Annotated in this window: 100 protein-coding genes, 1 tRNA gene and 5 pseudogenes (2 of these 106 only partly in view); 59 read left to right on the plus strand and 47 right to left on the minus strand. The window is 59.8% G+C overall.

The genetic code is table 11. From position 1 onward, the window contains the following. Positions 1-590, minus strand: the beginning of a protein-coding gene (locus tag JQ553_RS25365) for a multidrug efflux RND transporter permease subunit (RefSeq protein ID WP_212502768.1). 2,566 nt of this gene lie to the left of the window's left edge; only the first 590 of its 3,156 coding nucleotides appear in the window; its start codon is at positions 588-590; its stop codon lies off the left edge, out of view. Positions 591-596: 6 nt separating this feature from the next. Next, entirely contained in the window at positions 597-1,799 is a 1,203-nt protein-coding gene (locus tag JQ553_RS25370; RefSeq protein WP_212502769.1) for an efflux RND transporter periplasmic adaptor subunit, read from the minus strand. 536 nt (positions 1,800-2,335) lie between these two features. On the opposite strand from JQ553_RS25370, the gene JQ553_RS25375 reads away from it, so the two are divergent. From JQ553_RS25375 to JQ553_RS25390, 4 genes are read left to right on the plus strand one after another with little or no spacing between them, the layout of a single operon-like run. Further along, positions 2,336-3,325, plus strand: a complete 990-nt coding sequence (locus JQ553_RS25375; RefSeq protein ID WP_249144582.1) for a flagellar motor protein MotA — start codon at positions 2,336-2,338, stop codon at positions 3,323-3,325. Between the two features lie 15 nt (positions 3,326-3,340). Then, positions 3,341-4,369: a peptidoglycan -binding protein gene (locus tag JQ553_RS25380; protein WP_212502770.1), complete on the plus strand. Its 1,029-nt coding sequence runs from the start codon at positions 3,341-3,343 to the stop codon at positions 4,367-4,369. Next, positions 4,370-4,819 (plus strand): GNAT family N-acetyltransferase, encoded by a 450-nt coding sequence (locus tag JQ553_RS25385; protein ID WP_212502771.1) that lies wholly within the window; start codon positions 4,370-4,372, stop codon positions 4,817-4,819. Continuing rightward, positions 4,807-5,034 (plus strand): hypothetical protein, encoded by a 228-nt coding sequence (locus JQ553_RS25390; protein WP_212502772.1) that lies wholly within the window; start codon positions 4,807-4,809, stop codon positions 5,032-5,034. Before JQ553_RS25385 ends, JQ553_RS25390 begins: the two co-directional genes overlap by 13 nt. On the opposite strand, the gene JQ553_RS25395 is transcribed toward JQ553_RS25390, so the two are convergent. Continuing rightward, positions 4,996-5,295, minus strand: a complete 300-nt coding sequence (locus JQ553_RS25395) for a hypothetical protein (RefSeq protein ID WP_212502773.1) — start codon at positions 5,293-5,295, stop codon at positions 4,996-4,998. The two genes, JQ553_RS25390 and JQ553_RS25395, sit on opposite strands and share 39 nt — an antisense overlap. Positions 5,296-5,536: 241 nt before the next feature. Here JQ553_RS25395 and JQ553_RS25400 point away from each other — a divergent pair, with 241 nt between their 5' ends. After that, positions 5,537-5,866 (plus strand): hypothetical protein, encoded by a 330-nt coding sequence (locus JQ553_RS25400; protein WP_212502774.1) that lies wholly within the window; start codon positions 5,537-5,539, stop codon positions 5,864-5,866. A gap of 770 nt (positions 5,867-6,636) precedes the next feature. On the opposite strand, the gene JQ553_RS25405 is transcribed toward JQ553_RS25400, so the two are convergent. After that, complete coding sequence (locus tag JQ553_RS25405) at positions 6,637-6,951, minus strand: PilZ domain-containing protein (protein WP_212502775.1); 315 nt, start codon at positions 6,949-6,951, stop codon at positions 6,637-6,639. A gap of 835 nt (positions 6,952-7,786) precedes the next feature. On the opposite strand from JQ553_RS25405, the gene JQ553_RS25410 reads away from it, so the two are divergent. Beyond that, positions 7,787-8,758, plus strand: a complete 972-nt coding sequence (locus JQ553_RS25410; RefSeq protein ID WP_212502776.1) for a S1C family serine protease — start codon at positions 7,787-7,789, stop codon at positions 8,756-8,758. Between the two features lie 55 nt (positions 8,759-8,813). Further along, a complete protein-coding gene (locus tag JQ553_RS25415) occupies positions 8,814-9,896 on the plus strand; it encodes a dienelactone hydrolase family protein (protein ID WP_212502777.1) in 1,083 nt (360 codons plus the stop codon). Positions 9,897-9,913: 17 nt separating this feature from the next. On the opposite strand, the gene JQ553_RS25420 is transcribed toward JQ553_RS25415, so the two are convergent. After that, the gene (locus JQ553_RS25420; protein ID WP_212502778.1) at positions 9,914-10,654 is read right to left on the minus strand and encodes an SDR family oxidoreductase; all 741 of its coding nucleotides are present in this window, start codon (positions 10,652-10,654) and stop codon (positions 9,914-9,916) included. 222 nt (positions 10,655-10,876) lie between these two features. Here JQ553_RS25420 and JQ553_RS25425 point away from each other — a divergent pair, with 222 nt between their 5' ends. Continuing rightward, positions 10,877-11,083 (plus strand): hypothetical protein, encoded by a 207-nt coding sequence (locus JQ553_RS25425; RefSeq protein WP_212502779.1) that lies wholly within the window; start codon positions 10,877-10,879, stop codon positions 11,081-11,083. Between the two features lie 181 nt (positions 11,084-11,264). Here the strand turns inward: JQ553_RS25425 and JQ553_RS25430 are convergent, their stop codons facing one another. The 3 genes from JQ553_RS25430 to JQ553_RS25440 all read right to left on the minus strand — a co-directional run bounded on the left by JQ553_RS25430 (position 11,265) and on the right by JQ553_RS25440 (position 13,206). Then, positions 11,265-11,942: a DsbA family protein gene (locus tag JQ553_RS25430; RefSeq protein WP_212502780.1), complete on the minus strand. Its 678-nt coding sequence runs from the start codon at positions 11,940-11,942 to the stop codon at positions 11,265-11,267. 344 nt (positions 11,943-12,286) lie between these two features. Then, positions 12,287-12,766, minus strand: coding sequence for a PaaI family thioesterase (locus tag JQ553_RS25435; RefSeq protein ID WP_212502781.1), 480 nt, complete (start codon positions 12,764-12,766; stop codon positions 12,287-12,289). Between the two features lie 5 nt (positions 12,767-12,771). Further along, positions 12,772-13,206, minus strand: coding sequence for a thioesterase family protein (locus tag JQ553_RS25440; RefSeq protein ID WP_212502782.1), 435 nt, complete (start codon positions 13,204-13,206; stop codon positions 12,772-12,774). A gap of 92 nt (positions 13,207-13,298) precedes the next feature. On the opposite strand from JQ553_RS25440, the gene JQ553_RS25445 reads away from it, so the two are divergent. Next, complete coding sequence (locus JQ553_RS25445) at positions 13,299-13,856, plus strand: TetR/AcrR family transcriptional regulator (RefSeq protein ID WP_212502783.1); 558 nt, start codon at positions 13,299-13,301, stop codon at positions 13,854-13,856. Positions 13,857-13,908: 52 nt separating this feature from the next. On the opposite strand, the gene JQ553_RS25450 is transcribed toward JQ553_RS25445, so the two are convergent. Continuing rightward, positions 13,909-14,403, minus strand: a complete 495-nt coding sequence (locus tag JQ553_RS25450) for a hypothetical protein (RefSeq protein ID WP_212502784.1) — start codon at positions 14,401-14,403, stop codon at positions 13,909-13,911. 178 nt (positions 14,404-14,581) lie between these two features. Between JQ553_RS25450 and JQ553_RS25455 the strand changes: the two genes are divergently transcribed. Then, positions 14,582-14,857 (plus strand): PsiF family protein, encoded by a 276-nt coding sequence (locus JQ553_RS25455; RefSeq protein WP_212502785.1) that lies wholly within the window; start codon positions 14,582-14,584, stop codon positions 14,855-14,857. A 120-nt stretch (positions 14,858-14,977) separates the two neighbouring features. Further along, positions 14,978-16,063, plus strand: a complete 1,086-nt coding sequence (locus tag JQ553_RS25460) for an AbrB family transcriptional regulator (RefSeq protein ID WP_409363091.1) — start codon at positions 14,978-14,980, stop codon at positions 16,061-16,063. 22 nt (positions 16,064-16,085) lie between these two features. Here the strand turns inward: JQ553_RS25460 and JQ553_RS25465 are convergent, their stop codons facing one another. Beyond that, on the minus strand, positions 16,086-16,622 hold the full coding sequence (locus JQ553_RS25465) for a disulfide bond formation protein B (RefSeq protein WP_312015198.1): 537 nt from the start codon (positions 16,620-16,622) through the stop codon (positions 16,086-16,088). A 185-nt stretch (positions 16,623-16,807) separates the two neighbouring features. Between JQ553_RS25465 and JQ553_RS25470 the strand changes: the two genes are divergently transcribed. Both JQ553_RS25470 and JQ553_RS25475 read left to right on the plus strand, forming a co-directional pair. Beyond that, positions 16,808-16,892: transfer RNA gene (locus tag JQ553_RS25470), tRNA-Leu, on the plus strand. Positions 16,893-17,103: 211 nt separating this feature from the next. After that, a complete protein-coding gene (locus tag JQ553_RS25475; RefSeq protein ID WP_212502978.1) occupies positions 17,104-17,274 on the plus strand; it encodes a hypothetical protein in 171 nt (56 codons plus the stop codon). A 143-nt stretch (positions 17,275-17,417) separates the two neighbouring features. Here the strand turns inward: JQ553_RS25475 and JQ553_RS25480 are convergent, their stop codons facing one another. Continuing rightward, the gene (locus tag JQ553_RS25480) at positions 17,418-22,250 is read right to left on the minus strand and encodes an NAD-glutamate dehydrogenase (protein ID WP_212502786.1); all 4,833 of its coding nucleotides are present in this window, start codon (positions 22,248-22,250) and stop codon (positions 17,418-17,420) included. 552 nt (positions 22,251-22,802) lie between these two features. Then, a complete protein-coding gene (locus JQ553_RS25485) occupies positions 22,803-23,042 on the minus strand; it encodes a hypothetical protein (protein ID WP_249144583.1) in 240 nt (79 codons plus the stop codon). A gap of 715 nt (positions 23,043-23,757) precedes the next feature. Here JQ553_RS25485 and JQ553_RS25490 point away from each other — a divergent pair. Both JQ553_RS25490 and JQ553_RS25495 read left to right on the plus strand, forming a co-directional pair. Beyond that, positions 23,758-24,663 (plus strand): alpha/beta hydrolase, encoded by a 906-nt coding sequence (locus JQ553_RS25490; protein ID WP_312015199.1) that lies wholly within the window; start codon positions 23,758-23,760, stop codon positions 24,661-24,663. Then, positions 24,653-25,417 carry a triacylglycerol lipase gene (locus JQ553_RS25495; protein ID WP_212502787.1) on the plus strand — a complete coding sequence of 255 codons (765 nt, stop codon included), beginning with the start codon at positions 24,653-24,655 and terminating at the stop codon, positions 25,415-25,417. The genes JQ553_RS25490 and JQ553_RS25495 overlap by 11 nt, the downstream gene beginning before the upstream one ends. Before the next feature lie 97 nt (positions 25,418-25,514). Here JQ553_RS25495 and JQ553_RS25500 read toward each other — a convergent pair whose 3' ends face one another. Beyond that, a complete protein-coding gene (locus tag JQ553_RS25500; RefSeq protein ID WP_212502788.1) occupies positions 25,515-25,922 on the minus strand; it encodes a hypothetical protein in 408 nt (135 codons plus the stop codon). Positions 25,923-28,386: 2,464 nt separating this feature from the next. Here JQ553_RS25500 and JQ553_RS25505 point away from each other — a divergent pair. Beyond that, positions 28,387-29,982, plus strand: a complete 1,596-nt coding sequence (locus JQ553_RS25505; protein ID WP_212502789.1) for a L,D-transpeptidase — start codon at positions 28,387-28,389, stop codon at positions 29,980-29,982. A 190-nt stretch (positions 29,983-30,172) separates the two neighbouring features. On the opposite strand, the pseudogene JQ553_RS25510 reads toward JQ553_RS25505, so the two are convergent. From JQ553_RS25510 to JQ553_RS25525, 4 genes and pseudogenes are all read right to left on the minus strand, one after another. Next, positions 30,173-30,556: pseudogene (locus tag JQ553_RS25510) on the minus strand (integrase core domain-containing protein); the annotation flags it as partial. Positions 30,557-30,625: 69 nt separating this feature from the next. Further along, positions 30,626-31,777, minus strand: coding sequence for a radical SAM protein (locus JQ553_RS25515; RefSeq protein ID WP_212502790.1), 1,152 nt, complete (start codon positions 31,775-31,777; stop codon positions 30,626-30,628). Next, on the minus strand, positions 31,774-32,832 hold the full coding sequence (locus JQ553_RS25520) for an arginase family protein (RefSeq protein WP_409363092.1): 1,059 nt from the start codon (positions 32,830-32,832) through the stop codon (positions 31,774-31,776). Before JQ553_RS25520 ends, JQ553_RS25515 begins: the two co-directional genes overlap by 4 nt. A gap of 205 nt (positions 32,833-33,037) precedes the next feature. Continuing rightward, the gene (locus JQ553_RS25525; RefSeq protein ID WP_212502792.1) at positions 33,038-33,325 is read right to left on the minus strand and encodes a hypothetical protein; all 288 of its coding nucleotides are present in this window, start codon (positions 33,323-33,325) and stop codon (positions 33,038-33,040) included. A 24-nt stretch (positions 33,326-33,349) separates the two neighbouring features. On the opposite strand from JQ553_RS25525, the gene JQ553_RS25530 reads away from it, so the two are divergent. Genes JQ553_RS25530 through JQ553_RS25540 form a run of 3 tightly spaced genes read left to right on the plus strand, consistent with a single transcriptional unit; the run spans position 33,350 to position 35,937 of the window. After that, positions 33,350-34,225: a hypothetical protein gene (locus JQ553_RS25530; RefSeq protein ID WP_212502793.1), complete on the plus strand. Its 876-nt coding sequence runs from the start codon at positions 33,350-33,352 to the stop codon at positions 34,223-34,225. 3 nt (positions 34,226-34,228) lie between these two features. Next, on the plus strand, positions 34,229-35,179 hold the full coding sequence (locus tag JQ553_RS25535; RefSeq protein ID WP_212502794.1) for a TauD/TfdA family dioxygenase: 951 nt from the start codon (positions 34,229-34,231) through the stop codon (positions 35,177-35,179). Then, positions 35,179-35,937, plus strand: coding sequence for a phytanoyl-CoA dioxygenase family protein (locus JQ553_RS25540; RefSeq protein ID WP_212502795.1), 759 nt, complete (start codon positions 35,179-35,181; stop codon positions 35,935-35,937). Before JQ553_RS25535 ends, JQ553_RS25540 begins: the two co-directional genes overlap by 1 nt. A gap of 81 nt (positions 35,938-36,018) precedes the next feature. Here the strand turns inward: JQ553_RS25540 and JQ553_RS25545 are convergent, their stop codons facing one another. Further along, on the minus strand, positions 36,019-36,783 hold the full coding sequence (locus JQ553_RS25545; RefSeq protein WP_212502796.1) for an SDR family NAD(P)-dependent oxidoreductase: 765 nt from the start codon (positions 36,781-36,783) through the stop codon (positions 36,019-36,021). 270 nt (positions 36,784-37,053) lie between these two features. On the opposite strand from JQ553_RS25545, the gene JQ553_RS25550 reads away from it, so the two are divergent. From JQ553_RS25550 to JQ553_RS25605, 12 genes and pseudogenes are all read left to right on the plus strand, one after another. After that, positions 37,054-37,794, plus strand: coding sequence for a class I SAM-dependent methyltransferase (locus tag JQ553_RS25550; protein WP_212502797.1), 741 nt, complete (start codon positions 37,054-37,056; stop codon positions 37,792-37,794). Continuing rightward, positions 37,794-38,645 (plus strand): transketolase, encoded by an 852-nt coding sequence (locus JQ553_RS25555; RefSeq protein ID WP_249144584.1) that lies wholly within the window; start codon positions 37,794-37,796, stop codon positions 38,643-38,645. The genes JQ553_RS25550 and JQ553_RS25555 overlap by 1 nt, the downstream gene beginning before the upstream one ends. Positions 38,646-38,661: 16 nt before the next feature. Further along, positions 38,662-39,609, plus strand: coding sequence for a transketolase family protein (locus JQ553_RS25560; protein WP_212502798.1), 948 nt, complete (start codon positions 38,662-38,664; stop codon positions 39,607-39,609). Next, a complete protein-coding gene (locus JQ553_RS25565; RefSeq protein WP_212502799.1) occupies positions 39,606-40,838 on the plus strand; it encodes a hypothetical protein in 1,233 nt (410 codons plus the stop codon). Before JQ553_RS25560 ends, JQ553_RS25565 begins: the two co-directional genes overlap by 4 nt. Before the next feature lie 21 nt (positions 40,839-40,859). Beyond that, positions 40,860-41,777 (plus strand): phosphotransferase, encoded by a 918-nt coding sequence (locus JQ553_RS25570; protein ID WP_212502800.1) that lies wholly within the window; start codon positions 40,860-40,862, stop codon positions 41,775-41,777. 5 nt (positions 41,778-41,782) lie between these two features. Further along, positions 41,783-43,234: an FAD-dependent oxidoreductase gene (locus JQ553_RS25575; RefSeq protein ID WP_212502801.1), complete on the plus strand. Its 1,452-nt coding sequence runs from the start codon at positions 41,783-41,785 to the stop codon at positions 43,232-43,234. Between the two features lie 6 nt (positions 43,235-43,240). Then, the gene (locus tag JQ553_RS25580; protein ID WP_212502802.1) at positions 43,241-44,269 is read left to right on the plus strand and encodes a Gfo/Idh/MocA family protein; all 1,029 of its coding nucleotides are present in this window, start codon (positions 43,241-43,243) and stop codon (positions 44,267-44,269) included. A gap of 685 nt (positions 44,270-44,954) precedes the next feature. Further along, positions 44,955-45,218 (plus strand): hypothetical protein, encoded by a 264-nt coding sequence (locus JQ553_RS25585; RefSeq protein WP_212502803.1) that lies wholly within the window; start codon positions 44,955-44,957, stop codon positions 45,216-45,218. A 12-nt stretch (positions 45,219-45,230) separates the two neighbouring features. After that, the gene (locus JQ553_RS25590) at positions 45,231-45,566 is read left to right on the plus strand and encodes a hypothetical protein (RefSeq protein ID WP_212502804.1); all 336 of its coding nucleotides are present in this window, start codon (positions 45,231-45,233) and stop codon (positions 45,564-45,566) included. An 80-nt stretch (positions 45,567-45,646) separates the two neighbouring features. Then, on the plus strand, positions 45,647-47,038 hold the full coding sequence (locus tag JQ553_RS25595; protein ID WP_212502805.1) for a radical SAM/SPASM domain-containing protein: 1,392 nt from the start codon (positions 45,647-45,649) through the stop codon (positions 47,036-47,038). 107 nt (positions 47,039-47,145) lie between these two features. Then, positions 47,146-47,778: a Type 1 glutamine amidotransferase-like domain-containing protein gene (locus JQ553_RS25600; protein ID WP_249144596.1), complete on the plus strand. Its 633-nt coding sequence runs from the start codon at positions 47,146-47,148 to the stop codon at positions 47,776-47,778. Positions 47,779-50,107: 2,329 nt separating this feature from the next. Beyond that, positions 50,108-50,320: pseudogene (locus JQ553_RS25605) on the plus strand (7-cyano-7-deazaguanine synthase); the annotation flags it as partial. Here the strand turns inward: JQ553_RS25605 and JQ553_RS25610 are convergent. The 3 genes and pseudogenes from JQ553_RS25610 to JQ553_RS25620 all read right to left on the minus strand — a co-directional run. Next, positions 50,321-50,497: pseudogene (locus JQ553_RS25610) on the minus strand (IS66 family transposase); the annotation flags it as partial. A 474-nt stretch (positions 50,498-50,971) separates the two neighbouring features. After that, on the minus strand, positions 50,972-52,573 hold the full coding sequence (locus JQ553_RS25615) for an FAD-binding oxidoreductase (protein ID WP_212502969.1): 1,602 nt from the start codon (positions 52,571-52,573) through the stop codon (positions 50,972-50,974). Positions 52,574-53,043: 470 nt separating this feature from the next. After that, the gene (locus JQ553_RS25620; protein WP_212502807.1) at positions 53,044-53,289 is read right to left on the minus strand and encodes a hypothetical protein; all 246 of its coding nucleotides are present in this window, start codon (positions 53,287-53,289) and stop codon (positions 53,044-53,046) included. A gap of 1,170 nt (positions 53,290-54,459) precedes the next feature. Between JQ553_RS25620 and JQ553_RS25625 the strand changes: the two genes are divergently transcribed. Beyond that, on the plus strand, positions 54,460-56,739 hold the full coding sequence (locus JQ553_RS25625; RefSeq protein WP_212502808.1) for a hypothetical protein: 2,280 nt from the start codon (positions 54,460-54,462) through the stop codon (positions 56,737-56,739). Here JQ553_RS25625 and JQ553_RS25630 read toward each other — a convergent pair. After that, positions 56,720-56,959 (minus strand): hypothetical protein, encoded by a 240-nt coding sequence (locus JQ553_RS25630; RefSeq protein WP_212502979.1) that lies wholly within the window; start codon positions 56,957-56,959, stop codon positions 56,720-56,722. The two genes, JQ553_RS25625 and JQ553_RS25630, sit on opposite strands and share 20 nt — an antisense overlap. On the opposite strand from JQ553_RS25630, the gene JQ553_RS25635 reads away from it, so the two are divergent. The 3 genes from JQ553_RS25635 to JQ553_RS25645 all read left to right on the plus strand — a co-directional run bounded on the left by JQ553_RS25635 (position 56,912) and on the right by JQ553_RS25645 (position 62,830). After that, complete coding sequence (locus tag JQ553_RS25635) at positions 56,912-59,602, plus strand: type I secretion system permease/ATPase (RefSeq protein ID WP_409363093.1); 2,691 nt, start codon at positions 56,912-56,914, stop codon at positions 59,600-59,602. The genes JQ553_RS25630 and JQ553_RS25635 overlap by 48 nt on opposite strands. Beyond that, positions 59,589-61,016, plus strand: a complete 1,428-nt coding sequence (locus tag JQ553_RS25640; protein ID WP_212502810.1) for an HlyD family type I secretion periplasmic adaptor subunit — start codon at positions 59,589-59,591, stop codon at positions 61,014-61,016. The genes JQ553_RS25635 and JQ553_RS25640 overlap by 14 nt, the downstream gene beginning before the upstream one ends. 656 nt (positions 61,017-61,672) lie before the next feature. After that, the gene (locus tag JQ553_RS25645; RefSeq protein ID WP_212502811.1) at positions 61,673-62,830 is read left to right on the plus strand and encodes a glycosyltransferase family 4 protein; all 1,158 of its coding nucleotides are present in this window, start codon (positions 61,673-61,675) and stop codon (positions 62,828-62,830) included. Positions 62,831-62,914: 84 nt separating this feature from the next. Here JQ553_RS25645 and JQ553_RS25650 read toward each other — a convergent pair whose 3' ends face one another. The 6 genes from JQ553_RS25650 to JQ553_RS25675 all read right to left on the minus strand — a co-directional run bounded on the left by JQ553_RS25650 (position 62,915) and on the right by JQ553_RS25675 (position 70,560). Continuing rightward, positions 62,915-63,964 (minus strand): glycosyltransferase family 2 protein, encoded by a 1,050-nt coding sequence (locus JQ553_RS25650; protein ID WP_212502812.1) that lies wholly within the window; start codon positions 63,962-63,964, stop codon positions 62,915-62,917. 24 nt (positions 63,965-63,988) lie between these two features. Then, entirely contained in the window at positions 63,989-65,080 is a 1,092-nt protein-coding gene (locus tag JQ553_RS25655) for a hypothetical protein (RefSeq protein ID WP_212502813.1), read from the minus strand. 55 nt (positions 65,081-65,135) lie between these two features. Next, on the minus strand, positions 65,136-66,494 hold the full coding sequence (locus JQ553_RS25660) for a glycosyltransferase family 4 protein (RefSeq protein WP_212502814.1): 1,359 nt from the start codon (positions 66,492-66,494) through the stop codon (positions 65,136-65,138). A 257-nt stretch (positions 66,495-66,751) separates the two neighbouring features. Beyond that, the gene (locus tag JQ553_RS25665) at positions 66,752-67,765 is read right to left on the minus strand and encodes an O-antigen ligase family protein (RefSeq protein WP_212502815.1); all 1,014 of its coding nucleotides are present in this window, start codon (positions 67,763-67,765) and stop codon (positions 66,752-66,754) included. Positions 67,766-68,136: 371 nt separating this feature from the next. Continuing rightward, positions 68,137-68,790: a class I SAM-dependent methyltransferase gene (locus tag JQ553_RS25670; RefSeq protein ID WP_212502816.1), complete on the minus strand. Its 654-nt coding sequence runs from the start codon at positions 68,788-68,790 to the stop codon at positions 68,137-68,139. Positions 68,791-69,258: 468 nt separating this feature from the next. Continuing rightward, entirely contained in the window at positions 69,259-70,560 is a 1,302-nt protein-coding gene (locus tag JQ553_RS25675; RefSeq protein ID WP_212502817.1) for a hypothetical protein, read from the minus strand. Positions 70,561-70,901: 341 nt separating this feature from the next. Between JQ553_RS25675 and JQ553_RS25680 the strand changes: the two genes are divergently transcribed. Continuing rightward, complete coding sequence (locus JQ553_RS25680; RefSeq protein WP_212502818.1) at positions 70,902-71,105, plus strand: hypothetical protein; 204 nt, start codon at positions 70,902-70,904, stop codon at positions 71,103-71,105. 29 nt (positions 71,106-71,134) lie between these two features. Further along, positions 71,135-72,502: a lipopolysaccharide biosynthesis protein gene (locus JQ553_RS25685; protein ID WP_212502819.1), complete on the plus strand. Its 1,368-nt coding sequence runs from the start codon at positions 71,135-71,137 to the stop codon at positions 72,500-72,502. 117 nt (positions 72,503-72,619) lie between these two features. On the opposite strand, the gene JQ553_RS25690 is transcribed toward JQ553_RS25685, so the two are convergent. From JQ553_RS25690 to JQ553_RS25710, 6 genes and pseudogenes are all read right to left on the minus strand, one after another. Further along, positions 72,620-73,057: a hypothetical protein gene (locus JQ553_RS25690; RefSeq protein WP_212502820.1), complete on the minus strand. Its 438-nt coding sequence runs from the start codon at positions 73,055-73,057 to the stop codon at positions 72,620-72,622. A 461-nt stretch (positions 73,058-73,518) separates the two neighbouring features. Next, on the minus strand, positions 73,519-74,478 hold the full coding sequence (locus JQ553_RS25695) for a hypothetical protein (RefSeq protein WP_212502821.1): 960 nt from the start codon (positions 74,476-74,478) through the stop codon (positions 73,519-73,521). A gap of 124 nt (positions 74,479-74,602) precedes the next feature. Next, positions 74,603-74,795: pseudogene (locus tag JQ553_RS34645) on the minus strand (IS3 family transposase); the annotation flags it as partial. A 22-nt stretch (positions 74,796-74,817) separates the two neighbouring features. Further along, entirely contained in the window at positions 74,818-75,504 is a 687-nt protein-coding gene (locus JQ553_RS25700; RefSeq protein ID WP_212502822.1) for a phosphatase PAP2 family protein, read from the minus strand. 147 nt (positions 75,505-75,651) lie between these two features. Beyond that, positions 75,652-76,977 (minus strand): hypothetical protein, encoded by a 1,326-nt coding sequence (locus tag JQ553_RS25705; protein WP_212502823.1) that lies wholly within the window; start codon positions 76,975-76,977, stop codon positions 75,652-75,654. A gap of 307 nt (positions 76,978-77,284) precedes the next feature. Then, complete coding sequence (locus tag JQ553_RS25710) at positions 77,285-77,512, minus strand: hypothetical protein (RefSeq protein WP_212502824.1); 228 nt, start codon at positions 77,510-77,512, stop codon at positions 77,285-77,287. A gap of 95 nt (positions 77,513-77,607) precedes the next feature. Here JQ553_RS25710 and JQ553_RS34650 point away from each other — a divergent pair. From JQ553_RS34650 to JQ553_RS25720, 3 genes and pseudogenes are all read left to right on the plus strand, one after another. Continuing rightward, positions 77,608-77,780: pseudogene (locus JQ553_RS34650) on the plus strand (IS21-like element helper ATPase IstB); the annotation flags it as partial. A 136-nt stretch (positions 77,781-77,916) separates the two neighbouring features. Continuing rightward, positions 77,917-78,744 carry a glucose-1-phosphate cytidylyltransferase gene (gene rfbF, locus JQ553_RS25715; RefSeq protein WP_212502825.1) on the plus strand — a complete coding sequence of 276 codons (828 nt, stop codon included), beginning with the start codon at positions 77,917-77,919 and terminating at the stop codon, positions 78,742-78,744. 41 nt (positions 78,745-78,785) lie between these two features. Continuing rightward, positions 78,786-78,998, plus strand: coding sequence for a hypothetical protein (locus JQ553_RS25720; protein ID WP_212502826.1), 213 nt, complete (start codon positions 78,786-78,788; stop codon positions 78,996-78,998). A 2-nt stretch (positions 78,999-79,000) separates the two neighbouring features. Here JQ553_RS25720 and JQ553_RS25725 read toward each other — a convergent pair whose 3' ends face one another. After that, complete coding sequence (locus tag JQ553_RS25725) at positions 79,001-79,708, minus strand: response regulator transcription factor (RefSeq protein ID WP_212502827.1); 708 nt, start codon at positions 79,706-79,708, stop codon at positions 79,001-79,003. Positions 79,709-80,750: 1,042 nt separating this feature from the next. On the opposite strand from JQ553_RS25725, the gene JQ553_RS25730 reads away from it, so the two are divergent. From JQ553_RS25730 to JQ553_RS25770, 9 genes are all read left to right on the plus strand, one after another. Beyond that, a complete protein-coding gene (locus JQ553_RS25730) occupies positions 80,751-81,407 on the plus strand; it encodes a Crp/Fnr family transcriptional regulator (protein ID WP_212502828.1) in 657 nt (218 codons plus the stop codon). 56 nt (positions 81,408-81,463) lie between these two features. Beyond that, on the plus strand, positions 81,464-82,930 hold the full coding sequence (locus JQ553_RS25735) for an undecaprenyl-phosphate glucose phosphotransferase (RefSeq protein WP_212502829.1): 1,467 nt from the start codon (positions 81,464-81,466) through the stop codon (positions 82,928-82,930). Positions 82,931-83,853: 923 nt separating this feature from the next. Further along, entirely contained in the window at positions 83,854-84,669 is an 816-nt protein-coding gene (locus JQ553_RS25740; RefSeq protein WP_212502830.1) for a glucose-1-phosphate cytidylyltransferase, read from the plus strand. After that, on the plus strand, positions 84,666-85,319 hold the full coding sequence (locus JQ553_RS25745) for a PIG-L deacetylase family protein (RefSeq protein WP_212502831.1): 654 nt from the start codon (positions 84,666-84,668) through the stop codon (positions 85,317-85,319). The genes JQ553_RS25740 and JQ553_RS25745 overlap by 4 nt, the downstream gene beginning before the upstream one ends. A 15-nt stretch (positions 85,320-85,334) precedes the next feature. After that, the gene (locus JQ553_RS25750; protein ID WP_212502832.1) at positions 85,335-86,411 is read left to right on the plus strand and encodes an NAD(P)-dependent oxidoreductase; all 1,077 of its coding nucleotides are present in this window, start codon (positions 85,335-85,337) and stop codon (positions 86,409-86,411) included. 14 nt (positions 86,412-86,425) lie between these two features. After that, the gene (gene rfbC, locus JQ553_RS25755; RefSeq protein WP_212502833.1) at positions 86,426-87,004 is read left to right on the plus strand and encodes a dTDP-4-dehydrorhamnose 3,5-epimerase; all 579 of its coding nucleotides are present in this window, start codon (positions 86,426-86,428) and stop codon (positions 87,002-87,004) included. A gap of 64 nt (positions 87,005-87,068) precedes the next feature. Further along, complete coding sequence (locus JQ553_RS25760) at positions 87,069-88,331, plus strand: class I SAM-dependent methyltransferase (RefSeq protein WP_212502834.1); 1,263 nt, start codon at positions 87,069-87,071, stop codon at positions 88,329-88,331. A gap of 137 nt (positions 88,332-88,468) precedes the next feature. Next, positions 88,469-89,197, plus strand: coding sequence for an SDR family oxidoreductase (locus JQ553_RS25765; protein ID WP_212502835.1), 729 nt, complete (start codon positions 88,469-88,471; stop codon positions 89,195-89,197). Positions 89,198-89,248: 51 nt separating this feature from the next. Next, positions 89,249-90,658 carry a DUF4910 domain-containing protein gene (locus JQ553_RS25770; RefSeq protein WP_312015200.1) on the plus strand — a complete coding sequence of 470 codons (1,410 nt, stop codon included), beginning with the start codon at positions 89,249-89,251 and terminating at the stop codon, positions 90,656-90,658. 327 nt (positions 90,659-90,985) lie between these two features. Here JQ553_RS25770 and JQ553_RS25775 read toward each other — a convergent pair whose 3' ends face one another. The 3 genes from JQ553_RS25775 to JQ553_RS25785 all read right to left on the minus strand — a co-directional run bounded on the left by JQ553_RS25775 (position 90,986) and on the right by JQ553_RS25785 (position 95,195). Next, complete coding sequence (locus JQ553_RS25775) at positions 90,986-91,963, minus strand: HAD family phosphatase (RefSeq protein WP_212502971.1); 978 nt, start codon at positions 91,961-91,963, stop codon at positions 90,986-90,988. 496 nt (positions 91,964-92,459) lie between these two features. Next, positions 92,460-94,130, minus strand: a complete 1,671-nt coding sequence (locus JQ553_RS25780) for an arylsulfatase (RefSeq protein WP_212502972.1) — start codon at positions 94,128-94,130, stop codon at positions 92,460-92,462. Positions 94,131-94,256: 126 nt separating this feature from the next. Then, on the minus strand, positions 94,257-95,195 hold the full coding sequence (locus tag JQ553_RS25785; RefSeq protein ID WP_249144600.1) for a formylglycine-generating enzyme family protein: 939 nt from the start codon (positions 95,193-95,195) through the stop codon (positions 94,257-94,259). A 299-nt stretch (positions 95,196-95,494) separates the two neighbouring features. Between JQ553_RS25785 and JQ553_RS25790 the strand changes: the two genes are divergently transcribed. The 4 genes from JQ553_RS25790 (at position 95,495) to JQ553_RS25805 (ending at position 99,543) form a co-directional block, all read left to right on the plus strand. Further along, positions 95,495-95,983, plus strand: a complete 489-nt coding sequence (locus JQ553_RS25790) for a hypothetical protein (protein ID WP_212502836.1) — start codon at positions 95,495-95,497, stop codon at positions 95,981-95,983. 173 nt (positions 95,984-96,156) lie between these two features. Next, positions 96,157-98,484, plus strand: coding sequence for an ABC transporter substrate binding protein (locus JQ553_RS25795; RefSeq protein WP_212502837.1), 2,328 nt, complete (start codon positions 96,157-96,159; stop codon positions 98,482-98,484). Continuing rightward, on the plus strand, positions 98,481-99,098 hold the full coding sequence (locus JQ553_RS25800; protein ID WP_212502838.1) for a response regulator transcription factor: 618 nt from the start codon (positions 98,481-98,483) through the stop codon (positions 99,096-99,098). Before JQ553_RS25795 ends, JQ553_RS25800 begins: the two co-directional genes overlap by 4 nt. A gap of 67 nt (positions 99,099-99,165) precedes the next feature. Beyond that, entirely contained in the window at positions 99,166-99,543 is a 378-nt protein-coding gene (locus tag JQ553_RS25805; protein ID WP_212502839.1) for a response regulator transcription factor, read from the plus strand. A gap of 274 nt (positions 99,544-99,817) precedes the next feature. Here the strand turns inward: JQ553_RS25805 and JQ553_RS25810 are convergent, their stop codons facing one another. The 9 genes from JQ553_RS25810 to JQ553_RS25850 all read right to left on the minus strand — a co-directional run bounded on the left by JQ553_RS25810 (position 99,818) and on the right by JQ553_RS25850 (position 107,710). Beyond that, entirely contained in the window at positions 99,818-100,525 is a 708-nt protein-coding gene (locus tag JQ553_RS25810; RefSeq protein ID WP_212502840.1) for a hypothetical protein, read from the minus strand. A gap of 118 nt (positions 100,526-100,643) precedes the next feature. Continuing rightward, complete coding sequence (locus tag JQ553_RS25815; protein ID WP_212502841.1) at positions 100,644-100,889, minus strand: hypothetical protein; 246 nt, start codon at positions 100,887-100,889, stop codon at positions 100,644-100,646. 235 nt (positions 100,890-101,124) lie between these two features. Then, entirely contained in the window at positions 101,125-103,176 is a 2,052-nt protein-coding gene (locus JQ553_RS25820) for an ATP-binding protein (RefSeq protein WP_212502842.1), read from the minus strand. A gap of 165 nt (positions 103,177-103,341) precedes the next feature. Next, positions 103,342-103,830: a GFA family protein gene (locus tag JQ553_RS25825; protein WP_212502843.1), complete on the minus strand. Its 489-nt coding sequence runs from the start codon at positions 103,828-103,830 to the stop codon at positions 103,342-103,344. 181 nt (positions 103,831-104,011) lie between these two features. Continuing rightward, complete coding sequence (locus JQ553_RS25830; protein ID WP_212502844.1) at positions 104,012-104,782, minus strand: thioesterase family protein; 771 nt, start codon at positions 104,780-104,782, stop codon at positions 104,012-104,014. Beyond that, a complete protein-coding gene (locus JQ553_RS25835) occupies positions 104,782-105,753 on the minus strand; it encodes a nitronate monooxygenase family protein (RefSeq protein ID WP_212502845.1) in 972 nt (323 codons plus the stop codon). Before JQ553_RS25835 ends, JQ553_RS25830 begins: the two co-directional genes overlap by 1 nt. Before the next feature lie 354 nt (positions 105,754-106,107). Beyond that, positions 106,108-106,689 (minus strand): YqaA family protein, encoded by a 582-nt coding sequence (locus JQ553_RS25840; RefSeq protein WP_212502846.1) that lies wholly within the window; start codon positions 106,687-106,689, stop codon positions 106,108-106,110. A 64-nt stretch (positions 106,690-106,753) separates the two neighbouring features. Beyond that, complete coding sequence (hisE, locus tag JQ553_RS25845) at positions 106,754-107,155, minus strand: phosphoribosyl-ATP diphosphatase (RefSeq protein ID WP_212502847.1); 402 nt, start codon at positions 107,153-107,155, stop codon at positions 106,754-106,756. A 123-nt stretch (positions 107,156-107,278) separates the two neighbouring features. After that, positions 107,279-107,710 (minus strand): hypothetical protein, encoded by a 432-nt coding sequence (locus tag JQ553_RS25850; protein WP_212502848.1) that lies wholly within the window; start codon positions 107,708-107,710, stop codon positions 107,279-107,281. A gap of 238 nt (positions 107,711-107,948) precedes the next feature. On the opposite strand from JQ553_RS25850, the gene JQ553_RS25855 reads away from it, so the two are divergent. The 6 genes from JQ553_RS25855 to JQ553_RS25880 form a co-directional block, all read left to right on the plus strand. Next, a complete protein-coding gene (locus tag JQ553_RS25855) occupies positions 107,949-109,007 on the plus strand; it encodes an ABC transporter substrate-binding protein (protein WP_212502849.1) in 1,059 nt (352 codons plus the stop codon). A 184-nt stretch (positions 109,008-109,191) separates the two neighbouring features. Then, positions 109,192-110,970 (plus strand): glucan ABC transporter ATP-binding protein/ permease, encoded by a 1,779-nt coding sequence (locus JQ553_RS25860; protein ID WP_212502850.1) that lies wholly within the window; start codon positions 109,192-109,194, stop codon positions 110,968-110,970. A gap of 201 nt (positions 110,971-111,171) precedes the next feature. Beyond that, complete coding sequence (locus JQ553_RS25865) at positions 111,172-112,629, plus strand: serine hydrolase (RefSeq protein ID WP_212502851.1); 1,458 nt, start codon at positions 111,172-111,174, stop codon at positions 112,627-112,629. A 147-nt stretch (positions 112,630-112,776) separates the two neighbouring features. Further along, the gene (locus JQ553_RS25870; RefSeq protein ID WP_212502852.1) at positions 112,777-114,459 is read left to right on the plus strand and encodes a long-chain fatty acid--CoA ligase; all 1,683 of its coding nucleotides are present in this window, start codon (positions 112,777-112,779) and stop codon (positions 114,457-114,459) included. Between the two features lie 24 nt (positions 114,460-114,483). Beyond that, positions 114,484-115,041 (plus strand): DUF924 family protein, encoded by a 558-nt coding sequence (locus JQ553_RS25875; RefSeq protein ID WP_212502853.1) that lies wholly within the window; start codon positions 114,484-114,486, stop codon positions 115,039-115,041. Positions 115,042-115,170: 129 nt separating this feature from the next. Continuing rightward, a protein-coding gene (locus JQ553_RS25880; RefSeq protein WP_212502854.1) for a peroxiredoxin crosses the window boundary here: on the plus strand, positions 115,171-115,343 show its beginning. Its footprint extends 313 nt past the window's final position; the window shows 173 of its 486 coding nt (coding positions 1-173); its start codon is at positions 115,171-115,173; its stop codon lies beyond the right edge, outside the window.

Consider the following 115,343-nt stretch of genomic DNA (forward strand, 5'->3'; position numbering starts at 1 on the left):
CCATAGCCGACGAGCTTGGCCGGGTCGATCCAGATACGAAGCGAGCGTTCGGTCGAATAGAGCGTGGCGCGGCCGACGCCGGGAATACGGCGGACCTCGCCCAGCACGTTGCGGATCATGAAGTCGCCGAGACCGACCTCATCGAGGCTGCCGTCGGTCGAATTCAGCGTGATGATCTGCAGCACGGCAGAGGAGGCTTCCTCGACCAGGATACCTTGCTGGATCACGGCGCGCGGCAGCCGCGCCTCGACGCGCTTGAGGCGGTTCTGCACTTCCACCGAGGCTGCGCCGGTGTCGGTGCCCGGCTTGAAGTTGGCGATGATCTCGACCTGGCCGAGCGAGTCGCTGGTCGATTCGAAATTCAGGATGTTGGCGGCGCCGTTCAGCTCCTCCTCGATCAACCGCGTGACGCTGTTGTAGAGGTTTTGCGGCGACGCGCCTGGATAGCTGGTCGAGATCGAGATCGAGGGCGGCGCGATGATCGGATATTGCGCGACCGCCAGCAGTGGAATCGAGATCGCACCGATAAGGCAGATAAACAGCGCAACGACCCAGGCGAAGATCGGCCTGTCGATGAAGAAGCTGGGCATGTCGGATCACCGCACCGCGTGCGCGGTTTGCGAATCCGTCGTTGCGGCGGCTGCGTCGATTTCGCGCCAGGCCTGCGGCCTCACCTTGTCGCCGGCCGCAAACTTCTGAAAGCCCTCGACCACGACGCGGTCGCCGGCCTTCAGACCCTCGGTGACGAACCACTGGCCGCCTTGCAGCGAGCCGGTGCGTACCGGCTGCACCGCGACGAGATTGTCCTGCTTGACGACGAACACTTCGCTGCCGCCGCCGCCATTGCGCTGGATCGCCTGCTGCGGCACGGCGATGGCGTCGGTATCGATGCCCTGCTCGATTTGCACGCGCACATACATACCCGGCAGCAGGATGCGATCGGGATTTGGGAACTCGCCGCGCAACGTCACCTGCCCGGTATAGGCGTCGACCTTGGCGTCGGAGAACAACAGCTTGCCGGGCAGCGGATAGAGCGAGCCGTCGTCGAGCACGAGACGGACCTTCAGCGCATCGGGCGCGATGCGGTCGAGATCGCCGCTCTCGAAGGCGCGACGGAGCTGGTTCATTTCGGTGACCGACTGCTGGAAGTCGGCATAGATCGGATCGAGTTGCTGGATGGTCGCGAGGTTCGCGGTGTCGTTCTGCACCACCAGCGCCCCCTCGCTGACCAACGCCGCGCCGACAATGCCGTCGATCGGCGCACGAATGGTGGCATAGTCGAGATTGAGCTTCGCGCGCGCAACTTCGGCCTCGCGGCCCTGCACGTCGGCTTCGGCCTGCTTCAGCGCGGCGATCGCCTTCTCGTTCTCGGCTTCCGGCGCGGCGCGCTGGCTGGTCAACGTCGCGATGCGCCGTGCCTGCAGTGAAGCCTGTTCGAGCACGGCCTTGGCGCGCGCCAGTGCCGCCTCGGTGGACTGCAACTCCACTTCAAACGGGCGTGGATCAATCTGATACAGCGGATCGCCGGCCTTCACCTCGCTACCCTGGTGGAACATGCGGTTGACGATGATGCCGGAGACGCGCGGGCGCACGTCGGCGACTCGCGTCGGCGCGATGCGGCCCGGCAACTCGCGCAGCACCGCACGGGCCTGCGGTTTCACGGTGACAATGCTGACCTCGGGCTGGGACGTCTGCGCGGCAGCAGTTGCCGTGTTCGGTTCATCGCAGCCCGCAAGCAATGGCGATATTGCGGCCAGCACCAATGCAATGCATGCCGATCGCGTGCGAAGTCCAGACATCGAAAGGGTCGCCCCGAGTTGGTGTGAACAAAAAGTCTGCCGCGCAACGACTCGCAGCAGGTACAGTGAAAATAAAATCTGCTTGCTGCGACGCAATGCGTTTCGCGGCGGCTCATTGTCACACAAGCCTATCACACTGAATCTTCGGAAACTTTTTGGGACTCACCGGATTGTGAGCGGGTTCCATCGGAGGTCGTGGGAATGAATTAAGGAATGCGTGCGCGGGAACGCACGATTTGCGTCCGCACAACCGGGACGGGTAAGAATGTGCGCAATATGCCCGTCCGATTTCGGTAACCACACGCTCGCCCCGGTCGATCACCGCCTCGGTTCGAGCCAACTGGCTACCCCGCCTGCGATCAGAACCGAGGAAATCAGCGCGCTCAGCGTGGCCAGAAGGACCGGTCATTGGGAGGCCCGATTTTGAGCTTCGGGGTGTACTTTGGTGGGCGGGACTGGCTTTCCTGACTTTCCTCCCTCTACCGCTGTGCCATATTGCCTGCCGATGCGCCGCTTTGCGAATGGATGACCCGGCAATGCCCTCCTCCCGCTCCGACATGGAGATCGAACTCAGCAAGCTGTCCTCGCCCCGGATCTTCCTGGTGCGGATGCTGGTATTCCTGGTGCTCTGCGGCCTGGTCGGGGTCGTGCTCTACAAGCAGATCATCGTCGCCTTCTTCGCCAATCCCGGCCTGAACGCCCTGATCGGGGCGGTGCTCCTGATTGGCATCATTCTGGCGTTCCGGCAGGTGATTCGGCTCTACCCGGAAGTGGCCTGGGTCAATAATTTCCGCATCGCCGATCCCGGCCTTGCGATCGACCGCCGTCCCACCCTGCTGGCGCCGATGGCCGCGATCCTCGGCGGCGAGCGCTCTGGCCGGATGACCATCTCACAGCAGACCATGCGGCATCTGCTCGATTCGATCGCGACCCGCCTCGACGAGGCTCGCGACATCTCGCGCTATATGACCGGCCTGCTCGTCTTCCTCGGCCTGCTCGGCACCTTCTGGGGCCTGATCGAGACGGTCGGCTCGGTCGGCAAGGTGATCGACGGGCTGAAGGTCGGCGGCGACGCCGGCGCCCTGTTCGACACGCTGAAGGAGGGCCTTGCCGCCCCGCTCGGCGGCATGGGCATTTCGTTCTCGTCCTCGCTGTTCGGCCTCGCCGGCTCGCTGATCCTCGGCTTCCTCGATCTGCAGTCGAGCCAGGCCCAGAACCGCTTCTACACCGACCTCGAGGACTGGCTCGCAACCACCGTGCGCGGCATTTCCGGCGACGGTGTCGGCACGGGCGGCGGCGACATGCAGGGCGCCATCGACCGGCTGCGCAGCGCGCTGGAAGATGGCGGCGGCGGCCGCGGCACCACCGCTGCGATGGCCAATCTGGCCGAAGCGATCCAAGGACTGGTCGCGCATATGCGCACCGAGCAGCAGATGATCCGCGAATGGGCCGACGGCCAGGGCGAGCAGAACCGCGAGATCAAGCGGCTGCTCGAGCGCCTCGCGCGCCAGCCCGAGAAGAGCTAGGCAAGGAGCAAGCCCATGGCCCTCGCCCGCGCGCGCCGCAGCGAATCCGCTTTCAACTACTGGCCCGGCTTCGTCGACGCGCTGTCGACGCTGGTGCTGTCGATCGTGTTCCTGCTCTCGGTGTTCCTGGTCGTGCAATTCTTCCTGTCGCAGGAGGTGAGTGGCAAGGACAAGGCGCTGGAGCAGCTCAACGCCAAGATTGCGCAGCTCAACGATCTGTTGTCGCTGGAGAAGCTCGCCAAGCTGTCGATCGACGATCAGGTCGCGCAACTGCGTGCGGGCCTCGCTTCCGCCGAGGGCGAACGCGACCGCATCAAGGGGCTCTATGAGGGGCTCGCCAACGCCGGCAGCGACGCGCAGGGCCGCGCCAATGAACTCGGCAAGGCGCTCGAGTCCGAGAAAGCCGTCTCGACGCGCGCGCTCGCGCAGATCGAGGTGCTGAATCAGCAGATCAGCGCGCTGCGCCGTCAGCTCGCGGCGCTCGAAGAAGCGCTCGACGCTTCCGAAAAGCGCGACAAGGAATCGCAAGGGCGGATCGCCGATCTCGGCCAGCGGCTGAACGTCGCGCTGGCGCAGCGCGTGCAGGAGCTGTCGAAATACCGCTCGGAATTCTTCGGTCGGCTGCGCGCGATCCTCGGCAACCGCCCGGACATCCGCATCGTCGGCGACCGTTTCGTGTTCCAGTCCGAAGTGTTCTTCGACACCGGCCAGGCCACGCTCCTGCCCGAGGGCAAGACCGAGCTCGAGACGGTGGCAGGCGCGCTCGTCGATCTCGACAAGCAGATCCCGAGCGAGATTGCCTGGGTGCTGCGCGTGGACGGCCACACCGACATGCGGCCGATCAACAGCCCGCTGTTCAAGTCGAACTGGGAATTGTCGTCGGCGCGCGCGATCTCGGTGGTGCAGTATCTGGTTTCGCTCGGCGTCCCCGCGCAGCGCCTGGTCGCCGCCGGTTTCGCCGAATTCCAGCCGCTGGACGCCGCGCAGACCGAGGAAGCCTACAAGCGCAACCGCCGCATCGAGCTGAAGCTGACGGAACGCTGAGTGACTGGTGACTTCGAGCTTCGCCCCTATCGCACGGCCGACGAGGACGCGGCGATCGAACTATGGCGTCAGACCTGGCAGCAGGCCTACCCCTCGATCGATTTCCATGCGCGCGTGGCGTGGTGGCGCGAGCGCTGGCGGAGCGAGCTGGTGCCGAACGCCGAGATCATCGTCGGCGAGCAGGCCGGCGCGCTGATAGGCTTCGTGACCATCGACAAGACCGGCTACCTCGACCAGCTCGTGGTTGCTCCGGCGCATTGGGGCTCGCCGCTTGCGCGCGCGCTCGTCGACGAAGCCAAGCGCCTGTCGCCCGCTGGCATCACGCTGCTCGTCAACAAGGACAACGCCCGCGCCATCCGCTTCTACGAGCGCAACGGCTTTGAGCATGCGGGCAACGACGTCAATCCGACTTCGGGCCGACCGGTGCTGAAGATGGCGTGGACGCCGTGAAGCTGGTTGCGCGGCGGGAGCCGGTGCTCGATGGCCGGTTCGGGTCCAAACGCACCCTGCTGGGCTTTAGTACAACTTCATCCATAATCCTCGGATTGTTGATGCAATCTGTTGAGAAGGCCGCCGGCATTTGTCCGGCGGCCTCCGCGCTTAACGAGATCGCTGGCGGCACCCCGCTAGAGATCGATGCCGACAGCGATGTTACGGCCCTGTAGTTCGGCGATCTTCATTCCGTCAGCCTGCACCTGCGCGAACTCCGGGTCCTTTGCCACGGCCTGCTGCACCTTGCCGTAAACTTCCCAACTGGCGTAGCGCGTCGTAACCAGCCACTCTCCTGCCCAAGGGCCCGTGTGGAAACGAGACAGCCGAAGAAATTCCGCACCGTGTTTTTCAAAGATCTTCTTCGCCTGCCTGGCTATCTGGATCATTTCATCGGCCTTGTCGGTTTTGAAACGAGTAAATTGCACGATCGACATGGGGCTACCTCCATCGTGATGTAAAATGTCCAAGAGGCATGTATCGAGCGACGTTTGAGGAGCGAACCTCAATGCAATCTCGATGAAGGTCTGTCTTCATCGTCTTGATCTTGGTTCAGCCTCCGCAAGGAGCACAACGCCGCTGTTTGGTCAGTGACCTGGACCCTTTTTGCTCATTCACATAGCCAGAACCAGATGAAGAGAGTAACCTGAACCGCGTTCATATCGACCGGAGAGTGCCATGATTTTCGTTGCTTGGCTGGTCGTTTGGATCGCTCTATTCGCCATCGGAATCGCGCTTGTGTATTTGACCGGCGTTCGCATCGAGCGTTCTTCGCCGTCTGCGGCTGTCGTCTATCTTGTCGTGCTGGGCTGCGCAGTCCCGGTCGCCAGCTGGAGTGCGGCTCAGTATGTCGTGCAAATTGAGCAGGCGAGTTGCGAGGAACTGGACCCGAGCCCGGAGCGCCTGAACGGCGCATCGCTTTCGGAATTCCGAACCCGGTGTATTGCCACTCAGGACAACTCGGAATGGCTCGGCCGCCGGAAGCAGACGCTAGGCACGCTGTTCTGACGCGGCGCCTGGCACCGCGAAAGGGACTGGCGGGAGCCGGAACTCCTGCACCGGCACGGCAGGCCGACGCGCTGTCCGGAAGGTGCGGGTCCGGCTGAATCAGGACCAAGCGAACTGCGTTCGATCTAATCGCCTCGCCGGACGAAGTGGAGCTTGTTCCGTCGGGATCGCGTACATAAGCGCCATAATAATCGGGGGCATAAGATGAGCGGAGTCCGGGCGCACCTTCATCATGGCCGCCCGCGGCCAGCGCCGCCGCATGCGCGGCATCGACCGCGGAGCGGGATGGCGCGTTGAAAGCAACCATCCAACCGTTGCCCCAGGTGGCCGGTAGCCTGTTGATTGGCCGTCCGACCCAGAGCACGGCCACTTCACCCGGGCGCTGCCAGGACGCCCAATTGTCATACCGCACCGGACGTCGCTCTATTCCGAGCGGCTTGAGTACGGCGTCGTAGAACTCGATGGCTCGGACAAGATTTGTCGTCCCGATGGTGAGGTGGCTGAACATGATGCCTCCCGCTGAGTTCGCTCGCCGTCGGAATTTCGAAAATCACGCTACCTTGCAGATCGATCAAGAACTCGCATCGCTGGAGCCAGTGTCGGCACCTTCCGGCGAATGGCACCCGCCGTGCTGAAATGCACACTATAGGAGGGTGTCGATCCAAGCGGCAATGGGGACCGTGGTCAGGAGGCGCAATCTCGCGACGACTTGCGCGAGTCCGCATTGGATTCAAGAGCGGACATCTGTCGTTCTATGGACGCACGCGCCTTTAGGCCGCGCTGACAGGCCCCGCGGGAGGCTCGGCTGTCGGCTCTGGCACAACGAATTTGAGGCCGAAGGTCTTGCCGCGGCGCCACACCACCTCGCAGGTGTAGCGCTTGGAGTGATCGGCGAGCAGAACGAGGCCAAGCCGGTCCTTCACGTCGAAGATCATGTCCGTCACGATCTTGGCGCCGCCGGGCGAGACATCGACAACCGAGCACTGGCTCTCGGTCAGGCCATCGTCCACCGTGATCCACGCAGCGCGGTTGAGCTGGCGTCGCGGTTCGCGGCTGACTTTCACCCTTGCGCCATTGGTCGCCATCAGTGTTTGCCCTTGAGGATGTTGGGCACCGACGACATCGCTCGAAGCGACGACCGCTCGACGCACAACCGCTTCGAACACAATGCCCCTGCTCCGTAAAATCCGGCTTAGCGCGATCGCTTGAACTTTACCGGTTTGTTGCCCCGGCTCTTAAGCAAATCGACTCTTGCCCCTAAGTCAGTGGGATACCGATCGCGCGGAACGGTGCTGCCACACCCCTCTCGGCATAGACGGAGATACCCCGATACCAGCACTCGGATCCCGCGATATTTCCCTCGTCACATCCCAAAGTCGTATGCCAGTGGCCGGCGTGTGCCGCGAACAAAGTGGCGAGTTCTCTATGTCCTTTCGCAACGCCAACAGGACGTTCGAGGACTGCACGCCAGCCAGTGCGACGTGGTCAGGTCCGACATCGGCTACAAGCACCGCCGCATGAAGGAAAGCGCGTTCATCTTCCTGCGCACAACCTGGTCCGACTTGCGCATCCGTCTTGCGCCGCGTCCCGAGATCAGTGCGCGCGGCGCCGCCGATGCTCTGCTCGGCAGCCGGTGCGTCCCGGATCCGCAGATTGAAGGACGATGGCAAGCGGCCGCAACGGAAGCGGCGCGACTGGCTCGACGCGACTGCCGAGGAAAAAGTCAAGCGCGACTTTCCGGAATGGCGCGGTTGACGCGACCTTCCGCGACCGTGCAGGCTGTCGCCTCGCGCCGCTTGCCGTCTCGATCATCGGCCGTTTCGCTGCTATAATATGATGAAATGGTCTTTTCGGAGCGTGATCCATTCGGGTATTCCGGCGTTGGCTAGAACACCCGTACAATCCCGCGGAGATCCTTCCATGCCCGCTATCACCGAATGGAAAGTGCCGTCGGCCTTTCAGCCCCGTCCCGAGGATTACCGCTTCGACCTCGATCGCGCGCTGATGTCCGTGGTCGGGCTGCATTCGATCATTCCGCCCGATGCGTTCAGCGCGGAGACGCTTGGCACCGAGCGCGCCGGCAACGGCGTATTGATCGAGGACGGACTGGTGCTGACGATCGGATATTTGATCACGGAGGCTGAGGCCGTCTGGCTGCATCTCGGCGACGGTCGCGTGATCGAGGGACACGCGCTCGGCTTCGATTTCGAATCCGGCTTCGGCCTTGTGCAGGCGCTCGGCCGGCTCGACCTTGATCCGCTGCCGATCGGAACGTCGGCGGCGGCGCGGATCGGCGACAGCGTGGTGGTCGGCGGCGCCGGCGGCCGCACGCGCTCGGTCGCAAGCCAGATCGCGGCGAAGCAGGAGTTTGCAGGTTACTGGGAATATCTGCTGGACGAGGCGATCTTCACCTATCCGTCGCATCCCAATTGGGGCGGCACCGGACTGATCTCGAACACCGGCGAGCTCATCGGCATCGGCTCGCTGCAGCTCGAGCGCGAGCGCGCGGGCAAGGCCGAGCACGTCAACATGATCGTGCCGATCGACCTGTTGAAGCCGGTGCTGAACGACCTGCGCAGATTCGGCCGCGTCAACAAGCCGTCCCGGCCGTGGCTCGGCATGTATTCGACCGAAATCGACAACCGTGTCGTGGTGATCGGCATCGCGACCAAGGGGCCGGCGGCGCTCGCTGAGTTAAAGACCGGCGATGTGATCCTCGCGGTCGCCGGCGAAAAAGTGGCGAGCCAAGACAGCTTCTATCGCAAGCTCTGGTCGCTTGGCCCGGCCGGCGTCGATGTGCCGCTGACGGTCTATCACGAGGGCGTCACCTTCGACGTGACGCTGACCTCGACCGACCGCTCGAAACTGTTGAAAGCACCGCGGCTACATTGAGCGCGATGATTTGGCGATCGACCGCCCTGCCTTCTCTCCCGCTTGCGGGGTCGAGATGAGCGAGGCCGTGGTGGACGACATCGTAGCCGTGTTGCCGCCGCTGCTGCAGACCCTGGAATCGCTGTCCTTTGTCGCGCGCAATCTGAACCCGCCCGATTTCGACCGCGTGATGCAGATAGCGGGGGAGCCCGACGAGGCGCTGCAGGTGGTGCGGCCGCGGCTGGGCGATTGGCCGGAGAAATTCTCCGGCATCAAGTCGGCGCTCGAGGCCGCCGTCGACGCGGCGCTGGCCGGCTATGCCGGCTTGCGCGCGGTGCAGAATGGCCAAGGCGATCTTGTCGGCGTGTTCCGCGCGCTGCGCCATGCGCCCCGCGCGCAGGAAGCGTTGTATCCTCTGGCAGCACAATTGCCGCCCGTGAGCAGCTTCTTCATCGCGCCTGAATTGCGCGAGGATTCCGATCTGCTGGCGAAGCTCGCCGGGCCCGCGAACGACAATACGGGCGTCTTCCACGAGCAGAACGAGCCCGGCAGCCGCGGCGGCTTCTCGCTCTACGTGCCGGAATACTACAGGCCTGACCATTCCTGGCCGCTTGTGATGGCGCTGCATGGCGGCAGCGGCAACGGCCGGGGCTTCCTGTGGAGCTGGCTACGCGACGCCCGCAGCCGCGGCGCCATCCTGGTCGCGCCCACCGCGACGGGAAGCACGTGGGCGCTGATGGGCAACGACACCGACACGCCGAACCTCAACCGCATCCTCGACTACGTGCAGTCGCGCTGGCGCATCGACAACAGGCGCATGCTGCTCACCGGGATGAGCGACGGCGGTACGTTTTCCTATGTGAGCGGCCTCGAGGCCGCATCGCGCTTCACCCATCTCGCGCCTGTTGCCGCGACCTTCCATCCGCTGATGGCCGAGATGGCGGACGCCGATCGGCTGCGGGGCTTGCCGATCTTGATCGTCCACGGCCGGCTCGACTGGATGTTTCCGGTTCAGACAGCGCGGCAGACGCAGCAGTTGCTCGCGGCCGCCGGCGCCGACGTCGCCTATCGCGAACTCGACGACCTCAGTCATTGCTATCCGCGCGAGATGAACGCGGAGATCCTGCGATGGCTGAAGGGCGGATCAGCGAACGGCTGACACCTCCGCATTTCGCCTCAGACCAGGCCGCCGTTGGCGCGCAACGTCTGGCCGTTGATCCAGGAACCGTCCGGACCAGCGAGGAAGGAGACGACCGCCGCGATATCCTCGGGCGTGCCGAGCCGCTCCAAGGGATTGGCTTTCGCGAAGCGCTCGATCAACTCCGGAGACTTGCCGTGCAGGAACAGGTCGGTTGCGGTCGGGCCGGGCGCGACGGCGTTGACGGTGATCGAGCGGCCGCGCAATTCCTTTGACAGGATCGCGGTGAGCGATTCGATCGCGGACTTGGTCGCGACATAGATGCCGTAGGTCTCTAGCCTCGTGCCCACGACGCTGGTCGAGAAATTGATGATGCGCCCGCCGCTGCGCAAGCGCCGCGCCGCCTCGCGCATGGTGTTGAAGCTACCCTTGAGATTGACTGCGACCTGCTGGTCGAACAGCACGTCGTCGCTGTCCTCAATTTTTGCAAGCTTCATGATGCCGGCATTGTTGACGAGCACGTCGACAGCGCCGAAAGCAGCTTCCGCCGCGTCGAACAGGCCGCGCACCGCATTGGCGTCACTGACATCGGCTTTCACCATCAGCGCCCGGCCGCCCGCGGCCTCGATCTTGTTTGCGACGGCTTCGGCCGGCTTGGCGTCGCCAGAATAGTTGATCACCACGGCGAAGCCCTCCCTGGCGAGCCGTTCCGCAATCGCCGCTCCGATCCCGCGCGAGGCGCCCGTCACCAGCGCTGCCTTGATGGTCTGATTGGTCATTTTAAATCTCCCACTGATCGTGCGGAACAACCTTGCAATGGGGATACAATACGCTTCGGCGCTCTCCAGTTAATCATGCATTTTGCGGCAGGACTGTTCGCCATATCCGGACAATCGGACGCGCCGGTTGGATGCGTCGCGGGCGTAGGAGATGTAGCTGGCCGAACGCCGGAACCAGTTCCACTTCCGCGACGTTATCGATCCAACACCGGAGGACGTGCGATGCAGACCTTTTTCGGAATGATCCTGGGCGCTCTACTGCTTATTGGCGGCGTCTACGTCTATGATTCCATGCAGACGTCGAGCGTGGCAAATGGGCAGGTTGCGCAGACGAGCCGCACCATTGTCAACTGGGATGTCGCGCAACATGACTGGGATACGCTGAAGGCGCGGGCTCGTGAGGAATGGACGAAGGTCGCGTCGAAGTAACGTTAGTCGCCGAGCGGGAGCTAAAGCATGATCCGGTGCAGCGGTTTTCCCTCGCGACAAGCGCGTAGCGTTTGCGCGGAGATCATGCGGAAACGACGAGCTAAAGCGCGATGATGATTCATCCTGATCCCATCGCGCTTTGGTTGGAGGCTGATGCGCTGCGCGGCCTCCAGGGGACACCCTACTTGTTCTCGGTCTTCCGGCCCATATTGGCCTTGCGCGCATCGGCGATGACCCGCTCGAACTGGTCCATGCTCAGCGCGCCGGGGACACGGTATTTGCCGACGATGAAGGCCGGCGTGCCCTGAAAGCCGAATGCCATGGCCTGCTCGTGATTGCGCAACAGCAGCGCGTCGATCGCGCGCGCATTGGCGTCGAGATCCTTCCTGAGGCGATCCATGTCGACGCCGGCGCCGGAAAGCAGTTCGGGAATACGCGCCTCGGTGAGACGCGAGTTGGTCCCCATCATCGCGTCATGCGCGGCGAGAAACTTGTCCTGGTACCTTGCCGCTAGCGCCATCCGCGAGGCGACCTTGGACACCGGCCCCAGGATTGGCCAGTCCTTCATCACGTGGCGGACCTTGCCGTCGTCATGCACCACCTGCCGGATCTCCGGCTCGATTCTGCGGCAATAGGGACAGTTGTAGTCGAACCATTCGACGACGGTGATGTCGCCGTCCGGATTTCCCGCGGCGGGAATATCGGGGTCGCGCAGCACCTCGTCTTCCGTCAGGACAGTTTCTTTCTGCGCGCGGGCCGGTGCCATGGCGAGCAGAGCCATTCCGGCGCCGAACAGGCCGAGCGTGGCGCGGCGAGAGATGCCGAGGTTGTTTCGGGGTGATTTGATCGATCGGTTCATTGATAAGTCTCGCGAGGGCCTCTCGCCTTTCTTCGCTCCGTTAAACAAGTATGTTACGCGGCCGCGCACAGATCGCTACCACAATCACGACGGCCGCAAACACGGTATCGCGCCCGCGCCATTCCGGCATGCATGGCGGGTCGCCGGCAACGCATAGCGCCTCCGGTCTTTAGCACACCAGCCTCGACCACGCATGGTTGCGCAAGTGGCCATGCCGGACGCTGTTACCGCGATCTGCGGGAGCTCGCCGTCACACTTGTGTCGCAAGCTGCGCCGCGCCGCAGATCAGCGCGCCAGAAATGTTACGGCAATGGGAACCAGCCGCGACGTGATCCGTGTATTCGTCACGCCGGCACACCCATCTTCTCACGCGGCGCTGGCTGCTCGCGGCGTGGCAGCGCCATCAGCGTGCCGGTCATGATCGCGACCAGCGCCTCGACGCCGTCATGCACGGCATACGCCCTGCCCTCGCAGACCGTCAGCGTGCGGCCCGGCTTGACGACGGCGCCGCGGAACACGAACCGCTCGCCCCTGGCCGGGGCCAGCAGGTTGGTCTTGAACTCCACGGTGAGGATGTCGGATTCGGGGGACATCAGTGTGAAGGCTGCAATGCCGCAGGCATTGTCAAGACCTGCCGTGATGATTCCGGCATGAACAAACCCGTTCTGCTGGGTGAAATCGGGCGAATAGGGCATCGCGAGGTCGACCTCGCCGGGCTCCAGCCGCACAATCGAAATGCCGAGCGTCTTCATCGCGCGCTGGCGATCGAAGCTATCGGTCGCGACCGCGCGGTAATCCGGATGTTTCGGCTCAAAGCGCGTCATGGCCGTCACGCAGTCACGCCTTCCAGCGGTGCAAGGTGCTGCATGGCGGCGTAACGGATCGCAGGCGCGAATGGCACCGACTTTCGCGCCTTTCGGTCTACATGCACCCCGGTGATCTCGCAGGTTGCTGCAACCTCGCCGGTCTCGCCATTGCGCATCTCATGCAGGAAGCGGATCGACTTGTCGCGAATCTCGAGAAGCCGGCTCCTGATCTCGACGACGTCTCCGGCAAGCAGCTCGCGCTTGTAGGACAGGGTCTGCTGCACAGCGGCCATGCCTCGGCCGCACTCGCGCAAGTAGCTCGGCGTCAACCCAAGCCGCGTGAACAGATTCCAGTTCGCCTCGTCGAACTTGCCGACATACCACATGATGTTCATGTGGCCGACATGGTCGCACTGCCAGGGATAGACCGTGCCGCGATACGTCGCCTCGCCCACCATCCTGCGCTCTCCCGTGCTTCCTTGATACGGTAGCGTATCACAACCGAAGCAGGCTAGCAATACGGCACCGTATCAAAAATGGCAGGGAGCAGATGACTGACGGCAAGGGCGGCGGCTGGGTCACAGCCGGGTTTGCCGAGATCGCACGTTCCGGCATCGAGGGCGTGCGGGTCGAGGTACTGGCGAAGAATCTCGGCGTCACCAAGGGCGGCTTCTATCGCCGTTTCAGGGATCGTGCCGCGCTTCTCGACGCCATGCTCGCAAGCTGGCGCGACGGCCGCATTGCCGCGATCGAGAAGCAGACCGCGCTCGACGGCGCCACCGCGCGCGAGCGGCTGAAGGGGCTGATCAAGCTCTACTCGGAGCGCATGAACACCGAGGCGATGGCGATCGAGCTTGCGATCCGCAACTGGGCCCGCACCGACGAGGCCGCGGCAACGGCAGTCGCAAGCGTCGATGCTGCGCGGTTGAAGAATGTCGGCCAGCTCTATCGCGCGACCGGGTTACCGGCCGAGCAAGCCGATGCGAAATCCTTCCTGTTCTACTGCTTCATCTTCGGCCAGAGTCTTCTGTTCCTCGAACGCGGCGCGCACAAGCGCGCGCAGTTGCTGGCCAAATCGGCGGAGACGCTGCTCGACGACGGCAAATAAGCAAGCGGCCGGCATCACGCCGGCCGCCCGACATGCTGCTCCGATCAATTGCTCAGGCTGCGCCCTTCAGCCGCTTGGTGCATTCGCTGTAGTAGCCGCCGCCCTTCTGGATCCACTTCAGCCCGCCGTTGCCGCCGGCGGCCTTGTTCGCATTGTACTGGTCGACGCAGGTGTGCATGCGCGCCTTGCCGGCCGTCTCCTTGGCGTATTTCGGATCGACCGCGGTCGGATAGATCGCGGGGCCTGCTGCTGCGGCCGGAGCTGCCGCGGGCGCTGCTTCCTTCTTGGCTTCCTTCGGCGCGGCCGGAGCGGGCGCGGCAGCGGCAGGAGGCGGTGCTGCGGGAGCGGCGGCCGGCGTCGCGTCGGCGCCGCACTGCGCTTTGCGGAAATCGTTCCACTTCTGGCCGTTGAGGGTGCCGGCCGCCTTGGCAGCCTGGTACTTGGCGCTGCATTCCTGCGTCGTCAGGGCCTGCGCCGGCGCGGTCGCCACGAAGGCTGCAAAGCCCGACACCGCAATCACGCTCAACAATCTCGTTTGGATGGTCATCCTTGGTCTCCCTTGGGGGGCATTGACGTAAGACCGTCATCCTAGCGCAACCGGAACTTGCGACAACGCATGAGACCACCGGCCAATCAAAATATTGTGGCGCCGAGAACGCCGCATGTTCATCCGCGGTTCAGCATCGTCGCGCAACGTTCGCGCCTCCCTTCTCTAGAGGTGCCTCATGACGAAGATTTCCGCGCTCGCGACCGCAACTGCCATCGCCTCCCTGCTGCTGATCGGTTCGGCCGTCGCGCAGACCCCTGCACCAGCGGCCAAGGACGCCGCTGCACCCAAGACCGAGACCAAGGCGCCAGCCGAGAAGAAGCAGCGTAGCGCTACATCGCTCGAGTGCTCCAAGGAAGCCGACGCCAAAGGCTTGCACGGCAAGGAGCGCAAGAAATTCCGCTCCGAATGCAAGAAGGAAAAGGCAGCCGCCTCGCAACCCGCCGCGAAGTAATTTGAGTGTTACCCTCCCCTTGAGGGGAGGGTAGGTTCACTTCGTCAAACGTTTTCCCCGCGCAATGCTGCAATCGCGAGATGCATTTGTCGCGCGGGTATGGATTTGCCATAAGACGGCGTGACCCTGATCCGCGCTTCGATGGCGTCAGCCATTCCCGACCGCTCCAAAGTCCTGAACGGGCTCGAGACCCTCGTCATCGGCGCCGCTGGCGGTTTGCTGTTTTTATGGGCGGAGCTGCCAGGAGGACTGATCTCCGGCGCGATGTCCGCGGTCGCCATCGCCGCGCTGATGGGCCGGCCGCTCGCGGTGCCGCCGGTGCTGACGCAGGCGGTGCTGTTGCTGCTCGGCATCTCGCTGGGATCGCTGGTGTCGCAGCAACTGCTCCAGCACATGAGCTCCTATCCGCTCACCATCGGCCTCTTGGCGCTTGCGACCTTCTGCTCGACCTTCGGCTCGAGCTTTTACCTGCAGCACGTCCACGGCTGGGATCAGACCTCGGCGTTCCTCGCCGGCAGTCCTGGCGCGCTGTCGCAAATCACCGTCCTCGCCGCGGAGAAGGGCGCCGACGTCGCGGCGATCGCTGTGGTGCAGACCATCCGCGTGATCATTCTGACCGCGGCGCTGCCGCTCGTGCTGGCATTGAGCGGAGTGACCCACGCAGCACCGCCGCCGCTGCCGACCGCGGCTGCGTCCCCGCCCGGCCTCGCGGTGCTGATCGCGGCCTCGATCGGCGTCGCGCTGTTGCTGCGCCGGGTCAAATTTCCGGCGAGTTGGATGTTCGGCGCGATGCTCGCCTCAAGCCTGCTGCACGGTGCCGGCGTGGTCGATGGCGGCCTGCCGCCCTGGATCCGCAACGTCGCGCTGGTCGGAATCGGCGCCCTGATCGGCAGCCGTTTCGCGCGGATGAAAATTTCGACCCTGCTCAGCCATGTCAATGCCGGCCTCGGCTCGTTCGTGATCGCGATTCTCATCTCCGCGATTTTCGTCGCGGTGATCGCCTTTGCCACCCACGTGCGCCTCGGCGACATCGTCGTCGCCTTTGCCCCCGGCGCGATGGACGCGATGCTCGCGCTGGCGTTGACGCTGCACATCGACCCGATCTTCGTCGGCGCGCATCATCTGTCGCGCTTTGTATTCGTCACGATCACGACGCCGGGTATCATCCATCTGTTCGGACGGCCGCAGGACGATGTGGACGATTAGGTCGTCGAGGGCGAACGAAAACTCAGGCCTTCGCCGTCCTCGCCACGCCCCACGCCGCGAGCGCGGCCATCAGGAGCGAGATCAGCACGTTGTAGCCCGCAAGCGAGAGCCCGAGGAAGCGCCATTGCACCTCGTCGCAACGGACCACCTTCACGGTCTCGAGCCGCTCCAGAAGATTGCCGGCGCTGCCAAGATTGACGATCGGGCCGGAGCAGTCGGTCGGCCCCTGCCAAAATCCCCATTCGACGCCGGCGTGATAGGTGGCGAGCCCGGCGTTCGCCAGCGCGGCGAGTCCGAGGATCGCAAGTCCGGCGAGCAGCAGCGGCCGCGGCGCGCCCCGCCCCGCCGCGAACGCCACCAGTACGCCGAGCGGGACTGCGAGATAGTGGGCGTAGCGCTGTTCGAGACACAGCGGACAGGGCAGGATCTCCAGCACGAGTTGGAAGAACCAGGCCCCGGCGAGCGTCGCCGCCGCGATCAGGGCAATCGCCGAGGCCGCCACGAGCGCGGGATTGCCCGCTGCGGTCCCTTGCGAGGTGTCGGCGGTGGCGAGCGTCACGGCTGGTCTCCTGCGAGCATGGTCATATAAGCCAATACCGGATTTGTGCGCGATCGGGTTGGTATCTCTCTGAAACAGGGCCGTCGAGGCAAGCGACAATCACATCCGCGCGGGTTGACCGGAACAGATCGACCGCTATAGTCCGCCGGCTTCGCGACCGGGCCCTCACACCCCGCATCACGAAGGCCCCTGTGGCGGAACTGGTAGACGCGCTCGACTCAAAATCGAGTTCCGCAAGGAGTGCTGGTTCGATTCCGGCCAGGGGCACCAACTAGGCTGTTCAAGCACGTTCCGAAGCGTCCGCAACCGTCCGCCCTGTGCTCCGAAGCCCTTGAGAAAAAGGCACTTCCACGTACATCGGCGTTCATCACCGTTTGTTCTCATCCGATCCCAGCCGTCCGATTTGTTGGTATTTTTATTGGTATCGGGAGAACAAACGTTCACGGCGACTTTCGCAATTCCGAACCAAGGAATTGAGCAGATGGCCCGCAAGAACGGTGGCGCGTGCGCCAACCCCAAGCAGGTCAGGACTGACGTCGACTGCCCCGCCGCCCGACCGAAATTCGACAACGGCGCGCGAAGCCCCGCCAAGATTTCCGACGTGACCGGCGGACGGCAAAGACCGAGCAGCGTGGAGCGTCAGCCTCTCTGAACCAGGGGGTGGCATCGAACTCAATGCAGCGGACACTATCGGAGGTATGGCAACTCGCGTGGATCATTACTTCCTCCATTCGCCGGCCAGCAACCAGCGCTGACATCGCGTTTGACAGTCTCACATCGCCGCCTCGCACGCTCTCAGGCTTTGACCAGGTCCCCCAGCAGGTTCGCCGCCACCGTCAGCTTGGCGAGTGTCAGGCCGCTAGCAGCAATCTCCTCGACCGAGCGGCGGATGCGCGTCGCTTCGGGATGGGCCGCGAGCCAGGTCTCCACGGCCTGCTGCCCGGACTGGCCGCTTGCCAACATATCCGCGACAAGTCTTCTTTCGGCGCCAGCGATCTGCTCGACGGCGCGATCGATGGCCATGCGCTCGAAATAATCGTTCGCCGGCACGCTGCGTGCGGCCGCGGTGATCCGGTCGAGACGGAAATTCGCCTGGGCGGCGAAGAAAGTCGCGGCGGCGTCGCCGATCGGGCGAGTGGTACGCTCCGCAACCGTCACGATATCGGGTGCCGAGACCAGAGCGTCGAGATCGGCGAGTTCGCCGGCAAGGCCGGCCGGGACACCGGCATCGGTCAGGTCCTGCCGACGCTTGGCACGTGCGCCCTGCAAGTCCGGCGGCAGGGCGGTGTCGAGCCCGGCGACGATCTGGCGGATAGCCGGACCGAAGCGCGCGACGACGGCCTCCAGCCCGTCCTTGAAATCGACATTGCGCACGTACCAGACCATGCGGGAAAGCAGGAGGTCTTGCACAGAAGCGTAGAGGGACAGCTGCACTTGGCCGTCGATGCAGGTATCGAGTGCATCGATCGCGTCATTGAGCCACTTCAGTCCGTAGCATTCATCTACCGCCACGTAGGCCATGACGATGGTAGGGATATCGGCGTCCGTCTCGTCGATCAGGCGCACCACACAGCCGGGGCCGCCGCGGTTGATCACCGCATTGGCGAGGCTGGTCGCGATGATTTCCCGCCGCAGGCGATGGATTTCGACCGCGGTCGGGAATTTGTCTTGAACCTCGCGCGGAAAATACTGAGAGAGTTCGCGGGCAAGATAGGGATCATCGGGCACGCTGGTGGCGAGCAGGTCATCATAGAGAGTCAGCTTGGCGTAGGCGAGCAACACCGCGAGCTCGGGCCGCGTCAGGAACTGGCCGCGCCGTGTGCGCTCGGTGAGAGCCGCGTCATCGGGCAAGAACTCCACCGCGCGGCTGAGCAAACCGCGCTGCTCGAGCGACTGCATCAGGCGGGCGAGGAAGCCGGTCTCGGCCACGCCCTTGCGCTCGGCGAGCGAGAGCGCCAGCGTCTGCAGATAGTTGTTGCGCAGCACCAGCGCGCCGACCTCGTCAGTCATCGCGGCAAGCAGGTTGTTGCGGTCAGTAGGGCTGAGGCGCCCCTCGCGCTCCAGGCGCGCCAGCGCGATCTTGATGTTGACCTCGACGTCGGACGTATTCACGCCGGCCGAATTGTCGATCGCGTCGGTGTTGAGCTTGACGCCCTTCTGCGCCGCTTCGATGCGGCCGCGCTGGGTGACGCCGAGATTGGCGCCTTCGCCGATCACCCGAGCGCGAACATCGCTGCCGGTGATGCGGATCGGATCGTTAGCGCGGTCGCCGGCCTGATCATCGCTCTCTGCCGATGCGCGGATATAGGTGCCAATGCCGCCAAACCAAAGGAGGTCCGCGCGCGCCTTCAGGATCGCCGTCATCACCTCGAAAGGCGTGGCTTGCGGCTTGTCGAGATCAAGTAGGGTGCGCACCTCGGGAGCGAGCGGGATCGCCTTGAGCTGGCGCGAGAACACGCCGCCGCCTTGCGAGATCAGTGACTTGTTGTAGTCCTGCCAGCTCGATCGCGGCAGGTCGAACAGGCGCCTGCGTTCGGCGAAGCTGATTGCCGGATCGGGGGACGGATCGATGAAGATATCGCGGTGATCGAAAGCCGCCACGAGCCTTGTCGCCGGCGAGAGCAGCATGCCGTTGCCGAAGACGTCGCCGGACATGTCGCCCACGCCCACGGCGGTGAATGGCATCGTCTGGATGTCGGTGCCGAGCTCGCGGAAGTGCCGCTTGACTGCCTCCCAGGCGCCGCGTGCCGTGATCCCCATCTTCTTGTGGTCGTAGCCCTGGCTGCCGCCGGAGGCGAAGGCGTCGCCGAGCCAATGGTTCTTCTCGGCTGAGATCGCGTTGGCGACGTCGGAGAAGGTGGCGGTGCCCTTGTCGGCGGCAACGACCAGGTAAGGGTCGTCACCGTCATGGCGCACGGTGGATTCGGGCGGCACGACGATGTCGCCATCGAGATTGTCCGTGAGTTCGAGCAGCGAGCGAACGAAGATGCGATACGCTTCGGTGCCTTCTGCGAGCCAGGCATCGCGATTGGAAGGCGGAGGCAGCCGTTTGGGCACGAAGCCGCCCTTGGCGCCGACCGGCACGATCACGGCGTTCTTGACCTGCTGCGCTTTCACCAGGCCGAGAATCTCGGTGCGGAAATCCTGCGGCCGGTCGGACCAGCGCAAGCCGCCGCGTGCGACCTTGCCGAAGCGCAGGTGGATACCTTCGACACGAGGTGAATAGACGAAGATTTCGTAGAGAGGTCGTGGAGCGGGCAGGTCGTCGATCCGGCGCGCATCGAACTTGAAGGAGATCACCGGACGCGGATGTCCATCCTCGCCGATCTGCCACAGATTGGTGCGGATGGTTGCCTGCACCAGATTGGTGAAGCGGCGCAGGATGCGGTCTTCGTCGAGCGAGGCGACGGATTTGAGCTGCTCCTCGACCTCGGCGAGCAGGGCCACCTCGCGTGCCGAGCGCTCGGCGTCCGTTGTGGCGAGGCGCGGATCGAGGCGGGTCTGGAACAGCGCGACGAGGTTGGCCATGATCGCGGCGTTCTTGCGCAGGGTTTCCCACATGTAATCCTGGGTAAACGGAGCGCGGATCTGGTGCAGATAGCGTGACAGCGCCCGGATGGTCGAGACTTCCCGCCAGCCCAGGGCGGTGCGCAGGATCAGGGCATTATAACCATCGGATTCGGCGCGATCGCCGACCACCGCCATGATCGAGGCTTCCAGACGATGGCTGAATTCCGGGCTGATCGCGATCGGCTGGCCGTCGCTGGTCTCGATCGTCATGTCGTGAAGCCAGACCGGCGGAGGCGCCGGCATGGCGCGGGGGGCAATCTGATAGGTGCGCTCGTTGACCACGCGCAAGCCGTGATTTTCGATCACGGGCACGCGATAGGATAACGACAGGGGCGCGCCGTGCGAGAATACCTTCAATGCGAAGCGCCGGGAATCGCCCTCGCTTTCATCGCGGTGAACGGAAATCGCCACCGGATGCGTTGGCGTGAGCCTTTCGATGGTGGCGATGTCGGCGATCGCCTGTTCCGCGCCGAACACCTCGGTATAGCCGCCGCTAAAGGCCTGGGCATATCGGCTGGTGAGCATGCGCGCCCGCATGCCGTCGGTCGACGCGGCGAGCGCGCCCTTCAGCTTGTCGGCCCAGGTCGCAGCGATGGCGCTGATCCCGGCTTCGAGGGTGGCGCGCTCGACGGTGGGAGTTTCGCCTTCATAGCGTCCGATGATGTAGTGGACGCGCGCGAGCGCCCCTTCAGGGAATGAAACGTAGGAGGCTGACAGGGTCCCCCTGTAGGCCTGCGACAGGAAGGCACCGACGCGCATGCGGACGTCAGTGTCGTATTTCTCGCGCGGGATGAACGTGAGAATGGAGACGAAGCGATCGAACTTGTCGACCCGCGCCAGCGCCCGGACGCGCGGGCGCTCGTAGAGGATCAGAATCTCTATGACGAAATTGTAGAGAGTGTCGACGTCGATCTGGAACAGTTCGTCACGTGGATATTCTTCGAGGATATGCATGAGTGCCTTGCCCGAATGACCGCTCGGGTCGAAGCCCGCGCGCTGGAGCACCCGCGAGACCTTGTGGCGGACATAAGGAATCTGTCGCACCGAGCGGGTATAGGCGCCCGAGGTGAACAGGCCGACGACGCGCAATTCGCCCTCGAGCCGGCCGTCGGGCGTATAGAGCTTGATACCCACATAGTCCATCCGGATGCGGCGATGAACGCGGCTACTGACATTGGCCTTGATGACGATCAGCAGGGTCGGCTCGCGCATAAACTCGCGAATTTCCGGCGTCATCACCACCATTTCGCTGCCGCGGCGCAGGACCTTCACGTCGGGATCGCGCAAGATCCCGAGTCCTTCGCCGGTAGTAATGTCGTCGGACGCGTCGCTGTCGGGCGAGAAGCGATATTCGCGCACGCCCAGGAAAGTGAAATTGTCCGCGCAGAGCCATTGCAGGAACTGGTTGGCTTCGGCGACCTCGTCGATCGGCAGTGGCGGCGGATTGGAAGAGAAAGTCTTGATCGCTTCTTCGACGCGGTCACGCATGGCGCGCCAGTCGGTGACGCAGGCGCGGACGTCGTTCAACGTCCTGGTGAGGCCGTCGATCAGCTTCTGGCGATCAACGTCGGCGTCCAGGCGGGTGATGTGGAGATGAATCAAGCTTTCGCGCGTCCCCCTTGCTCCCTCCGGCAGTGCTTCGCCATAGAAACGGAGCAGTTTGCCCTGGTCGTCACGCTCCACGGCGATGATCGGGTGAGCGACGAGGCTGACTTCGATGCCCTGCTCGGCAAGTTCCGTCATGGTGGAATCGAACAGGAAAGGCATGTTGTCGTTGAGAATCTCCAGCACGGAAATCTCGCGCCCGCCCGGCAGCACCGGATTGACGACGCGAATATCGGCGCCACCGGCCGTGCGCCGCTGCACATGTTCCCAGGCTTGCTCTGCCAGGAGGGCAAGCGATGCGGCGTCGTAATTGGCGAGATCCTCGATATTGGTATAGCCGAACAAGGGCTCGGCAAAGGCCCGCGGGCTCTTGCCCGGCTGCACGCTGCCCGCTGCATCGCGGATCAGTGTTACCCGGGCCCTGTCGTCTCGCCACGCCATTGTATCCTCCATTTGCCGTGCCGTCCGACCGCCGTCGCGATCATCAGCTTGATTCTGGAGTGCATCTGTTCGAGGGGCGTCGCCTTCCGCGATCGGCGCGTTACACAAATCCCGGTCCCAAAGCTTCGACCGCTTGCAACGACGATACTACGATCCCGGAGTGAAATCCGCACGCTGTCGTGAGGCATGCGGAGATGCCCTATGACAGCATTCTGAGGCAGACGCTGGCGGCCGCAACCGCATTGAAGGCAGAAAATCGCAAGCAATTTCAATAAATTATAAGTTTTGTTATTTTGCTTTGAATGACGCGCCATTGTTCGACTTTGCACGAGGTCGTTGCCGATCATCGGCGAGTAGGCGCCGTATCAAGCCGCCCGTGGCCGCACCTCGAACCTGCTGCGGCTACGGCCGCAAAGCTAAGGACTGTTGCGGCGCCGGCAATGGACACGATGGACCAGGGCAGAAGCGACGGCAGGTGAATGCGCAGCTGGCTGATATCGAGCGTGTAGCGCGACTGTCTCGGCTATCACACGCATGTCGTGCTCGAGACGAATGGCATCATCCTCAAAAGGAGCCGGCCTGACTTTTGACGCGCGCCGCGTTTCCGATATCTGGGGATTCGATACTGACTTCCTCGCGAACCGTCGATCCGCCGGAGAGGCGCCGGCCGAGCGTTTCGACAAAACGATCGTAGCGCTCAGCGCCCTTCGCACGTGCTGCAGGTCTCGACTGTTCCGGAATTGCAGGTGTCGACGTCAACCAAAAGCGAATGAACAGCGCTATTTGACCGTTGACATAAGTCAAAGTACTTCGCTCGCTCAGGCAAATGATTTGTCGGAGTTCATCAAGGATTGCTGGTCTAGCATGAATCAGTAAGCCAACCTGTCTTGATCCACTCGGAGTTCCCGCGTGCGAAATCGGCGAGCCAACAGATTCAGGTGGCCAGCAGATTCTCTGCTCACATCGCGTCGCGAAGCGAAGAACTTCCTCTACGATTCCGAGCATCAGTGCATGACAGAATTTCCGGTACCTGACGCGCAAGATTATGGGGCATAATGAGACTTCGAGACCTGTAGCGACTGCTGGTGCCCATCCCGAGGTGGTCCTCATGGACCCGTTCGAGGCGAGATCGGCGCCGATCTCTTTCTACGATACCGGGCTAGCGGGATTGGTCTCCCTGGATCATCAATTCCGCTTGGTATTATCGATCAGTGCGGCGGCCTCGACGTGGGGGCTGGTGCTAGCGGGCACGAGTAGCATCGAAGCGTCAGTAAGCCGTTCTTAGTGCTTCGATAGATGAACACGATCGAAAGCCTCGATGCGATGATGATATGTTACGGAAATTCACCGGAGCTTGCAGTCCAATGGATCAAGTATCAACCTAGCGGCCTGATCCGGGCATTCGGCTGCGTTCCTAGCAAAGCCCGATGTCTGAGCGATTCTTGATGAGAGGGTTGTGCACGGGGAGACAGGGATGCCAATTGTCGCTGCGAACGGAATCAAACTAACGTACGACGAGGTGGGCGACGCGAAAGCCCCGGTAATCTTGCTCATCATGGGTCTCGGCACGCAGATGATTGCGTGGCCCGAGGCATTCTGCGTCGCGCTCGCGCGACGCGGGTTTCGCATCGTGCGCTTCGACAATCGCGATATTGGCCTCTCGACGAAGTTTGAGACGGCGGCCCCGATCGACCTCGCGGGGGCCTTTGCGCGAGCGATGGCTGGGAAATCGGTCGACGCCCCCTACACGCTCGACGACATGGCGGCGGATGCCATAGGCCTCATGGACGCGCTCGGCATCGGCAATGCCCACGTGGTCGGCGCTTCGATGGGAGGGATGATCGCCCAGATCATCGCGGCCAGGTTCGCAAATCGCACGCGGAGCTTGACGTCGATCATGTCCTCGAGTGGCGACCCTAGCCTGCCGCCAGGCAAGCCCGAGGCGACGTCGGCGCTGCTTGCTCCCCGTCCTCATCCTGACGACCGCGAAAACGTTATCAAGGCGGGCATGACGATCCTTCGTGTCATTGGTAGCCCGGGTTTTCCGACGTCGGAGGCAGATCTTCGGGCGAAGGTCGAGCAGGCGGCCGATCGCTCATACTATCCACCCGGAGCTGGGCGCCACCTGCTGGCGATCCTTGCATCTGGGAGCCGGGTCGAACTCCTCAAGCAGATCAGGGTCCCGACACTGGTGATCCATGGCGCCGACGATCCGCTCGTTCCAATCCAAGGGGGCGAGGACACCGCCAGGCATATTTCTGGTGCTGCACTGAAGATCATTCCAGGTATGGGACATGATCTGGCAAACGGTCTCGTGCCCATCCTTGTCGAAGCCATTGCGGATCATTGCCTCGCAGTGGATGCAACACAGGTCCGCGGCAGTGCTGGAACGGCCGTAGCGAAAGATTCGAAAAATGTGCCCTGACGATAAGACAGTCAGACCACCGCCACTCGCTCTGCTCGCCATCGAGGGGCGCGGACTGCTGGATATTCCTGCGCTGCTCGCTGCGGCGCCCTTCCTGGCTGCCGCACCGCGAGGACAGCCGCACCCGGTGATGGTCCTGCCCGGGCTAGGGGCGGACGATCGATCCACCATCGCTATCCGTAGTTTTCTCGAAAGCCTCGGCTATCAGGTCCATGGCTGGGGCCGTGGCCGCAACGTGCGTGCGCCGGAGGCCGACCTCTCTGCCGTGACCACCCAGATCAGGAAGCTCCAGGCGGACTCCGGCTTGAAGGTCAGCCTCGTCGGCTGGAGCCGTGGCGGCATCATCGCGCGTGAGGTCGCCCGACAAAATCCGGCTGCCGTTCGCATGGTGATTACGCTGGGAAGCCCCTTTGCGGCGCCCGGCGCAAGCAATGTCCGCGCCGTCTGGAGGCTCCTCACAGGACAGAAATACGAGCCGCCAACCCCCGAGCGGGTGAGCCGGTTGGCCTCACCGATTCCAGTCCCGTCGACGTCGATCTACACCCGCGCCGATGGCGTGGTCGCCTGGCGCGCGTGCCTGGAGGAAGAGGGCGGCGAGCGGGAGAACATCGAGGTCAACACCACCCATATTGGCCTCGGCTTTCACGCGCCAGCCCTGTGGGTTATCGCCGATCGTCTCGCGCAACCGCCGGGAACCTGGAAGCCCTTTGAGCCAAGTCCGACGTTGGCACGATGGTTTCCTCGTTCGAGCTAGCCAGAAATAAACCGCTAATTCGCCGAGGTGAGGTCCCTGCGCGGCGCTCCGACCTGGGTATACCGAAAACTCTGTCCCGGTCGATGATATGGCGGAATCACCTAAGCTCGCGGGATGATCGGGCTTCTTTGTTCTGGCCGCCTTGACCTCGCCGTTCAAGTGGAAGTTCGACATGGGAACGACGCTTCGACATCAGCTGATCGTCTTGCGGCGGAGGCTGCAGGGTTGCCTCCGGCTGACGAACCATGATCGCTGGTGATCCAGCTGTATCGCTGGTTTCCATCAATTTGTCGGTCCTCACCATTGTTCGGCCCGAGACGCTCGTGCGTCGGCACAGGGGAGGATCAGCATCGAAAAAAAACGCTTCGGAGCGCCCACGATCCACGGCGAACTGCTTAAGCTCGAGTTTGAGGTACGAAGCTTTGAGATCCGCGTGATAAATTTTTGAAGTTGAGGTCCACCCCTGCATTCTTCCGCACGGATAGCGAAAGAAGTCCTTGATCAATTGGCGCTCCCCATTAGCACGGCCGTCATGGTCAGCACCGCAGACAGTAGTAGCCCGGATTTCTCAACCCGTCGAAGCGTGTAACATCGCTCTTGCTGGGGGCTGTCCTTTCATCCCGTAAGCCTTCCTTTCGAGAATTTTCCCAGCAAGGGGCCGCTGCGTGAGCGGCCCCTTTTTGATTTCGGGGACCCTTTGGAATATCGGCATAAGCGAAGCCCGACTCCGCGGCGAGGCGAGCCTCCGTCGTCCGAAGATCCGGTCGTGCCCCCCCGAGACGCCTACTGCGCGAAACCTCATCATCAGCAATCGGATCACGCGCGTTGGCCGCCTCTTCGTGTCAGCGCCTCGTTTAGCGCGCGGGCCGGCAGGTTTTGCAGGCTGGCGACGATACCGTGGCTCGCGATCCGCATGGCCAGCGCCTCCGGCACACGCCCATTGTAGGATCAATCCTCGCTATGCCTCTGCACCCCGGCCTCAATGAGTCGCCAGCCGCTTACACTTCCGGTGACGCACGGCGCACAGTAGCTCGTTGGCGTTCCCTGCCCCCGAGGCATTGATAGTTTGCAGGGCTGCCCGCCGGGCGGCATGATGGCGCATGTAACGCGCCGCCGATATACGAAATGGTCCGGCCACTACCCGCCTGGCGGTCCCGCGGATTGGGTCGCTGGCGGCCATGTCACCCGCAACATCCAATGCCATGGCGGCCGTGGGCGTAGGGTCGATTTTCATGTTGATGCCCTGCCTCAGGATCAACCGTGGTCTCGAGTTGGCTGGCGCCTGGTGTGTACGGTCTGCGGGGCAGCCGATGCGGCGAATATCGTGCCGAACTGGCATGACAGGATCGGGAACGCGGCGCCGTTCGGCAAGGGGCGGGGTCGTGATCGCCGGTCGATGAAATTCGCACTTTCGGACTAGTTCTGAATCGCAATTGCCGCGGGCATTTTCGATTTTACTGTATCCACAGTCGTGCGTATTGGCCGACGCCGACCATGCATCGCGCGATAAGGGATCGCCGCTCCGCACCCCCGGAGCGACGGTCCCGCCCAGACGAGAGTATGGAACTGGCCATGCCAGAAGTTGCGGAATGAGCTGTCCGGTGATCGCCCGGGCGGCTCGTCTCGCTTGAGTGTAGCAAGGCACGCAACCGGCTGGCGCCGGGAGTTTAAGCACTCCGTTTAACGTCGAAGCGATGAAGCGAACTCCAAAAGCAGTTGAGGTAAAATGCCCTGCCTGCAACGGCACCGGTTTTGAGCCGGTCAAAGAACTCCCGCCGCCTGGTTGGAAGGTATATCCGCCGAAGTGCAAGGTTTGCGGTGGCAAGGGTCGCGTTAAAGAAGAGGAAGCCCAGTGAGGCGGCCTTATTGATCGCCACCATCTAGGCGCTTGGGGCCCGCCTAGAGCGGGCGCGCAATGGAGCATCGCGGAATAGACCTTTCGGTCGTTCAATCGCTTTCATCCAAGGGCTGGAAATGGATTGTCCGCCTTGAGCCGGGAATGGAACCAAAAAACCTCTACGTTGAAGTAAGTCGTGGAACAAAAAAAACAGTTCCACGTTGTAATGTGTGCTGTCGTCATCTCATGGGGGAGCCTTGAGTGCTAGGGACAAGGTACCTGGCGCGTCAGGTCGCGGCCCTGTTGGACTATGCCAAGTCCACAGTGATCGAGCGATCGAGAAGGCTGGCTAGACAAAGCTCTGCCAGCACGTCGGCGCTCGACCGGGAAGCGGTCACCGAGCTCATCAGGCTCACCGACGCCCTGCTCTGCCAGTACGGCCTAGACATCGAACAGGTCGATAGAACCTTCCGCTGCTTCGCTACTGACGAATTTTTCGTCGTCACGTACATGGAGGAACCGGACCTCGCGCTCTATCGAATTTCGCAGCACGATCACGGTGAGAATATATCTCAAGTGTTTGTCGCGACGTGGCACTCCGCTTCGGGCACACCAGACCTGCGACTCTACTGTGACGGACCTTGGCGGAGAGAATTTCGGAGTTTCGCCAACAACTCATTCGACCCGGCTCCATCGCGAGTTCTCCATTGATAGGGGAAGGTCGTCCCTTTGGGTCGGGGGTCGAGTGCGGGGATCGCGCGACCGCACCTATTGAGGATATCTGGTGCGAGAAATCAGTGATTGCAGTTTAAGGGGACGCGCCGTGTCTTGTTTGATGTCCGCTATGCTAGCATCGCGACCAAAGTCCGCCGCGCAGCGAAATGACGCGATGGCCCATTGGCCGACGTCCTACCTTAGCGCGGGTCCGTTTCATTCCCAATACCGGACGGGAATACTCCCTGCCCCCAATTTCAGCCGCGAGCCACCTTTGCTCCTGCTCGGGCTGTCGTGTATGAGAGATTCAGCCCCGGAGTCGATGGCGTGAATGGTGCCGGCGGCGGTTGGCAGGTTCAAGAATCGCGATCTGACACCTCGACACAAGCGCGAACAGGCATTTCAACCGGGGCATGGCATGGCAAGTCGATTTGCGACGGCGCAATCCACCGTGGCGATGCGGCGTTGGGGAACTCCCGTCATAGTCTCACTCGCGGCGATGGCGCTACTTGCCGCGTTCAACGCCGCTGAGGCGCGACAGGCGCGCCCCGCGTCACCTATCGAGGCGACGGCGCCGCGCGATGCGGGCGAGCCGATCATGGCGATCGTATCGATTAAGAGCCAGCAGGTCACTTTCTACGACGCCGACGGCTGGATCCTGCGCGCGCCGGTGTCGACCGGCACCACGGGACGCGAGACGCCGGCCGGCGTGTTCGCCGTCATCGAGAAAGACAAGGATCACCGCTCGACCATGTATGACGATGCCGAGATGCCTAACATGCAGCGCATCACCTGGAACGGCATCGCGCTGCACGGCGGGCCACTGCCCGGCTACGCGGCCTCGCATGGCTGCGTGCGGATGCCTTTTGGCTTTGCGGAGAATCTGTTCGACAAGACTCGGATTGGGATGCGGGTGATCATCTCACCGAACGACGCGACTCCGGTCGAGTTCTCCCATCCGGCGCTGTTCATGCCGAAAGCGGAGTCCGTCGCGGCGGCGCCGGGTCGTGCCGAGACGCTCACCCACGAGGCCGCGGAGGCTATCAAGGCGGCCGACGAGGCGAAGAAGGCCGCCGCTATGGCGGCGCGCGAGAGTACAGCCCTCGCGGCATCGCTGCGCAAGCTGGAGGGGCTCAAGCGGAACGCCGACGCCGAACTCGCGTTCGCCGACAAGGTGCTCGCCGCCGCAAAGACCGACCAGGCCAGGGCGCAGGCCGAGGACCGCAAGCAGAAGGCCGCCGTCAAGGTCGAGCAAGCGGCAAAGCAGATCGCCGCCCTTAAGGCCGATGCGAGTTCGAAGCCTGACGCCGCCGTCGCCAAGACCGCCGCCAAAGCGGCCGAGATGCGGAAGGCTGAAGCCGCCAAAGCGGCGCGCGAGGCGACACTCGCGCTGGAGCCGGTCTCGATCTACATCAGCCGTGCGACGCAGAAGCTTTACGTGCGGCGCAACACGCATAAGCCGGCGCCGGACGGGGGCGGCGAGGTATTCGATACGTCCATCGAGGTTCCGATCACGATCCGCGACCCGGCTAAGAAGATCGGCACGCATATATTCACGGCGATGGCGCGGACCGACGCGGGCCTGCGCTGGAGCGTCGTCACGATCGACAACGGCGACGGCGCCAAAAGCGCGCTCGACCGCATCAGCATCCCGCAGGACGTGCTCGATCGCGTCGGGCCGACGGCGTTGCCGCGATCCTCGATCGTCATCTCGGACGAGCCGCTGAGCCGCGAGACCAACTATCGCACCGAGTTCGTGGCAGTGCTAAGCAACCAGCCCCAGGGCGGCTTCATTACGCGCAAGCCCACGCCAGCTGTCGAGATTGCGGACGGCAGCACCTGGGGCGGCGAAGGTTTCGGCGCCTTTTTCCAGCCCAGCTGGAATCCCCAACCCCAAATCAACAATACGCGTCAGCGCGGCGGTCAGCCCTATTTTCCGACACAACGGGGCTATCCGGCACAACAAGGCTATCCCGTGCAACAGGGCTATCCAATGCAACCGGGCCGGTGGTGAGACGCGGTACGTAGGCCGCATGGCAGCTCGGGGGCGATGCGCCCCAAGTCTGGTCTATCCCAAAAAGCGGACGTCAATCAGGAACAGCCACAAGACCACTTGGGATCATTCTCGACCAAGCCGAGACGGTAGCCGGCCCTGCACTGAGACCGAACTTTGGATCGCCGGAGGGTAGAGTTTTCCGGCGTGATCACGGTGGCGGGCTGGTTACGCCATCGCGATTCAGTAGCGCTATCGGCGGCTTGTTGCCGATTGCCCCGTGAGGCCGTTCTTCATAGTTGCGCCAATCCCCCAACTTTTTGCTCGCGTCCGCAAGGCTGAGGAACCAGTGCGTGTTGAGGCATTCGGCCCGGAAGCGGCCATTGAAAGCTTCGATGAAGGCGTTGTCGGTGGGCTTGCCGGGCCGAGAGAAGTCCAGAGTGACGCCGCGCTGGTAGGCCCACAGGTCAAGATCTCGCGACACAAACTCGGTGCCTTGATCGACACGGATCGTTTCCGGGAATCCCACTCCATTGCAGACTCCTTCCAGTATCTCCACGACGTCAGTGCCGCGGAAACTGAATCGTGGCGGCAAGTGGCATCCATCGTCACCATCTCAGCCTTCTTATGGACGGGAAATAGCGGCAGGCGCTAAGTCCAATCGCTAGACAAAGGACGGCATATCCCGCCAATCCGCCATATCGACAAATGAAGCACCATTATACAGGAGATCCTGCAACGGCGTGGGCTTGTCGAGCTGCCTCGGTATGCCGGCATAGCTGATCCGTTGGCCGTCTCGCTCGAAGACATAGTAGTCGGAGTCGCGATCGGAATGCACGATATGGGCCTCCTTGACCTTACCAATCGGAGTGTCGAGACAAACCCGAAAGTTGCTGATCCATGCCTCTCCCCGCAGGAAAACCTCGTCGACCAAGCGATAAACCCGATCAAGGCGAATCCTGTAAGACTCGCCATAGCGAATAGGGTCAGCAACAAAGAAAGTCAGAGGCTGAATACCAATTTCGGCGCCGCGATAGAGCAGCTCCATGATCACCGCTGGATGATCATTCACGCCACGCAGCAGAGGTGCTTGATTGTAAAGCGCGATGCCTGCCCGGTGCAGTCGTTCTATAACCGACGTGGTCACCTCACAGAGTTCGTAGGGATGGACGATATGCAGTACAAGCCGAATTTTGTACTTGGTCAGCAAATCTATCCACGCCTGCGTGACAATGGATGGGGAAAATACGGGCGCCTTGGTGTGGAAACGAATCGATTTCACCGACGGTACTTCGAGGAAGCAAGTAAGAGCCAGCTCAACGTCTTCGACAGAACAAGCCAGGGGGTCGCCGCCGGAGAAAATGACCTCCCGGACTTGAGGATGAGCAAGCAGGTACTTCTGTACGCTCTGGAGTACCTTAGGGCTGACGCCGTTGATTTCCCGTTTTCTTTTTGCTTCCAGCGCCGTGATGTCCGGCCTGAAGCAATATTGGCAATGCCCAATGCAAAATTGCGTCGGAAAGTAAAGCAGCTTCCTCGGATAACGGTGAACGACAATGTGTTCAAGCCCGTTTGGCATGTGCCCGAAATCATCAACGAAGTTCGGAACTCCCTCAGTGCTGTGGTCGAAGCGATCGCTTCTAGGAGCTACAATGGAATATAGGGGGCCATCGATGCGGCCGAGCAGCTCGATCTCCCTTTCTACCAAGATGCGATAGTGAGGGGGGATCTTCACGTCAAGCAGCGGTTCGCCGGCCTTGCGAAGCGCTTGCAACCGGTCAAAGTTTGATTCAGCAAGTGGCCCGAAGCCTTTCAATCGTTGCCCTCTCGAAGTTTGGAATTGATCACTTTCGCCGCTAAATGCGCCGCAAGCGCGCATGTTCGTCCGCCGATGTCGAGCGCTGGCACGACTTCCACCAAGTCTGTGCCAACCAGGCGGATCGGGGAAGACACTACAAGGTCTATCAATCCAACAATCTCGCGTGAGGTAAAGCCGCCCACCATGTGCTCTCCAGTTCCGGGAGCAAAGGCTGGATCCACACAATCGATGTCCAGGCTGAGATAGACGGGAGCATTCGCATGCTTGCCGAGGAGACTTGCAAGACGACTAATCCCTCTGGGCTCCGTCATCTCGGAACATGGAAAAACATTGACCGCCTCTTTGGAGATAAAAGCTGCGCCGCTGTGGCTCCACTGGAAGTCCCTGATTCCGATTTGAATGACGCGATTCCCGGAAATGGAACCATCTTGAATGAGGTTGCGCACCCAAGTCCCGTGGTTGTACTCGCAATCCCATTCGGCAGGATCAGTAGCGTCGTGATGTGAATCGAACTGGACCAACAATAAGTTTGGAAATTTCGCGGCAACGGCCGCCACTGCGGGATAGGAGATAGCGTGGTCGCCTCCGATCAGGAATGGCACGCCACCCTCAGAAACGATTCCAGCGACGTGGTCGTATATGAGCCGATAAGTGGTCTCCGGACGAAATCGTCGGATCCGAAGGTCCCCAAGGTCGATTCCGGCGGAGGCTCTGTTGAACAACTTGCCCTTCATCGTCGAATACGTACCAACTTTATTCGACCACTCCCTCAGGACGCGGGGCGCTTCGGCCGACCCTTGGCGTTCGGTGGACATTACATCCGACGGCACTCCAAGCGCCACGAACTCGTTCGGGCGAATGAGCCCATCCGTTCGAAAACCCATGAAGGGTTGTATCGGATCGACGAGGTCAAATTTGCTAGACATGTCGTGACAGTCACTGCGTTTAAAATCCGGCTCATTTTCGACCTCGACGATTTGGCCGTCAACAAGTCCATAAGCGCTCCGCAAATTAAGATCGCTCGCGATTTCCACTATGGTGCGGTCTGGCATGTTATCCGGATCGGTGCATAGAATGAACGCGCGGCGACCCATGAACCTGCACGGCACAATGTTTATTGAAACATCTCCGCCATACGCTGCGGACTCTAAGCGAATTCGTTGCTTGGGTAGCTCAAAATAGTGATCAAGCTGCAGATTAAGTGTCCCAGGGAAAAGGGACATACCGGTCAAACTGGTGTAGTGTCGATGGAGGCGCCTAATCCATCGACCGAAGTCTTTCTTCCCTGTTGAGACCCGACCACGCAACAAGACGTATGACGAACACATCTAGGATGCCGTGTGTTTCTGGACAAATGGGAATATGCCAGACTAAACCTTCGATTGCACGAATTATATCGGCTTTTGCAGTTTCGGGCACTGCCATCGGCAGCAGAATTTCGGTCGGTCCTCCGCACAAACGACCAGCCGGCCATTGGATCATCATGAAATGGTGCCGCTTGATGAACGCGTAGGGGTAATCGGCGGCGGAAATCTGCACCGTCATCTCTCTGTCCCCGCAGCTGAGGAGGTGGTCGCAGCGCTCCTGAACCTGGGATACCGCCGAGCTCGGTTCATTGACACGAAGGCGCCTGACTTTCTCGAATTGCTGTCGACGATAAGCGTTGCGCTGATCGCCCAATTCGGGATGTTTGGTGACGATGGATCGCTCCAAGGTACGCTGGCAACTCTGAACATTCCCTACTCCGGCGCCGGGATATTGGCGTCGGCGATAAGTACGGACAAGGTGATCTCCAAGCGGCTTTTCCGCGAAGCGGGATTGAGCACGCCAGACTTTTGCGTGTTCGACCCGACGTTAGATTCTGTCGATGCGGCGCGACTAATCACGCGGGAGCTCGAGTTTCCGTTGGTCACCAAGCCCGTCCGGATGGGGGGCAGTTACGGAATAAGGTTAGCTGTAAACGGAGACGATCTTGTGAGAAATCTTGAGCAGAGCAGCGAGTTCAGGCCGCTGTTCGCCGAGACCTACGTACCGGGCCAGGATCTTACCGTAACCTTGCTGTCGAACTGCGAAGGACGTCTTGAGGTCCTTCCTGTTCTCGAATTGAGGTATGCGCCTGGGGTTTCGCTTCCAACGGCCGAGAACTTGCTCGGCCCGGAAGCCGTCCGGCGACAGATACCAGCGCAGATAACCGCGGAGCTGGAACAAGACACTCAGAAAATGGCCCTGTCGGCATTCGAAATCATCGGCGCACACGGTTTTGGACGAATAGATTTTAAGTTGGACCGAGATAATCAACTTTGGGTCCTTGAAGCGAATCTCTTGCCTTTCTTTGGTCCGCGGAGTGATATGGCCTTCGCTGCTGCGGCCCACGGGATTGAATATGAGGACTTGGTCGGGCGCATCTTGAACACCGCGCTCACCCGTCCGATCGGCAGGAACTGACCGATGCGCGGATTTTCGCTCGAGTCCTTCCCCTACTCCAGCTTCGGTGCCTTGCTACGGGCGGACGCTCACAAGGTACCGACAGACATCGATCCGATTGAACTCGAGTCGCTGGTGTCGAATTATGGGGCGGTCCTTCTACGAGGAATCCCCGTTCATCTTGAAGGCTTCGAGACTCTAACACGCCTGTTTGGTACGCCGGTTCAGGCGCACATAAACCTGCATCTGGAACGGCAGCACCACACCAGACAAGCTCTCTCTCGGGCCAGCGTCGGCCTTGATGGATTCACGCGAACTGTGAACGCCGGTAGCTCGGCGATCAACCCACACAGCGAATCGTACTACAGTCCTTTCTGCCCGGACCTTGTTTGGTTCCTATGCAAGCAGCCGCCCAACAGTTTTGGGAGAACCGGGCTTTGCGACGGCGTGGAAGTCTTGGCTCACCTGCCGCCTGCGATAAGGGGCCAGTATGAAAAACTCGAGATGGTGAACCATTCAATTTTTGATGCGGCCATCTTTTGCGCGCTATCCAATATCGACAGCATCGAGACCAGCTTTGCGCGAATACGCGAGACCCGACGACTGGATCTCTCCTGGATGATGCATAGGGACGGGCGCTTTGAATTCACCTATCGCGCGCCGATGATAAGAAAGACTCGTTTTGGAGGCGCCAGAGCCTTTGCGAACAATGCGCTGGGTGGCTCAGGCGCTTCCCTCGACGAGTTCAAAGCCGACGGCCGCCCTTTCCGCCGCTCGCACCTTGAAAAGTATGGTGTCACGCCTTCGATGGCGGATGCCGGCCTCGAGACAGCCGAAAGGCTGATGGCGTGGATATCCTGGGAGCGTGGTGATTTGCTGGTGCTCGATAACACTCGCATCATGCACGCACGCGAACCGTTTCTGGGCGGCCGGGAGATTTTGGTCCGCATGAGCGCGAGCAGAACAGGAAATTAATGCAGAAGATCAACGAACGTATCCCTTCCGATAAGATCATAGCGGACATTCACACCAACGGGTTTGCAATCGTTGAGAATGTCATCGAAGAACAGGCGTTGCGCCGGATTAAGACTGAAATGTCCAGCCTATTCGAACTGGCCAGTTTCGGTGAAAACGAGTTCCACGGCTATCGAACACGCCGGATACATGGTTTGCTGGCCAAAACGCGCGCCCTCGATGTCCTGGTAATGCATCCCGTGGCTTTAGTTGTCGCTGAGGCAATTCTGGGCGCGGAGTTCCAATTGTCCATCGGAGTTGGCATAGAGATTTTGCCAGGGGAGAGCGCGCAACCACTGCATCGGGAAGGCGATCTATATCCCTCCGTTCGCGCCGATGTAACAACCGTTCTTAGCAGCATGTGGACTCTTACAGAGTTCACCGAACGCAACGGCGCAACGCGCATGGTGCGCGAAAGCCATTTGGGTCGAGAGGGGGCAACCGTGGTTGCTACGGCCGGGCCGGGATCGCTGATCTTATGGCAAGGCAAAACTCTTCACGCAGCTGGCGCAAATTTAGACTCCACGTCCCGTATCGGAATAAACTTCGACTACAATTTGGGATGGCTGAGACAGCAGGAAAACCAATATCTTTCAATCCCGCCGCCTATCGCAGCGAGACTGCCTGAGCGTCTGCAGAGGCTAATCGGTTATCAGATGTCGTCGCGCGGACGCTTGGGCCAAGTTAATTTTGAAGATCCGATCAGATTGCTGCAATAGCACAAAGCGCCGCCCGCCGAAGGCTTGTCGCCAGCACATGGCACCGCCGACCGGCTCAAGCCTGAAACTCTGTGCTTATGATCAAACGTAACCGAATGAGAGCCAGCCACCATCCACCACTAAGGCCTGTCCGGCGATGTAGTCCGCATGTTCCGAAGCGAGAAAAAGTACAGCGTGAACGACGTCCGCCGGTGCCCCGAGTCGCCCCACAGGAATCCGTGCCTCAACCCGTCTCAAGAACTCACTAGGGCCAGATTGCTCAAGGGGGTGCTTTGTCTCCACGCGAACCATTCCCGGTGCTATCGCGTTGACTGTGATTCCATGTTGCGCCCACTCGACGGCCAGCGAGCGGGTAAGCTGCAGAACACCTCCTTTGGCTGACGCGTACGCCGCGCGTTCGGGAAAGGCCGTAAATGACAGTAGGGAAGCGAAATTCACGATCCGGCCCCACCTTCGGGGTATCATGTGGCGAGCCGCCGCGCGACACGCGAAAAAAGTTCCAACCAGATTGGTTTCTATAGTTCCGCGAAATTGCTCGTCAGTCACGTCGACCGAGGGGCCCAGATCGAAGCCACCTGCGGCATTGACGAGGATATCCAGCCGGCCAAACGTGTCCACCGTCTTTGAGATGGCCCGGTCGACTTGATCCGAGTGCCTGATATCGCCAACGAGCGGTATGGCGGTTTTTCCCTTTGCAATCGCTAGGGAAGCTGTTGCTTCGATCTCCCTTCGCGTACGTGCGAAAACCGCAACGCTCGCTCCTCTCTCGGCAAATGCGAGCGCAACCGCTCTGCCAATGCCCCGACCGCCACCCGTAACAAGCACGACACGTTCGTCAAAACGCATGTGGGCCTCAATGGGCGAACATGGACATTGCGCGACATGGGACAATACGATCTCGCACGCCTGTTTTCATCGCAACCCCTATCGCAAAGAGCAAATTTGATCCCACGGGTGGAAGTTGGACATCTGGCGCAAAGCGACACACAAGGAGTTCTACTCCGCTCGTTACGTTGAAGCGAGCGATCGGCCCAAGTGGGACGATCAACATCATATTAAAGTTGTAGAACGAGGCAAATTATACTGTTATGATTGCACTGGCGCGAGGGCTTGGCAATGTCGGGAAGCGGGGTAAGCTCCGATTTTGAGCGTGAACGCGAACTTGAACGCGGTTGCCCGGTCGAAATACGCAAGCAGGCCTTCACGTCCCGCACGCTAAGATTCCTGAACAGCTACGAACAACATCCGTTGAGTGAACTCACCTGGTACAATGCTTCGGCCGGGGCCAAACTTATTGATCTAGTTGTTGAAGGCGTTATCGACTGCAACGGAGTGGCACTTGATGTAGGTTGCGGTGCCGGCGCGGAAGCCATGTTCCTGTCGCGTCAAGGCATGTATGTCGTCGGGCTCGACATGTCGTTTGCGGCCTTGTCAAAGGCCGTCGCAATGCAGAGCATCATAGGTACAAGGGCGAACTGGGTCAGGGCAGATGCGTTGCAGCTTCCCGTCCGAGATTCGTGCGCGGATGTAGTCAACGATTCCTTCTTCTTTCACAACGTCAGGGACAGTGTCAGGGCGGAATATGCCTGTGAAATATTCCGGGTCCTCAAGCCCGGCGGAATATTGATCATCCGCGGCTATTCTGATCGCATGAGCTCCGGATCGGGTCCTAGACGGCTCACATCTGACGACCTCACGACCACGTTTTCTCCTGGCTTTATTCTCGAGCGCCTTGATCGCTTTCGAAACGTGCCGTCCGAGAAACGCCAACATCAGTGGCACTGGTTATCCATCTGGAAGCGCCGTAGCACATTTGGCACGACTCATTTGTCTGCAGAAACGGATTCCATGGGCTAATGGTGAGCAACGACAAGCAAGCCATCGAGAGACCTCTTTCGAGCGCCGAGGTAGCGGAACTTGAATTGCACGCTCGGTCTATTCGTCGATACATTTTGGAAGCCGCGGCGCGAGGACGGCAACATATCGGATCTGCACTCTCGATCGTCGACATATTGACGATTCTTTATTTCCGACATTTACGGCTTGATCCGTCCAATCTCGAAAGCGGTGCCGGCGATCGCTTTCTTCTAAGCAAAGGACACGGAGCGTCGGCGCTGTATGCCACGCTTCTCGAGCGCGGCATCCTAGCTAAGGAGATCTTCTCGACATTCGGTTTGCCCGACAGCCGTTTGTGCGGGCATCCAACTGCAGGTACGCCTGGCGTGGAAATCTCCACCGGTTCGCTGGGACACGGTCTTGCAATTGCCGCAGGCATGGCCCTTGGAGCAAGGCTCGATCGTTCTCCCATGCGGGTGGTCGTTTGTTTGGGTGATGGAGAGCTCAACGAGGGGTCGAATTGGGAGGCTGCCCTTTTTTCTGCCCACCAGAAACTTGCACCTCTGGTCGCTATTGTGGATCGAAACGGGCTCCAACAAGAGGGACCAACGGAAGAAGTTGCGTCGCTGGAACCGCTCGCTCACAAGTGGGAATCGTTCGGCTGGAGCGTTTGCTGCGTTTGCGGGCACGATTTTCCGGCGCTCCATGCAGCTCTATCGGCGAGCTTTTCGTCCAAACGTCCAGCAGCAGTCATCGCCAAGACTACCAAGGGCCGGGGCGTCTCTTTCATGGAGAACCGAATGGAGTGGCACATGGCCCAGCTGAGCGGTAGTGAACTCGATCGGGCGCTTCTGGAGCTGAATCAAAATTGATGCTGAGGCGCCCACGATGGACATGCGAAATGCGGTCGCCGACGAAATCGCGGAGGCTGGTCGACGCGACGCCAGGCTGGTCTCCATCGGGGCAGACACACGTCTGATTTTTAAGCACTTCATCGAGCTTTTCCCCGAACGCTTTGTCGACGTGGGGATTGCCGAGGCGACCGCTTTTGGAGTTGCGGCCGGGCTCGCGCGCTCCGGCCGCTGCGTGATCGTGTCTGCGATCGCCGCCTTCTTGCTGCGTCGAGGCCTGGAGCAACTCCGCATCGATATAGCCGAGCCGATGCTCCGAGTGGTCATACTTGGTGTTGGCGGAGGCATTTCTTATGGTCCGCTCGGAACGACTCATCTTTTTTGCGAAGATCTGGCGCTCGCCCGTCTCGTGCCCAATCTAAGCGTTCTGGCGCCCTTCGATGCGATTGACGCAAAACGTGCCTTTCAATGGGCCATAAAGACGCCCGGCCCAACATACATACGCTTGATTTCCAGCGAGCGGCTTGTACCCCGTTTGCCGTCTTCGTCATCGGACCCCAATCCATTGGTTGCCGAAAAATTGCACGAAGGTGCCGATGCGCTGGTTCTCGTTGCCGGGCGCTGCGTGCTTGAGGCGGTCACCGCCGCCGGAGAGTTGGCGGAGACCGGAGTGATGATAGGCGTTCGACCGGTTACCTCGCTTCGACCGTTCCCCACGGAAACCATTGTAGACGACATTCGCCGCTCGAAGTGCGTCTTGACAGTCGAAGAGCACGTGCATCTTGGCGGGCTAGGTGCAACAGTTGCCGAGCTGATGATCCAGTTTAGCATTGTTCGACCGCTTGTCCGGCTCGATCTGGGCGAGGCGGTGACACGCCATGGCTCGCCGGAAGCTCTAATGAGATCCTGCGGCGTTGATGCGGGGGCAATCGTGTCCGCAGTCCGAGGGCTCGTGGCCTCAAGCCGCGCGAGATCGACGCCATGACATCCATTCTTCTAAGTGGCGCAGCTAACGGGTTTGGCCCGGCCTCGAAAGCGGTTGCAATCGCCCGACACGTGCATGGATACGAGCGGATCTTCGTCGGCAGCGGAATTGCTCGTGAATTCTGTGAACGAAATTCGGAGTTCTTTGAAAAGATTGTCGGGCCGGAGGAGCTGAGTGAAGACTTTTTGCGCCATTGTAAATTTGGTCTGATCGTCATGGAACACGATATCGCGTTCCAACTTTTCAAAGCGCGCGTTCCCTTCTTCTTCTTCGACAGCTTGCTCGATTTCTGGGAGCTACCCGCCGGAATGGAGCGCGTCGCCAATGTTGCCGGCGCCATTCTCTCAGAACAGCGGGACCGGATCAAAGACGCCCTATACTCAGGTCTGTCCGTCCACGAACGCAAAGTTCTCTGTCACTTTATTGCCCGACGGTCATTTGCGCAAAATTATCCAGGAGTGCATCAAAGGCTCGAAGCGATGCAGGAAGCGGGTCTCAGGCATACGGAGATCGTTGGCCCGATTGTTAGAGCGTCGCGTGCGCCAGATGAGGCCGAACGGAATCAGGACGGCTGTTCGCATACCGGGCGGTTCTCACTACTAATCAATCTAGGTGGCGTCCGAAACTTCGTGATCGAATTCAACAAGAACGACCACTACATCGCTCTTCTTGAACAATGGGCTCGACGCTATCTTACGGAGACCCCGACGGGCTCGCAAATAACTATCTGTTGCGGGCGGTACACCGTTTCCAGTGAGAACTCTGTCGGTTACCGCACGATCACGACAACATGCCTTGCTCACGACGTCTTTATGTCCGCTATTCAAACAGCTGACATCGTACTGAGCGCGCCCGGCCGGACCTTTATTCAAGAGGCGGTGCTAATGGGTGTTGTTCCCATATTGCTGCCGGAGCAACACAGAAGCCAGGCAGTCAATTTAGCCGGTCTTGCGAGAACGCCTTTCGCGGAGTTCTGTCTGCCGCTATCTGAAATACTAGACGGCAAGTCAATTCCGCAGGATGACAAGTCCGGGTCCCAGGCCATCATCGAATGCAGCCTGAAAATTCTCAACACGGGAGATCTTTTTGAACGGTTCGACCGCCTGCTCCGTTCCCGGATCGATTATCTCCGCAGTCTCAACTCAAGCGAGCGTCTGCGCATCATCATCGAAATGCGGAAATTGATCGGGGGTCAGTCGTTGAAGGAGGTCATGCGAGGCATTCTTTGACCAGTCGGCGAGATTGTCCGAATGAGCGAGCACCTGGCCGTTTCAGTGCGCAGTGAGATTGAGTATCTATTGGTATCACAGGCGCATGAGCTCTTGGGACTTCCGGCTGACGCCGAAGTGCAGTTCAGTCGACTTCATCCTGCGCGGAACCGACAACACCGGGTGCGAGAATTTCTCATTGCCTCGGTGCAGGGCGCTCCTCGTCTAATTAGCAAGCGAGGTACGGATCCGCACGATACCAAGGTACGTCGGGAGACCTCCGTCCTGGCCGGATTGATGCAGTCCCGGTCCGAGCCAGGGGCGCGGTTGATAGCCGCTGGTCGCGATGGATTTGTCGCACCATATCTGTGCGACATAGATCTGCCGGAGCTCTGGCCCCTACTCTCTGAAGCTCGCAAGGATCAATTGCTCGATACGGTCGTAGACTGTATGGCCGACTTTCATGCGCAGGTCCTGACAACGACGCTAATCGAACCGTCGCGAAGTTTCGCTTCCGCGGCAGTCGCCGGCGCGCCGCTTGGACCAATTCACGGCGATCTTGGCCCTTGGAACGTACGCTGCTCAAATAGTGCAGATCGAGTTGCATTTGTCGACTGGGAGGACTTCCACTTCGACGGTCCTCAGGCCTTCGACGTATTGAATCTGCTGCTCACGATGTCCATCGTCGAATTCCCCGACTTCCGACAACGCGGTTTCGAGTGGTTGTACAGCACAGTGTTTATTGAGCCGACGGCGGCGTCGCGGATCCTTAGACGCGGTCTGCTACGATACGCAGAAGCGAGGAGCACTGATCCAGAACTGATACTCGCGCATGTTCCGCTGTTCTGCCGGTATATGATCGATCGCATTGAAGAGGAGCAGCGTTCGACCGGAAACTTCTACTATCGGTACTTCGAGCAAACGTTTAAGCTGAGCGACGTTGGATCCCTTTTTCGCTGAGTGTGATGGCGGTGCATTGGCGCTCCTTCGAAACGATCGTTGTCGGCGGCGGCCCTGCGGGCCTTGTGTGCGCGCTCGAACTAGCGCGCCAGGGACGGTCGGTTGCGCTCGTTGAAAAAGGCGGACGCGTTGACCACAGCCTCTGCCCGGTCGTCGCAAGACGTATCGGAAATGGAGCAAGCTACCGGGACGCCGCCAAGGCGCGATCGCAGTGTGGGCGCTGCAACTGCCTCCATGGTGTGGGGGGTGCCGCCCTGCATTTCGATTCAAACCTCGGATATGTGCGCGGCCTGACCCGCGCGAAAATCGAGCGCGACGCCGATGGCGCCGTGCAGGCCTTCAGTCATCTGGAAAGAACGCTTGGTTCGATGGAAAGAGCGGCATTTCTGGTGCGCCGATGCTACGAGCTTCTTGCGGAATACGGGCTCCCACTCGGAAATGCGCCACAGAGATCATCCGTCAGTCCACAGTTTGAGCGTCAAAGTGCTTTCGAGCATATAGACACTTCGGAAACCTTTCCGATGACGCTCGAAATGTCCCTAGCGTTTGTGAGGGCCGTTGAAGCCGATTTTGAAGATCGCGGGGGCGTCCTCCTCCCCTACCATCGGTCCGAGGCGATCGAAGCCGGTACGCAGCGACGCTGGCGGGTCGTCTGCTGCGTCCCCGAAGGGACAACTGTTATTCTGGAGGCGGACAACGTTGTGCTTGCCGTGGGCAAGATCGCCTTGCCCTGGCTCACGCAAGCCGCCCGGTGCCTAGAGATTGCCGCCGCTCCTTCGCCTGAAATTGAGGTCGGAGTGCGGCTGGAGGCGCGCATCGAGCAAATGGAGCCACTCATAGCCAGTTGCGACTATCCAAAATTGAGCTTCATATCAAAACGCGGCGATGCCGTTAGAACATTTTGCCTGTGTGCGGGCGGCCGCTTGATGCAATATGAGTTTGCGGGCGCCGTGATACTCGACGGACAACATTGCTATCAGGATCCAACATCGTTTGCGAACATGGGAATCATTACGCGAGCGCATGTCGAAGACGGAACGCAGTTCGGCCTTGAGTTCGCGCGCCGGATAACCGCAGCCGGATCCGGCCAGCCGCTGGTCCAGACGGTGGGCGATTTTCTCAGGAACAGGCCGACAGACTCGATCCCAGCGGGCGTCGGTACCCTTCGGTACTACACTGCGGGCAATCTTCGGATCTGGTTGCCAGACTTCCTGGTCGAAGACGTTTGTGGAATGATCGAGCGGTTGAATACGCTGTTCCCCGGAACGGTTCGTTCTGACGCGCTGCTGGCGGCGCCCGTCGTCGAACGTGTTCAACCGGATTTTCGGTTGACTGAAGATCTATCCACCAATCGAGCGGGAATCTACATGGTCGGCGACTGCTCCGGGAAGGTGATAGGCATTACTTACGGTGCCGCTACCGGGCTTCAGGTCGCCGACTCGATTGCGAATGGCTGACGTTTCATGAACAGGCTTCGTCACGCGATCGTGGGCTGTGGGCGCGTCGCTCCAAATCATGCGTTCGCCTTTCAAGCAATTCCCGATTGCGAGGTCACGATCGTCTGCGACCGGGAAATTAGCAAGGCAACTGAACTTGCTTGCCAATACGCGATCCCGAGAGCGGTGGCGGATGCAAGGGAGGTCTTTTCGGATCCCACCATCGACTCCGTATCCATTGCAGTCGATCACGCCGCCCATGGCCGTTTGGTTCTGCAGGCATTAAAGGCCGGCAAGCATGTTCTGGTCGAGAAACCGATCGCGCTCGATCCCCAGGAGGCAGAACAGGCAATTTCAATCTCGGAACAAGCGGGACTGGTTCTTTCGCCCGTGTCGCAGCATCGTTTTGACCCCGTTGTTCGCTCCGTGCAAAGGGCGATCGAAGCGGGTGCCTTGGGGCGCTTGAGCGCAATTTGGACGAGCCTCGTTTGCGGTCGCGACCCGGACTACTACCGAACCAGTTACTGGCGGGGTACCTGGGCAGGAGAAGGCGGTTCGCTGCTGATGAACCAGGCGTATCACGCGGTCGATTTGATGCACCTCCTCGCGGGGCCGTCGCGACCGGGCGCCTCAGCCATGAGCAATGCCTATCTGGGGTCCGTAATCGAAACGGAAGACACAGTAGCCGCCATAGTGAGTTTCGAAAACGGCTGCATAGGAACCGTTTCGAGCACATCTGCTGCAAAGGACTTCTGGCATAGCAGCATCACGGTTGTCGGAACACGCGGTACCGTCGAATTCGATATCGGGCATCCAACCAAGCTCAGACATTGTTCCTTGGTGGATTCGCGTACGGAAGAACACATTCGCGCCGCATGTCTCGCGCCGAGCCGCCCCCCACCCGGCGTAAGCTACTATGGCGCATCGCACGTGGACCAGGCGGCAGATTTTTTATCGGCGATCCGAGATGGCCGCCGTCCAGCCGTTACGGCCCGGGATGGCCTCCTCACGCTTGAGCTGATCAGATCGCTGTATAGGATCGCAAGGTGGTACTGAGCCAGGATGGCTGCGGCAGGCATCCTCCAAGTCCGGACCAGAGATATTACATGACGCGCGCAACGGGGGTAGCGGCATCGAAATCCCACAAGGCAAGCGGCGAGTTCTGCCGATCGCACATGCACCTGGCAACCACCTGCTCTCCGTGAGCGGCCATCCGGTTTGGCCTGTTGCGAAATCACTATTCGCGCCATTTGTGGTCTAGTAAGAGACGTCCCCCTCGGCTTGAAGCTGAGCGCCCGATTGGATCGATCCCGAAGAACGATAGACCTCGTTGGCGAGTTTCCAAAAGCGGACTGGACCTGTGAAGTCTCTGCGCGCTCTGAGATGAGACTAGAGCGTCATGCGAATGCTAGGTGGGATTGGCCGCGTGAAAAAAACGGCGACCCGGCTTCCGAGGCTGGTCAGGCCCGGGCCATTCACCAAAATCGCGATCACGTACATGCAGGACATGAGGCTGGCCGTTTTAGTTACCCTTACGGGGCTGGAATGCCTCGACTCGATCCAGTTTCACGCTTCAGCGCGTGATAGATCCCGCGCCCGAAATGCGCCTACAGCAGCAGCCGACCTTGCTCCCATCTCAGCCAAGATCTTCTTGACACGCTCTGAAGTTGCAACTAGTTTCGACGGCTTCACGTGTAGGATGAGACTCCCCCGTTTAGGGTCGGGTAAGGGAGAATCAGTGATGCCTACGAACAATTTCGGTGACTTTCTTTCGGGTGAGCAGCGAGAAGCGCTCGCCGAGATAGCTCAGCGACACAAGGCCTCCCAGCAAAAGTTTACCAAGGCGTTAGGTGTTCTTTGGAATGCCCAGCTAGATTTGGCTGTGGCTAGTCAAAGTAGCAGCCTTCTGCGGGAGGTGATGGCGAGACCATTGAATTTCGCGGATGATTGTAATTGCTGCAGCGACATCGTGATCGTTTTTCTGCCTCGATCGGCACAAAGCTGAAAGGAGCGGGTCATGGCTCACGACGAACAAACCAGAATGACAGAGCCGCCGTGCGCTGGACCGTCTCCAGACAAGGAAAAGAAGCGGCCGGTTCAGATTATTACTGACGATATTTTCTCTCGGGGGGCGACGCCAGAACAAATGGAAGCGTTGCAAAAGGCTGTCGCCGCGCACAAGGCGGCACAAGTGGAGCTAATGGAGGCTGCCGGTTTGCTTTGGAACGCCAAGGTCGACGCGGCCATGACAATAGGTGGATCGCACGGAGCGAGCGTCGCGATGTCGCAACGACTTAGCTTTTTCGACAATTGCACCTGTGGTCCCTGCCCAATAGTCATTCATTGCTGGTAGGGATGATTTTGCGTTGATGCTGCGGTCCGACTGGGCCGTTGAGGTGCCCGCGAAAAAGCTGCGAAGACAGTGGAGGGCCTATGGCCGACCAGTCGTCAAAAGCCGCAAGCGACCACGTATTTGGTCGCAGTCATTGGAAAGCGTCCAAGTTCACCCTCCTGACTAGCGCAGATGCAGATGATGGGAGCCTGTTGTTATACAATAGTGCTGTCGGTGCTATTGCGCGTGTCACTCGTGCCGACAGTGCCGTCGTAGCTGAAGCGTACAAGAAGGGGTTCTCCGGTACACCACTAGGGCCGCTCGCTGAACTCACGTTGAACGGTTTCTTTGTTGACAGTGAGTTAGACGAAATCGCTTGGGCTTCTTCAATCCGTGATAGCGAGACATTAAGAGAAGATGTTCTTGAGCTGTGTCTTCTACCTACTGAAAAGTGCAACTTTCGGTGCACCTATTGCTACGAAACGTTCCTTCGCGGAAAGATGCAGCGAAGTGTAATAGAGGGCATCATCAATTTCGTGCAGGGCAGATCTGCTACGTTGACGTCTCTTCGGGTCGGATGGTTTGGGGGCGAACCTCTAACGGCGCCAGAAGTCATCTCGGAAGTAGCAACGCGACTTCAAGATATTTGTAAAGCGAGCGGGACCCGCTATTCGAGTTCACTGGTAACCAACGGTTACTTGTTGAATTCTAAGATGGCCGACCTCTTGTTTCGTGCCGAGGTTCGGGATTTTCAGATAACCCTGGACGGAAGCGCGGAAGACCACAATCGCCATCGACTATTGGCAAAGAAGAAGTCTCAGACGTCTAATACTTTTGATCGGATATTCGCCAACCTCCTATCTCTCCGAGACCGGCCGGACCCCTTCCGAGTAATAATTCGGCTTAATTTCGACCCGGAATCGGCAAAGCGGATAGGGCCGTTTCTTGATAATATTTCTCGCGAGTTCGCAAATGACGAGCGTTTTTTTGTCGACTTTCACCCAGTAGGCCGCTGGGGCGGACCAAATGATAGCAGTCTGCCGGTCTGCGGAATGAGGGAAGGTCAAGTTCTCCAGACACAATTTTTCGGCAGCGCCGGCGAAAGTGGCCTAAACGTTAGAGCTTTGCGTCAACGGTTAGAGCCGAATGGAAGCATGTGCTACGCGGCTAATCCTCGTTCTTTCGTGATCGGATCTGACGGTACAATCTACAAGTGTACTGTGGCATTTGAAGACCCAAGGAATCAGGTTGGGAAGATAACTGAAGACGGCCAGATGTTAATCGATCAAGCGAAGTTCCTTTTATGGACCAATGATGGTTCAGCGGGCCATAAGGGCTGCCAAGCGTGTTTCTTCAAGCCGTCGTGTCATGGCAATGCATGCCCATTAGAGAGAATTAGATCTCAATCCCCACCTTGCCCGAGTACTAAGGTTACTATCGACCAGGCAATTCGGGTCGTGGCTGCTGATGCGATACGGAAAGCTGGGGGTTAGGCGTATCTTCTTGAGGTCACAAGCGCTTAGACAAAGCTTTGACAGCCCCGTCGAACAAAACCATGCGACTTGTTCTTGGCAGCGGTGGGGACGCTGAACGGGCGACAATGGTCGACGCCTGTTTTTGCCATCAACTCTTACGGCCCTCGGTCCTTGTCCTAGCGCAGGCTGGAGTTCCAGAGCAGTATTCGGAAGAGGACGCCCGTGCCTGGCTGGCGAGACGTCCGGCGTTTCGGTCCATTGCTATCACGATCCTTCACGATCTTGAGGATCTAAACTCAAAAAAACTCGCTGAATGCGGAGGCATCTGTATCTCTGGGGGCAATACCTTCAATCTCCTGAATCGACTCCGGCGAAGTGGACGATCCGACGTGCTCTTGAGCGCCGTGCAACGCGGGTTTCCAGTTTACGGAATGAGCGCAGGTGCGGCTATCATGGGCCATGATATCGCGGTCGCCGCGAGCATACCTGAAGCGGATCCAAACGACGTCGGATTGGACGACTTCCATGCGTTGAACCTTGCCAATGGCTGGAACATCTGCTGCCACTATCTGCCGGAATGGGCGCCGCTTCTGCGACAGGAAGTAGCCAGGTCGGGCCGGAATATCATCGCGATTCCAGATGCGAGTGGCGTGTTTTTTGATGGTACTGCACCGCGCGTTATTGGTCCGGATCCGGTGACATTACTAACGGCCGAGGTCGTGATGACTCTCCCTGCGGGATCCAGATTAAATTTGTGAGACCCTGCTCCATCGCTCTCAGTTGACGAGCGATAGCGGGTCGCAGCGTACTTCTTTCGCGGGCTCGGGCGGTAATGCGCAACATCACTGAACGGCGTTAAACTCTAAACAAAGTGGCGCGCATGTTGGGCGACGGTTATCTCTCATGAAGGGCGGAGAGCAGCAAGCCGACTCGCTTTGGTGTGCAGTGTTGCCAGTCGGATCCGCTAACAGGGGTGACCACTTGATCGGACGCGATGGTGGGCCTGTCTGGCCCATCGCCTCAGCCGAGGACGAGGCGGCCCTTGCTTTGCTGGCCGGACTATTTGGAGCGCGCCTGCATCGGACGGAGGTCGTTCGCGGAAAATCTCGGCAGGGTCAAGATGTGGTTGTTTCGCTCGGCGCCGATGCTAGTCGTCCAGGGGCGCTTTATGCACACCTGACGCAGCGGACTCATCGACACGTGAGATCGATTAATGACGCTCAGGACATCGATCACTTGAGCGTTGTGGTTACCACGGTCGACCACCTTACGCCGGATCTATTCCTTCGCCTGTACGATATTGGCAACAACAATACCGTTCCTGGGATTGTGGCCGCGGATTCTGCCCCTGATCTGCGCCGACAGGTTTTGATCCGCTCCGCGGCCAGTGTGCTGAGTGGGCTTCCTGCGTTGCGACGGACCGACATTTTGCCGGTCTCTCGCGAGGAGCATGAGGCCAAAAGCGATCAGCTCCTGTTGCTCGACGATGCATCGCCGGCTGAGATTGTCGAGGCTATAGGCAATGGATCAGGCGTACTTCGCATAGTGACCCATTCCGACGGAGTCGATGCGATGCTGAGCTCACGGCTGACACTTTGCCCCATGGATCGCCTCCCCTCACGAGGTAAGGACGCTCCACCGTACTGTTACACAACTGGTATTTGCCATCGTCATGAGATGCCCCTATCCGAGGTATTGGCGTCACAGCTCTTGCTCTCCCCCGATTTGCTGAGGGCGCAAATTTTTGTGTGGGACGTATGTTGGGGCGTAATACCGAAAGGACGCGCGATTGACCCGGTTTGGGGGGTTGGTCAAAGAATGCTGAATAGTCCGACCATTGGCGCGCTACTGACACCTTGGACCCTTGTTCTCTCCGGTCCGAACTTGACTACGTCGTTGGCGAAAGACTTAGCAGGAGGAATGCCGGTCGGGCAGGCTGCCGCCAATTTCAATGCTTCCGCTGGTGCGGTAGATAGGAGCTACCGGTTGGCCGTGTTTGGTGACCCTCTTGTCCGTTTGCCAGCGACAGATTTCAAACCAAAAGCCCCTATCGAGCCTAGGAAAACACCCTCAAGGATTAAGCTTTCGACATGCAGTGAGCCTTCAACGCCAGGCGCAGGCCTCAGTTTTATCAGCTCCTATTTAGAACAAGCCGTAACGCACTTGGAGCCAAACGCGGTGGCCAGTGCTGAGACCGTCACAAGGGAATTGCTATCTTGCTTTCGATCGCTCTTGGAGGAAAGGTCCATTGAGGACGGAACCAACGCCCCGGGGCCACGTCTGCGCGAAGCGGTACTAAGTTTCCTTTTTTTGCATGGATCGATGCCGAGCAAGGATTGGATGGCGTACGTGAGCGATTGGCATTCCGCGGATCCGATCTCTTGTTTTTCTTGCGGTGAAACCGCAGACCGCATTGTGATGAAATTCTCCATCCCATCGGTCGGGCCCCGCGATGTAACGCTATGTCCGGTTTGCGGCTTAGTCCGAGATGCTCCGGTCGGTCCAGATTTCACTATTGCTCATAACAGGGAGAGCGCAACGATCCAGCTTTCTGGCAACGTGCCGTTCACCCATTGGGCCGCAGAAGTAGCTCTGCGCTCCGACGTCAGACGGGACCGCCCGCAGAACCTACGTTGGCGATGGCGATGCGACGACACCGGACGTCCTGTGCCATGGAAACTCCCATTAGAAGCTCAAGCCAGGCCGCACAGCCGAGTTAGTGTCACCCTCATGCACCAAACAGACTTGGTAATTTTCAGTTGGCCAATACGCAAATGATCTATCAGCACTTTCATGAGCATGCCCCATACAGGAAATCAGGCACGTTGCTCCTGGCCTTTCAAAGACCAAAAGTCCAGCTTCGAAATGGCAACCCTTCGCAATCAGCGTCGCCGCATTCATCACATTCCGATGTATTACAATCGCGGGTTTTGGCTTGCAGAACTGGCGATAACCTGTGTCACCGCGCTTGGGATAAACTCCAGAGTGTGCACCCAGACATTCAGCGCACGAGTTCCGCAAGAAAGCGGCGGCCACCGCAAGCGAAGGGATGCTGTGTCAGTTGCTGATATGGAAGGATTCCCGACAATGACTCTCGATACAGAGAGCGCGCTGGTCCTCTTCTCCGGAGGGCAAGATTCGACGACTTGCCTCGCTTGGGCGCTCACGAAATTTTCTCATGTCGGGACTGTCGGATTCGATTATCGCCAACGCCACGCTATCGAACTGACCTGTCGCGGCCAGATCCGAGAAAAACTAAGGGTGTTATTTTCGGAGTGGCGGGAGGCTTTAGGGGCCGATCCACTGGCGCGGAATAAGTTCCAGTATCTCGGTCACGTCCTCGCCGATCGTGCGCAATCGGCTATCGCCGCGGCATGGGCAGGTCCCTGGCACCGGATAGACAATGCGCTCCCGTGGCAAATGCTCCGGCAGCGGCCGGCGCGCCGGATTGCGGCGCTCAAATGATGCCACCGTAGTCCTATCAGCTGCGGCCATCAGCACGGTCCATGTCCACGGTGACCCGACGCCGCCCAGGGTGGCCGCTCCGCCGGTCTTACGCGCTTGAGCTTCGCGTTCCGACCACACCATCACCTCCCACACGAGATGAAGTTCGAATGCTAGAGCGTTTTCGAGCGAAGTGGATACCGGTTCGCATCAAGAAAACGCGTCAAAATAAGAATCTAGAGCCCCGTTCCGATTCCATCGGAACGGGAAGGGCTCTAGCCCAGCTTCTCGCCAGACCAAGACGCTCTGCAGGGCGATCGGAGGGCACGGCGTGCTCTCGGCTCCTTCGCCTTCTCGTCAGTACGCGGTCTGCAAGACATGATGGCCGACGCCTGCATCCGGGACAGCGAGGCCTGGGTCCAGGCAAAGGCGCCCTTAGTCGAGAGCCATAAGCGGCCACTGGCGCAGCGTTGAGCGTTGCGGCAGTGATCCTTCACTACCATGCGCCTACGGATCAATCAGGACGCCCGGGTTGAGCATGCCCTGCGGATCCAGTTCCCGCTTGGCTGCCCGTAGTGCGGCGGCGAAAAGCTCCGGCCGTTGCCGATCGTACCACGGTCTGTGATCGCGGCCGACGGCATGATGATGTGTGATGGTGCCACCTGCCGCGATCAATGCGTCGCTCGCCGCATTCTTGATGGACTGCCACTGCTCCAGCAGTACGCCGTGGCGACCAAGACCGTGGAAAGTGAAATAGGGTGCAGGCCCGTCCGGGTAGACGTGAGTGAAGCGGCAGGTGACTTCACCCTTAACGCCAGTTGCTTCCAGAATGGCGCGCTCGGTCGCCGCCTTGACGTTGTCGTGTAGGTTTTCGAACTGGTCCCAGGTGACGGCAGTCTCGAACGTGTCGTTGATGAGCCCCGCGGGCGTCAGAAATTCCCGCGCATAGGGCATGCGAATAAATGCATTGCGCCAGATGCCCGCCGCGCCTTCCAGATGCGCATCACCGGTGGCCTTCGCAGGCTCCTGTGTTCCCCGGTGGTCGGTGCAGCATTCGAGGGCGCGCGCGATCCGGGCGTCCAGCGGATGATCGCCCGACTCGAATGCGAGCACCATGATGGCAACGCTGCCGTCGGCGGCGCCGGTGTTGAAGGCCTCCTGCGGGTCCAGGATCCGGCAGTTTGATGGATACAGGCCCGCTTGCGCGACCGCACGCACGGCGCGCGCGGCATCGAAGAACGAGGGAAATCGAACTGATGCGCTGGCGCGGAATTTCGGACGGGGCTGCAATCGCATCCACGCGCGCGAAATCACACCCAAAATGCCTTCCGCGCCAATGAACATGCGGTCGGGACTGGGACCTGCACCCGACCCGGGAAGCCGGCGTGTTTCCACGATACCAACCGGGGTCACGACGCGCAGGCTTTCGACGAAATCGTCGATATGGGTATGAAGACTGGCGAAATGGCCACCCGATCTCGTCGCAATCCAGCCGCCGAGGGATGAATATGCAAAACTCTGCGGAAAATGCCGCAGCGTGAACCCATGCGGCTTGAGCTGGTTTTCCAGGGACGGGCCGTAGGTTCCGGCTTCGATCGACGCAGCGCGCGACACCGGGTCGACTTCGATGATTTTGGAGAGATTGCGCAGATCGAGGGTGATGGACGCCTTATGCTTGATGCCATCAACGCGCGGTTCGACGCCGCCGCAGACGCTCGAGCCGCCTCCAAAGGGCGTCAGAGACGCGCCGACAGAACCCGCCCAGTCCATCACGGCGGAAATGTCCGCCTCCTCGCGCGGATACGACACGACGTCGGGCACGCAATCGTAGTCGCCGAGCATCGCTCTGACGTAATCCGGATATGACTTGCCATAGGTGTGCGCGGCGCGATCGTAGCGTTCCGTCGTACAGAAGGGGGCCAGCGAAGCTGGCGGCAGCACGCGCGGCTCTCGCAAGGAGAGGTCTTCAAGGCGCGGGATTGCGATCGTATCGAACTCGCCAGTTCCAAACATCGCATGATAGCGGCCCAGGATAAACTTTCGCTCCTCCCCGCTCATGCCTTCACCTTCGCGTCCCCACCCGTAATGTTTTAGCCTTGCGCCAACCATGAGCGTCCCCTCCCGTTTCCATTCGAGAGTTTCGATTCTGAACCGGAGCGCCGCTGAGGCGAACTCGTTCAATCAAAACGATATGCTTCCGAGAGGCAACGTGAAAGAGCGCCGATGGCACAATCTATCTCGCGCGAGCGGCGGACCTAACCCCGGTCTAGCCATTTCAAAACGGTTCCCTTTGATGCGAGCTTTCGGATTGCGATCGAGGCGAATCCGGACAATTGCTCCACCTTCACGGCAGCTCCGCTGCGTCCGCTCAATCCGTCCCCGGGACCTGGCAAGCAATCATTGTCTTCGCCTTAGCGGAGAACCTCCCTCCCCGCCTCGATCTACGCGCGTTTTCAATCTCAGATGCCGCGCCTCATCGGAATGCGCATCTAAGACCCCATGACGAGCACTTCCTGAAGCGCGGGCAAGAGTCACCTGCCTACCACTCCGGCGCTGAGCGCGAAGCACCATAAACACGTTCAAGCCTTCTGGATGACGCCCAAAACTGCGGCCGGACTCTCGCGCGGGCGACGCCAGACTATTTCGCCTCGATCTTCGGCGCAGCGCACGAGCATTTCTTCAAGGCGTTCGGCTTCTAGATACTCAGCGTGCAAACCGGCGATGATGCGCGCTCGCTCTTCCACTGAAAGACCGGCGCCGGTCTTCCCATACAGCGCCCCAAGCTCCGCCGTTGCCCTTGATACAATCGCATCGGGCCAGCGCATAAATCAGAATGCTTCATCAAGCTCACCCGAACGGCCGCCTTCGAAAAACCCCTTCCGCTTTGGATATTCGTGTCCCCTTGAATATCTGGCAAAGCGTCTGTCGCCATCACATGCGTGTTTAGTTGCCGGTACAAACGAGTCACACGTCCTCGCTCTTCAAACCCGCGGTCTGGGTGAAATGTCCGCTTTGCGTGGGCGGCCCGGCGGCGGATTGGCAAGGGGGGCTTTGCCGCCGGGCCTAATCGGCGCTCTCAAACATGCTCCGACTATCAGCAGGCTAGGCCGGGACCGCCTCCGGCAATTTGCGATCGCTCAAGTTTTGTTCAACCCTGATAAGCACGAGGCATAGTCTCAAGCCAAAGGCCCCAGCTCAGAAAGGGATGCGTCATGGGCCTTCACTCCCGGAAGGAACGCGCAGAAGCTGCTCGTACATCCTCCACTCCCGACTCTGCCCATGTCGCCCAAGGTATCACCACGGTGAACATACTACGTTCTCGTCCAGTAATCCTTGGCTTCAGGCCCCTTCAGAATCTCCCCGACCCTCTCGTCGATTATGGTGACGTTCGCCAGATTATATTCCGGCTGCCGCTAGCGGCGCCCACACCCAGCTTCATCGAAAAGGCGATCTCATCTACGCACCTCCATCATCGTCACGATCAGTCTTGCGGTTTTTCGAAACCGACGACCGAGACCATGCTGCGTGATGTCGCTCGCCACAATGGGTTGCGTCACGTCACGCGCTGTCGATGTTCTACCTATGGCGCCCCGCATGTCCTCGAGGATGCGATCGAGTCTCCGCAGGCACCGCGCTTGTGATCCCTCTCGTTCTCCACGACTCCGACCTACTCCGGCGTCGCGACCGTCACCGACAAGACCTGTCGCAGAGCGGACCGATTGACGGACGAATCAGGCTAGTTTCGGCGCCATACGTGCGGCACGTGTTGCCCACATGAACGCGTTCATAAATCGTACTTTGAAGGTTTTTTCGCCATACTTCTTAATTACCAACCAACTCAGCAGTTGGGGGGCATTCGTATTTGAATTCCCACTGCTTTGAAATCTGCTTGCGGCCCTCGGCTGTGAGCATGCGGTATGTTGCGCGCCTTCGCGGTGTGCGGCAGTGGAATTTCCCCATATTCAACAACAGGCCTCCATAAGGAGATCTCAAGAATGGCCACAACTGCGTTGACTGATGCTATCTATCAAAACACGGTAGGGAACAGCGAAGGATTCCCCCTAGGCGTCCCCACAAACTGGTCTTGGTATAAGGGCACCGACGGCTCTACGGGGGACACCCCTCCTTCCGATTTCACGGCCGTCACGGGGTGGGGACAAGTTTATCCCCAGTCGGGGGCGACAGCCAGTTCCAATCCGAGCTCCAGTGTTCAGATAGCGAATTTCCAGACCTGGGTGCATCTCACGAGCGGTGCCTGGGTCCAGGTACAAAATCAGTCGACGAACCCCATCGACGGGTCCCATTTTCTCGCTGATTTTTCTGGAAGCTCTGCATGGAAGGAGACAACATTATCGGACGGCAGCGTAAGCGTGGATGCGCCGAAAAGTGGATACAACGACCATTTTTGGCCGTCCGCACGCGGAACTTACGCGGCCGGAACGATCGATGGTGTCTTCGTTGAAGCGAATATGAAGACTGACGATCCGAACGCAAATCTCGTGGCCAATCTGGGCGCCGATTGGTGGCGTAGCGCCACTGCTCCATACGTGGACGGGTTTGCCAACAATCCCAGCCCCGGGATGAGCGATTGGGTCAAACTGACAACTGATTGGAAGACTCTCTATTACACGTCGGTCAGTCCGCAGACCTTGCAGGCCAATCCGCCGCCTCCCCTACTGGCCGGCACCACACCGACGCAGCCAACCACGCCCCCCCCCCCCGACACGCCCACGACCCCCGACATTGCGCCGGCGGTGACGCAGGCGTCTGCATCGCCGGGGACGGGAAGCGAGCATGCTGGCGATACCATCACATTGACGCTCGGCTTCAATGAGGCTGTGACGGTGACGGGCAAGCCGACGCTGTCGCTCAATGATGGCGCTACGGCCACCTACGTTAGTGGCTCGGGCACAAGTACGCTCACCTTCAAGACGACTGTCGCGTCGACCGACACCAATACCTCGGCGCTCGCCATCACAGGAGTCAATCTTCCGAGCGGTACGAGCATCAAGGATTCATCGGGTATTGCGGCGAACCTCGCGGGCGCGGTGAAGACTTTCACCGGTCTCCAGATCAATCCGGTGCTGCCGGCGGTGAGCCAGGCCACTGCCTCGCCGGGGACTGGCACCGAGCATGTCGGCGATACCATCACGTTGACGCTCGGCTTCAATGAGGCTGTGACGGTGACGGGCAAGCCGACGCTGTCGCTCAATGATGGCGCCACCGCCACCTACGTTGGTGGCTCGGGCACGAGTGCGCTCACCTTCAAAACGACTGTCGCGTCGACCGACACCAATACCTCGGCGCTCGCCATTAAAGGAGTCAATCTTCCGAGCGGTACGAGCATCAAGGATTCATCTGGTGTTTCGGCGAACCTCGCGGGCGCGGTGAAGACTTTCACCGGTCTCCAGATCGATCCGACACCCTTGTCGCCTACCTCACCAACCTCGCCAACTCCACCAACCTCACCGTCATCGCCATCGGTGACCACGCCGGTCCTCGCCATCGCGGATAAGTCGCTTTCGGTGACGAAAGGAGGCGGTACGGTCGACTTGGGGGTCAAGGTGACAACGTCCGATTCCAACGATGTCGTGACGGTGAACATCAGGGGCTTGCCCAGATACGAGACGATCACCGACGCTCTCGATGGTCAGACGTTTCGGGGCAAGAACATCACTTTGACGGCCGCGCAGGTCGCCAGCGGACTGACGCTGCAATCGAACTACCGGGGCTGGGCCGATCCGGTCGCGACGCTCTCGCTGACGGCCACCGCGAAGGACCCAGTCACCGGCGCTGTTGCGACCTCCGCGCGGCAGACCATCACTGTGAAGGATCCTGCGCCTGCAACCGCCACCTCAGCTCCGCAAACCACCACGGCGACGGAACACCCGCACGCGACCGGCACAAGCACTGGGTCCCTCGCCGGCCACGGCTCTGCGCCGTGGAACAAGCATCAGGAGCCGGTCAGCAGCGCCGCGACGACGTCAGCGCCGCGGCCGGTCAATGTGGCGGATCACTCTGCGCTGTTTAACCAGATCAGGGACCTGGTCGCCGGCGGCCTTGCGACCTCCACGCCGCAACAGCCGGCCACAATGACGGATCACCCGTCTACGCCCGGCGCGACCACAGCATCCCTGGCAAGCCAGAGCTTTGCATTGCTGAACCAGTATCTGGCCGGCAACACCGGCCGCGTCGATCACGGTCAGATCGTGGCGGCCGTGTCGAACGGACCCACCTGGGGTCAAGACTCGTTCCTCACCAAACCGCAGCATTGAACCGCTTCCGCACCTGGGCGCTCGGCGCCCGGGTGCGGGGCGCCGTCAGTTTTGGAATCAATGGAAGGAACATGAGCGCGGCCGGGTAGCTGCGTAAGGTTTGGTAACAATGGCGATGCAGAATGGGAATGCCCACGCCGCAGATCTGGGGCTTCGCGCGCTGGCTCTGTTCCTGCGCCTTCATGGCGTAAATGCCGAGCCCGACCAGCTCCGCGATCACTGCGGGAGCAGTGCCATCGGCATCCGCGCGATGCTTCGCTGTGCAGGCGAACTCGGGGTCAAAGTCCGTTCGTGCACAACACGTTGGAAGCGACTTGCAGATCTCCAGCTGCCTGGAATCGCTTCACTTCGCGATGGCGGATTTCTCCTTCTCGGCAAGGTCGACGACCACGCAGCGCTTGTGCTGCATCCAACCGCGTCGCGACCGAAAGTGTTAACGCGCGCGGAATTCGAAGAAATCTGGGACGGCGGTTTGATCCTGGCCGGATCACAAAATCTCGCGAACCGCATGCTTCATTCCCTTGCCGGCATGAGTTTCCGCGGGCGCGAGCTGGCGGGGCGTGTCGGCGATGCCGTGATGCGTGCCCGCGATCCCATGAAGCGTGCCCAGGATGCCTTGAAGGGTGCCTGGGATGCTTTGATGCGTATCCGCGACACAGTGATGCGCTCCCGTTTCGCCGATCGAAGCGATATGGCCGTGCAGTCGGTGAGCAGCGGATCTCAGGTGGAAGGCAGCGATACGGAGACCGGCGATGAATCCGGGCTCATCGCCACGGCGATCTTGCTCCGTTGCCATGGCATCGCGGCGGACCCGGGCCAGATCCAACATCGGATGGGTACGGCGCGCGTCGGTGTTGCCGAAATCCTGCGCTGTGCCAAGGAATTCGGGCTCAAGGCGCGGTCACAGCGGACGAGCTGGAACAGGCTTGCCGTGACTCCGCTGCCGGGAATCGCCGTGCTGCGCGACCGCGGATTCCTGATCCTCGGCAAGGTCATCGACGACACTCTCCTCGTTCAACGACCGTTGTCTCCCCGACCTGAAGCCATGACGCAGGCCGAACTCGAGGCAATCTGGGGCGGCGACATTATCCTGATGACCCGGCGCGCGTCCCTGACGGATCTCTCGCGACGCTTCGATATCGGCTGGTTTGTGGGCGCGGTTCACAAGTATCGCCGCCTTCTCGGCGAAGTGCTGGTCGCGTCGTTTTTCCTTCAGGTGTTTGCCCTCGTCTCGCCGTTATTCTTCCAGGTGGTCATCGACAAGGTGCTCGTGCATCGAAGCATGAGCACGCTCGACGTTCTGGTCGTAGGCCTTGTCGCGCTGACCGTGTTCGAGACCGTTCTCGGCACACTGCGCGTCTATCTGTTCGCGCACACGACAAACCGCATCGACGTCGAACTTGGCGCGCGGCTGTTTCGCCACCTCATGGCGTTGCCGATCGCCTATTTCCAGACACGTCGCGTCGGGGATTCGGTCGCACGCGTCCGCGAGCTCGAGAATATCCGCCAGTTCTTGACCAGCTCGGCGCTCACGCTCGTGATCGATCTGCTGTTCACCGTCGTTTTCCTTGTGGTGATGTTCTATTACTCGACGCCTCTAACGCTGATTGTTCTGGCGTCGTTCCCGTTCTACATCGGCATATCTGCGGGTGCCGCGCCCCTGTTTCGCCGGCGCCTCGATGAGAAGTTCAATCGTGGCTCCGAGAATCAGGCCTTCCTGGTCGAGAGTGTGACGGGTGTCGAGACGCTGAAGGCCATGGCGGTCGAGCCGCAGATGCAAGTCCGCTGGGAGGAGCAGCTCGCCGCCTATGTCGGCGCCAGCTTCCGTGTGCTCAGTCTGAACAATACGGCAAGCCAAGCGGTGCAGATGATCAACAAGCTGGTCGTCGCCGCAACCCTTTATTTCGGCGCCAAGCTCGTGATCGGCGGAGACCTGACCGTGGGCGAACTCGTCGCGTTCAACATGCTGGCGGCGCGCGTGAGCATGCCGGTGTTGCGGCTCGCGCAGCTCTGGCAGGATTTCCACCAGGCCCGTCTGTCGATCGATCGCCTCGGCGACATCCTCAACACCATTCCCGAGCCGAGCTTCAATCCCGGCCGGGCCGCGCTGCCACCGATCCGCGGGCAGGTCACATTCGAGCATGCGACGTTTCGCTACCGCATCGACGGCCCGGAGGTGCTGCACGACGTATCGTTCAGCGTCGAGCCCGGGCAGGTCGTCGGCATGGTGGGCTCCTCTGGCTCGGGCAAGAGCACTGTCACCAAACTCATCCAGCGCCTCTATGTGCCGGAGAGCGGCCGTGTGCTGGTCGACGGCGTCGACCTCGCGATGGTCGATCTGGCCTGGCTTCGACGCCAGATCGGCGTCGTGTTGCAGGAGAATGTGCTGTTCAACCGCTCTATTCGCGAGAACATCGCACTCGCCGATCCGGGTATACCCATGGAGCGGGTCATTGAAGCGGCAACGCTCGCCGGCGCTCACGACTTCATCCTGGAACTGCCCGAGGGTTATGACACCATCGTGGGCGAACGCGGCAGCGGTTTGTCCGGCGGCCAGCGCCAGCGCGTCGCGATCGCGCGCGCGCTCATCACCGATCCGCGCATCCTTATCCTCGACGAAGCGACCAGCGCCCTCGATTACGAAAGCGAGCGCGCCATCCAGCAGAACATGAGGCGAATTGCCGCCGGACGAACCGTGTTCGTCATCGCACATCGGCTCTCCACCGTGCGCAATGCGAACCGGATCATCACGCTCGAGCATGGCCGCATCGTCGAGGACGGCAGCCATGATGAGCTGATCCGCTCGAACGGACGTTACGCAAACCTCCACTATCTGCAGGCCGGACTCCATGACGTCCGCTAGCCGAAACATCGTCCCTTTTCCGAAGCGCGAACCCCGCCGCCGCGAGGAAGAAATTGCGTTCCTGCCGGCGGCGCTGGAGATCACCGAATCGCCGCCGTCGCCGATCGGGCGTGCGATCGGCGCGAGCATCATCGCGGTGTTCTGCATCGCGTTGGCGTGGGCCTCGTTCGGCAGCGTCGATATCGTTGCCACCGCGACCGGCAAGATCATGCCGGGCGGGCGCACCAAGCTGATCCAGCCGTTCGAGACCGGCGTTGTCCGCGCCATCCACGTCCGCGACGGACAGAGCGTCAAGGCCGGCGATATCCTGATCGAACTCGACCCGACGATGACGGAGGCCGAACAGGAGCGCCAGAGAGCCGATCTCGTTGCGGCCGAGCTCGACGTCGCGCGGCTACGCGCGGCGCTCGCGGAGGATCCGCTTGCCGCATTCCGGCCGCCGCAGAGCGCGGGCGCCGCGGAGATCGAAATGCATCGTCAGTTTCTGATCAGCCAGCGCGCCGAACAGAACGCCAAGCTCGCCGAGATCGAGCGCCAGCAAGGCCAGAAGGACGCGGAACGGGCGACCATGTCGGCGAGCGTTGCGAAGCTGCAGGCGACGATCCCGGTGCTGCAAGAGCGTGTCGACATTCGCAAGAATCTCGTCGAGAAGGCACTGGCCTCGAAGGTCGTCTATCTCTCCGAGTATCAGGAACTGGTCGGCCTCCAGCAGGATCTCGTCCTGCAGCAGAGTCGGCTGCGCGAAGCAGATGCGGCCATCGCCCTGCTGAGGGAAACGAAAGACAAGACCGCCGCGGAGTATCGGCGCGCGACCTATGATGCGCTCGCGAAAGCCGAGCAGAAGGCTGCGAGCGCCCAGCAGGAGGTGATCAAGGCAGAGAGGCGCACGAAACTCCAGCAATTGGCCGCACCGGTCGATGGCGTCGTGCAGCAACTCGCTGTTCATACGGTGGGAGGCGTCGTGACGCCCGCCCAGGCGCTGGCCGTGGTGGTTCCGAGCGAGAGCCAGCTCGAGATCGAGGCCATGCTCTCCAACCGTGACATCGGATTCGTCCATCCGGGACAGAAGGCGGAGATCAAGGTCGATACGTTCACCTTCACGCGCTACGGACTCCTTCACGGGGAAGTGCTCAGCGTGTCGTCCGACGCCATCACACGCGACAGGCAGCTGGGCGGGTCCAATGACCGGGCGGCGGGATCAGCGCAGAGCAGCAGCGAGCCGAAAGGCCAAGAGCTGGAATATGCCGCGCGCATTTCACTCGACCGATCTTACATGCAGATCGAGGACAAGCTCGTCAAGCTCGGTCCCGGCATGGCGGTGACGGTCGAGATCAAGACCGGCGCGCGCAAGATCCTCAGCTACCTGCTCTCGCCGCTTGCGAGATACAAGCAGGAAGCGTTGCGGGAGCGGTAGCACGAACCAGTTTCGTATTCATGGTCTCGGGCACACTCGTAGCCTCGACAAGCTGATCAACGTTCGTCCTGACATTGCGAAGCAGAGATCAGTGCCGCCCGCCTCCTTCAGCACGCGCAGCCCGGCGACCTTGATGGCATAGCCTCTTTTTCATCCGGCGATGTCAGGCGGCCAAGCCGCATTCGCCTGTTCCATGCGCTCCAACAGAGTCTCGATCCCACCTTCCGGCGGCCCAGATAGAGAACGTCTCTTTCACCCCGCTTTGACACCTCATTGCGGGAGAAGTCGATGCGATAAACCTTTTCTACTAGTTGATAGCTGCGCGCGGCCACGTGATAGCGCGCCTCAGCCCAGAGCAACGCGCTTCACCCGATCGAACCATCGGCGCGCGGCGGCGCGTGAGCCTGCCCGTTCATTGCGCGGCACCCGCATCGCCTTCCGAACTGAACGAAAACAACGAACAGGTCTGTCTACACCTGGCCCGACAATATTGATGGTCGTCAAGTTGCGTTGGGAACCATCGTACACACTGCCGCATATTTGCTGCGCCGGATGACGGCACGACAGGCACACGGAGTTTCGCAATCACCCAAGTTGTCAATCACAATTGGCTGCCTCGCGCGATTAACGGCTAGGCGTTTTGCGGAGTATGCACGATGGGAAAGAGCGAGGTCTATATTTTCGGCTTTCGCGGTTTTCCAAGCGTCCAAGGCGGCGTCGAGACGCACGTCGAAAATCTCGCCCCGCAACTCGTCCAAATCGGGCACCGCGTCACCGCCTGTGTCCGTTCACCGTATGCCGATAAGCAACTTAAGGAGTGGAAAGGCGTACGGATGCTCCGGTTGTGGACCGTACGCAATGCCTACTTCGAGGCGCTTTTGCATTCGCTGATTTGCGCGCTCGTCGCGGGATTTCGCAGGCCGCAAGTCGTGCACGTCCAGGCTATCGGACCCGCTCTTGTTGTCCCCCTGCTTCGCATTCTTGGTTTGCGAGTTATTGTCACTCACCATGGCGAGGACTACAACCGTGAAAAATGGGGCCGCGCGGCACGCACTCTCCTGCGCCTCGGCGAGGCACTGGGAATGTGCTTTGCGCATAAGCGGATTGCCATCAGTCGCAGCATCGAGAAGCTCATCGCCACCAAGTATGGTAGGTCATGCGAGTTCATTCCTAACGGCGTTGCCTTCGCAGATCCGCCGCAAGAGAGCAACAAGGTTGTCGAACTGGGCTTGGAGCCAGGTCGGTACGTATTGACAGTCGGACGGCTTGTTCCCGAGAAGCGGCAACTGGACCTTCTGCGTGCCTTCCGCAGCGCGGGACTAAGCGGCTGGAAGCTGGCAATTATCGGTCGGATCGATCACAAGAACAAGTACGCCGATCTTCTCGCTTCCGAAGCGGCTCTCGCGGAAGACGTGGTGATGGCCGGTTTCCAGAGCGGCGACTCTCTGCGTCAACTTTACGCTCATGCGGGATTGTTTGTTTTGCCTTCTTCGCACGAGGGACTACCCATCGCACTCTTGGAGGCGCTCAGTTATGGGCTGCCCGTTCTGGTCAGCGACATTCCTTCCAATCTAGAAGTGGTTGGCGATGCGGATCGCGTTTTTCGAATGGGCGATATCGCGGAATTGAGCGCGAAACTCCGTGCTTTGAGCCGTTTGAGTTCGAACGAGGCAGACCGCGAAGCGGTCAGGCTGAATTGCGTCCGTCGCTATAATTGGACGGAAATTGCTCGGAAGACTTCGGCAGCATACGAGGAACTCGTCAATTCCAAGTCGGGCCTCCCACTCCCGCGCTTGAATTCGAGCCGGCGATAAGACAGGAAGCCAAGACAAGGGATGAGTTCGGGCACTCACTAGCGTCAACGACATCTGCCGTGAACCGCGGGCCCGAGAACGATCTCATCCGGGTTTGACAGCCGTTTGGTGACCTCGCCAACCCTGCGGGAAAGACTGTCTGAGATGCCGAAGCCGCGCTGCCATTGGCCTTGGGCAGAGAATGATCGCTACAAACTTCAGGATTGATAATTTGTCGACAACCATCAAGTCGCTCCGGAAACGCCATACGAACTCTAAAACCTCCAGCAGCCCGGCGCCATTGTTGCGATAATACGCCAGAAATCTCAAAGCACGGCGAGAAAAGCAGCGCTGCGCCTGTAGTTTGAGTTCTTGACGCAGCGACGCGATCTTAATGCGCTCGTCCGCCGTACGCGATATAAGGCTGGCAACCTTCCAGCCGTCGCCTAAGATCTCCGCAACACCCAATCTGCCCGTTTCCGAATCGTCATGAAGATTGAGGGTCGCGCACGCTTCATTGACGAAACCCACTTCTCCTTCAAGAAGAAGGGGCGCCCACGCCGCAACGTCTGCCGCGTGCGTATAGTTGACAGGAAATCCTCCTCGTGAGCGCAAGGCTTCCGTACGCACCATCACGCTACAAATCGCCACGTTTATCTCGTCCGCCAGGAATTCCAAAAGGACATCAGCTCCGTTCCGGAGTCCTGATCCAATACGTCTACTGGCGCGGGCCGGCTTGGTTTGCCCGAACGAGGCTAAATGGCAATTCGTCAATGCGACGACGATTGGCACTCGCGACTTTCCGATAACCCCGACACACCGTTCGACTAACCATTGAGATATCCTGTCGTCATCGGAAACGAAAAAAACGTATTCGCCTCCGGCTGCTGCCAAGCATGCGTTCCAATTCGGAAGGAGACCGATATTTGTTTCCTGCCTCAGTACCCGGAGCCTTTTATCGTCGAACTGCCGCAATACGTTCTCTGTATCATCCAGCGACGCATTATCCGAAACAAGCACCTCAATGTTATTGTAAGTTTGCGCCAAGGCCGCCTGAATGCACCCTCTAAGCAATGCAGCCCGATTAAATGTTGGGATGGCAATCGTGACGAGCGGACCGCCTGCCGATTCGGGTACAGTTCCTAAACTTGACATCGCCACTCCTGCTTCAACGGCCTGTTAGAAATTCACCAGGCTCTTCGGTCGTTGGGCCGACGGGATATCCGAAGCTGCGGTTCTGGACTTGGACTCCTCTTCGACGCGCTCTAACCATGCCTCACGCCACCACGAATATATGGCGCGCGGGCAGAACATTCGCTTGTAGCTATAGCAAGATCCGCACGAGACACCCTCGAGAATTACGGCAGCTGTCTTCATGCGTCTCATTTTCCCGGTTTTTTCATCAATGAATTTGGAGACTTTCGCTCGGACGCGGTAAGTGCCACCGCAGTAGGGCACCATTTCCCCATCAAAAAAGAGACCTCGATTTGTGTACTGGGAATTCACGGTCGAAAGTATCTCTTCATAAGATTTTACTCGCACAAGCTCGCCGGGTTGCAAGTTCAGATTAACGACAGGCTCGACTTCGCCGGGCCGGAGACGACCGCGATGACGAGGGTAGAGCGTTCCGCCGCGGCGAGTTTGAAACCAATCGTACAACCAGCGGCCAGGACGTCCAAGGGTTGGATGGTAGGCCCTGGTTAGCTTGCAGTACACCGAGTAGACCAAGCCGTCGAATATGTTGCGAAGGCTCACATTGCCCGAGACGTAGTCAGCGACATATTGGTCGAGCCGCCACCAAGGAAGCGGCTTTGTGAAATAGGGCAAGCGGACCGCTTGGCACTGATACGCTACTTCGTTCTCGCGCGAAATCGACGTTGCTTGCAGAACGTCGCTCTCCAGGCAGCCTTGCGCCGGAATTGTTGCACGAGACTGTGATGCTGGCGCCGAACCGGCTACGTCCAGACCATCGGAGACAGGCTTCAGCCACGCGTCCTTCCAGAAGATCAAGCACTCTGCTTGGCAGCCTCCGTAAGCCTGGCCGTCACAGCGAAGATCCAGATGAATCCCGCCAGCAAGCCGACGTCCGTAGGTGCCGTTGACAGTGTCGCATGTCTTGTGCGCGACCTTAAAGACTTTGAAGGACCGGCCACAATATCTGAACATTTGTGGCATGAAGGGAAGGCCTTCCAGGCGGCCAGTCCTGTCGAGTGTCGCAAGGATCTCTTGCTTGCTGCGTACTTGAACCCAATCTCCAGCACGAAGACCCATTTGCCAAATCCCTCTCGTTACTTGACTGCATCGTCGTACGATCGTGAGAGCAATTTCACGGCCCGAGCTGGTGAACCGCTCCGCTTGGTGCGGCCAAGCTCTGATAGAGCGAGAGCAGTGCCGCTCCGTGTCTTTCGAGTGAATACTCCGTCTCAGCGATCCTTCGAGCTTCCCTCCCGAATTTCCTTCGCAAATCGGAGTCACTCAGCAGCAACTTGATTTGGCTGGACAGCTGCTGGGCATTCTTGGGTTCGAAGAGCAAGCCGGTTTTGCCGTGGCTTACGAGTTCTGGTATTCCGCCGATGTGCGATGCGACGATCGGCTTCGCATGTGCCATTGCCTCGAGGATCGAAAGCGGATTGTTCTCGTGCCACTCGGACGGAACGACGACCATGGATGCATCCCTGAGTCTTGCTTCGAGAGCTTCGCCGGTCAGGTGGCCGGTAAACTCTGCCAACGGGAATCGCGATTGTAAGTTTCCGAGCAATGGGCCCGCTCCGGCGACGACAAGCCGCCATGCTGCATTGTCGCCCGCATGTGCCCGCAGCAAGGTCTCGACCCCTTTCTCAGGTGAAAGACGCCCAAGGTAGAGCACGAAACCGTCGTCCTGCCCCGACACCTCGATGCGGGACGTGTCGACACCGTTCGGGATGTAAACTACCTTGTCTTCGCCCAATCGGGGCACGACAGCGTCACGCATAAAGCGGCTAGGGGCGATAAATTTATCCACCCGCTGATAGCTGCCAGCCGCTGCATGAAAGCGAGCTTCTCCCCACAACAGCACGCTGCGCCCGATCGAACCGTCAGCGCAGCGTTGTACGAGCAGTGCTTCGTAGTGGCCGTCGGAACACTTCGTACACACTTGGCCGTTTGAGAGCCGGGTATATACCGGGCATACGAGCTTGTAGTCGTGCAATGTAAGAACGATCGGAATCTTGATCCGTGAAGCCGCGTTGATGATGGAGGGCGTCAGCTGATGGTAAACATTATGGCAGTGCATTATGTCCGGCTTTTCATTGCGTATCAGGCTAGAAATCTTGTCTGCCGCTTCCCGCGAATTAATGAACGAAAGCGCCGATCTGAGCCTGGCGACCCGCGAAGTTGACCGGTAGTCCTTCAATGAGACGAAATACGACCCATACTTCGATGGACGATTACGCGGATCGCACATGGAGAATTCGACAACATCAACTGCGTGCTTCTTCATCAAGTCGATTTCGTCGAACATGACGGCCTCAGCGCCGCCCTTCAAATAGAAGAACTTGTTGGCAAACAGGACTTTCAGGGCCGCCTTTGGCGGTCTGACCTGCCTCGCCGTATCGATCGCCGTGAGCCGGCGTTCTTTCCACACTCCCGTTTTGTGGCTCGACGATCCAGCCAACACGCCGCCGCCTTGATCGAAAGGCTCGCTCATGTTGCTGGTCCGGCCGTAGACTCGCGGTCCTCCTCAGCTCCGCGCCCGCTATGGACCGCTCCGCCAGCTGCTCCTTTGCATGGCGCTCGCATTGCGTTCCCTCTGCGATGAAAGCGAAGAACAAGTGTCAGAAGCCTATCTTGGCTCCGTCTGCCGATATTGACGGTCGTCAAGTCTCGTTGGGTACCGTCGCACAGGATGCTCCAAATCGCCGCGCTGACCTGGCATCGCGCTCCGCTATCAAGATGTGCCGCCCGTCATTGAGACAAGTTGCGGCTCAAAGTTCGTGGCGATTCCCCCACACGGCCACCTGCAGTCATTCGGCCGGCGTAGGCGAAAAAGAGCGTCATGGACGTGAAGCTATCCAGAAGATTTTCCGAGAAAAAGTATATGCAAAGCACAACGAATAGAACTCTTGCCGCCCCCGACGTAAGCGCAGCTCGCACATAGGTGAGAAAGCAGACGAATATCACAAGATTGACTGGCCCGTACTCGACGAGAATCCGAAGGTAATCGTTGTGCGGCACCAACCCGGCGTATGTCAGTGCCGGAGTTTCACCAGGCCCGTATCCAAAGATCCACGTTCCTACGCCGCCGCTGGAGTAAATATCCCAAATGTTCGCCCAATGGATCAGGCGGAAGAACCCTGAGAGGTCGGTCGAGCCCGTCAGCAGCACCAGTTTCTGGTATGACATCGAAACTACGGAGCGTGGATCGATGTTGAGCGCGAATGCCAACCCGTTTAAAGCGATAATGGCTCGATCGAAAGCCCCGAACTGAAACGCAACCACGCCGAGGGTGAGGACGGGGATGAGGATGGCAGCTAGCGATATAATCGACTCCCTTGGCCGCAGACCGGCGACCCACATACAAATCGCGATCACCGTCGCCACGATGGCGCCAATCTTATTCATGAGCGCGGCATTCAGAAGCTGCAGCAGAATGACTCGATTCCCGAACACCGGTGCTGCGGCGAAAAGCAACGCGCTGAAATGCAGGACTGCGATGTTCGCGTTGGGAAGATATCCGAAAGGTTTACCCTCCCAGTTCCAGATCTTACTTGTACCAACCGCCATGAATGCTATCGGCAGAGCCGCCAAGGCGTAGAGGCAGTACAGCTCTACCGATCGAAACGGGGTTCTGTTGCAACGGCCAGCGGCATAGAAGATGTAGAGAGACAGGTACTTCAGCACGTCCGTCATCGACGTGTTCGCGGCATTGTAAATGACACTCAAAAGAGTTGCCGCCACTGATACCACCAGAAACGTCATGCTGGCCGAGCCATCGCGTTCCCATCGGAGGCCGCCGACTAGGGCATATCCAATGAGCGCAATCGCAACGGAGTTACTTATTGCATAGAATGCTGGCGAGCCCGACAGATGATAAATGAAGACAAAAAGGCTCTGTACAACCAACGACCCGCACAACACTAGAAAGAAGGGTCCGTCGCTCCGGGACGCGACTGTACTTCCGGACCGCCGCGTCGTATCAAGTGCGAAAGACGACATCGGTTCCTATTGCTACCGTTAGAGAGACCAAACCCAGCACACTGCCAACTTGCATTGCTTTCGGGAAGAAGCGTGCCAGCACGCTGGAACGTTCACGCTTCATGCATGGTAGCGTACGATTGGTCACACCGGACTTACGCCCTATTGATAATCAGGTACGATTTTGGGACGAATAAAAAGCGCTCCACGACGAATTCGCCTTCGGGAAACAACGTTCTGAACTCATTTGCGGATAAGATATTGACTTCGTCGAAGAAACTTTGCGTGAGAGCCGTGTCTCGGTGAATCAGTCCAAACGGTGAGAACTTTACCACAGCACGTCCGATGCGCCGGGGCAGCCAATGCAAGAACGGCATGACGAAGTGTGGCTCGAGGGGAAACACCTTTGCTGGCGTTTGGATCACATAGTTTCTGGCGACGCGCGCAATTTCGCGAGCCAGACCGACCCGCTCATTCGGCGGGACGTGCTCTATCACCGAGTTGCAGATTAACACGTCGATCTGCTTGTCACTCGCGGGAATGTGCTTTCCATCATAGATGCTCACCTGGATGTTGCTTGGCGCCCCACCGATTTTCGCGGCATCAAACTGATTGTCCAAGGCAATGTTGTAGATCGTAATCTGCTTCGGTTTTATCTCCGGTTTGACATGTCTCCAATAATGAAGGGAGCCCCCGATATCGACGATCGAGCGATCGTCGATATCGGGGAAAATTCGCTTGATCTTCCGGGCGCGCGAGATCCGAAACCGTTTCATGAATGGCGATAAAGCGTAGAACCAAAGCCGCATGTACTGTCTCCTCGGGGCGGCATCTCGCTAGCATCATGGCCCAGCTCCACAATGTCCGCGCGGCCACCGTAATTCGCGCCTTTCGCGGCAGGCACAGGGAGGGTAGCCCAGAAAGTAATTCTCCAGAGCTTTGGCGTATTGACGAGCGTCAAGTCACTCGTGATTACCGGGGGCGGTTTATGGCGGAGGGCGTCGAAGGGCTGTTGCGCGACAAGAGGCGCAAAGCCGGAAAGCCGCCACTTCGCCCTGACACTATGCGGCGCGTGGTCGATCTGGCACCTGGAGCGCCGCCAGGCGGTGAGCTTGCGGTCGGTCCAGCAGATCCTCAAGGTTCACGAGCTCGCACGGGACCGCATCCGGACGTTCGGACTATCGAAGGACCCGGATTTTGCCGCGAGCTTCGGGAGATCGTCGGCCCTGCGCAAACCCACGCCGCCGGAAGCAAATCCCGGCAAGAGCTAATAGAGGTCACCGATCCAGCGCCTCGAACCGATCCTTCGCCTCCTGAATTCCGCCGGCAGCATGAGCCTTCGCATAGAGTTCGCGCGCTTTCGCAGCATCGCCGCGCGTTCCGTATGTCCCCCATTTAGAAAGAATGATGGGGTCATAGGTCTCCGCGAGCGTGAAGCTCGCCAGAGCGCTGCCCATCTCGGCAGCCCGCTCAAGTACTGTCCGCGCCGCGCTGATGTTGCCCTGGCCGAGCAGCGCCCTGGCGCGCGCTATCAATCTGGCCACTTCCGGACCGTCTTGCGACACTACAGCCGCGGTTTGCTCAGAAGCGACCGGTTCTACAGCTTGCGTGACCTGCGCGATCTGGCTGGTCGCAGCGGGCTCAAACGTAGCGCGCGGATCAATCGCGCCTGGCTCCGGTTCACGCGCCATTGCCATTTCGCGCGACGGCCCCTCGGGCCCGTCAAGTTCCCGCTGCAGCTTCGTCAGCATCGCTGCGTTTGTCTCCAGTTCGCGGCGCACCATCGCCAGTTCACCTTCTTGCTCGCGCAACTGGGTATCGCGCGCATTTATCTGGAGATTGCGCGCTTCTATGATGCCTCGGGCCTGGGCAAGAGCGTTTCTAGCCTCGGCAAGCTCATTCGCCAAAGCCTCGAGGCGCTCCTCCTTCTCGAAAGACTGTCGCGCTTCGGGTGCTGAACCCACGAGGATTCGCCTGCCCTGCGCCCCGGTCTGCGCGTTCACTTCATCCGCCACGGCGTCGTGTTGGAGCGCCAACAAGCCGGTCTTGCGCCGGCCCTGACTCGGCAACAAGGTCTCTTGCTCGACGACTTGCCCGCCGGTCGTGTTGATGCGAGCGGTATCGACTTGACGGGCGTATTGCCTCACATACAGGCCAAGGAGCGCCGCAACGATGAGAGTTGCGATGGCGAAGGAAGCCGCAAATCGTCGCCGCGCACGCGGCGCGTGCTTCTGTTCGATCCGCGCAGTCTGCACCTCGAATGGGTCGACCGTCACCGGCACAGCCGTCGCAACTGAACCAGGCGCAACGACGTCGCTCGCCCCCGCCGATCGTGGTGGCGCGGCCCGGTTCGAGAAGTCCTGCGAGGGCTTGCTCGATGCTTCGTCCTCTTGCAGGCGATATGCGTCACGCGATATTGGATGCCAATGTGTCGGCTTGATCCTGCTTGGCTCGCCGTTTTTCCTCATCCATTCGCCCGTCTCCGCCGACCAGTGAGCGATGTCATAGGTCCCACTTGCGACATCCACGAGGATGACAGCCTTTCCATCCTTTGGTTCGGTGTAGGTCGCGCGACGCACGTGAAAGACGCCTGTTCAGATATTGTTATCGGCTGATTTTCTCTTCAGTTCGCCAATATAGAGTACCCCGTGGCAGCGCCTCCAGCAGTCCCTTACCGGCGCCGGTCGAGCGGTCCTGAGCAATGTGCGACGACCTCGCTGGATGGAAGAGAAGCCTCATTAATCACTCTTGCTTTCAATCTTGGCGTGCGGAACGTGCAAATTCTCCACCAGGAGCCCCACCTCCAACTTGACGCTCGTCAATAGCGAAACTGTCAATCGTCGCTAAAAGCCGACTACAGGTTTGGAGTGGCCCTTGGCCCGTTAACAAATTAGAGGTTTGGATTGACCGAGGCCGGGCTTTGAAAGCCGTTGCCAAACACCCTTTCCCAGGACTTGCGGGCGAAACGTTCTACGCCTTCGCCAGCCGCCACGGTGCCTCGCGCAACGTCATCCGTTTCCAGGTGCGGAAGCTTGAAGCGGCAGCATTCGATGACGTGGCCAGCGCAGTTGACCTCCTGCAAGACCATAAGAAATGCGCTGCAGGACGCTATGTGTTCGCTTGAAAACGGGTATTGGTGGCGGGATTCGTAAAATGCCAAACGTTACAAGTCGATTGTCACTGATGCTCGTTCTTTATGTGACCAACACAGCGTCACTATTTCTCGCTTTCAAGGCCGCGGCTTTAACGTTGAGTCCCAGTCAGAATGTGCTTCTGCTAAGTATCCATTCGGTGAGCATGTTTGCCTCGCAAATTTCGGACCTCGGGTACTCTCGACCGGCATACCGTAACTTGGCGCAGAGACCGGACCTCGCGGAACAGGCAAGCTATTACTATAAAGTCAATTTTCAACGTTTCTTGACAATGCTGCTCTGCCTGCCCGCTGCGTACGTTTTCATGCCTATATCCGAACAGCCTTTGGTACCAATCCTTGGAATACTTCTCGTTGTCGGTCTTTCGTTACGGTCTCCCTGGCTGGTTGCTGCCAACGCGAGCCTTTTTCGTTTGTATTCCATCTCAGAGATAATCTGCTCCTCGATGGCTGCGGCGATTTTCGTTGGAATTATTTTACTCGAATATCACCCAACGCTGATTGTTATATTGAGCATCCTCGTGGCCGCCAGGCTCGGACCGGTTCTATTTATAAGCGAACGTTTATCTCGCTATGCATCCTCGGCGGTTATGTTCCGTCTTGACCGGGAGATTTTTCGCGAGTCGCTTGCTTCCTTGGGGATAAGAGTGATCATGCTGGGCTCGCACTGGTCCAATGGATTCTTCCTCGTCGTGTTATTCACACAAGCCGAAGTTGGCCTGTACCTGCAGGCCGACAAGCTGTTCTATGGGGGTGTTGGATCATTTGCGTTTTTGGCTCAGGAACTGGTGAGGTTAGCAAGCGCCGGCCATTTCGAACGAGTGCGGTGGTACGTTTTAGCAGCCATTTGTTTTCTGATGTCTTCTGTTGTCGCGGTTTGCTTTGCGATCTCAGCGCCTTTATTTTTGAAGCTGGTGTTTTCGGCAGATTACATCGCGGCGGCGGAGCCGCTGCGATGGATGCTAATCGGATTTCCGCTGCTAGCAACCAACTTCACGCTATCCAATGCCTATCTGCATCGCCGGCATCACGACGGATTTGCGCTCAAAATGGCTTCCGTCGCGGTGTTCGCCAATTTGCTGACCGTCGCTGCCGCTTATTTCTTGATGCGTCCGAATGCTGCCGCTTTTGGCGTGATCGCAAGTGAGGGAGCGGTATTTGTGTTCCTGGCTTATATGTTCCGAAAGGGCATCCAGTCCAAGGGAGAAAACGCTTCCGAGGCGGTGCGAGCAGCCTTGGTTCAACCCAGCAAAACGAGCGCGCTTATAGTAAGCGGCAGGGGCAGCGGGGCGTCCGAGTTGGCCTTGGCCAACGTCGAAACCCGCCGCATCCAGGCGGGTCGCTCGCCGGATGGAAGCGGCGCAGGTTGAGCGACTTACGTCTTGGAGAGTTGGTGCGCGGCACGAACTGCGCCGGCATGTTCAGCCGCTTGCTTCTGTCCTCGCCGATCCGATCCCAGGCTTACTTTGCCAGGCGAAATAGCAGGCTTAGAGCTTTTGCGGTTTTTGGGTAGATCCGTCGAGCGGCGCAATCATCTTACGGATCCGCTCTGCCACGGCCCGGGCACCGGCCTCGCCTTCAGTTGATTCGTAGGAATGTTCGGCGAACAACCTGACAGCCTGAACCTGGTCGAGGTCAAAGAATGACTTCACTGCACCCCAACCCTCAAGGTCGCGGAATAGCGGAGTGAGTTCCATATTGGTCTTGTCAAGTTCGTACGACAAACCATCCTCCGCGAAGATGCCCGAACTGCACGCAAAACCCACAGCGCAAGCTGCTGTGTTGCATGGGCGCTGGTTCAGCCAGAGAAACCCCGCACGCTGGCTCTTAAACTTACCCCAAATTTGAAGGTCAAACCGGGTTTCATCGCTGTCCCGGTAGCCCTCCAAAAGTACCGCCAGACGTTTCAGACGTTCGCAGTTCATTCTGCCTTCCTGCTCGCTGGCGAGATATGATCCGACCGAGGCAGACGCGACCCCGGCGTCTCATAGGTCATGGCCCGAATAACCATAGCACTCCCGACAGAAAACATACTGGCGGGCGCTAAGTTCCAACGCCACGCTTTAACTCCATTGGTGTGATGGTAGTGGTGCGCCGCAGCAAGGATTAGCAAAGCTTGTTGCCGAATGTGAAATTACTAGGTTCATCAGCTTTTGGCTAACAGCATCTTGCCGGCGGCGCCGGCTCTTTGTGGCGTTGACATAGAACGTTTCCTCGCAGTAGCCGGACCTTGCACCAAGGCGGCACGCACCGCGTCCGGTGTTGACGGAGACCATGTCGAAGCGGCGCTGCCAGAGATGCTGTTGTTCGGTGTAACCGGGGCACTCGCGGAAGACGAATTTGTTGGAAGCCGATTGCTTTCAGCTCCAGCCAACTGTTGTCGGTCCTACGGACCGGCGAGGCAAGGCGCTGGCGTGTCTGCGTGACGTCGGATGGTCGGATTTGCTTCGGGCGCCGCATCGACGAGCGGTGGGGGCGGGTTCGCCCGAAGCTGCGAACTGCTCCCTGAATAGAAGCGAAGAGTGGACCATTGCGTCGAGAGTTCGATCCAGTTGCTCATGCCAGCTCCTGGATTGTTGGCGAAACTGCTCACAAATTCGACTGTCGAGTTCCGCCACCAGTCGGCGCCAACGTTGGCGACGAGCTTCACGTTCGGATCATCCTTCCTGATATCCATCTGCACGTATACTCCATCAACGCTTCCGGCTGCATACGTGCCTCGTTTCGTCAGCCAGAAATGAGTATTAAGCCCGGTCGTGGGGATGCCGAGGGCCACGCTGCCATCTGGCAACGCTTTCATCCTCATCTCGATGCCTGCCGCTCTAGCAAAGTCGGCGACAAAGTGAGCTCCAGCGACGTCGTCTGTGGCCTGATCTTGCACCAATATCCATTCTCGGTTCGTGCGGACATGGACGTAGGTTTTTGCATTGGCAACTAAAATGTTCCCGTTTGGATTCGAACGCGCAGGCGAGCCTACCTTCGGATAGACCTGCCCCCATCCAGTGACCGCCGTGAAATCCGAAGGCGGCGCGTTGCCGCCCGGAGGCTTGTACGAGCCGTTGCACCAGGCGAAGGTCGTGGGCACTCCGACGGCGTATCCCTCGCTTTGACCCGGAGTATTCTGATTAATCGCATCCAAAATTGGTAAGGCTCTTGTCTGGTCGTCCGAAGATGCTTCCAGTTGGTCCGCTCGCACTGGATCTTCCGGTACGGCACAAAGGGTCAGAGCCGCGCCGGTTAGCACGACCGATATCGCGGATTTGCTCGCGAGCAGACGCAGTTCCAAATACCCGGCAAATGCAAGCACCGGGAATACGAACGTGAGCTCGTATGGGCTGAACAGCATGTTGGTTGTTCCCCCAAGCCAAAGCTATCCCTCCCGTTCATGGTCAAATTGACCATCCTCAATATCACCCGTGCGAGATGAGGGGCAGACCATAGTGATACGGGACGACCATCCGAATCCCCCTCCGCTGTTCCGACAGGCTCATGGCAGCCTGTAGATGCGCAACCACAACGCGCCTGGCAGCGGGCCGTACCATTTTTAGAAAGAAGCTCGCGAAGGGCGACCGCATCGAGCATGTGCTCGGCCAGATATTTCTTCTCCTCCAGCACCCCTAGCCGCTTCGCCTCGGAGACTTTCATGCCGCCGACTTGGCCTTCTCATGCTGCCAACAAATGCGCTTCAACTTCCCAACATCCGCACAAGACTTTTTCCCGCGTGTTGCAAGCCATCAAACAAGTGCGACGCGTCCGCCATAAGAACGAATAATAGTGCGTGGACAAGATACATGCGGCCCTCAAACAACCTGAGTGAGCGCTCAAATAGCATCCGCAGGTAAGGCACTTTATCGAAAAGCAGGACAAATCCCGGTCCTAGAAGCAGCGAGCCAACTACGTCGCTCGGATAGTGCCAACCGACAACGACCCGAGGGATCGCGATAACCGCGGCGACCCAAAGAAGACAAATCAACCCGACCACTCGATTTTCTAACAGGATTACGGTGGCTAGAGCGAAAAACACAGTCGCCGTGTCACTGGGAAACGACCCTGTACGATCCCAATTCGAACCTGGATCGATTATGTTCAAGTGAAGTGCCGGGTCCAAAATTGGACGTGTATGCGTAGCAAGATGAAACTGTAACCAAACCGACAGGACTGTCGCGAGACAGACCGCAAGAAGTGCAACCAACATTCGGCTGCGCCGTCTTATGCAATCGCGGGAGAACCATAAGACGAACCAAGCAAAGAATATCGGAAATCCTCTGAACAGCGCATTACTGGCGAGCCCCCATACATAGTGGGGCCCATCAAGTCCAACAAGCGAGTTTAGGGTCAGCAGAAGCTCTCGATCCCAATTGCCGTCTAGCATTGGACCTCCGTGCAAATCTAGACCAAGCCGCCCGCTTGGAACGTACTAGGGCGTCGCTGTAAATTCAGCCATCAGGGTCCATTGAATCTTTGCCTTGGCGCTGTCTGAGAAGATCGCAGATTGGGCTTTTTTGATGCAACTGTCGGGCTATTCCGCCGCTTGAATTTCCCTTAAATGGTTGCGCACTGACCGTCTGACGACTTCCTCGATCGCAGGTCCTGCTTCCTCACTCTCCTCTCGACGGATATGCGCAAGTTCTAACATCAGTGCAAATGCCGAGCCCAACGCTATGCCGCCCACCAATGCCAGCAGGAATAGGTGTGCTGCTCGCGGAAACACCGGCGTAGGTGATTTTTCTGCGCGTTGAACCACTCGAACGCTCGACAGTTGGGTCTGCTTGGCAATATCCTGGTTAATCTGTTCCTCGATCACGCGGCTTCCGTAATGGTCAGCCGCGGCTGACGCTCTGGTGAACACGCGTTTCAGGCGGTCGTATTCTGCCTCTTTTGACGATAGAGCGGCCAGTTCTTCATCGATCTTTTCGAGTTCGGTCATAAGCAGTTTTTCGACTCTGAGTGAGCCGTTTAGATCAGTGTTGACCTTCAGCAGATTCGCCATGGCATCCTGGTACACCTTCACGAGAAGCAACGGCGGCGCATCCTCGTTTTGGACTGTCCCGACCGCGTTTTCGGTTGCCTTGTGATCGCGCCCGCGGAGGTCATTCACGATCGCGGTAACGGTCCTGGATTGGTGGACAGGTCGTAGCGTCATGAGCTGGTCCAGAATGGCCTGTTTTTGGCCTCTCCGGTCTTCGATCGATCCGCGCGTCGAGGCAATCAAGGAGCCAAGCGCGTCGGCTCGCTGAAGAAGCAGCTTGCGCTGCTCTTCGACGGAATAAATCGCGGCCGTGACTGAAAAATTCCGAAGATCCGTTCCTGCTTTCTCTGCTTGCTGTTCCAGTCGCTTCGTCTGCTGCTGGAAGAAAACGTCGGCGCCGGGAATTTGAACGAGATCGCCCTGCGTAGCTATCAATGCGTTCGCAAGTTCGTTCAGGAACTTTGCGGCGATGGCAGGATCACGATGGCGGAATGACACCCGCAGGATATCTGACCGCCCTTCTGCCCTGGCGGAGATGAGATCGCGCAGCCTGGCAATCAGCTGCTGATAATCATCATTGGTTTCATTCGGGACCTCTTCGGCCCCGTTCGCCTCAGTTAGCGATTTGAGAAAACCGAGCCGCTCAGGTAGTCCTTGCAGAGGGCCGGATGCCAGCCACTCGCGCACCGCTGAAGCGAGGCCTGGCTCGTCTTTCTGGAATAGACGGCTAAAGCCAACTTCCGAGGCAGCCAAGCGAATGACTTGGTCGGTTGTTGCAATCCGTGCCAGCGACTCAATGCGACTCGTCAGGTCGGGACCTTCCCCAAGGAGGCTACCCGTCGATCGATCCTTGATGCCCTGTCCAACGCGCAACAACGTGTATGACTCGTAGCGCTCGCCGACGGTTCTATGGAAGAGGAATGCCGCAGCTGACGTGAGGACGAGGGCGACAACTATTGTCCGCCGCCGTCGCCATAGAATTGGCAGCATATCAGTCAGCCAGTGAGCGTAGTTAGTTCCATGTCTCACGACCAAGGGCTCCGGTATCAAAGTAAACCGCGCGTTGAGTTGTATGAAAAGTAACGCCCTATGGCGTACTGCCGAGTTGACGGTTATCAAGTTACGGGCCTGTCCGACCCACGAAATTGGCGAGGCCCGCGCTCAGCTTTCTGTGCGCAGTCCACTACGCAAGCTTGCTCGCGTCGATAACGGAAATCGGGAGATGGTCGACAGTTAATGCGGTGTGGCCGACGGCCTTCGGGAACTCGAGGCAGCCTGCGCTGCGTGACGCCGTCCATTCCGTCGACGTCGCGCTCAACATGATGACTTCATTGTTGAAGCCACTCCACCGGCCAACATAACGCCAGCCACATTGACGCTTCGCCATGCGCAGATCGCCAAGTGTGCCCACTGACAACCTCCGGCTGGTCGGGACCGGCAAGATCCATCAGGCCATCACCATCGCGAGAAAAATGGCGTCTGCAGTGGCGCGAAGCGAGGTCGATCGAGATCAGGATCTGCAACGGCCGGCGAGGCCGGGCTCGCCGGACATCTGACCCGCAAGAACTCCATCGTCCTCAACGAACTGCAGTATCTTCCGTTCGCACAATCCGGCGGCCCAACTGCCGTCCCACCTCATCAGGCGCCTTTACGAGCGCACCTCCGTGATCGTCAGCACCAGAGGCCGTAAGGCTGGGATCGGAGTTGACGCTCATCAACTCACGTTTGGCCGCTTCGCATACGTTTTGGTCGGAGAGTATCAAGCGCCACTCCTAATCAACTCCGGAGCAACGACGAACGAGGCAGGAGAAGCGAATGAAAGTACTCATTCTTGCCGGAGGCTCTGGAACGCGGCTCAGCGAACACAGCTGCGTGGTTCCGAAGCCGTTGGTTGAGATCGGCGGCCGGCCGATCCTCTGGCACGTCATGCAATTGTACTCTTACCACGGTTTGAACGAGTTTGTCATCTGGTGCGGCGACAAGCGGTCGATCATCAGGGACTACCTTCTCGACTATATGCCTTACCCACGCCACTTTACGCTCGACCTCCAAAGGAACTCTATCGAATTTCATCAAAACGCAAGTGAGCCTTGGAAGGTCACGCTGATCGACAGCGGTGACTCGACAATGACCGGCAGCAGGGTCAAGCGGATAAAAGATTGTACTGGCAGATCGACGTTCTGCCTCACCTATGGCGAGAGTGTCAGCGACGTAAACATTCGCGAGCTGATCAGTTTTCATCGTCAACAAGGGGCACTGGCGACCGTCACCGCTGTGCAGGAACCGGACGGTTTCAGCGCAATCAGCCCATCTTCCGAGCGGCCGGCGGTCGCTCGCTTCCTCGAAAAGGACGTCCGTGACGGACAGCTGATGAACGGTGGATTCTTCGTTTTGGAGCCGGAAGCCCTCGATACGATCGAGGATGACAGCCCCGGCTGGGAGAACGAGTTGCTTGCGCGTTTGATCGAACAGGACCAACTCGCGGTGTATCGGCACCATGGCTACTGGCAGAATGTGGATACCCTTACGGACCAAGCAGCCCTGCAGGAACAGTGGGACAGCGGCAAACCGCCTTGGTGCGTTTCGAATGGTGAACCTGCGATGCTGCTGCAGGAAATTCAGAGGGCGCCTAACCTGCGATGACCGCTCAGACCGACATCTGAAAAGATAGCCATGCCTCCTCAGTGCTCGGTGCCAAATTGCTCGCTGAAGCGATCGAGGTCGACACCGGCCTTTATCAGCGGGTTTGCTTCGTCGACGGCCGCACGTCGTCGATGGTTATCTCCAAAGACATGCGCCAACTACCGCAAGCGGAGCTGACAGGAGTAGATGCCTTCTTGCATCGCGCCGACCTTTCAAACGACTTCCTCGGGAGAGACGACCCCAATCACGATTGAGCTCAATCATCGCGGGTCGGTCCAGTTTGCGAAGAAATGTGAGGCCTCCGGCGTTGCACATCTTGTACACCCTTCATCCGCAGATGGCCGACCAGCTTCGCAGCGATAAATGCGGCTTCTGTCCGATTGCGGGCGCCGAGGGCGTGCAGCAGACCAGTTGTGTGAATCTTGGTTGTCCCCTCTGCTATATCCAAGAGCCTGGCGATTTCCTTGTTTGACATACCTTGAGCGATCAGCGGCAGTATCTCATTTTGCCGACGCGTAAGCTTAAGTGCCTTCAGCCACGTGTTCGTTGAGAACGAAATATCCGGACTAAAATCGTGACCCTCCACGATCCAGCGTGGAACATATATCCGCCCATAGAGCAGTTCCTCGATCGCCGCGACCAGTTCTGCGTCCGATTGAAGCTTATTCACGAAGCCATGAAATCCGGCTGAAAGATAATTCAGCACGTCGGCCCGAGTGCTCGAAGTCGACATGACTGCAAAGTAGGTCGTCGGGCTTAGTTTGTGTGCTTCCTTTAGCAGAGCTAGCAAGCCGGAGCTCAAAGAGCCGGCGTCGACCAGGACCAAGTCAAAGTACTGGCCATTCGATGAAAATTCAAACGGCGAGGCCTCGACTACCTGTGCACCGTGAACCTTCGCCTCGATCAGCTCCCGTATGCTGCGCCGGTAGGCTCTGTGCTCGTCGATCACCAAAATCACAGACATGCCCCCTCCTGCAGACCCTCGACTAGCAGGCTGTAGAAAAAGTCGATTTGGCTGTGAACGTAGCTGAATCTAAAAGAGACCAAATAAATTAGAATCACATCGGGAAACACTGCTCTCTTTTCAACAGCCTGCTGTCCTTAAATCTCATCCCTATAATCTGGCTAATATGCTTTCGCGCGTGACGAGTGACGCGACCTGCCGTCCATAGGTCCGCCCACGGACGCAAAAATACAAGATGCCCTTTGGAGGTAAGGAAATTGGACTACCACCTCTTGGCCAGCGGCCCTCTCGACATCCTTAAGGCGCACCGATCCGACGCCGCTAACAGAAGTGGGAAGAGCCGGTTCGATCGTATTCCGCAGAAGTCGTGGGTCGATCTGCTCCGTATGACAGAATGCGTTCCCCAAGCTTCGCGAAAGGACACCCGACAGCCGCGATTGTCTGGATGGCCCGGATGCTATGTCACTTCGCAACCGAAACGTCCAGCCGACAATCTCCGCAATTTCGCTCACGGTAACATTTTGGGTTTCAATGCCGGCGTCTCTGAGGTCCTTCTTTCATCCAGCGATGAGCAGGCTCCCGGATTATATGAGCCTATTTGTCTCGGTGAAGCAGCGGACGGGCGCGTCGCCCCGGCGCAGCGCAGCGTCCCGCGCCGGAGGCGCTGCGATTGGCCTCAGCGGCCGGCGTGAGATTGCCAAGGTCACTTCAACCACATGAATCCTGGCGGAGCTCTCGTCACTGCTCGATCGTGCATCGAGACACTGGAGCGCTGAGCGTTGCATGCGACGGTCAAGCCACGATTCTGTTGGCAATCGACTTTGTCTCTCAAAGGCTGTTGTAGAACCGGACATAGTGTAAGCTGTAGAGCCCGGAAATGGTGCGCAGAGATGGTGCACGGGGCTATCATGTCCGAAGCCCGATCGCATAATTGGCCTAGACCGAACGCACTATTCGGAAACGCAGGTGGACTAGTGCAGTAAGCCAATTTGCTCCAGCGTTCAGATATGCAACCCTCCGCAAAGCAGGAGGGGGTAGGCAAATGAGTATTCCGCAAATCGGCGCTTCCGGCGCAGCACCACTGCCCTACGGCTTGTCCCGCGAAGAGCTCGTCAAGAACCGTCGCCAATCGAGGCCAACGCTTATACCGCGCGGACGAGTGCTCTTTTGGGAGGGCGAGCATCAGCCTCAGAAAATCAAAATTGTAGAGGGCGTGATCCGGGCAGTTCGACTGCTCGAAAATGGAAACCGGCAGATCTTGGCTTTCTATTGGCCGGGCGACGTGGTCATGCCCACTCGATCATCATGTCAGCGGATAACCGCCGAAGCGGTAACCAATTGTCGGGTGCAACATTCGGCAGTTTCAGGCATCTGCCAACAGGACGAACCCTGCGGTGCCCATCAGATCCTTTCCGAGACGTTGGCTCTTGTCGTTACCATGAGCCAGAAGAAAAGCGTCGCCCGAATCGCGGACTTCCTCTTGCGCATCCGGAATCACTTGCCTGAAGACCCGAGACGGCCGTTCGCGCTATTGCTGCTGCTTCCACGGGCCGATATCGCGGATCACTTGGGTATGTCGCTCGAAACGGTTTGCCGTACTCTCGCTGAATTCAAGATGAAAGGGCTTATCGATTTGCCAAACCGCAAGACGATTCGGTTTGTCGATTTGCCGGGTCTCCTGCGAATAGCCGGCGATTAGGCTCACAACAGCAATACTTCTATTTCTCGCGATGACTCGCGATGAAGAGGTATCCAATGTATCTAGCGCGTGAGAACAGCATTGCGGCCGATCTGGCCCACTCTAATTCTCTCGGAAAGCTTGCCGTCCCGATTTCGCTCAACGTTGTGTCGCCAGCAGTTGCGATATTTGACCTTATCTGGATAGTGATGTTAGGCGTCGCTGCAGGCCTTCTGTACGACTCCGTGGCCCTTGGCGGTAGTGGCAAGGCACAAGATTATCTTGGCTCAGGCATCGCTGTGGCAGCGCTGTATTCGACGGTTGGTCATGCGGCCCAACTCTATCGCGGGCCGAATCTCATCCGGCTCAAGTGGCAAGTGGAACGCTCCGCGTTTATCTGGCTGACGGTATTTGTACTTCTGGCATCCATTGCGTTCTTGCTGAAAATTGGGGCAGCATTTTCCCGTGGCGAGATGCTCTTGTTCTTTACCAGCGGGATGTTTGCCACCGCGGTGATGCGCCTGCTCGTTGCGCACGTTTGCACCTTCGTCATCTCCTCAGGCGCCCTGAAGCCCGCCCGGGTAATTCTGGTCGGACTGGCAGACGAGCTTGCCGCCAATGAGGCTTTACCTGCATTGGAAAGATACGGCTATGCCGTGGTAGGCGTTTTCTCGCTGCCTGCTGACGGACATCGGGCGTTCGATGAAGACGCATTGAAGGCGCGCCTGCGGGAAGTGACCCGCTACGTCAGAGACATGGATGTCCACGAGATAATCGTAGCGATTCCGTGGAGTTCAACGGACCTTCTCGATGAGATTGAATGCGAGCTGCGAGTACTCCCGGTGCCAGTCAAACTTGTGGCGGACGCAACAACAGGCCGTGTATTGGATCGCCCAGTGTCCGAACTGGGTCCGACGAAGGCAGTACAACTTCAGCGGGCTCCGCTAAGTGCGATGCAGCGCAATTTGAAGCGATGCATGGATCAAATATTTGCGGCTGCGTCTCTAGTTCTCTTGGTGCCGTTTTTGGCCGTAATCACTGCGGCGATACGTCTGGAGTCGCCGGGGCCGGCGTTATTCCTTCAAACGCGGGTCGGCTTCAATGGACGACCGTTTAAGATTTACAAGTTCAGAACGATGTCAACGCTTGACGATGGTCCGGTCGTCGTGCAGGCAACCAAAAAGGACCGGCGCATAACTCATCTCGGTGCACTGTTGCGGAAACTCAGTATCGATGAGTTACCGCAACTGCTTAATGTCCTGCGTGGCGAGATGTCGTTGGTCGGTCCACGTCCGCACGCACTTGCGCACGATAATGAATATGATCGGCTGATTGCGACTTACGCTATTCGACATAAGATGAAACCTGGCATCACTGGCTGGGCGCAGGTCAACGGACTCCGCGGTGAAACGCCGGAAATTGGAATGATGGAACGTCGGGTGGAGAACGACTTGTGGTACATTGAGTCCTGGTCGCTGTGGCTCGATATCCGCATCATGCTTTTAACCGTCATCCGAGTCTTGCGTTCGGATAACGCTTATTGATCCAGACGACTGCCCGTTTGCGGCGCGCATTTTGGCTTGGAAAGGCACCCTGCAGGCGCGACTACTCTGCGCATGTGGGAGTCCGGCCTTTCCCAATATCGGTGTTAGTTGACCTGCTACCGCACTTTTATCCAGCCAACCGAAAGGATCGTTCCGCCGAAGGTCGCAATGACCGGGAAAGGTGAGACGCCCGAGGTGCAGAGGATCTTGTTCTGTTATTGAGAATCCTCAGATTGATGAGGCCTACCGCAGCTATGCTGCGTGCTCTCCTCCGGCTAGGGATGAGCAAATGTCGCATCCAGATAAACTGGGCGCCGCATACCAGCGTCGTGTAGACGACGCTGCTGGGACGGATGTCCGTAGGAAAAACCTTGATTGGGCGCTTCTGGTAGTCACATTCGCCTTGGTCTGCACGTTAGGGTGGATCTACCTTTTGTTATGGGGTGCTGTACGCGTGTTTCAGGTCATCATCTCCTGAACGCGCGGCCCGACGCCAAACTTGCCCCAAAAACCGCTCGTCGGGAATATTTGAGTCAACCCGAGCGCTTATTGACGAATCTCAACTTAACTTCAATCCCCTAGTCTAGAGATCGACCTTAGGTCGACGCCTTCAACCAAGCAGCCTGGCAGAGAGCGGTCCGGCGAGGCCTAAGCGACTGTGTGATGAAACGTAAACTGCGGGCTCTGAAAAATGATCCTCTCAGGAATCGAGCTCACGGGCGCATACACCGTTGCCATTGATCACCGAAAAGACAATCGCGGATACATCGCCTGCGTGTTCTGCGAAGACGAATTTCATACGCGTGTGAGCTTTCTCGGCTCTCGCCGCCGGTCGTTCACTACTTTGACACAACCGGCCCGAGATACAGCATTGAGATGGCTACGAGGCGATATGCGACATACACACAGAAAAGGCCGCTGAGATGAAGACAATTTTGTTCTGCGGCGGTCTCGGCACGCGCATTCGGGACGTATCCGAAAGCATCCCGAAGCCGATGATCCCGATCGGCGACAAGCCGATCCTTTGGCACCTGATGCACTACTACAGCCAGTTCGGCTACAAGGACTTCGTCCTTTGCCTTGGCTACAAGGCGAATGCAATCAAGGAATACTTCCTGAACTATAAACCGCAAACGTACGCCGACTGCGTGGTCACGGGCTTCGGCAACCAGGTCGAGATCCTCGGCGATCCGCAGCAGGACTGGCGCATTGCGATGATTGACACCGGCATCTGGCGCAATATAGGCGAGCGGCTGTGGGCCGTGCGTGAGCATGTCGCAGGCGAGGAGATGTTTTTCGCCAACTACAGTGACGGTCTTTCCAACGTTAATCTGCCTGAAATGGTTGAGGCCTTCCGCGCGAGCGGAAGGATCGCCTGCTTCACGGCGGTGCGACCGTCCTTCAGCCTGCATCTGGTTGATGTACGACCGAGCGGGAAGGTTAGGCGGATCCGCGCCAGCCAGGACGCCAATCTGTGGATCAACGGCGGCTTCTTCATCTTCCGAAGGGAGATATTCGACTACATGCGCGACGGCGATGAACTCGTCGAGGCGCCGTTCCAGCGCTTGATCGAAGCCGACCAGCTCATGGCATTCCGGCACAAGGGCTTCTGGCGACCGATGGATACTCTCAAGGACAAGCAGATACTCGAGGACCTCGTCGAAAAAGGCACGATGCCTTGGCTCTTCAATCGGAACTCCGGGGCTGCTTCGGTCGATGCCCAAAGGAAGATTGGATGAAGCTCGTTAGACTTGCTGGTTCGGGTGACCGCCTGTCCGTTCTTTGTATCGGCGCTCATTCGGACGACATCGAAATCGGCGCCGGCGCAACCATACTCGGCTGGATCGATCGCGGCGTGCGCTTGGATGTTCACTGGGCGGTGCTCAGCGCCGACGGTCCCCGGGCCGACGAGGCGCGTGCGTCCGCGGAGGCATTTCTGGCCAATTCAGAGCGGTCTGTCATCGAGCTGGCGGAGTTCAAGGACGGCTTCTTCCCGTACCAGGGAGCCGAAATTAAAAATTGGTTCGAGGCGCTGAAACGGCGCGCTTCGCCCGATGTGATCCTGTGCCACTCGCGTATCGACGCGCATCAGGATCATCGCGAGGTATCCATGCTGACGTGGAACACGTTTCGCGACCACGCGATCCTTGAATACGAGATCCCCAAATGGGACGGCGATCTTGGCCAGCCGAATGTCTTCATCCCAGCCAGCAGGCCGCTAATGGAGCGCAAGGCAAAGCTGCTTTACGACCATTTCGGCACGCAACGCTCAAAGGACTGGTTCGACGCGCAAACCTTCATGGGTCTGGCGCGGCTGCGAGGTGCGGAATGCCGAGCGCCGGACGGATTCGCGGAAGCCTTCCATGGACGGAAGATCGTCGTGCAGTGAACAGGGTAAACGGTCATGCGTGTAATGGTGACGGGTCATTTGGGTTACATCGGAACCGCGATGGTTCCGATGCTGCTGCGGTCTGGCCACGAGGTGATCGGACTCGACAGCAATCTCTATGAGCGCTGCACCTTTGAGGCGGGAGGCAGCATCGCGCCTGTGCCGTATATCCGCAAGGACATCCGCGACGTCGCGCGCGAAGACCTCACAGGGCTCGACGCCATCATCCATCTATCCGCCCTGTCCAACGACCCGCTCGGAAACTTTCGCCCCCAACTCACCCACGAGATCAACCACCGCGCCAGCGTGCGCCTTGCCACGCTTGCCAAAGGGGCAGGCGTCAAGCGGTTCCTGCTGGCCTCCTCGTGCAGCAATTACGGACAGGCCGGCGAGGCTATTCTCGACGAATCCGGGGCGCTGAACCCGGTCACAGCCTATGGCGAATCCAAGGTCAGATCCGAGCGCGATATTTCCCCGCTTGCCGGCGACGGGTTCTGCCCGACCTACATGCGTCCGGCGACTGCCTACGGTGTCTCCCCGCGTATCCGCTTCGATATCGTGCTCAACAATTTGGTGGCCTGGGCGGTCACCAAGCGTCTCGTCTTTTTGAAGTCGGATGGATCTCCCTGGCGGCCGATCGTCCACATCGAAGACATTTCGCGTGCCTTCATCGCGGCGCTCGAAGCACCGGCGGATTTGGTCTTCAATCAGGCATTCAATGTCGGCCAGACCGCGCATAATTACCGCATCAGGGACATCGCCGCGATCGTCGCCGATGTGGTTCCGGGCTGCCAGCTCGAGATGGCTCCTGATGCGAGCCCCGACACGCGCTCCTACCGTGTCAACTTCGACAAGATCGCGCGCGTGCTGCCGGCCTTCAAGCCGCAATGGGACGCGCGGCGGGGCGCCGAGCAACTCTACAACGCCTATCGCCAATCGAAGCTGACTCTCGAGGAATTCGAAGGTCCGCGCTACCAACGCATCGGCCACATCCAGAAGCTGGTCGCCGACGGCATCCTCGGAGACGATCTGAGACATCGCCAGGTCGATGCGTCCGGAGCCAATCGCAAGCTTGCCGTCGCAAAGGGCTAGACTGGACGCGAACCGTGTTTTTCACCGAAACAAAACTTAAGGGCGCCTTCATCATCGACCTCGATCGCAAAGCGGACGAGCGAGGCTTCTTCGCGCGCGCCTTCTGCCAGAACGAATTTCGCGCCCATGGGCTCAATCTTGTGATCGCCCAGGCCAACGTCGCCTTGAACGCAAAGAGAGGCACGCTACGGGGCATGCATTTCCAGTATCCACCGGCTGCTGAAAGCAAGCTGGTGCGATGTACGCGCGGCGCCATCCTCGACATCATCGTCGACCTGCGGCCAGAGAGCCCGACCTACCTCGAGCACATCTCGATCGAGCTCAACGAGGACAACATGACAGCGCTGTATGTGCCGGAGCGGTTCGCGCACGGCTTTCAGGCGCTGCGCGACAGCACGGACACGAGCTACCAAATGGGCGAATTTTACACGCCGAGCGCCGAAGACGGGCTCCGCCATGACGATCCGCGGTTAGGACTTAAATGGCCGCTGCCGGTCTCGGTGATGTCACCGAAAGATCGGGCGTTCCGCCCGTTACGTGAGTACGAAGACGAAGTGAAGCGCAGGATGTCGCTCGCAGTGGCGGCCGCATGACGACTACTTCAGACAAAGCGCCTCTACGGCGTCGCTTGATCTCAAATTGTTCGCGGAAGCAGCTATGAGCCAAAATTTTTCGCCAATTCTCGGGACTGCACCCAGCTGCCGTCATTGCGGGTCCAAGCTGACGCTAACGCTGGTCGACCTCGGCCTCTCTCCGGTCGCTAATGATTATGTCGATCCGGCCGATTGCACGAAGGCCGAACCGTTCTATCCGCTCAAGGCATTGGTCTGCCGCAACTGCCGTTTGGTCCAGACCTGCGATATGTTGGCGGCAGGCGACATATTTCGCGCCGACTACGCTTACTTCTCCTCGCATTCGAGTTCATGGCTGAACCATGCCCGAACCTACGTTGAGGATATGACAACGCGCTTTGGCCTTACCGCGGCCTCCCGCCATGTCGAAATAGCGTCGAACGATGGCTATCTGCTGCAATATTCGATGGCAAAAGGTATCAAATGCCTTGGCATCGAACCGTGCGAAAGCGTCGCGCTGGCCGGGAGGGCAAAAGGCATCGATACGCGCATTGAGTTTTTCGGCGAGCAGTATGCACGCAAACTGGTCAGTGAGGGTTGGACCGCCGATTTGATCACCGGCAACAATGTAATTGCGCATGTGCCAGACATCAACGATTTCATGTCCGGCGTAAGGTTATTGCTCGCTCCGGAAGGTGTCGCTACCTTCGAAGTACAGCATCTCCTTAAGCTGATGCAGCTGCACCAGTTTGACACCATCTATCATGAGCATTTTTCGTACTTGTCGTTGATTGCCGGACAGCGCATCTTCGCTAAGGCGGGCTTGCGCATCTTCGACGTCGAATTGCTCAAGACACATGGTGGTTCCATTCGGTTTTTCGTGTGCCATGCACAGTCTAATCATCCGCAAAGTCCTCGCGTGGCGCAGCCTCTGGCGGATGAGCGGACCTACGGGCTAGACGACGATGCCGCCTATGTCGCCTGGAATGATTCAGTTAAGGAAACCAAGCGCGATCTTCTCAAACTCCTCATCGGCCTGAAGGCTGAGGGCAAGAAAGTCGTGGGGTATGGCGCCCCCGCCAAAGCCGCGACACTCCTCAACTATTGCGGAATCGGCAGCGACTTCCTTGACTTCACGGTGGATCGTGCGCCGTCAAAACAGGGGCGCTATCTGCCCGGAGTTCGCATTCCCATCTTCCCCCCCGAAGCTATCTTTGAGGCAAAACCTGATTTCGTTCTGATTTTACCTTGGAATCTGAAAGACGAGATCAAAACTCAGATGAGCGGAATCAAGTCATGGGGCGGCCGATTCATTCTGCCGGTGCCGAAGGCAACCATTGAGGATTAGCTGCTGCAGATCGCTCCAGGATCGGAATTCAGATATCTGGGACCGGGCAAGTCCTGTGAACTATGGAAATGGAGACTGGAAGGCCGCGCCTTTGAACCGGATGTTTGGATCTCCGGCGATGTCCGAGAGAGATTTTGATGCTTAGAACCTTGGAGAACGCAACGGCCTTGGTCACCGGCGCGAGTTCCGGCATCGGGCGGGCAACCGCGTCAATTCTTTCTCGTTCTAAAGCAAGGGTCGCCCTGGTCGGGCGACGGCAGTCAGTTCTTGAAGAACTCGCGACGGAGTGTGGATCTCTGGCATCCGCCTATTCGTGCGATATGACAGATGATGCGCAGCTCGAGAGACTCGCCGCCAGAATACAAACCGATTTTTCTGGGATCGATATTTTGATCCATTCTTCAGGAATAATAAAACTAGGTAAGACGGAAACTGCGCCCGTGGCTGACTTGGACGCGCAATATGCGGCCAACGTTCGTGGGCCTTACATCTTGACCAAATATTTGCTGCCCCTCCTGCGCGCGGTATCCGGACAGATTGTTTTTGTGAACTCATCGATAACCCGCGCAAATAATACCGCCGGCCGCGGTTCTTATGCGGCCACCCAGCAGGCAGTGCATTCGATTGCGAACGCCTTGCGTGATGAGGTCAATGAGGCCGGAGTGAGAGTGACGACGATCTTTCCTGGCACCACAGCAACTCAAAGGCAAATCGATCTTCACGAAATGTCCGGCAAGCGATATGATCCGGATCGAATGTTGCAACCAGAGGACGTCGCTGAAGCGGTGTTGTTCGCACTCACCATTGGCAGAACGGCAGAAATTACCGATCTGTACCTGCGGCCCATGCTCAAGCCTCTGGTCTAAGAGACGTTGCCCTGCAGTTGATGGGGGCTGGACTAACCCGCACGAGATTTTGTGAAGGACGCGATTCACACGATCGGGCTTGATCCAAGATGGCTGGCCATGACCAGCCGACCGGAATTTCTTGCCAGGGAAGCGAGGCATCTAGTGTCGGGCAGGAAGGACTTTTCCAACTCGGAGGAGGTTCCCCCGATCGATCTTCATGGGTTGGTTCGGGAGCTTTTTCCTATCAACCGAAGCCTTACCGGTGCTGGCGTTCGCGAAACGTTGGCGATCTTGGCTAGACATGTCCAATTAGAGGTCAGAGAAGTTCCTAGTGGGACTGCGGTGCTCGATTGGCAAGTCCCGCTGGAATGGAACATTCGCGGAGCGACCGTCAGGACGCTTGACGGTCGCTGTCTGGTTGATTTTGCAAGAAACAATTTGCACGTCGTAGGCTATAGCAAGCCGATTCACAGAGAGGTGAGCCGCGCTGAACTTGCGCAGCACGTCCACACACTTCCCCAGCAACCCGAGCTCATTCCCTATCGGACGGGTTACTTCGCTGACGACTGGGGCTTCTGCATAACGGACAATCTTTGGCAAAAGATGCAGGACGAAACTTATCGCATCGACATCGACAGCGATCTTTCGCCGGGATCACTTACTTACGGAGAGTTTTTTCTCCCCGGCGAGTTGTCGGACGAGGTGCTGATTACGGCTCACATCTGCCATCCGAGTTTGGCGAACGACAATCTTTCCGGAATTGCCGTGGCTGTCGCGCTGGCAATGCGACAGGCGCAGCGCCAGCGACGATTGGGTTTCCGCGTCTTGTTCATTCCAGCAACGATAGGCGCAATCACTTGGCTCGCACACAACGAGAACCACCTCGATAGAATTCTACATGGGCTGGTACTTACATGTGTCGGCGACGCTGGTCGCTTTCACTACAAGCAGAGCCGGAGCGGTGCACCCATAGACGGTGCCATGGCGCACGTTCTGCGCCATTCCGGGCATCCGCACGAAATCATGGCATTCAATCCATATGGCTATGACGAGCGACAATTTTGTTCGCCAGCCTTTGACCTTCCGATGGGCTGCTTGATGCGCAGCGTTCATGGGACTTTCCCGGAGTACCACACGTCGGCAGACAATCCCGATTTTGTGAAACCCGAAGCACTCGATCAATCCTATGCGGTGGTGGCTAGTTTGCTCGACCTGCTAGACGCGAACCGCACATATGTACGAACTGACGGAAGAGGTGAGCCGCAACTTGGACGGCGCGGGTTATATCGGGCGATCGCAGGGCAAAAGGAGGCGGGCGGTGCAACTCAAATGGACCTTTTGTGGGTTCTGAATCTGGCTGACGGCAAATCCAGCCTGTTGGAAATGGCGGATCGAGCTGAGATATCTTTTCATCGCATTCAGAGCGCTGCTCGGCTCGCGCTGGAAGCGAATCTCATCAGAGAGGTCATTCGCGACTAGCGAGCCATCTGTTCCTAGAGCGTTTCATTGCTCTAGCGAGTTGTCTGTTCCGAGCGAGCACACCATTCCTGAACAGATTTGCGATCCCCGGGTGCGGGTTGCCTATCGGGTCCGAAAGTGGACCGGATATTGTCGTTGAGCCCACGATCGCCGAAAGTGACGGGAATTTCGCTTCCAATCCATGAGTAGCCTTCCAGAGCCGATCGTGCGTTGTGAACTAGCCAGACATGGAAATTCCTTCGGCGTGCTCGTCCCTGATCTCCGGCCCCGCGATAGCAGGCTCGTTGCACGGCGCAACCGCGCTGCCATGAAATTCATGATTTCGGGCTAATCAAACGGAAATATCCTTTTCCAGTCGTTCTTCATGTCGACCACGGTCCATTTGTTCGCCGCCGCAGCGTCCAGCGCGACGTCGAGCTTCCCGAAATGCGAATGGCGGTCGTAGGCATATTCGCGTTCCGCATCGGTGTGGTGGACGATCAGGCCGAACCGCGCGCCCCCAATGCCGAGTGTCGCCCATTGCAGCATTTCGAGATCGCCGTCGGAGTTGCCGAAAGCGGCGATCGGACGGCGTCCAATGTGCTCGTTGATTCCGATCGGCTTCCCCGCTTTGTCGTCGATGAAGTTGATGTCGGGCAGCCGGAAAAGCGTTGGCGCGCCGTCTTTCGTCTCAAATCGGGTCTTGATCGACGATCCCACGACCTGCTCCGGCGGCACCCCATAGATCCGCTCGGTCCAGGGCCGCATGAACTCAATACCGCCGCCGGATACGATGAATGTCTTGAAGCCGTTGGCCCGCAGGTAGGCGAGTAGTTCCAGCATCGGCTGGTAGACCAACTCGGTGTACGGTCGCTTGAATCGGCGATCACGGGCTGTCGCGAGCCAGTCGGTAACGATCTTTTCGAACTCCGCCGTCGTCATGCCGGCATGTGTGGCCGCGATAATCTCGACCAATCCCTTTTCTCCGGACGCGGCCAGCGCCTTCAGATCGTCGTCAAGCACCGCCGCAAATGGTTGTGTGGTCTTCCATTCCGGATGCATTGGCGCGAGGGCTTTCACGCGATCGAGTGCGAAGGCCAGCTGTGTATACATCGGCTGCTCGATCCAAAGCGTGCCGTCATTGTCGAAGGTCGCGACGCGTTGCTCGGGCGGAACGAAGTAGGGCCCGTTCTGCGTTGTCACACGCGCGACGAAGTCAAGGATTGACGCTTTTGTCGCCCCCTCGTTCCAGGACGGCAGTGGGTCGCTCTGCGCTTGGGCTACCGCGGAAGTGGGACGAAGCGAGGCGGAGAGCAAGGGAAGCATCGCCAGCGACGAAAGCAGCGCGCGGCGGTCTATGGCGGGAAATCGCACGATTGATTTCATGGTTGATCCCTCTAAGGTTCGCACCAGCCAGTTTTCAATCATCAATGGGCGCGCGGCGCCGTATGCACGGCTCCTTCCAGCCTCAGTCGCTAGACGCGCAGCAGGAATGTTGTTCATAGTGCTCGGTGAACATGCTGCCTCGGTTCGCAATGCGCTCCTTGTTCGGTGTGCGGTAGCCCTTCGTGATTATACGCACTGATGTTCCATTAAGCGATGTCATCGGCCATGATGACGAGGATATGGCATTTGCTGCTGCGCCGACGCGGGTGCGACCATCGTGGAAGCAAGCGCGAGCAGCGCGAAGCGAATGCTCGTGCTCCCGTTCATCGTTGATCTCCTGGTGACGGGATCGTACGACGAGCGTACGCGGGACGGGTGTCTGAGCAGTCCGCGGGCGCCTATGTCGGGCGCCCGCGTCCTCGCTTGCGTTGTTCGGCTAGTCACTCGCGTGACTGGCATTTGCTTTCTTGACCTGTTCCAGGATGCCACTGAGATTGTAGGACTCCGGCGCCTGCAGCGGCGGATACTTCTCGTATGACAACAGGTGCTCGAGCCACAACTGCTGGCCGATCGGCAACATATTCCAGTCATACTGGAAGGCTGTCACGGGACCGCCGAGCGCGCCACCCAAGCTCATCGCCGACTTCTGGTCAATGCCGACGTTCTGCTCGAAGGGATCACGCTTGATGTTCTGTACCAAGGTGAAGTGGAATGGGACGAGCGGCATGATCCACCCCGCCGGCCCGGGCTGCGACATATTGTAGTACATCTTCCAGTTCTTGTAGCGAACCGCAGAAGGAGTCGCGCCAGAGAAGTAGAAGAAGAAGTCGCGCGCCGATTTTTCCGACTTGCCTTCGAGGTAATCGCGCTGGTCGAAGCCATCGAGTGTGGTCTTGACGATGCCAGGGTATTGGCCTGCCTCGATCTGCTGCTTCAGTGCCTCACCCTTCGGGCCGCCGGCGATATCCACCAGCGTAGGTACCCAGTCGAGAGCGGCGAACAGTTGATTCTTGACGGTGCCGGGCTTGATGACGCCCGGCCAACGGATGACACACGGAGCGCGGTAGCCTCCCTCCCATGCCTCACCTTTCTGGCCCTTGAACGGAGTAATTCCGCCATCCGGGAAAGAAATCTGCTCGGCCCCATTGTCGGTGGTGAAGACAACGATGGTGTTGTTGAGCTGACCCATGTCTTCAAGTTTCTTGAGAACGACACCGATATTGTCGTCCATCTGCTTCATGCCGGCTTCGTTCACACCCCAATCCTTGCCGCCCTTCGTGCCCACCATGGCCTCGTACTTCGGCGGCAGCACGGTCACAACGTGCATGCGTGCTGGATTGTACCAAACGAAGAAAGGCTTGTTGGTCTTCTTCGGGTCATTGCGGTCAAGGAAGTCGACGACTTTCGCCGATATTTCCTCATCTACCGTCTTCGATCGCTCCAAGGTCAGCGGGCCTTCGTCCTTGCACATCTGGTTCTTCTCTGAGCCGTCGCTAGACGTGCACGCGAGCACCGGGCGCGGTGGCATCAGGCAGAGCGTCGTCTTTTGGTCGACCGCGCCGGGAACCTCGGGAACACCGGGAATCGGCGTATTCTTGCACGGCGGCGCGATGCCCTGAACGGTCGGCGTCGAGTTGATGTCAGGGAAACTCACCTGCTGCATCGCGTCGAGGTGGTAGAGGTAACCCCAGTACTCCTGGAAGCCATGCGCCGTCGGCAAGGCCGCGGTGTGATCGCCGAGGTGGTTCTTGCCGAATTCGCCGGTGTTGTAACCGAGATCGAGCAGGAACTTGGCGAGCGCCGGCGTGCCGGGCCGTAGATAGGAGGGACTGCCCGGAAGCTGCGGCGGGATCATGCCCGTGCGCAGCGGATACATGCCGGTGAAGAAGGCATTGCGGCCTGAAGTGCAGCTCTGCATGGCGACGTAGTCCATGAAGATCGCGCCTTCGTTGCCGATGCGATCGATGTTCGGCGTTTCGCCGACCATCAGGCCGCGGTGATAAATGCTCGGCTGCATCCAGCCTATGTCATCACCCATGATGAAGAGAATGTTAGGTTTGGATTGCTGAGCCGCCGCCGGCGTGCTCGCCGGCCCGGACATCGACATCAACATCGTCGCGCTCAGCAGCGCTGCGCAGGAGTATTTATGACGGCCCGCGATTTTCGGTGGCGTGGTTCGGTCGGCAGGCGGCGTATCCTTGAATATCCGATCTATCATGGTGTCGCTCTCCTGTTATGACTGCTCGGGCGTTAACCGCCTGATGCATCGAAAGCCAAGGTGACTTGTAGAGGTATCGACCGGCTCCGCATGTCGCGCGGCCGGACGGTAGCGTCGGCAATAATTTGGTGCGCATAGATGCGAGCCGCCCTTGATGACCTTTTGCGGGATTTTCACGTTGGTGGTTCTGGGGTCGTAACTGTCGGTCTCGCGGCCGCCGCGCGGATTCTGCGGGATGCAGCACGCCTTCGGAGCATCCGCCTGATGCTTTGGCGAATACCAGTCGGCCGTCCATTCCCAGACGTTGCCGATCATGTCGTGGAGGCCGTAGCCGTTCGGCGGGAACGCGGTGACCGGAGAGGTGCGCTCGAAGCCGTCGGCATTGGTGTTCTGACGAGGGAATTCACCCTGCCAGGTGTTTGCCATGTGACGGCCGTTCGGCGTGAATTCATCGCCCCACGCAAACTCGGCGTCCTCGAGCCCGCCACGCGCTGCAAATTCCCATTCCGCTTCGGTTGGCAAATCCTTGCCAGCCCATTTCGCGTAGGCCACGGCATCGCTGAAGGCCACATGCACGACGGGATGATCGTCCAATCCGCGGATGTTGCTTCCGGGTCCGTAGGGGTGCCGCCATTGCGCACCCCTCGCGAAGGTCCACCACTGGCTGAAGTCTTGGAGACTGACCGGATGCGTCGGCGGAGAGAACGCCAGCGAGCCCGCGTAGACCATGTGCGGGAGCATTCCCGGATAGTCCTTGGGGTCAGGTATGATTTCGGCGACGGTGACGTGTTTGGTGGCCCTTACGAATTCTCTGAATTGCCGGTTCGTCACCGGATGCCGGTCCATCCAAAAGCCGTCCACCGTGACACGATGCGCCGGGGCTTCTTCGGGATAATGCCTGTCCGATCCCATGCGAAAAGTGCCACCGGGTATCCAGGTCATTCCATCGACCATTAAAGGACCGTCACAAACGGTGACGTCGGACGTCAGCCTCGCCGCGGGGTGCGCTGTCATAAAAGCGTAACCTCCCAACCGATGCATGGGACGCGCACGCTACGGAGGAGAATCCTCCTTCGCTATTGGACCGTGGTCCAATAGCAAGGCACAATCTGCACAGTACCGGTCGGTCGCTTTCCTGTTCGCGGAGATCCTGAAAGGCCTGCCTTCAGGTATCGCGCCGTGGAGCGCGCGCTGACCCCCGGGCGAATCGTTGTCGAGAAACTCCAGCTGCCATCGAATGACGTCAGGCGGCTTTGCTGGAAGTGACCCACGAGCGTGTAAGGTCCATCAAAGACTTGATCGGAGAAGAAGACATGAATCGAATGCCAGTCGCTATCGTCAGCCTTCCGCTGTTTATCATGTCGGCGTCGGCGCAGACGCAGCCTCCGCCGCCAGCGTCGGCACCTCCCGCGGCGGAATCCGCAGGCAGGGCTGCGTTTGCCGTTCTGCCCGGTCGCTGGATCAGGGTGCAGGGAGGCTATGTGATTACGATCAATTCGGTAGACGCCGATGGCCGGCTCGACGCCAGTTATGCCAATCCAAGGCCGCTGCCGTTTCATACGGCCGTGGCTACCAGCGATGGCAACGGCCTCAAACTGTTCTTTGAACTACGCGCCGCGGGCTACAACGGTTCAACCTATTCGCTCAGTTATGATGCGGCGAATGATCGGCTGACCGGCGTTTACGATCAGGTCGTCGTCAAGCAGAAGTTCGAGGTCGTCTTCGTCCGCTCCAAATCCTGACGCAGCGTGTGATCGTCTGGCAGCGGTCGATTGGCTACAATACAGGGCGGCCACCATCCCCTATGCGCGGCCGGCAAGGGCGAGTGGACCGATCGGGTAAAGCCTTACCCATTGACTTTACTCATTAATTGCCTGTCGCGAGAGTGAGTGCACGCTGTCAAAGCGTGGTAAGGTTGCTTTCGATCATTCGAGCGGCGTACCTCAGGGGCGCCAGGTCTTGTGAATTTGTACTGGTGTACTTTGGTGTGGCGGCCTTTTCCGGAATGACAAGGACGCGCATAGTTCGCTGGAGCCTGCTGCTCCTTTTTCTATACGCGGCGGAATCGCGCGCCGCTGAGCCTCAGCGCGTGCTGATGTTGCACGCTTTCAACTACACGTTCCCCGCCACCACACTGATCGCAGACGGCGCTCGAAAGCGACTGTTGGAACGCTCGCCACAGCGACTCGAAATCGATGCAGACTTTCTTGACCTGGGACGACACACGGATGCCGCATATGAAGCCCGGATAGCGGAATTTCTGCGGACCAAGTACGAGAAGCGCCCGCCTGACGTCGTGATAACGTTAGGCAGCGCGGCTTTGCCATTCATCGTCAGGCACCGCGACGAGATCGCTCCAAATGTACCTGTCGTCTTCACAGCCATATCTCCACAAAGCTATGGCGCGTTGCAGTTGCCGCCGAACATCACCGGGATAATTTCCGAGTTCAACCTGGACAAGACGCTTGCGCTCGCGGAGCGACTTCAGCCTAAAGCAACCCGCCTGTTCGTCATCGCTGGCAGTGGGCAGGTCGATCGGCGTTGGCAATCGGTCGCTCGAAAGACCATTGAGGGTCGTGAGCGAAACTACGAGGTGACATATTTGTTCGATCGCTCCCATGCGGAGCTGATGGAGGAAGTGAAGAATATCCCGCGTGATGCAATCGTAGTGTACCTGACGCTTTTTGCCGACAGTAGAGGCAACACCTTTGTCCCTGCGGAGATGGCGGGTTCTCTGGCCGCCGCGTCACCGGCACCGCTCTACGCGCCTTATGACACGTATATCGGCAATGGTATCGTAGGCGGCTTCGTCGAGACATTTGAATCGGTTGGTATCGAGGCGGCAGACATGGCGCTTCAAATCCTCGCCGGGAAAGACCCAGCCACGATTGCCCCGCAAACAAATCCAGGACAGGCCTATCGAGTTGATTACAGAGCTTTGGCGCGCTGGATGCTTCAGGAGAGCAAACTTCCTCCCGGCACTGTTGTCTTGTTCAAAAAACCGACGATCTGGACTGAGCATCGAGGCATCGTCAGTGCAGCGATTTTGATTGTTGCCCTGCAATCCTTGATCGTTGCCGCCCTGCTGATTCAAAGACGGAGACGGTTACGCGCCGAAAATCTGCTCAAGGAAAGCGAGGAGCGGATGACGTTTGCGGCCGCCGCTGCCAATATCGGTCTTTGGCAATTTGACCAGCATAGAAATGAGCTTTGGGCGACGGAGCATTGCAGGGCAATGTTCGGACTTGCGCGCGATGTGCCGTTGACGCGTGATGCGTTCCTCGCGGCCGTTCACCCCGACGACCTGCAAATTGCAACCCAATCGCTTCAAAGGTCGTTGGAGCCAGAGCAATCCGCCATCAGCGACGTCCGAATTATTCTGCCGGGCGAGGAGGTGCGTTGGGTTCGCATGCGCGCCCGTTCCCGTTCAGACGGAGATGGCCGACCGGATCATCTTGGCGGCATATTTATCGACATCACCGAACAGAAATCGGCCGAGGCTGAGGTCGCACTGCAGCGCCGGGAAGTTGAGCATCTGATGCGCGTGTCCGTGCTCGGCGAGCTCTCCGGATCGATTGCCCACGAGGTCAACCAGCCGCTGACCGCGATCCTGTCCAATGCCCAAGCCGCGCTCCATCTCCTGGCGCAAGAGTCGCCGGACCTTATCGAGATTCGCGATGCTCTCGAGGAGATCGTTCATGAGGACAATCGAGCGGGCGAGGTCATCCATCGTCTCCGCGGTCTCCTGAGGAAAGGCGAGCGGAAGGCGGAAAACGTCAATATCAATGACCTTGTCAGGTCAACCATCAGTCTTCTGAATAGCGAACTGATCGGCCGCGATATCGTCGCTAGGCTTGATCTGGAAAACACCGTGTTCCTGACGCGGGGCGATTCTGTGCAACTGCAGCAAGTCCTGCTGAATCTTGTCATGAACGCGATGGATGCCATGGCCTCGACCCCCATGACCCAACGCTTTATTCTCATCTCAACGCGAGCAGTCCAGACTGGAATGGTAGACGTTCGCGTGAAGGATCGGGGACATGGCATCCGTCCGAAAGAAAACGGCCGTGTGTTCGAGCCGTTCTACACCACCAAGGACCATGGTCTTGGACTGGGTCTGACCCTCTGTTCGACAATCATACAGGCGCATCAAGGGAGGCTGACTTTGGTCAACGATGACGGCGGGGGCGCCGTCGCAGTGTTTTCGTTGCCAATCCAGCAGCCGGCAACCGGTATTGCATGACGGAAGAATTCACGGTCTATCTCGTCGATGATGACCCCGGAGTGCTCCAGGCGCTGTCGCGACTGCTCCGCACCGGGGGCTATGACGTCAGGCCATATTCTTCGCCGCAGATGTTCCTCGAAGAGCACGACATGGCTGTGTGCGGCTGCGCCGTACTCGATCTTTCGATGCCCGGTCTTGACGGTCTGGAGATTCAGCGCGTGCTGACCGCAGCCAGCGGTTATCATCGTCCTGTCGTGTTCGTCACCGGCAAAGGCGACATTCCCACCAGCGTGCGTGCCATGAAGGCCGGGGCGATCGATTTCCTGACCAAGCCCGTACAGGACAAGGATTTGTTCGAAGCCGTATCCCGCGCGAAAGCCAGGGAAGCCGAATCGCGTCGGCTTCAGTCCGAGAAGGAATCGATTCAGGCGAAGTTCAGCAACCTGACACCGCGCGAGCGCGAGGTATTCGCACACGTCGTAGCGGGACGGCTCAACAAGCAGATTGCCGCAGATCTCGGCACGGTCGAAAAGACCATCAAGGTCCACCGCAGCCGGATGATGGAAAAGCTCGGAATTCGCACCGTCGCCGATCTCGTCCGCATGGCCGAGAAATTCAATCTGTCGAAGTAGCAAATACTTGCCTTATTGGCCCAAGGGCCAACTCGACGGGCGGGTGGCGCAACCGCAATAGTCCTTCATGGCGGAAGCTTCGCTACTGATTGCTATTGTGGACGATGATCCAGCCGTGCTCAAAGGCTTGAGCCGGTTGCTGCGTTCGCACGCTTTTCGTGTTCTTACTTATGGATCGGGGCGCGAATTTCTTGCAGCGTTGCCAGCCGGTCTTCCGGATTGTTTGATTGTCGATCTCCAGATGCCGGAAATGAACGGTTTGGAGCTTCAGCGGCATCTCGCGAGCAGCGGCATAAAAATTCCAACTATCCTGATCACCGCCTACGACGACGACGCGTTGCGCGATCATGGAGGACTGGTCGCCAGTCTGCGAAAGCCATTGCAGCAACAGGCTTTGTTCGAAGCTATTGACAGAGCGGTCAGCGGCTCGCGAAGCGCCGGGTAGAGAACTGTTGCGGCGTCCGCTTCGCGACCGCAGTTCCTACGCCCGCGAAATAGGCTGTTGATGCCTGTATGCTCGTCTCCTCGTCCGGCCGGCAACACGGATGGAGGCGACGTTCCTGTGGAACCAGAGCGCGATCCGGAAAAGTGTGTCGCGATTTTCGCTCGCGATGAACGCGTCGCGTTTGGGCGGAGATCATGCTCAAAGAAGGAGATGAGAGAAGCACCTGGAGACGAGCGATGATCGAAGGCTGTGCCGACGGGAAGGCGCGCGGCGATCAGATCATCGAGGCGACTTTTTCCAGTCCGATCAGGCGCGCGAGCGAGCGCACTTCGCTCTTCTGATCTTCGCGAAGCTGGAACAGCAGCGGCATCGCCGCCGATTTCAATTGCTGGACTTCCTCGGAGTCTGGATCAATCGGCGGGGCGGACGCGCCGGGATCGACCTGCCGCTTCGCATGGATCTTGCGCGCGACCGCGCGCAGGGCGGCCTCGACCGGCGGCCAGTAGGATTCCTGCGCCGACGACAGCTTCAGCCGTTCCTTGATGCTCGCGATCTGCGCGTCGCTGAGCAGCGCGTAGCTCTTCTGCGGCGCCGGCTTGGCGGCGGCCTTCGGCTTCGGTGGAGTTGCCTCCGCCGGCGCTGCTGCCGCACGGCCGGTGAGCGGGGCAACGTCGGCGGGGTCGGTTGCGGCATAGGCCTGACGGAGGGTGGTGCCAGGCAGCGCGGGGATCGCAGCCTGCGCCCGGAGCTGCAAGGCCGATGGCGGCACGGCCTGTGGCGGCTCAAAGGCGGCCGCCGCGAGCGCTGCGACAGCGAGCTTGTCCTGCTTGCCCGCCTTGTTGGAAACCGGAGCGGCGTCGGCCGGCGCCTGCGCGACCGCGGTGGGCGCCGCCGGGACGCTATCGCGGCCGAGGATGGCGGCGGCCGCGGCCCCAACGACGAGGAGGCAGGTCAGCCCTACAATAGCTATGGCTTTGGTCAAAAGCGTCTCCGTCCCGGCCGGGGTGGCCGAAGGCTGCGCGGCAAATGAGGCTTTAGCATGCCACTGAAATGGCCAAAGGCCGGGAAATTGGATGAAGTTCGCACGAACCGGCCCGCGATCAGGCCGGGACGGCCAGTTCATAGGCCTCCTGGATGTCGGCGATGATCTCGTGGGCTTCCCAGAGGGCGCCGGGCTGCACCGAGCGCAGGCTGATGGTCCAGTTGGTGCGGCGGGTACGAGGGGTGCTGACGACGTCGAATTCGATGCCACGGCAGAGCGGATGCCGCTGCAGTGCATAGAACACGCGGTTCCTGAGCTGCTCGAGGGTCACCGGGGTCTTGGCCAACAGCCCCTGAAAATCCATAGCGCACCCCTTTTGTTCTCCAATCGGCCCGGCCATGGCGACGAGCCATGCTGTATCGCTATTGTTGGGACGATCATGGTTAATGGCGCGTTAAGGCAGTCGGCAGGGCTTCAAGCGTGGACTCGCAACCTCAGGCAACGCCCGCGGCGGCACGACCTGATCGCGCTCGGCGACAACGGGCTGACATGCGATACCGGAAACCGAGGCGCTCGCTTCGCGAGAAATGCGCCCGCCCCTATCCCAACAACTGGTCGAGCCGCTCGCGCAACTGGTCCTGATGATAGGGCTTGGCAAGCCGCGGCAGATCGACCTGGATACCGTCGGGCAGTTCGGCATAACCGGTGGCTAGCAGAACCGGAAGCTGCGGCCGGACCTCGCGCGAGGCGACGGCAAGCTCGAGGCCCGTCATGCCTGGCATCACGTGATCGGTCATCATCAGATCGATCACCTGGTCGCTCCTGAGGATATCGAGCGCATGCGGGCCGGAGCTCGCACTGATCACGCGATGGCCGAGATCTTCCAGCATTTCTGTGGTCGACATCGCGATCAGCGGATCGTCGTCAACGAACAGGATCACCGCCGAGCGCTTCACCTTCTGCGGCACAGGCGAGCAGATCCCTGATTGCGGCGCCGAGGTCGCAACCGGAAGCACCAGCGAGGCGGTAGTGCCCTTGCCGACCGTGCTCGCAAGCTGCAGCGCGCCGCCGAGCTGAACCGCGAGGCCGTGCACCATCGACAGGCCGAGGCCGGTGCCCTTGCCGAGCGGCTTGGATGAGAAGAACGGCTCGATCGCCCGCTTGAGAACGTCGGGTGACATGCCGGTGCCGCTGTCGATGACCGACAGTTTCAGGTAGTCGCCCGGCTGCAGTGACGGGTCGTTCTTCGCCGGCCAGGCCTCGAGCTTGATCTCGATCACCCCGCCATCCGGCATCGCATCCCGCGCATTGATCGCAAGATTGAGGATCGCGAGCTCGAGCTGGTTGGTGTCGACGCGCGCCGGCGGCAATAAGGCGGGAATATCCAGCCGCAGCACGATCCGCGGCCCGAGCGAGCGCTCGAGCAGATTGCTCATGTCGCGAACCAGCAAACCGAGATCGACCGGCACCGCACGCAGATCCTGCTGGCGGGCGAATGCAAGCAGCCGCTGCGTCAGCGACGCGCCGCGTTCGGCGCCCTGCAGCGCGCCCTCGACCAGCCGCCGCAGCCGCGGATCGTCAGGCAGGCGCTTGCGCAACAGGTCGAGATTGCCCATCACCGCCATCAGGAGATTGTTGAAGTCGTGCGCGACGCCACCGGTGAGCTGGCCGATCGCCTCCATCTTCTGGGCGTGGCGGAGCTGCTCCTGCGCCTTTTCGCGCGCGGCGACCTCCTTCATCAGATCGGCGGTGCGCTGCTCGACCCGCTGCTCCAGTGTCGCCGTGAGTTCCGCGAGTGCGGTGCGCTCGGCGGCGAGCTGCGCCAGCAGAGCCTCGCGTTCGATCTCGGCGGTCTTGCGCGCGGTGATATCGGAGCAGACGCCGACCACCGACTTGATGCTTCCGTCGGGTCCGCGCACCACGCGGGCGCGAACGTCGACCCAATGCTGCGAGCCGTCGGGCCAGATGTTGCGGTACTCGATCTTGTAGTCGGCTCCCGTACGCAGCGTGTGCTCGACGACCTCGAGTCGCCGGGCGCGATCGTCGGGATGAACCGCCTCCAAGAGATCCTGATAGGTGAACGGCTCGTTCGCCGTGCGCCCGAAGAAGCGCTTGCAGGTCGCGGAGGCTTCGAGCTCGAAGTCCGGCATGTGCAGTTCGAGCGCGCCGAGATGGCCGGCATTGAGGGCGGTCTGCAGCAGGCCCTCACTCTCGGTGAGATCCTCGAGGATGGCGCGGGTCTGGTATTGCCGGCGCCGTCCGCGCACGGCTGAAGCTATCAGGCTCACCAGCGTGGCAGGATGAAACGGGCGCTCGATGAAGGTGACGTTGCCTAGTTCCCGGCCGAGCCGCGCAGCCTCGGGATTGCGTTCGGGGCCGCCGCTCTCGCTCACCAGCACGACGGGGAAATCCGACCAGGACGGCTGCGCGTTCAGCCAGCGCCTGAGGCGCCGCAGATCCGCATTCCTGATCGCCTCGTCGGCAATGATCGCAAGCCCGGCCCCGCTCTCGATCTCGTCCTCCAGGGTGGCGAGATCGCCGCAGATTTTGGCATAGTAGCCGGCTTGCTTGATCAGATGGGCGGTCCTGGTGCCATCGCGTTCGTTTGCGGCGAGGATGACCGCGCGTTCCGACGATGGCCCCGGTCTCACCGCAGCCGCCTTTCCGGCCGCGCGACCCCGCCACGGGATGGTTCGAAATCGCAACGCCACCGGTCTATACATCTGATCCCGGTGACGGCAACGACACGTGTCATGGATCCCCCCTTACGGGAGCGAAAACTCGTTTGTGCCACCGAGTGTTCCCGGAGCGGAAAACTATTTTTGCGGGAAGCCCTCAGGCCACATCGCCCGCCATGCCGCAGCCAGGGGGCGGAAATCGCCGGGCCCGGTTTCATAGCATACTGCGCCGGCGGCCGGCTGAACCCACGGCTGCGCGCTGCGCATGAACATGTGCGCGACCGGGGTCAGCCATGCGGTGTCATCCAGCGTGCCGGCGCGAATATTGACCGACTCGCTCCTCCCCTTGCGCTCGCCGTAGATGCGGCCGCCGCAGTCGCCGCAGAACCAGGACGTGACATCGGCGCCGCTCGGCGACGGCCGGCGCCACCCCTTCGGCTCGCCCTTCACGATGCGAAATTGGGTGGTCGCCACCGGCATGTTGAGGGCAAAGGCGCTGCCCGAGGCCGTCTGGCAGTCGCTGCAGTTGCAGGTGTAGAGCAAGAGCGGAAATGAATCGATCTGATAGCGGATGGCGCCGCAGCAGCAGCCGCCGGTCAGCGGAAGCAAGGGAGTACGCGCGTTCATCGATTAGCTCCAATTTCGGATGCGATTCAAGACTACCTGGAAAACGCCTCGCGACAACCGGAGCGCGATACCAAGGGGATGAAGCATCGCCATCAAAGGATTCTGTTCGAGCATGATCTCCGCGCAAACGCGACGCGTTCGTTGCGAGGGAGAACCCCTGCACACTTTGTAGATCCCGCTCTTAGCGCCGCTCGATCACGAGGCTCTGAACCGCGCGGCCGAAATAACCGTGCTGATCGGCGAGCCGTGACATCGCAAGTCCGGCTCCGTCAGGGCCTATCCAGGATTCACCGTCGACCAGAATCCAGTCGCCAACCGGTTCACGCGCGAGGTTCACTGTGAGGTCGGCATTGATGAAAGTGAACTTGCTGAAATCGAGCGCCGGCGAGGTGCCGTTGGAGAAATCAGCGGCGACGACCGCGCGCATCACCTGCGACACGGCCGCGCCCGCGATCAACGGATGGTCGACGCGAAACCAGATCGCGCCGGGCCCAATCTGGCCGAACTGGCCGCGCGCAGGCCGCATCGATATGCACCTCACGAACGGACTGGTGATGTTGCCCGGTTCGGATGCGCATTGATCGGGCTTCGGCAACTCGACCGGCAAATCCGTGATCTCAGGCGGCAGCTCCGTCGCTTGCGCCTTGATCTTCAGCACGGTGGCGGAGACCACGACGACGCCGTCGGCGAGCAGGCGAACGCCGCAGAGCTGAATCTTGCGGCCGTCGCGCAGAACCTCGCTCTCGATCCCGAGCGACGCCACCGGCACTGGGCGCATCAGGTCGATGCTGACACGCGCGATCCGCATCGGCGCCGACGACGGAATCGCTTCCGCGGCCCAGACCACGAGCGCCGCCGGCGCAGAGCCGTGCTGCATCCGTGGATCCCACGGACCCGCGGCGTCGGGGCTGGTGACGACGCGGTCGCCGTCAACGCGAAAGATCGGCTCCATCAGGCGAGCGGCGGATCGACGGCGTCCGCGTACTCCTTCTTGAACCGCGCGATCAACTCGGCCGCGGGCATCACATTGCCGATACTGCCGACGCCCTGGCCCGAGCCCCAGATTTCCTTCCAGGCCTTCGGCTTGGCGCGCTCGCCGGAGGCATCAGTGCCGAAGCTCATCTTCGAGGGATCGGAGGTCGGCAGATTTTCCGGGTCCATGCCGGCCGCGACGATCGACGGCTTGAGATAGTTGCCGTGCACGCCGGTGAACAGATTGGAATAGACGATGTCCTCGGCGCTCGAATTAGTGATCATGTTCTTGTAGCTCTCCACCGCATTGGCCTCTGACGTGGCGATGAAGGCCGAGCCGATATAGGCGAAGTCGGCGCCGATGATACGGGCGGCGCGGATTGCGCGACCATTGGCGATGGTGCCCGACAACGCAATCGGCCCGTCGAACCACTGCCGCGTCTCGGCCACGAACGGAAACGGCGAGATCGTGCCCGCATGGCCGCCGGCGCCTGCCGCGACCAGGATGAGGCCGTCGGCCCCCTTCTCGATCGCCTTGCGCGCGAACTTCTGATTGATCACGTCGTGAAAGACGATGCCGCCCCAACGATGGACCGACTGATTCAACTCCTCGCGTGCGCCGAGCGAGGAGATGATCATTGGCACCTTGTACTTCTCGCAAAGCGCCATGTCATGATCGAGCCGGTTGTTGGACTTGTGCACGATCTGGTTCACCGCGAACGGCGCCGATGGGCGATCCGGATTGGCGCGATCATAGGCCGCGAGTTCTTCCTTGATCCGTGCGAGCCACTCGTCGAGCAGCGCCGGCGGGCGGGCGTTCAGCGCCGGAAACGAGCCGACAACGCCGGCCTTGCACTGCGCGATGACGAGATCGGGCACGGAAATGATGAACAGCGGCGCCCCGATTACGGGAAGAGACAGACGGCCCTTGAACAACGCAGGCATGGACATTGGGAGCGGATCCTTCGGGTTCTTGCGGAACGGAGGCTGCTTGAGATGCAAGGCATCATACCAACAAGGCAATCTTTCCACTGTCAAGTATTGCGTTTGAACGCCGCGACCGGATGACAAAACGTCATCCACGTCGTGCATTTTTCTTGCGCGTCCTGGTATTCCAGGCCACACCTATTGGCAGCGCGCGCGTCACGAAATTCTCGGTTTTGCAATCATTTGGCCCGCACTTGTGGACCGGCAGATAGGCGAGCTGCGAGCAATGTTCGGCAGCATCGGTATCGGGACTCTCGCCTTCCCTGAAACCCTTGCCCTGGCACAGCCTGTCGGCACCGGCCCCGCAATCCGACGAGCCTAAATCAGCTTGAACGCGATGACGAAGCCGAGCACCAGCACAACCGCGCCAATCGCGACCCACAGGCCGAGCCGCTTCTCAAGCTCCGCGCGGATCAAATCGCCGTAGCGGTTGAGCAACACCGCGACCACGAAGAAGCGGCCGCCGCGCGCGACGATCGAGCACAGGATGAACAGCCAGATGTTGTATCCGGCGAAGCCCGAGGTGATCGTGACGAGCTTGTAGGGGATCGGCGTCAGCCCCTTCACAAGGATGATCACCGCGCCCCATTCGGCATAGGAGGCACGGAAGGCGTCGACCTTGTCGGAAAGGCCATAGAGATGGATCAACCACTGCCCGAGCGAGTCGTAGAGCAGCGCGCCGATCGCATAACCGAGCACCCCGCCGGCGACCGACGCGATCGTGCAGACGGTTGCGAACCACCACGCCCGCTTCGGTCGCGCCAGCGACATTGGCAGCAGCATGATATCGGGCGGCACCGGGAAGAAGGAGCTCTCAGCGAAGGAGACCGCCGCGAGAATCCAGAGCGCGTAGGGTTTGTCGGCGGCGTCGATGCACCAGTCGTAGATCCGTTTCAGCATGGCCGCGATGAACCATCATCGAGCGGATTTGTCCATGCCGGGAATTGGTTGATTTTCGGGCGTTTTACCGTTGCCGCTTGTGCAGGCGGCTTTCGAGGGCGACGAGTCGCCGCCGAACGACGGGAACGGGCGTCGCTTTGCGCAATTTAACCGACGTCTTCGGCAGCTTCTCGGCGATCCCGAGCAAGCGCTCGCGCCGCTCCATCTCGCGCCAGACGTCGGCTGGCTTTACCCCGGCCGACGCCCAGAGAACTGTCAGATTGTAGAGCAGATCGGCGCTCTCCCGGACGACGGCATCGGGCTTGCCGCTGACGGCGTCGATCACGACCTCGATTGCTTCTTCAGCGAGCTTTTTGGCCATCTTGGCCGGGCCACGCTGAAACAGCCGTGCCGTGCGCGACGTCGCCGGATCAAGATCCTTGGCCGCGATCACCGCCTCGTAAAGCCGCTCGATCGAATCACCCATTCTTGCAGGCTAGTCGAAACTCGTGGCCGACGTGTTAACGGCTTGCCTGACAATAAAAAAATCCACCGGCCGGCCGGCCGGTGGATTTACGGGGCTCAGCGAGATTGGGCGCAGAAGCCCCCGTTACCATCGATTGTAATATGTGTGACCGGCGTAGCCATAGCCGCCATAGCCATAGCTGTTGTACGGACCGTAATAGGTGGGGCCGCCGTAATAAACCGGGCCACCGCCGTAATAGACCGGGCCGCCGCCGTAATAGTAGCCGTCATAATAGTCTCGCCGACTCTGAGCGGCAGCAATCGCGAGGCCCGTGCCGACGATACCGGCAAATGCAGCGGCAGCAGCCGCACCACCGCCACCATAATATCGGCGACGCGCACTGATGTCGGTCGCGCCGCTGGTGCCATGCGACGTGGTCGCGGCAGCAGGCTTGCCCGCCGGAGCAGAGCCCGCGAACGCCATCGTCGGCTCAACGGCCGTCAGCGCCACTGCGGCAACCGTTGCCAGCGTGGCCGCGCGGCCAATCGACGAGAACACACTTTTTCGCGCAAACATTGCAGTCATCCTTTGTGGAAGCCGGCCCAATGAGCCTTTGAAAGTTAACCGCCGGCCTCAGATTAGGTTCCGTAAGCCAATTGCAGGCTGAATGACCCCTGGCGAAATCGCGGCGGTCATCGTTCGTTCACCTTGGCTGCGGCAGAATGCGCGCAAATCGGCGCTTGCCATCACGCTCTCGATGTCATGAAACAATCGCAGCCGGCGCGGCAGTTTGTCTCGCTCCCCGGACGTCATCATGCGCGTAAGTCGGACCAGCTTTCTTCGCCTTCTCGCGGGCCTTGCGATCGGCCTCGGGTGCGGAGCGTGGCCTGCCGCCGCGCCGCTTCGGGCCGAGAGCGATCCGCCCCAACCGCTCACGATTCAGTTCACGCTCGACCGGCCGCTTGACGCTGCCGCTGCGCCGTTCGTGATGGCCGGAATCGGGGGTCTGTTCAGCGCCGAGGGACTGGCGGTCGGCACCAATATCGCCACCAACTCGGCGGACGCGATTGCGCGCGTCGCCGACGGCTCGAGCGACTTCGCGCTTGTCGACATCAATGCTCTGATCCGCTTTCGCGACAAGCCGGGCACCGCGCCGGTGAAGGCGGTGTTCGCGCTGTTCAACAGGGCGCCCTATGCGATCATCGCGCGCAAGAGCCGCGGCATCAGGACACTGTCCGACCTCGAGGGCAAAAGCCTCGGCGTCGCGGAGGGCGACCTGTCGATCCGGCTGTGGCCCGCCGTCGCCAGGCTCAACGGCATCAAGCTGTCGAGCGTGAAGCAGAACAGCATCAGCGCGGCGGTCCGCGAGCCGATGCTGTCGGCGGGCCAGATCGACGCGGTCACCGGCTTCTCCTATCTGTCGGCGATCAACCTGCGGGATCGCGGCGTGCCCGCCGATGATCTCGCCGTGCTGCGCTTTGCCGACTATGGCTGCGAGGCCTATGGCTTTGCCGTCATTGTCAGTCCGCGTCTTGCCGCGGCGAAGCCGGACGCAGTGAAGGGATTTGTGCGGGCGGTCATCGGCGGCACCAACCTCTCGATCAAGGACCCGGTCCGCGCCGCGTCCGAGGTCGTCAGCCGGATGGACGGCGGCTCGCGCGAGCTGGAGCTGGAGCGGCTGCACGCCATCATCCGCGACAACATCCTGACCGGTGAGGTGAAACGCAACGGTATTGGCGGCATCGATCCGGAGCGATTCGAGCGTGCGGTCGAGCAGCTTGCGGAGGATTTCAAATTCCAGAAGCGGCCGCATGTGTCTGATATTTTCGACGACAGCTTCCTGCCGCCGCGCGACGATCGCCTGATCAATTAAGCTTTATCCGTTCATGGCATGGTGACGTGGCGCGCAAGCACCGTCTCCCTCGACGCGCGCAGGGGCGTTCCACAGGCCGGTCGGAGAGCGTGTGGACCGATGGGCGAGCCGGCGCAAAGTGGGTAGTTCTCCGCACAATCCCTGCTTAGAATGGCTGCCTCCACCGCTCGCGAGTCACGCCGGCATGTCCCTGCTCCGCCTCTATACCCGCGTCCTGGAACTGCTCGGCAAGGAAGCGCGGCTCGGCTGGATCCTCGCCGCTGCCAACCTGCTGCTCGCCGGTGCCCAGTTCGCCGAGCCAGTGCTGTTCGGCAAGATCGTCGATGTGCTGTCGGGCCGACCCAGCACCGGCTTGATTGAAACCTCATCGCCATGGCCGCTGCTCGCAGCCTGGGTGGCATTCGGCCTGTTCACGATCGGCTGCAGCGCGATCGTCGCGCTACAGGCCGACCGGCTGGCGCACCGCCAGCGCCAGGCCGTGCTGACGGACTATTTCGAGCACATCCTGCAGCTGCCGCTCACCTTCCACTCCGGCACCCATTCGGGCCGGCTCATGAAGGTGATGCTGAACGGTACCGACGCTCTGTGGCGGCTGTGGCTCGGATTCTTCCGCGAGCACTTCGCCGCGATCATGTCGCTCGTCGTGCTGCTGCCGCTCGCACTCTACATCAACTGGCGGCTTGCGATCCTCCTGTTCGTTCTGTGCGTCGTCTTCACCGTGCTGACCACGCTCGTGGTACGCAAGACCTACGGCATGCAGAGCGAGGTCGAGGCCTATTACAGCGACCTCTCGGCGCGCGCCTCGGACGCGCTCGGCAATGTTGCGCTGGTGCAGAGCTTCGTGCGGATCGATTCCGAGGTGCAGGGCCTGCGCTATGTCGCGGACAAGTTGCTCGCGGTGCAGATGCCGGTGCTGTCATGGTGGGCGCTGGTCACAGTCATCACGCGCGCCTCGACCACGATCACCGTGCTCGCGATCTTCACCGTTGGCATCGCGCTGCATGCGCAGGGCCTGACCACGGTCGGCGAGATCGTGATGTTCGTCTCGTTCGCGACCATGCTGATCCAGAAACTCGAACAGGTGGTGAGCTTCATCAACAGCGTGTTCATGGAAGCGCCGCGTCTGCAGGAATTCTTCGACGTGCTCGACGCAGTGCCGGCGGTGCGCGACCGGCCCGGGGCCGTCGATCCCGGACGCCTCTCCGGGCTCGTGGAATTCAACGATGTCTCGTTCTCCTATGACGGCAAGCGGCCGGCAGTCGAGGACGTCTCCTTCACCGCGCTGCCCGGTCAGACCATCGCGCTGGTCGGTCCGACCGGTGCCGGCAAATCCACCGCGATCGCCCTGCTGCATCGGGCCTTCGATCCGCAGTCCGGCATCATCGAAATCGACGGAATGGATATCCGCGCGCTGAAGCTGACGGCGTTGCGGCGTAATATCGGCGTTGTGTTCCAGGAAGCGCTGCTGTTCAACCGCTCGATCGCCGAGAATTTGCGCGTCGGCAAGCCTGATGCAACCGATGAGGAATTGCGTACCGCCGCGGCGCGCGCGCAGGCGCTGGATTTCATCGAGCGCAGCGAGAAGAAATTCGATACCCATGCCGGCGAGCGTGGCCGCATGCTCTCCGGTGGCGAACGGCAGCGGCTGTCGATCGCACGCGCGTTACTCAAGGATCCGCCGATCCTGATCCTGGACGAGGCGACGAGCGCACTCGACGCCGTCACCGAGGCCAAGGTCAACGCCGCTCTCGATGAAGTGATGAAGGGCCGCACCACCTTCGTAATCGCCCACCGTCTCTCCACCATCCGCCACGCCACGCGCATCCTGATGTTCGACCAGGGCCGGGTGATCGAAAGCGGAACTTTCGATGAACTCGTGGCGAAAGGCGGTCGTTTTGCCGACTTGGCACGCGCCCAGTTCATGGTCCAGGAGACCGAGCGGGCGGATGTCGAGGCACCATGATTCCGACTTTCCGATTGAGGCGGCTGCCGAAATTCAGCGGATTTCGTCCACGATTTAGATCGCCGGGCCCTGTTCTCCGCTGGCAAGGCGGTATAGGGTTTGCGCTGCCGCAAAGCGGCCCCGGACACGCTTGAACCCGAACCTCACATCGCAAGACCTCCTTATCCTCAAGGCGGGTCTCAAAGGACCGGAACCGGACTCGTGCATTGTCTTCGACCGCTGTTGCGCAACCCGTCGTTGAAGTGGATTCTCGCCGTCGCGATGCTGCTGATCGCGATGCCGCGCCTGGCGCAGGCCGAGGCGCTGCTGGTGGTCGAGGCCGACAGCGGAAAGGTGCTGCAGGCCGATAACGCCACGATGCCGTGGTATCCGGCGTCGGTCACCAAGATGATGACGGCCTATGTAACGCTGACAGCCGTCAAGCAAGGCCGCATCTCGCTCGATACGCTAGTGACGGTCTCGCCTGTCGCAGCCTCGCAGGCGCCCTCGAAGATGGGTTTCCGGCCCGGCACGCAGCTCACGATCGACAACGCATTGAAGATGATGCTGGTGAAATCGGCCAACGACATGGCCGTGGTGCTCGCCGAAGGCGTCGGAGGCTCGATCGACGGCTTTTCGGCGATGATGAACCAGACTGCGCAGAAGCTCGGCATGACGCAAACGAGTTACGTCAATCCGAACGGCCTGCCGGCTGACGGCCAGATCACCTCGGCGCGCGACCTTGCGATCCTCGCCCGCGCCATCATCCGCGACCTGCCGGAATACGAATACTTCATGCACATCCCGTCGATCCGCTTTGGCCACCGGATCACACAGAACTTCAACAAGCTGATCGGCCGCTATCCCGGCGCCGACGGTTTCAAGACCGGCTTCATCTGCGCTTCAGGCTACAACCTCGTCGCGTCGGCGACGCGCGACGGCAGGCGACTGATCGCCGTCGTGCTCGGCGCCTCCTCGGGCCGCATGCGCGCGATCCGCGCCGCCCAACTGCTTGACCGCGGCTTTGCTAACAATACCGGGCTGTCATGGCTCCGTCCCTCGCTTGGCACTGTCGACAATCTGGTGCCGATCGATGCGACGCCTCCGAACCTGCGCGAGGAGATGTGCGGCGGCAAGCACAAGCGGCCCGCCAGCGATGAAGACGAAGATACCGTCGCGAGCAACGCCGCCAGTTCGAGCGCCTTCGGTGGCGAAGGCGCAGCAGCGTTCTTTGGCGCGGGCCTGCAGGCGTCGATGCCGAAGCCGTCCGAGATGATGGCGCAGGCGCCCGCGCCGTCGGAGCCGATTCCGGTCTATACCGGTCCGACCAAGACCGGCGCCGCGCTGCTCGCCGCCGTTGCCGCCGACAGCGAAAGGCTGCAGCCGGCCAAGCGCGGCAAGCGCACCCACGTCGCGGTCAAGAAGCCCGATGCGGCGGCCGACGCCAAGGAGGACGTCAAGGGTGACGCAAAGTCGGACGGCAAGCAGACCGCCGCCAAGCCGGTGCGCCACGCCAACGCCAAACCGGATTCCGCGGCCGCGAAGGCCGACAAACCTGCCACTCCACCGAAGTCTGCTGCAGCCAAGCCGGCCGACAAATCCTCCGTCCCGGCAAAACCCGGTGCCGCGAAGCCGAAGGCCGCCGCGAAGCCGAAGACCGAAGCCAAGCCGGCTGGTTAGCGGAAACGATTCCCCCACCACGCAATGCGTCGATAGCGCGCAGCGGCTTGCCATCGGCCGCAGCATCGCTCAATACTGCCCAAAACAACGCGGTCAGATCCGGCAACGAAACCGGGACCAATGGCAGGGTCATCAGAGGGGAATTCCATGGAGCGCATCTGGCTCAAGCAATATCCGGCCGGCGTGCCCGCCGATATCGACATCACACAGTACTCGTCATTGGTCGAATTGCTGGAAGAAAGCTTTGCGAAGTTCGCCGACCGCAAGGCGTTTATCTGCATGGACAAGTCGATCACCTATCGCGAGCTCAACGAGATGTCGACGGCGCTGGGCGCCTATCTGCAAAGCAAGGGCCTCCAGAAGGGCGCGCGCGTCGCGCTCATGATGCCGAACGTGCTGCAATACCCGATCTCGACCGCCGCCGTGTTGCGCGCCGGCTATGCCGTCGTCAACGTCAATCCGCTCTACACGCCGCGCGAGCTCGAGCATCAGCTCAAGGATTCCGGCGCGGAAGCGATCATTGTACTGGAGAACTTTGCCACCACCGTGCAGAAGGTGCTTGCCAATACCGCAGTCAAGCAAGTCATCGTCGGCAGCATGGGCGACCTGCTTGGCTTCAAGGGCGTGATCGTCAACCTGGTGGTGCGGCGCGTGAAGAAGATGGTGCCGGCGTGGTCGATCCCCGGCGCCGTCACGTTCAATGAAGCACTTTCGGCGGGCCGCGGCCTAAAGTTCAGCAAGCCCGCGCTGACACGCGAGGACGTCGCCTTCCTGCAATATACCGGGGGCACCACGGGCGTTTCCAAAGGCGCCACCCTTATCCATCAGAACGTGCTTGCCAATGTGCTGCAGAACGACGCCTGGCTGCAGCCGGCGCTGAAGAAGCCGCCGCATGTCGAGCAGCTCTTCATCGTCTGCGCGCTTCCGCTCTACCACATCTTCGCGCTGACGGCGTGCTATCTGCTCGCAGTGCGAGCGGGCGGCGTCAATCTGTTGATTCCGAACCCGCGCGACATGGCGGGCTTCGTCAAGGAGCTCTCGAAGTACCAGGTCAACAGCTTCCCCGCGGTCAACACGCTCTACAACGGCCTGTTGAATACGCCCGGCTTCGACAAGCTCGATTTTTCCAAGCTGAAGACCTCGTTCGGCGGCGGCATGGCGACCCAAAAGCCGGTTGCCGAGAAATGGCTGAAGGTGACGGGCTGCGCGCTGTCGGAGGGCTATGGCCTGTCGGAGACCTCGCCGACCTTGACCTGCAATCCCGCCGACACCGACAAGTTCTCCGGCTCGATCGGGTTGCCCGTGCCCTCCACGTATCTCTCGATCCGCGACGACGACGGCAACGAGTTGCCGATTGGGCAGGCCGGCGAGATCTGCGCCAAGGGCCCGCAGGTGATGACGGGCTACTGGAACAGACCGGACGAAACCGCGCGTGTGATGACTGCGGACGGCTATTTCCGTACCGGCGACATCGGTGTGATGGACGAGTACGGCTTTACCAAGATCGTCGACCGCAAGAAGGACATGATTCTGGTCTCTGGCTTCAATGTCTATCCGAATGAGATCGAGGAAGTGATCGCAAGCCATCCGGGCGTTCTCGAATGCGCCGTGATCGGCGTGCCAGACGCCAAGTCTGGCGAAGCGGTAAAGGCGTTCGTGGTCAAGAAGGACCCGAGCCTCACGGCCGAGGACATCATCAGGTTCAGCGCAACCCAGCTCACCGCCTACAAGGTGCCGAAGCAGATCGAGTTCAGGACCGATCTGCCGAAAACCAATGTCGGCAAGATCCTGCGCCGCGAACTGCGCGACCAAAAGCAAGCGGCGGCCTAGGACGAGCGACCCTGGCGTTGCACCATGACTGCCGCGCGCGTTGCAACACCCGCCGAGATCGTCGCTTTCTGGCGCGCCGCCGGGCGCGACCGCTGGTATGGCCGCGATGACGGCTTCGATGCCGAAATCCGCCGCCGTTTCCTTGAAACGTGGCGAGCGGCGGCCGCAGGCGAGTTGTCGCCGTGGGAGGCGAGCGATGGCGGCGCTCTGGCGCTGGCCATCGTGCTCGATCAGTTTCCCCGCAACATGTTTCGTGGCAATGCCTTGACCTATGCGAGCGATCAACTGGCGCGCGAGGTGGCACGGCGGGCCATCGATGGTGGCGTTGACGCGCGGATCGATCCGCTTCTGAGTGAATTCCTCTTTTTGCCCCTCATGCATTCGGAGCAACTTGCCGACCAGCAGCGCTGCGTCGAGCATTTCCGCAATGTCGGCGGTGACCCGGAGAACCTGGAATACGCCGAGCACCACGCCGATATTATCCGCAGGTTTGGGCGCTTCCCGCACCGTAACCGCATCCTGGGCCGGGTGACGACGGCGGAAGAGCAGGCATTCCTCGACGAGGGCGGGTTTTCGGGCTGATGAAGGAACGGTGACCGTGCTTCCGCTATTGCTATTTCCGCGCCTGAGGCGCAACCACCTCATGCTTTGATATTGTGCCGTTCGACCGCCGGGTTTAAGACACGTCGGGTCATTGAGGGAGAATTTACGATGACGATCAAGGTTGGCGACAAGCTGCCGGAAGCCAAGTTTCGCGTGATGACCGCCGAGGGGCCGCAGGTCAAAACCACCGACGACATCTTCAAGGGCAAGAAGGTGGCCCTCTTTGCGGTTCCGGGCGCTTACACCGGCACCTGCCACAAGATGCATCTGCCGAGCATTTT

The organism is Bradyrhizobium lablabi (assembly GCF_018131005.1).
GTDB lineage: Bacteria > Pseudomonadota > Alphaproteobacteria > Rhizobiales > Xanthobacteraceae > Bradyrhizobium > Bradyrhizobium lablabi_D.

Excerpts from the sequence above, each read along its gene's own strand:
- JQ553_RS25370 (WP_212502769.1), bottom strand. The coding sequence starts at position 1,799 with ATGTCTGGACTTCGCACGCGATCGGCATGCATTGCATTGGTGCTGGCC.
- JQ553_RS25375 (WP_249144582.1), top strand. The coding sequence starts at position 2,336 with ATGCCCTCCTCCCGCTCCGACATGGAGATCGAACTCAGCAAGCTGTCC.
- JQ553_RS25380 (WP_212502770.1), top strand. The coding sequence starts at position 3,341 with ATGGCCCTCGCCCGCGCGCGCCGCAGCGAATCCGCTTTCAACTACTGG.
- JQ553_RS25395 (WP_212502773.1), bottom strand. The coding sequence starts at position 5,295 with ATGTCGATCGTGCAATTTACTCGTTTCAAAACCGACAAGGCCGATGAA.
- JQ553_RS25400 (WP_212502774.1), top strand. The coding sequence starts at position 5,537 with ATGATTTTCGTTGCTTGGCTGGTCGTTTGGATCGCTCTATTCGCCATC.
- JQ553_RS25405 (WP_212502775.1), bottom strand. The coding sequence starts at position 6,951 with ATGGCGACCAATGGCGCAAGGGTGAAAGTCAGCCGCGAACCGCGACGC.
- JQ553_RS25410 (WP_212502776.1), top strand. The coding sequence starts at position 7,787 with ATGCCCGCTATCACCGAATGGAAAGTGCCGTCGGCCTTTCAGCCCCGT.
- JQ553_RS25415 (WP_212502777.1), top strand. The coding sequence starts at position 8,814 with ATGAGCGAGGCCGTGGTGGACGACATCGTAGCCGTGTTGCCGCCGCTG.
- JQ553_RS25420 (WP_212502778.1), bottom strand. The coding sequence starts at position 10,654 with ATGACCAATCAGACCATCAAGGCAGCGCTGGTGACGGGCGCCTCGCGC.
- JQ553_RS25425 (WP_212502779.1), top strand. The coding sequence starts at position 10,877 with ATGCAGACCTTTTTCGGAATGATCCTGGGCGCTCTACTGCTTATTGGC.
- JQ553_RS25430 (WP_212502780.1), bottom strand. The coding sequence starts at position 11,942 with ATGAACCGATCGATCAAATCACCCCGAAACAACCTCGGCATCTCTCGC.
- JQ553_RS25435 (WP_212502781.1), bottom strand. The coding sequence starts at position 12,766 with ATGACGCGCTTTGAGCCGAAACATCCGGATTACCGCGCGGTCGCGACC.
- JQ553_RS25440 (WP_212502782.1), bottom strand. The coding sequence starts at position 13,206 with ATGGTGGGCGAGGCGACGTATCGCGGCACGGTCTATCCCTGGCAGTGC.
- JQ553_RS25445 (WP_212502783.1), top strand. The coding sequence starts at position 13,299 with ATGACTGACGGCAAGGGCGGCGGCTGGGTCACAGCCGGGTTTGCCGAG.
- JQ553_RS25450 (WP_212502784.1), bottom strand. The coding sequence starts at position 14,403 with ATGACCATCCAAACGAGATTGTTGAGCGTGATTGCGGTGTCGGGCTTT.
- JQ553_RS25455 (WP_212502785.1), top strand. The coding sequence starts at position 14,582 with ATGACGAAGATTTCCGCGCTCGCGACCGCAACTGCCATCGCCTCCCTG.
- JQ553_RS25475 (WP_212502978.1), top strand. The coding sequence starts at position 17,104 with ATGGCCCGCAAGAACGGTGGCGCGTGCGCCAACCCCAAGCAGGTCAGG.
- JQ553_RS25480 (WP_212502786.1), bottom strand. The coding sequence starts at position 22,250 with ATGGAGGATACAATGGCGTGGCGAGACGACAGGGCCCGGGTAACACTG.
- JQ553_RS25495 (WP_212502787.1), top strand. The coding sequence starts at position 24,653 with ATGTGCCCTGACGATAAGACAGTCAGACCACCGCCACTCGCTCTGCTC.
- JQ553_RS25505 (WP_212502789.1), top strand. The coding sequence starts at position 28,387 with ATGGCAAGTCGATTTGCGACGGCGCAATCCACCGTGGCGATGCGGCGT.
- JQ553_RS25520 (WP_409363092.1), bottom strand. The coding sequence starts at position 32,832 with ATGCCAGACCGCACCATAGTGGAAATCGCGAGCGATCTTAATTTGCGG.
- JQ553_RS25525 (WP_212502792.1), bottom strand. The coding sequence starts at position 33,325 with ATGACGGTGCAGATTTCCGCCGCCGATTACCCCTACGCGTTCATCAAG.
- JQ553_RS25535 (WP_212502794.1), top strand. The coding sequence starts at position 34,229 with ATGCGCGGATTTTCGCTCGAGTCCTTCCCCTACTCCAGCTTCGGTGCC.
- JQ553_RS25540 (WP_212502795.1), top strand. The coding sequence starts at position 35,179 with ATGCAGAAGATCAACGAACGTATCCCTTCCGATAAGATCATAGCGGAC.
- JQ553_RS25545 (WP_212502796.1), bottom strand. The coding sequence starts at position 36,783 with ATGCGTTTTGACGAACGTGTCGTGCTTGTTACGGGTGGCGGTCGGGGC.
- JQ553_RS25550 (WP_212502797.1), top strand. The coding sequence starts at position 37,054 with ATGTCGGGAAGCGGGGTAAGCTCCGATTTTGAGCGTGAACGCGAACTT.
- JQ553_RS25555 (WP_249144584.1), top strand. The coding sequence starts at position 37,794 with ATGGTGAGCAACGACAAGCAAGCCATCGAGAGACCTCTTTCGAGCGCC.
- JQ553_RS25560 (WP_212502798.1), top strand. The coding sequence starts at position 38,662 with ATGGACATGCGAAATGCGGTCGCCGACGAAATCGCGGAGGCTGGTCGA.
- JQ553_RS25565 (WP_212502799.1), top strand. The coding sequence starts at position 39,606 with ATGACATCCATTCTTCTAAGTGGCGCAGCTAACGGGTTTGGCCCGGCC.
- JQ553_RS25570 (WP_212502800.1), top strand. The coding sequence starts at position 40,860 with ATGAGCGAGCACCTGGCCGTTTCAGTGCGCAGTGAGATTGAGTATCTA.
- JQ553_RS25575 (WP_212502801.1), top strand. The coding sequence starts at position 41,783 with ATGGCGGTGCATTGGCGCTCCTTCGAAACGATCGTTGTCGGCGGCGGC.
- JQ553_RS25580 (WP_212502802.1), top strand. The coding sequence starts at position 43,241 with ATGAACAGGCTTCGTCACGCGATCGTGGGCTGTGGGCGCGTCGCTCCA.
- JQ553_RS25585 (WP_212502803.1), top strand. The coding sequence starts at position 44,955 with ATGCCTACGAACAATTTCGGTGACTTTCTTTCGGGTGAGCAGCGAGAA.
- JQ553_RS25590 (WP_212502804.1), top strand. The coding sequence starts at position 45,231 with ATGGCTCACGACGAACAAACCAGAATGACAGAGCCGCCGTGCGCTGGA.
- JQ553_RS25595 (WP_212502805.1), top strand. The coding sequence starts at position 45,647 with ATGGCCGACCAGTCGTCAAAAGCCGCAAGCGACCACGTATTTGGTCGC.
- JQ553_RS25600 (WP_249144596.1), top strand. The coding sequence starts at position 47,146 with ATGGTCGACGCCTGTTTTTGCCATCAACTCTTACGGCCCTCGGTCCTT.
- JQ553_RS25615 (WP_212502969.1), bottom strand. The coding sequence starts at position 52,573 with ATGGTTGGCGCAAGGCTAAAACATTACGGGTGGGGACGCGAAGGTGAA.
- JQ553_RS25620 (WP_212502807.1), bottom strand. The coding sequence starts at position 53,289 with ATGCGCTGGCCCGATGCGATTGTATCAAGGGCAACGGCGGAGCTTGGG.
- JQ553_RS25625 (WP_212502808.1), top strand. The coding sequence starts at position 54,460 with ATGGCCACAACTGCGTTGACTGATGCTATCTATCAAAACACGGTAGGG.
- JQ553_RS25640 (WP_212502810.1), top strand. The coding sequence starts at position 59,589 with ATGACGTCCGCTAGCCGAAACATCGTCCCTTTTCCGAAGCGCGAACCC.
- JQ553_RS25645 (WP_212502811.1), top strand. The coding sequence starts at position 61,673 with ATGGGAAAGAGCGAGGTCTATATTTTCGGCTTTCGCGGTTTTCCAAGC.
- JQ553_RS25650 (WP_212502812.1), bottom strand. The coding sequence starts at position 63,964 with ATGTCAAGTTTAGGAACTGTACCCGAATCGGCAGGCGGTCCGCTCGTC.
- JQ553_RS25655 (WP_212502813.1), bottom strand. The coding sequence starts at position 65,080 with ATGGGTCTTCGTGCTGGAGATTGGGTTCAAGTACGCAGCAAGCAAGAG.
- JQ553_RS25660 (WP_212502814.1), bottom strand. The coding sequence starts at position 66,494 with ATGAGCGAGCCTTTCGATCAAGGCGGCGGCGTGTTGGCTGGATCGTCG.
- JQ553_RS25665 (WP_212502815.1), bottom strand. The coding sequence starts at position 67,765 with ATGACGTTTCTGGTGGTATCAGTGGCGGCAACTCTTTTGAGTGTCATT.
- JQ553_RS25670 (WP_212502816.1), bottom strand. The coding sequence starts at position 68,790 with ATGCGGCTTTGGTTCTACGCTTTATCGCCATTCATGAAACGGTTTCGG.
- JQ553_RS25685 (WP_212502819.1), top strand. The coding sequence starts at position 71,135 with ATGCCAAACGTTACAAGTCGATTGTCACTGATGCTCGTTCTTTATGTG.
- JQ553_RS25690 (WP_212502820.1), bottom strand. The coding sequence starts at position 73,057 with ATGAACTGCGAACGTCTGAAACGTCTGGCGGTACTTTTGGAGGGCTAC.
- JQ553_RS25695 (WP_212502821.1), bottom strand. The coding sequence starts at position 74,478 with ATGCTGTTCAGCCCATACGAGCTCACGTTCGTATTCCCGGTGCTTGCA.
- JQ553_RS25700 (WP_212502822.1), bottom strand. The coding sequence starts at position 75,504 with ATGCTAGACGGCAATTGGGATCGAGAGCTTCTGCTGACCCTAAACTCG.
- rfbF (WP_212502825.1), top strand. The coding sequence starts at position 77,917 with ATGAAAGTACTCATTCTTGCCGGAGGCTCTGGAACGCGGCTCAGCGAA.
- JQ553_RS25725 (WP_212502827.1), bottom strand. The coding sequence starts at position 79,708 with ATGTCTGTGATTTTGGTGATCGACGAGCACAGAGCCTACCGGCGCAGC.
- JQ553_RS25730 (WP_212502828.1), top strand. The coding sequence starts at position 80,751 with ATGAGTATTCCGCAAATCGGCGCTTCCGGCGCAGCACCACTGCCCTAC.
- JQ553_RS25735 (WP_212502829.1), top strand. The coding sequence starts at position 81,464 with ATGTATCTAGCGCGTGAGAACAGCATTGCGGCCGATCTGGCCCACTCT.
- JQ553_RS25740 (WP_212502830.1), top strand. The coding sequence starts at position 83,854 with ATGAAGACAATTTTGTTCTGCGGCGGTCTCGGCACGCGCATTCGGGAC.
- JQ553_RS25745 (WP_212502831.1), top strand. The coding sequence starts at position 84,666 with ATGAAGCTCGTTAGACTTGCTGGTTCGGGTGACCGCCTGTCCGTTCTT.
- JQ553_RS25750 (WP_212502832.1), top strand. The coding sequence starts at position 85,335 with ATGCGTGTAATGGTGACGGGTCATTTGGGTTACATCGGAACCGCGATG.
- JQ553_RS25760 (WP_212502834.1), top strand. The coding sequence starts at position 87,069 with ATGAGCCAAAATTTTTCGCCAATTCTCGGGACTGCACCCAGCTGCCGT.
- JQ553_RS25765 (WP_212502835.1), top strand. The coding sequence starts at position 88,469 with ATGCTTAGAACCTTGGAGAACGCAACGGCCTTGGTCACCGGCGCGAGT.
- JQ553_RS25775 (WP_212502971.1), bottom strand. The coding sequence starts at position 91,963 with ATGCTTCCCTTGCTCTCCGCCTCGCTTCGTCCCACTTCCGCGGTAGCC.
- JQ553_RS25780 (WP_212502972.1), bottom strand. The coding sequence starts at position 94,130 with ATGTCGATGTCCGGGCCGGCGAGCACGCCGGCGGCGGCTCAGCAATCC.
- JQ553_RS25785 (WP_249144600.1), bottom strand. The coding sequence starts at position 95,195 with ATGGTCGATGGAATGACCTGGATACCCGGTGGCACTTTTCGCATGGGA.
- JQ553_RS25800 (WP_212502838.1), top strand. The coding sequence starts at position 98,481 with ATGACGGAAGAATTCACGGTCTATCTCGTCGATGATGACCCCGGAGTG.
- JQ553_RS25805 (WP_212502839.1), top strand. The coding sequence starts at position 99,166 with ATGGCGGAAGCTTCGCTACTGATTGCTATTGTGGACGATGATCCAGCC.
- JQ553_RS25815 (WP_212502841.1), bottom strand. The coding sequence starts at position 100,889 with ATGGATTTTCAGGGGCTGTTGGCCAAGACCCCGGTGACCCTCGAGCAG.
- JQ553_RS25825 (WP_212502843.1), bottom strand. The coding sequence starts at position 103,830 with ATGAACGCGCGTACTCCCTTGCTTCCGCTGACCGGCGGCTGCTGCTGC.
- JQ553_RS25830 (WP_212502844.1), bottom strand. The coding sequence starts at position 104,782 with ATGGAGCCGATCTTTCGCGTTGACGGCGACCGCGTCGTCACCAGCCCC.
- JQ553_RS25835 (WP_212502845.1), bottom strand. The coding sequence starts at position 105,753 with ATGTCCATGCCTGCGTTGTTCAAGGGCCGTCTGTCTCTTCCCGTAATC.
- JQ553_RS25840 (WP_212502846.1), bottom strand. The coding sequence starts at position 106,689 with ATGCTGAAACGGATCTACGACTGGTGCATCGACGCCGCCGACAAACCC.
- hisE (WP_212502847.1), bottom strand. The coding sequence starts at position 107,155 with ATGGGTGATTCGATCGAGCGGCTTTACGAGGCGGTGATCGCGGCCAAG.
- JQ553_RS25850 (WP_212502848.1), bottom strand. The coding sequence starts at position 107,710 with ATGTTTGCGCGAAAAAGTGTGTTCTCGTCGATTGGCCGCGCGGCCACG.
- JQ553_RS25855 (WP_212502849.1), top strand. The coding sequence starts at position 107,949 with ATGCGCGTAAGTCGGACCAGCTTTCTTCGCCTTCTCGCGGGCCTTGCG.
- JQ553_RS25860 (WP_212502850.1), top strand. The coding sequence starts at position 109,192 with ATGTCCCTGCTCCGCCTCTATACCCGCGTCCTGGAACTGCTCGGCAAG.
- JQ553_RS25870 (WP_212502852.1), top strand. The coding sequence starts at position 112,777 with ATGGAGCGCATCTGGCTCAAGCAATATCCGGCCGGCGTGCCCGCCGAT.
- JQ553_RS25875 (WP_212502853.1), top strand. The coding sequence starts at position 114,484 with ATGACTGCCGCGCGCGTTGCAACACCCGCCGAGATCGTCGCTTTCTGG.